The sequence below is a fragment of the Paraburkholderia sp. BL25I1N1 genome, from assembly GCF_003002025.1.
Lineage (GTDB): Bacteria > Pseudomonadota > Gammaproteobacteria > Burkholderiales > Burkholderiaceae > Paraburkholderia.
In genome coordinates, this window is sequence record NZ_PVZB01000003.1 from 283,295 (window position 1) to 398,107 (window position 114,813).

At 61.9% G+C, this 114,813-nt stretch carries 108 protein-coding genes and 5 pseudogenes (1 of these 113 running past the window's edge); 62 read left to right on the plus strand and 51 right to left on the minus strand.

The window, feature by feature from the left end:
• Nucleotides 1–244 precede the first annotated feature (244 nt).
• A complete protein-coding gene (locus B0G73_RS06110) occupies nt 245–682 on the minus strand; it encodes a DUF1801 domain-containing protein (protein ID WP_106278918.1) in 438 nt (145 codons plus the stop codon).
• Nucleotides 683–1,026: 344 nt separating this feature from the next.
• Here B0G73_RS06110 and B0G73_RS06120 point away from each other — a divergent pair, with 344 nt between their 5' ends.
• Nucleotides 1,027–1,278: a hypothetical protein gene (locus B0G73_RS06120; RefSeq protein WP_106278920.1), complete on the plus strand. Its 252-nt coding sequence runs from the start codon at nt 1,027–1,029 to the stop codon at nt 1,276–1,278.
• Nucleotides 1,279–1,290: 12 nt separating this feature from the next.
• Here the strand turns inward: B0G73_RS06120 and B0G73_RS41850 are convergent, their stop codons facing one another.
• Nucleotides 1,291–1,617, minus strand: a complete 327-nt coding sequence (locus tag B0G73_RS41850; protein WP_106278923.1) for a substrate-binding domain-containing protein — start codon at nt 1,615–1,617, stop codon at nt 1,291–1,293.
• A 101-nt stretch (nt 1,618–1,718) separates the two neighbouring features.
• On the opposite strand from B0G73_RS41850, the gene B0G73_RS06130 reads away from it, so the two are divergent.
• Nucleotides 1,719–2,165 carry an SRPBCC family protein gene (locus B0G73_RS06130; protein WP_106278925.1) on the plus strand — a complete coding sequence of 149 codons (447 nt, stop codon included), beginning with the start codon at nt 1,719–1,721 and terminating at the stop codon, nt 2,163–2,165.
• 15 nt (nt 2,166–2,180) lie between these two features.
• Here the strand turns inward: B0G73_RS06130 and B0G73_RS06135 are convergent, their stop codons facing one another.
• The 3 genes from B0G73_RS06135 to nthA are packed head-to-tail and all read right to left on the minus strand — an operon-like array spanning nt 2,181 to nt 3,878.
• Nucleotides 2,181–2,549: a nitrile hydratase accessory protein gene (locus tag B0G73_RS06135; RefSeq protein WP_106278926.1), complete on the minus strand. Its 369-nt coding sequence runs from the start codon at nt 2,547–2,549 to the stop codon at nt 2,181–2,183.
• A complete protein-coding gene (gene nthB / locus B0G73_RS06140; protein ID WP_106278928.1) occupies nt 2,542–3,213 on the minus strand; it encodes a nitrile hydratase subunit beta in 672 nt (223 codons plus the stop codon). Before nthB ends, B0G73_RS06135 begins: the two co-directional genes overlap by 8 nt.
• Nucleotides 3,210–3,878, minus strand: a complete 669-nt coding sequence (gene nthA, locus B0G73_RS06145; RefSeq protein ID WP_106278930.1) for a nitrile hydratase subunit alpha — start codon at nt 3,876–3,878, stop codon at nt 3,210–3,212. Before nthA ends, nthB begins: the two co-directional genes overlap by 4 nt.
• 232 nt (nt 3,879–4,110) lie before the next feature.
• Between nthA and B0G73_RS06150 the strand changes: the two genes are divergently transcribed.
• The 3 genes from B0G73_RS06150 to arsC are packed head-to-tail and all read left to right on the plus strand — an operon-like array spanning nt 4,111 to nt 5,938.
• A complete protein-coding gene (locus tag B0G73_RS06150; RefSeq protein WP_106278932.1) occupies nt 4,111–4,437 on the plus strand; it encodes a helix-turn-helix transcriptional regulator in 327 nt (108 codons plus the stop codon).
• Entirely contained in the window at nt 4,434–5,519 is a 1,086-nt protein-coding gene (gene arsB, locus B0G73_RS06155) for an ACR3 family arsenite efflux transporter (RefSeq protein WP_106278934.1), read from the plus strand. Before B0G73_RS06150 ends, arsB begins: the two co-directional genes overlap by 4 nt.
• A complete protein-coding gene (arsC, locus tag B0G73_RS06160) occupies nt 5,516–5,938 on the plus strand; it encodes an arsenate reductase (glutaredoxin) (RefSeq protein WP_106278935.1) in 423 nt (140 codons plus the stop codon). Before arsB ends, arsC begins: the two co-directional genes overlap by 4 nt.
• 22 nt (nt 5,939–5,960) lie before the next feature.
• Here arsC and B0G73_RS06165 read toward each other — a convergent pair whose 3' ends face one another.
• From B0G73_RS06165 to B0G73_RS06175, 3 genes are all read right to left on the minus strand, one after another.
• Entirely contained in the window at nt 5,961–6,416 is a 456-nt protein-coding gene (locus B0G73_RS06165; RefSeq protein WP_106278937.1) for a hypothetical protein, read from the minus strand.
• Nucleotides 6,417–6,575: 159 nt separating this feature from the next.
• Nucleotides 6,576–7,343, minus strand: coding sequence for a hypothetical protein (locus B0G73_RS06170; RefSeq protein ID WP_106278939.1), 768 nt, complete (start codon nt 7,341–7,343; stop codon nt 6,576–6,578).
• A 435-nt stretch (nt 7,344–7,778) separates the two neighbouring features.
• The gene (locus tag B0G73_RS06175) at nt 7,779–8,690 is read right to left on the minus strand and encodes a LysR family transcriptional regulator (RefSeq protein ID WP_106278941.1); all 912 of its coding nucleotides are present in this window, start codon (nt 8,688–8,690) and stop codon (nt 7,779–7,781) included.
• 24 nt (nt 8,691–8,714) lie between these two features.
• Here B0G73_RS06175 and B0G73_RS06180 point away from each other — a divergent pair, with 24 nt between their 5' ends.
• From B0G73_RS06180 to dctA, 10 genes are all read left to right on the plus strand, one after another.
• On the plus strand, nt 8,715–9,653 hold the full coding sequence (locus tag B0G73_RS06180; protein ID WP_258193197.1) for an aldo/keto reductase: 939 nt from the start codon (nt 8,715–8,717) through the stop codon (nt 9,651–9,653).
• A gap of 41 nt (nt 9,654–9,694) precedes the next feature.
• Nucleotides 9,695–10,507, plus strand: coding sequence for an SRPBCC family protein (locus B0G73_RS06185; protein WP_106278943.1), 813 nt, complete (start codon nt 9,695–9,697; stop codon nt 10,505–10,507).
• A gap of 352 nt (nt 10,508–10,859) precedes the next feature.
• Nucleotides 10,860–11,486: a bifunctional 2-polyprenyl-6-hydroxyphenol methylase/3-demethylubiquinol 3-O-methyltransferase UbiG gene (locus B0G73_RS06190; RefSeq protein WP_106279173.1), complete on the plus strand. Its 627-nt coding sequence runs from the start codon at nt 10,860–10,862 to the stop codon at nt 11,484–11,486.
• Between the two features lie 144 nt (nt 11,487–11,630).
• A complete protein-coding gene (locus tag B0G73_RS06195) occupies nt 11,631–12,113 on the plus strand; it encodes a GNAT family N-acetyltransferase (protein ID WP_106278945.1) in 483 nt (160 codons plus the stop codon).
• Between the two features lie 105 nt (nt 12,114–12,218).
• Nucleotides 12,219–12,752 (plus strand): GNAT family N-acetyltransferase, encoded by a 534-nt coding sequence (locus tag B0G73_RS06200; protein WP_106278947.1) that lies wholly within the window; start codon nt 12,219–12,221, stop codon nt 12,750–12,752.
• Nucleotides 12,753–12,962: 210 nt separating this feature from the next.
• On the plus strand, nt 12,963–14,276 hold the full coding sequence (locus tag B0G73_RS06205; RefSeq protein WP_258193198.1) for an MFS transporter: 1,314 nt from the start codon (nt 12,963–12,965) through the stop codon (nt 14,274–14,276).
• A 321-nt stretch (nt 14,277–14,597) separates the two neighbouring features.
• Entirely contained in the window at nt 14,598–16,151 is a 1,554-nt protein-coding gene (locus tag B0G73_RS06210) for a methyl-accepting chemotaxis protein (protein WP_106278949.1), read from the plus strand.
• A gap of 137 nt (nt 16,152–16,288) precedes the next feature.
• Complete coding sequence (locus B0G73_RS06215; protein WP_106278951.1) at nt 16,289–17,386, plus strand: beta-propeller fold lactonase family protein; 1,098 nt, start codon at nt 16,289–16,291, stop codon at nt 17,384–17,386.
• Between the two features lie 406 nt (nt 17,387–17,792).
• On the plus strand, nt 17,793–18,722 hold the full coding sequence (locus B0G73_RS06220) for a LysR family transcriptional regulator (protein WP_106278953.1): 930 nt from the start codon (nt 17,793–17,795) through the stop codon (nt 18,720–18,722).
• Nucleotides 18,719–20,020: a C4-dicarboxylate transporter DctA gene (dctA, locus tag B0G73_RS06225; RefSeq protein ID WP_106278955.1), complete on the plus strand. Its 1,302-nt coding sequence runs from the start codon at nt 18,719–18,721 to the stop codon at nt 20,018–20,020. The genes B0G73_RS06220 and dctA overlap by 4 nt, the downstream gene beginning before the upstream one ends.
• A 15-nt stretch (nt 20,021–20,035) precedes the next feature.
• On the opposite strand, the gene B0G73_RS06230 is transcribed toward dctA, so the two are convergent.
• Both B0G73_RS06230 and B0G73_RS06235 read right to left on the minus strand, forming a co-directional pair.
• Complete coding sequence (locus B0G73_RS06230) at nt 20,036–20,815, minus strand: substrate-binding domain-containing protein (RefSeq protein WP_106278957.1); 780 nt, start codon at nt 20,813–20,815, stop codon at nt 20,036–20,038.
• A 45-nt stretch (nt 20,816–20,860) separates the two neighbouring features.
• Nucleotides 20,861–22,159, minus strand: coding sequence for an MFS transporter (locus B0G73_RS06235; RefSeq protein ID WP_106278959.1), 1,299 nt, complete (start codon nt 22,157–22,159; stop codon nt 20,861–20,863).
• 280 nt (nt 22,160–22,439) lie between these two features.
• On the opposite strand from B0G73_RS06235, the gene B0G73_RS06240 reads away from it, so the two are divergent.
• The 13 genes and pseudogenes from B0G73_RS06240 to map form a co-directional block, all read left to right on the plus strand.
• Nucleotides 22,440–24,812: a bifunctional salicylyl-CoA 5-hydroxylase/oxidoreductase gene (locus B0G73_RS06240; RefSeq protein ID WP_106278960.1), complete on the plus strand. Its 2,373-nt coding sequence runs from the start codon at nt 22,440–22,442 to the stop codon at nt 24,810–24,812.
• Nucleotides 24,809–25,582, plus strand: coding sequence for an SDR family NAD(P)-dependent oxidoreductase (locus B0G73_RS06245; RefSeq protein WP_106278962.1), 774 nt, complete (start codon nt 24,809–24,811; stop codon nt 25,580–25,582). Before B0G73_RS06240 ends, B0G73_RS06245 begins: the two co-directional genes overlap by 4 nt.
• Nucleotides 25,579–26,139 carry a MarR family winged helix-turn-helix transcriptional regulator gene (locus B0G73_RS06250; protein ID WP_106278964.1) on the plus strand — a complete coding sequence of 187 codons (561 nt, stop codon included), beginning with the start codon at nt 25,579–25,581 and terminating at the stop codon, nt 26,137–26,139. The genes B0G73_RS06245 and B0G73_RS06250 overlap by 4 nt, the downstream gene beginning before the upstream one ends.
• A gap of 27 nt (nt 26,140–26,166) precedes the next feature.
• Nucleotides 26,167–27,018 (plus strand): enoyl-CoA hydratase family protein, encoded by an 852-nt coding sequence (locus B0G73_RS06255; protein WP_106278966.1) that lies wholly within the window; start codon nt 26,167–26,169, stop codon nt 27,016–27,018.
• A gap of 1 nt (nt 27,019) precedes the next feature.
• Nucleotides 27,020–28,228, plus strand: a complete 1,209-nt coding sequence (locus B0G73_RS06260) for an acyl-CoA dehydrogenase family protein (RefSeq protein ID WP_106278968.1) — start codon at nt 27,020–27,022, stop codon at nt 28,226–28,228.
• A complete protein-coding gene (locus tag B0G73_RS06265; RefSeq protein WP_106278970.1) occupies nt 28,225–28,668 on the plus strand; it encodes a thioesterase family protein in 444 nt (147 codons plus the stop codon). The genes B0G73_RS06260 and B0G73_RS06265 overlap by 4 nt, the downstream gene beginning before the upstream one ends.
• The gene (locus B0G73_RS06270; protein ID WP_106278972.1) at nt 28,665–29,060 is read left to right on the plus strand and encodes a RidA family protein; all 396 of its coding nucleotides are present in this window, start codon (nt 28,665–28,667) and stop codon (nt 29,058–29,060) included. The genes B0G73_RS06265 and B0G73_RS06270 overlap by 4 nt, the downstream gene beginning before the upstream one ends.
• Before the next feature lie 79 nt (nt 29,061–29,139).
• On the plus strand, nt 29,140–30,780 hold the full coding sequence (locus B0G73_RS06275) for an AMP-binding protein (RefSeq protein ID WP_106279177.1): 1,641 nt from the start codon (nt 29,140–29,142) through the stop codon (nt 30,778–30,780).
• Between the two features lie 29 nt (nt 30,781–30,809).
• Entirely contained in the window at nt 30,810–32,033 is a 1,224-nt protein-coding gene (locus tag B0G73_RS06280; RefSeq protein ID WP_106278974.1) for a dienelactone hydrolase family protein, read from the plus strand.
• 73 nt (nt 32,034–32,106) lie between these two features.
• Nucleotides 32,107–32,784, plus strand: a complete 678-nt coding sequence (locus B0G73_RS06285; protein WP_106278976.1) for a glutathione S-transferase family protein — start codon at nt 32,107–32,109, stop codon at nt 32,782–32,784.
• Nucleotides 32,785–32,970: 186 nt separating this feature from the next.
• Nucleotides 32,971–34,479, plus strand: a complete 1,509-nt coding sequence (locus tag B0G73_RS06290) for a DHA2 family efflux MFS transporter permease subunit (RefSeq protein ID WP_106278978.1) — start codon at nt 32,971–32,973, stop codon at nt 34,477–34,479.
• 85 nt (nt 34,480–34,564) lie between these two features.
• The gene (locus B0G73_RS06295) at nt 34,565–35,398 is read left to right on the plus strand and encodes an AraC family transcriptional regulator (RefSeq protein WP_106278980.1); all 834 of its coding nucleotides are present in this window, start codon (nt 34,565–34,567) and stop codon (nt 35,396–35,398) included.
• A 110-nt stretch (nt 35,399–35,508) separates the two neighbouring features.
• Nucleotides 35,509–35,973 (plus strand): annotated as a pseudogene (gene map / locus B0G73_RS06300) (type I methionyl aminopeptidase); the annotation flags it as partial.
• A 38-nt stretch (nt 35,974–36,011) separates the two neighbouring features.
• On the opposite strand, the gene chrA reads toward map, so the two are convergent.
• Together chrA and B0G73_RS06310 are read right to left on the minus strand one after the other, a co-directional pair.
• Complete coding sequence (gene chrA / locus B0G73_RS06305; RefSeq protein WP_106279178.1) at nt 36,012–37,355, minus strand: chromate efflux transporter; 1,344 nt, start codon at nt 37,353–37,355, stop codon at nt 36,012–36,014.
• Between the two features lie 114 nt (nt 37,356–37,469).
• On the minus strand, nt 37,470–38,432 hold the full coding sequence (locus B0G73_RS06310; protein ID WP_106278982.1) for a chromate resistance protein ChrB domain-containing protein: 963 nt from the start codon (nt 38,430–38,432) through the stop codon (nt 37,470–37,472).
• 382 nt (nt 38,433–38,814) lie between these two features.
• Here B0G73_RS06310 and B0G73_RS06315 point away from each other — a divergent pair, with 382 nt between their 5' ends.
• Complete coding sequence (locus B0G73_RS06315) at nt 38,815–40,338, plus strand: diguanylate cyclase (RefSeq protein ID WP_374956998.1); 1,524 nt, start codon at nt 38,815–38,817, stop codon at nt 40,336–40,338.
• A 184-nt stretch (nt 40,339–40,522) separates the two neighbouring features.
• Here the strand turns inward: B0G73_RS06315 and B0G73_RS06320 are convergent, their stop codons facing one another.
• Nucleotides 40,523–42,781, minus strand: coding sequence for a xanthine dehydrogenase family protein molybdopterin-binding subunit (locus B0G73_RS06320; RefSeq protein WP_106278984.1), 2,259 nt, complete (start codon nt 42,779–42,781; stop codon nt 40,523–40,525).
• The gene (locus B0G73_RS06325) at nt 42,782–43,309 is read right to left on the minus strand and encodes a (2Fe-2S)-binding protein (protein WP_106278986.1); all 528 of its coding nucleotides are present in this window, start codon (nt 43,307–43,309) and stop codon (nt 42,782–42,784) included.
• A gap of 155 nt (nt 43,310–43,464) precedes the next feature.
• Between B0G73_RS06325 and B0G73_RS06330 the strand changes: the two genes are divergently transcribed.
• A complete protein-coding gene (locus B0G73_RS06330; RefSeq protein WP_106278988.1) occupies nt 43,465–44,361 on the plus strand; it encodes a LysR substrate-binding domain-containing protein in 897 nt (298 codons plus the stop codon).
• Here B0G73_RS06330 and B0G73_RS06335 read toward each other — a convergent pair.
• Nucleotides 44,358–45,245, minus strand: coding sequence for a LysR substrate-binding domain-containing protein (locus tag B0G73_RS06335; protein ID WP_106278990.1), 888 nt, complete (start codon nt 45,243–45,245; stop codon nt 44,358–44,360). The two genes, B0G73_RS06330 and B0G73_RS06335, sit on opposite strands and share 4 nt — an antisense overlap.
• 241 nt (nt 45,246–45,486) lie before the next feature.
• Here B0G73_RS06335 and B0G73_RS06340 point away from each other — a divergent pair, with 241 nt between their 5' ends.
• The 8 genes and pseudogenes from B0G73_RS06340 to B0G73_RS06375 all read left to right on the plus strand — a co-directional run.
• On the plus strand, nt 45,487–46,443 hold the full coding sequence (locus B0G73_RS06340) for an amidohydrolase family protein (RefSeq protein ID WP_106278992.1): 957 nt from the start codon (nt 45,487–45,489) through the stop codon (nt 46,441–46,443).
• Nucleotides 46,443–47,369 (plus strand): amidohydrolase family protein, encoded by a 927-nt coding sequence (locus tag B0G73_RS06345; RefSeq protein WP_012428924.1) that lies wholly within the window; start codon nt 46,443–46,445, stop codon nt 47,367–47,369. The genes B0G73_RS06340 and B0G73_RS06345 overlap by 1 nt, the downstream gene beginning before the upstream one ends.
• A gap of 79 nt (nt 47,370–47,448) precedes the next feature.
• Nucleotides 47,449–48,843, plus strand: coding sequence for a UbiD family decarboxylase (locus B0G73_RS06350; protein WP_106278994.1), 1,395 nt, complete (start codon nt 47,449–47,451; stop codon nt 48,841–48,843).
• Nucleotides 48,840–49,430, plus strand: coding sequence for a UbiX family flavin prenyltransferase (locus tag B0G73_RS06355; protein ID WP_106278996.1), 591 nt, complete (start codon nt 48,840–48,842; stop codon nt 49,428–49,430). Before B0G73_RS06350 ends, B0G73_RS06355 begins: the two co-directional genes overlap by 4 nt.
• Before the next feature lie 40 nt (nt 49,431–49,470).
• Nucleotides 49,471–50,553 (plus strand): GTP-binding protein, encoded by a 1,083-nt coding sequence (locus B0G73_RS06360; RefSeq protein ID WP_106278998.1) that lies wholly within the window; start codon nt 49,471–49,473, stop codon nt 50,551–50,553.
• Nucleotides 50,554–50,642: 89 nt separating this feature from the next.
• Nucleotides 50,643–51,983: a nucleobase:cation symporter-2 family protein gene (locus B0G73_RS06365; RefSeq protein ID WP_106278999.1), complete on the plus strand. Its 1,341-nt coding sequence runs from the start codon at nt 50,643–50,645 to the stop codon at nt 51,981–51,983.
• A gap of 80 nt (nt 51,984–52,063) precedes the next feature.
• Entirely contained in the window at nt 52,064–53,443 is a 1,380-nt protein-coding gene (locus B0G73_RS06370; RefSeq protein ID WP_374956999.1) for an amidohydrolase family protein, read from the plus strand.
• A 24-nt stretch (nt 53,444–53,467) separates the two neighbouring features.
• Nucleotides 53,468–53,689, plus strand: a pseudogene (locus B0G73_RS06375) (Asp/Glu/hydantoin racemase); the annotation flags it as partial.
• Nucleotides 53,690–53,825: 136 nt separating this feature from the next.
• On the opposite strand, the gene thrS reads toward B0G73_RS06375, so the two are convergent.
• The gene (gene thrS, locus B0G73_RS06380) at nt 53,826–55,040 is read right to left on the minus strand and encodes a threonine--tRNA ligase (protein ID WP_106279182.1); all 1,215 of its coding nucleotides are present in this window, start codon (nt 55,038–55,040) and stop codon (nt 53,826–53,828) included.
• Between the two features lie 367 nt (nt 55,041–55,407).
• Between thrS and B0G73_RS06385 the strand changes: the two genes are divergently transcribed.
• Nucleotides 55,408–55,893: a GNAT family N-acetyltransferase gene (locus B0G73_RS06385; RefSeq protein WP_106279003.1), complete on the plus strand. Its 486-nt coding sequence runs from the start codon at nt 55,408–55,410 to the stop codon at nt 55,891–55,893.
• 31 nt (nt 55,894–55,924) lie between these two features.
• Here the strand turns inward: B0G73_RS06385 and B0G73_RS06390 are convergent, their stop codons facing one another.
• Nucleotides 55,925–56,509, minus strand: a complete 585-nt coding sequence (locus B0G73_RS06390) for a flavin reductase family protein (RefSeq protein ID WP_106279183.1) — start codon at nt 56,507–56,509, stop codon at nt 55,925–55,927.
• A 186-nt stretch (nt 56,510–56,695) separates the two neighbouring features.
• Between B0G73_RS06390 and B0G73_RS06395 the strand changes: the two genes are divergently transcribed.
• Entirely contained in the window at nt 56,696–57,499 is an 804-nt protein-coding gene (locus tag B0G73_RS06395; protein WP_106279005.1) for an aminoglycoside phosphotransferase family protein, read from the plus strand.
• Between the two features lie 67 nt (nt 57,500–57,566).
• Here the strand turns inward: B0G73_RS06395 and B0G73_RS06400 are convergent, their stop codons facing one another.
• Nucleotides 57,567–57,899, minus strand: coding sequence for a hypothetical protein (locus tag B0G73_RS06400; protein WP_012428912.1), 333 nt, complete (start codon nt 57,897–57,899; stop codon nt 57,567–57,569).
• A 231-nt stretch (nt 57,900–58,130) separates the two neighbouring features.
• The gene (locus tag B0G73_RS06405) at nt 58,131–59,654 is read right to left on the minus strand and encodes a PLP-dependent aminotransferase family protein (RefSeq protein ID WP_106279007.1); all 1,524 of its coding nucleotides are present in this window, start codon (nt 59,652–59,654) and stop codon (nt 58,131–58,133) included.
• Between the two features lie 132 nt (nt 59,655–59,786).
• On the opposite strand from B0G73_RS06405, the gene B0G73_RS06410 reads away from it, so the two are divergent.
• Nucleotides 59,787–60,527 carry a GNAT family N-acetyltransferase gene (locus B0G73_RS06410; RefSeq protein ID WP_106279009.1) on the plus strand — a complete coding sequence of 247 codons (741 nt, stop codon included), beginning with the start codon at nt 59,787–59,789 and terminating at the stop codon, nt 60,525–60,527.
• Nucleotides 60,528–60,593: 66 nt separating this feature from the next.
• Here the strand turns inward: B0G73_RS06410 and B0G73_RS06415 are convergent, their stop codons facing one another.
• Nucleotides 60,594–61,127 carry a GNAT family N-acetyltransferase gene (locus B0G73_RS06415; protein ID WP_106279011.1) on the minus strand — a complete coding sequence of 178 codons (534 nt, stop codon included), beginning with the start codon at nt 61,125–61,127 and terminating at the stop codon, nt 60,594–60,596.
• 194 nt (nt 61,128–61,321) lie between these two features.
• On the opposite strand from B0G73_RS06415, the gene B0G73_RS06420 reads away from it, so the two are divergent.
• Complete coding sequence (locus B0G73_RS06420; RefSeq protein WP_106279185.1) at nt 61,322–61,996, plus strand: VC0807 family protein; 675 nt, start codon at nt 61,322–61,324, stop codon at nt 61,994–61,996.
• A 9-nt stretch (nt 61,997–62,005) separates the two neighbouring features.
• Here B0G73_RS06420 and B0G73_RS06425 read toward each other — a convergent pair.
• A pseudogene (locus tag B0G73_RS06425) lies at nt 62,006–62,353 on the minus strand (LysR family substrate-binding domain-containing protein); the annotation flags it as partial.
• Nucleotides 62,354–62,428: 75 nt separating this feature from the next.
• Here B0G73_RS06425 and B0G73_RS06430 point away from each other — a divergent pair.
• The 6 genes and pseudogenes from B0G73_RS06430 (at nt 62,429) to B0G73_RS06455 (ending at nt 66,587) form a co-directional block, all read left to right on the plus strand.
• Nucleotides 62,429–63,373: an AEC family transporter gene (locus B0G73_RS06430; RefSeq protein WP_106279013.1), complete on the plus strand. Its 945-nt coding sequence runs from the start codon at nt 62,429–62,431 to the stop codon at nt 63,371–63,373.
• Between the two features lie 301 nt (nt 63,374–63,674).
• Nucleotides 63,675–64,640 (plus strand): zinc-binding alcohol dehydrogenase family protein, encoded by a 966-nt coding sequence (locus tag B0G73_RS06435; RefSeq protein WP_106279015.1) that lies wholly within the window; start codon nt 63,675–63,677, stop codon nt 64,638–64,640.
• A 67-nt stretch (nt 64,641–64,707) separates the two neighbouring features.
• Nucleotides 64,708–64,830 carry a XapX domain-containing protein gene (locus tag B0G73_RS06440; RefSeq protein WP_258193201.1) on the plus strand — a complete coding sequence of 41 codons (123 nt, stop codon included), beginning with the start codon at nt 64,708–64,710 and terminating at the stop codon, nt 64,828–64,830.
• 226 nt (nt 64,831–65,056) lie between these two features.
• Nucleotides 65,057–65,635, plus strand: a complete 579-nt coding sequence (locus B0G73_RS06445) for a DUF4337 domain-containing protein (protein ID WP_106279019.1) — start codon at nt 65,057–65,059, stop codon at nt 65,633–65,635.
• 57 nt (nt 65,636–65,692) lie between these two features.
• A pseudogene (locus B0G73_RS41110) lies at nt 65,693–65,782 on the plus strand (LysE family translocator); the annotation flags it as partial.
• A 115-nt stretch (nt 65,783–65,897) separates the two neighbouring features.
• On the plus strand, nt 65,898–66,587 hold the full coding sequence (locus tag B0G73_RS06455) for a class I SAM-dependent methyltransferase (RefSeq protein ID WP_106279021.1): 690 nt from the start codon (nt 65,898–65,900) through the stop codon (nt 66,585–66,587).
• A gap of 36 nt (nt 66,588–66,623) precedes the next feature.
• Here B0G73_RS06455 and B0G73_RS06460 read toward each other — a convergent pair whose 3' ends face one another.
• The 7 genes from B0G73_RS06460 to B0G73_RS39990 all read right to left on the minus strand — a co-directional run bounded on the left by B0G73_RS06460 (nt 66,624) and on the right by B0G73_RS39990 (nt 71,931).
• On the minus strand, nt 66,624–67,898 hold the full coding sequence (locus B0G73_RS06460; RefSeq protein ID WP_106279023.1) for an RNA polymerase sigma factor: 1,275 nt from the start codon (nt 67,896–67,898) through the stop codon (nt 66,624–66,626).
• A 4-nt stretch (nt 67,899–67,902) separates the two neighbouring features.
• A complete protein-coding gene (locus tag B0G73_RS06465; RefSeq protein ID WP_106279025.1) occupies nt 67,903–68,310 on the minus strand; it encodes a VOC family protein in 408 nt (135 codons plus the stop codon).
• A gap of 151 nt (nt 68,311–68,461) precedes the next feature.
• Nucleotides 68,462–68,875 carry a YciI family protein gene (locus B0G73_RS06470; RefSeq protein ID WP_106279027.1) on the minus strand — a complete coding sequence of 138 codons (414 nt, stop codon included), beginning with the start codon at nt 68,873–68,875 and terminating at the stop codon, nt 68,462–68,464.
• 148 nt (nt 68,876–69,023) lie between these two features.
• Complete coding sequence (locus B0G73_RS06475; protein WP_106279029.1) at nt 69,024–69,377, minus strand: YciI family protein; 354 nt, start codon at nt 69,375–69,377, stop codon at nt 69,024–69,026.
• A gap of 351 nt (nt 69,378–69,728) precedes the next feature.
• Complete coding sequence (locus B0G73_RS06480; protein ID WP_106279031.1) at nt 69,729–70,202, minus strand: hypothetical protein; 474 nt, start codon at nt 70,200–70,202, stop codon at nt 69,729–69,731.
• Between the two features lie 1,037 nt (nt 70,203–71,239).
• Nucleotides 71,240–71,512: a DUF1488 domain-containing protein gene (locus tag B0G73_RS06485; RefSeq protein ID WP_106279033.1), complete on the minus strand. Its 273-nt coding sequence runs from the start codon at nt 71,510–71,512 to the stop codon at nt 71,240–71,242.
• Between the two features lie 113 nt (nt 71,513–71,625).
• On the minus strand, nt 71,626–71,931 hold the full coding sequence (locus tag B0G73_RS39990) for a hypothetical protein (RefSeq protein ID WP_146144154.1): 306 nt from the start codon (nt 71,929–71,931) through the stop codon (nt 71,626–71,628).
• 385 nt (nt 71,932–72,316) lie between these two features.
• Here B0G73_RS39990 and B0G73_RS06495 point away from each other — a divergent pair, with 385 nt between their 5' ends.
• Together B0G73_RS06495 and B0G73_RS06500 are read left to right on the plus strand one after the other, a co-directional pair.
• The gene (locus B0G73_RS06495) at nt 72,317–72,790 is read left to right on the plus strand and encodes an N-acetyltransferase (protein WP_106279037.1); all 474 of its coding nucleotides are present in this window, start codon (nt 72,317–72,319) and stop codon (nt 72,788–72,790) included.
• A 35-nt stretch (nt 72,791–72,825) separates the two neighbouring features.
• Nucleotides 72,826–73,176 (plus strand): DOPA 4,5-dioxygenase family protein, encoded by a 351-nt coding sequence (locus B0G73_RS06500; protein ID WP_106279039.1) that lies wholly within the window; start codon nt 72,826–72,828, stop codon nt 73,174–73,176.
• A 52-nt stretch (nt 73,177–73,228) separates the two neighbouring features.
• On the opposite strand, the gene B0G73_RS06505 is transcribed toward B0G73_RS06500, so the two are convergent.
• The 7 genes from B0G73_RS06505 to B0G73_RS06530 form a co-directional block, all read right to left on the minus strand.
• A complete protein-coding gene (locus B0G73_RS06505) occupies nt 73,229–73,540 on the minus strand; it encodes a high-potential iron-sulfur protein (RefSeq protein ID WP_106279040.1) in 312 nt (103 codons plus the stop codon).
• A gap of 49 nt (nt 73,541–73,589) precedes the next feature.
• Nucleotides 73,590–74,279, minus strand: a complete 690-nt coding sequence (locus tag B0G73_RS06510) for a nitroreductase (protein ID WP_106279042.1) — start codon at nt 74,277–74,279, stop codon at nt 73,590–73,592.
• Between the two features lie 107 nt (nt 74,280–74,386).
• Entirely contained in the window at nt 74,387–79,279 is a 4,893-nt protein-coding gene (locus tag B0G73_RS06515) for a response regulator (RefSeq protein WP_106279186.1), read from the minus strand.
• A gap of 215 nt (nt 79,280–79,494) precedes the next feature.
• Complete coding sequence (locus B0G73_RS40400) at nt 79,495–79,638, minus strand: hypothetical protein (RefSeq protein ID WP_166678919.1); 144 nt, start codon at nt 79,636–79,638, stop codon at nt 79,495–79,497.
• 18 nt (nt 79,639–79,656) lie between these two features.
• Complete coding sequence (locus B0G73_RS06520; protein ID WP_106279044.1) at nt 79,657–80,379, minus strand: PepSY-associated TM helix domain-containing protein; 723 nt, start codon at nt 80,377–80,379, stop codon at nt 79,657–79,659.
• On the minus strand, nt 80,376–81,059 hold the full coding sequence (locus B0G73_RS06525; protein WP_106279046.1) for a Fe2+-dependent dioxygenase: 684 nt from the start codon (nt 81,057–81,059) through the stop codon (nt 80,376–80,378). Before B0G73_RS06525 ends, B0G73_RS06520 begins: the two co-directional genes overlap by 4 nt.
• A gap of 69 nt (nt 81,060–81,128) precedes the next feature.
• Nucleotides 81,129–83,342: a TonB-dependent siderophore receptor gene (locus tag B0G73_RS06530; RefSeq protein WP_106279048.1), complete on the minus strand. Its 2,214-nt coding sequence runs from the start codon at nt 83,340–83,342 to the stop codon at nt 81,129–81,131.
• Between the two features lie 455 nt (nt 83,343–83,797).
• On the opposite strand from B0G73_RS06530, the gene B0G73_RS06535 reads away from it, so the two are divergent.
• A complete protein-coding gene (locus B0G73_RS06535) occupies nt 83,798–84,793 on the plus strand; it encodes an aldo/keto reductase (protein WP_106279050.1) in 996 nt (331 codons plus the stop codon).
• A gap of 31 nt (nt 84,794–84,824) precedes the next feature.
• Here the strand turns inward: B0G73_RS06535 and B0G73_RS06540 are convergent, their stop codons facing one another.
• The 6 genes from B0G73_RS06540 to B0G73_RS40405 form a co-directional block, all read right to left on the minus strand.
• Nucleotides 84,825–85,394, minus strand: a complete 570-nt coding sequence (locus B0G73_RS06540) for a YbhB/YbcL family Raf kinase inhibitor-like protein (RefSeq protein ID WP_106279188.1) — start codon at nt 85,392–85,394, stop codon at nt 84,825–84,827.
• Between the two features lie 39 nt (nt 85,395–85,433).
• Nucleotides 85,434–86,207 (minus strand): ROK family protein, encoded by a 774-nt coding sequence (locus B0G73_RS06545; protein WP_106279190.1) that lies wholly within the window; start codon nt 86,205–86,207, stop codon nt 85,434–85,436.
• Between the two features lie 185 nt (nt 86,208–86,392).
• On the minus strand, nt 86,393–88,000 hold the full coding sequence (zwf, locus tag B0G73_RS06550; RefSeq protein WP_106279052.1) for a glucose-6-phosphate dehydrogenase: 1,608 nt from the start codon (nt 87,998–88,000) through the stop codon (nt 86,393–86,395).
• A 152-nt stretch (nt 88,001–88,152) separates the two neighbouring features.
• Nucleotides 88,153–90,960 carry a glucosidase gene (locus tag B0G73_RS06555; protein ID WP_106279053.1) on the minus strand — a complete coding sequence of 936 codons (2,808 nt, stop codon included), beginning with the start codon at nt 90,958–90,960 and terminating at the stop codon, nt 88,153–88,155.
• 51 nt (nt 90,961–91,011) lie between these two features.
• The gene (locus tag B0G73_RS06560; RefSeq protein WP_106279055.1) at nt 91,012–92,997 is read right to left on the minus strand and encodes an amylo-alpha-1,6-glucosidase; all 1,986 of its coding nucleotides are present in this window, start codon (nt 92,995–92,997) and stop codon (nt 91,012–91,014) included.
• A 155-nt stretch (nt 92,998–93,152) separates the two neighbouring features.
• Complete coding sequence (locus tag B0G73_RS40405; RefSeq protein WP_181196502.1) at nt 93,153–93,440, minus strand: hypothetical protein; 288 nt, start codon at nt 93,438–93,440, stop codon at nt 93,153–93,155.
• A gap of 139 nt (nt 93,441–93,579) precedes the next feature.
• On the opposite strand from B0G73_RS40405, the gene B0G73_RS06570 reads away from it, so the two are divergent.
• Both B0G73_RS06570 and B0G73_RS06575 read left to right on the plus strand, forming a co-directional pair.
• Entirely contained in the window at nt 93,580–95,733 is a 2,154-nt protein-coding gene (locus B0G73_RS06570) for a phosphocholine-specific phospholipase C (RefSeq protein ID WP_106279058.1), read from the plus strand.
• 146 nt (nt 95,734–95,879) lie between these two features.
• Nucleotides 95,880–96,149 carry a cupin domain-containing protein gene (locus B0G73_RS06575; protein WP_106279060.1) on the plus strand — a complete coding sequence of 90 codons (270 nt, stop codon included), beginning with the start codon at nt 95,880–95,882 and terminating at the stop codon, nt 96,147–96,149.
• 58 nt (nt 96,150–96,207) lie between these two features.
• On the opposite strand, the gene B0G73_RS06580 is transcribed toward B0G73_RS06575, so the two are convergent.
• Nucleotides 96,208–97,323, minus strand: a complete 1,116-nt coding sequence (locus B0G73_RS06580; protein WP_106279062.1) for a succinylglutamate desuccinylase/aspartoacylase family protein — start codon at nt 97,321–97,323, stop codon at nt 96,208–96,210.
• 30 nt (nt 97,324–97,353) lie between these two features.
• Nucleotides 97,354–98,121, minus strand: a complete 768-nt coding sequence (locus tag B0G73_RS06585; protein WP_106279064.1) for a transporter substrate-binding domain-containing protein — start codon at nt 98,119–98,121, stop codon at nt 97,354–97,356.
• 124 nt (nt 98,122–98,245) lie between these two features.
• Between B0G73_RS06585 and B0G73_RS06590 the strand changes: the two genes are divergently transcribed.
• A complete protein-coding gene (locus B0G73_RS06590; protein ID WP_106279066.1) occupies nt 98,246–99,166 on the plus strand; it encodes a LysR substrate-binding domain-containing protein in 921 nt (306 codons plus the stop codon).
• 46 nt (nt 99,167–99,212) lie between these two features.
• Here the strand turns inward: B0G73_RS06590 and lysA are convergent, their stop codons facing one another.
• Nucleotides 99,213–100,457 carry a diaminopimelate decarboxylase gene (lysA, locus tag B0G73_RS06595; protein WP_106279068.1) on the minus strand — a complete coding sequence of 415 codons (1,245 nt, stop codon included), beginning with the start codon at nt 100,455–100,457 and terminating at the stop codon, nt 99,213–99,215.
• Nucleotides 100,458–100,572: 115 nt separating this feature from the next.
• Between lysA and B0G73_RS06600 the strand changes: the two genes are divergently transcribed.
• Nucleotides 100,573–101,502: a LysR family transcriptional regulator gene (locus tag B0G73_RS06600; RefSeq protein ID WP_106279070.1), complete on the plus strand. Its 930-nt coding sequence runs from the start codon at nt 100,573–100,575 to the stop codon at nt 101,500–101,502.
• A 176-nt stretch (nt 101,503–101,678) separates the two neighbouring features.
• On the plus strand, nt 101,679–102,533 hold the full coding sequence (locus tag B0G73_RS06605) for an oxidoreductase (protein ID WP_106279071.1): 855 nt from the start codon (nt 101,679–101,681) through the stop codon (nt 102,531–102,533).
• 48 nt (nt 102,534–102,581) lie between these two features.
• Here B0G73_RS06605 and B0G73_RS41755 read toward each other — a convergent pair whose 3' ends face one another.
• The 7 genes and pseudogenes from B0G73_RS41755 to B0G73_RS06645 form a co-directional block, all read right to left on the minus strand.
• A complete protein-coding gene (locus B0G73_RS41755) occupies nt 102,582–102,998 on the minus strand; it encodes a rubredoxin (RefSeq protein WP_106279073.1) in 417 nt (138 codons plus the stop codon).
• Nucleotides 102,999–103,384: 386 nt separating this feature from the next.
• The gene (locus tag B0G73_RS06620) at nt 103,385–104,605 is read right to left on the minus strand and encodes an aromatic ring-hydroxylating dioxygenase subunit alpha (RefSeq protein ID WP_106279075.1); all 1,221 of its coding nucleotides are present in this window, start codon (nt 104,603–104,605) and stop codon (nt 103,385–103,387) included.
• 187 nt (nt 104,606–104,792) lie between these two features.
• Nucleotides 104,793–106,244, minus strand: a complete 1,452-nt coding sequence (locus B0G73_RS06625) for a glycosyltransferase family 2 protein (protein ID WP_106279076.1) — start codon at nt 106,242–106,244, stop codon at nt 104,793–104,795.
• A gap of 48 nt (nt 106,245–106,292) precedes the next feature.
• Nucleotides 106,293–106,892, minus strand: a complete 600-nt coding sequence (locus tag B0G73_RS06630; RefSeq protein ID WP_106279078.1) for a cytochrome b — start codon at nt 106,890–106,892, stop codon at nt 106,293–106,295.
• A gap of 319 nt (nt 106,893–107,211) precedes the next feature.
• Nucleotides 107,212–108,313: pseudogene (locus B0G73_RS06635) on the minus strand (SAM-dependent methyltransferase).
• A 64-nt stretch (nt 108,314–108,377) separates the two neighbouring features.
• Complete coding sequence (locus B0G73_RS06640) at nt 108,378–109,154, minus strand: DUF1295 domain-containing protein (protein ID WP_106279079.1); 777 nt, start codon at nt 109,152–109,154, stop codon at nt 108,378–108,380.
• 70 nt (nt 109,155–109,224) lie between these two features.
• A complete protein-coding gene (locus B0G73_RS06645) occupies nt 109,225–109,842 on the minus strand; it encodes a lipocalin family protein (protein ID WP_106279081.1) in 618 nt (205 codons plus the stop codon).
• 324 nt (nt 109,843–110,166) lie between these two features.
• Between B0G73_RS06645 and B0G73_RS06650 the strand changes: the two genes are divergently transcribed.
• From B0G73_RS06650 to B0G73_RS06675, 6 genes are all read left to right on the plus strand, one after another.
• Nucleotides 110,167–111,228, plus strand: a complete 1,062-nt coding sequence (locus tag B0G73_RS06650; RefSeq protein ID WP_106279082.1) for a DMT family transporter — start codon at nt 110,167–110,169, stop codon at nt 111,226–111,228.
• 175 nt (nt 111,229–111,403) lie between these two features.
• Nucleotides 111,404–111,607, plus strand: a complete 204-nt coding sequence (locus tag B0G73_RS06655; RefSeq protein WP_106279084.1) for a DUF3562 domain-containing protein — start codon at nt 111,404–111,406, stop codon at nt 111,605–111,607.
• Nucleotides 111,608–111,746: 139 nt separating this feature from the next.
• Nucleotides 111,747–112,850: an FAD-binding oxidoreductase gene (locus B0G73_RS06660; RefSeq protein WP_106279086.1), complete on the plus strand. Its 1,104-nt coding sequence runs from the start codon at nt 111,747–111,749 to the stop codon at nt 112,848–112,850.
• A gap of 26 nt (nt 112,851–112,876) precedes the next feature.
• The gene (locus B0G73_RS06665; RefSeq protein WP_106279088.1) at nt 112,877–113,296 is read left to right on the plus strand and encodes a hypothetical protein; all 420 of its coding nucleotides are present in this window, start codon (nt 112,877–112,879) and stop codon (nt 113,294–113,296) included.
• A 177-nt stretch (nt 113,297–113,473) separates the two neighbouring features.
• Nucleotides 113,474–113,935 (plus strand): GNAT family N-acetyltransferase, encoded by a 462-nt coding sequence (locus B0G73_RS06670; protein ID WP_106279090.1) that lies wholly within the window; start codon nt 113,474–113,476, stop codon nt 113,933–113,935.
• A gap of 282 nt (nt 113,936–114,217) precedes the next feature.
• Nucleotides 114,218–114,813: the beginning of a molecular chaperone HscC gene (locus B0G73_RS06675; protein ID WP_106279092.1), read on the plus strand. Its footprint extends 1,114 nt past the window's final position; only the first 596 of its 1,710 coding nucleotides appear in the window; its start codon is at nt 114,218–114,220; its stop codon lies beyond the right edge, outside the window.

A 114,813-nucleotide genomic window follows, 5' to 3' on the forward strand; every position in this document is an offset into this window, starting at 1 on the left:
TGGTCAGCGTCAGCGCGACGCTCCAGACAAGCGCCGCCAGCAACGACAAACCGATCGCCAGGCGCTCGAAAAACACTTCGGCATTGTGCGCGATGGGTGCGAGACGTCAGCGTCGCTTCCCAAAACCGACAACACGGATGAGCGATCCGCGTTCGCGTGATAACGTCTAGCGGGAGCCACCGCAATCGAACCGGCGCAACACGGCACTGTGTTTTCCGCTCGAAGGTAGCCAACGGCGCCACCTTCACCCCGCTTTACTTTTGACCACTTTCGCTCGCGTGCTCGCGGACGTTTTGTTCTTCTTCAAATGAGTCTGGTTGTACGCAATCGCAGCGCGCACGAGATTCTTCAGCGCGCGCGCATTGACCTTATCGCCTTCCAGAAAATCGATGGCGCGTCGCGCGTTGCCTTCGAGACCCGCGTTGAATAGCTTGTCAGGATCATCGAGGCCGGCCCCATGCGCAAAGGTAACCTTCACCTTCCCTTTGTGCGCGTTGGCGACCGCGATCATGCCGTCCCGGGACCACACCGGGCTACCCATCCATTTCCATTCCTCGATGATCTCCGGGTCGGCCTCAAGGATGACCTTGCGGACACTAGCGAACGTTTTGCCACGCCAGTCCGTTAGACCCGCAATCAGTTCGTCGATCCGCTCCGATGCATTTACTAATTCCTCATTCATCGATTCTGGTCCCCTTTAATGCCGCCACAATCGGAATGAATGGCTGCATCATTAATCGTCTGGAATATAAGCACTGAGATCGCGTGCGAGTCAAGCGGGATACGGCGCGCCGTCCTTATATACGAACCGGCCGTCGACGGCGGCACTCATCATGCCGATGTCGGAACAGGTTAGGTCACGTGTCGTTTGAAGACTCGCGGGAGGAAAGTCGCAAGTGCGCCAATCCGCAGCGGGACATGCCGATCGATTCTCTACGATTTCCCGCGACCTGTCGAATCAGGAAATCAGCGCGTGTGCATCGCTGACAATTGGTATCCTGTCAGACCGAACCCACGGAACATGCGATGACAAAACCAAAAAAACTCGCGCTTCTCGCGCTGGCATTCACGCTGTTCGGCTTGTACAAGTTATTTGTCGTTTTCCAGGACATGCAAACCGGCTGCATCCAGTTTCAGACTCATCGAACCTGCAGCTACGAAAATGCGGAGAATTTCCAGGGCATGCTCGATCTCGAACTGATGTTCGCGTGCGCTTGGGCCGCGGGTGCAGTGGTCTGCTGGATGGTCGCCGCGCAGGCGCAAAAAAAGGAACGGTGAATCGTTCGGCATTTACCGGAACGCAGGCTTTATCCCCTGACTCAGCTTGACTTGATCGCACTGCGACAAAGCCAGAAAAGAGAAGAACGCCATCGCGGCATCTTTCCGCCGGGATGCCATACGTATGCCGGCTGAGAAGACGGTTACGATCTGAACGTCCGCAGGCATAGGACCCGTCACATGGATGCCTGGCAAGCGCATCAAGTCACTTAACTGCTGAAAACTCAACTCGACGTCCCTGCGTGCGACCAGCGCGCCGACCGGAACACCGGGCGGGGCCCGCACAATGGGCCACACCGAGGGAGTAAGCTTGCCGTCGACTGCGAGTATGAACCGCACAACGCCTGAGGGTTTTTCCTGATCTCAACCTGCGTCGATACCGGCGTCGTCGGATCGTCGTAGGAGTATGTCCAACTTCTGTAATGAAAGGAGCACACACCATGGCTACCGGAACGATCCACCTCCACCGAGTCTTGCGTGCCACGCCCGAACGCATCTATCGCGCCTTCCTCGAACCGGATGCGATAGTCCGGTGGCTTCCGCCGTACGGTTTCACCTGTCAGGTACACCACATGGATGCAAAGGTCGGCGGCGCCCATAAGATGTCTTTTCGTAACTTCGGCACCGGCCACAGCCACTCGTTCGGCGGCGAGTATCTCGAACTGGTGCCGTTCGAGAAAATCCGCTACTCGGACCGATTCGACGACCCGAATCTGCCGGGCGAGATGCAGGCCACCATTTCATTGCGGCAGGTGTCGTGCGGAACCGAACTCACCGTTTTGCAGGAGGGCGTGCCCGAGGTCATTCCTGTGGAGATGTGCTACCTCGGTTGGCAGGAGTCGCTTGTTCAACTAGCGAGGCTCGTCGAGCCTGTGATTGCTGATTGACGACGCACGCGCACCCTACCCGAGTTCGATCGGCTGCCCATGCGGCGTACGGCGCGCTGCTGCGTCCCACGCGTCGCGGCGACGCAAAAGCGAGTCGTCGGTTACGAGTCCCTTGATCGCGCTGATGCGCTCCAGTGCAGTCAGCCAATGCGAGTAGTAAGTGTCGCCGTGGTCCGCGTCGCCGGCGGCTTGCGCGTCGCGAATTGCCTCGTTCAGGCACGCAGCCCACTCGCCCCAGCTGAACATGCCGCGCTCGTGCAACGCCAGCGTCATCGCAAACGCCTGCGCTTCCCACGGTGCGTTGAAAACCGGCCCTGCGTCGTCGCAAGGCAGTGCTGGCAACGCGGCGCGCAGTGCGGGCAGTTTAGTTCGAGCGTCAGTCATCGCGGGTAGAAGGCACCTCGAGATAGGGTTCCCAGCAGTCGACGCACACCGACGCCGCCGTCGTATCACTCCCCCACAACTCCGCACCGTCGAAGCGCACCGTGTAGAGCCATTGCGGCTGCTCGCCGAGGCCGATCGCATTGGCGTCGGGAAAAACGTGCGCGCCGTGCACGGCGACAATGCGCCCGCGTTTGCCCCGACAATAACGCGGCAAACGAGTGTGCGAGGAAGGATTGATTTGCCGGGCCCGCACTCCATCGCCGATTGCAAACTTGGCTTCCACGGTTGCGGGCCGATCGACGGGACTGCCGCGGAACAGCGCCGCCGATACATCTTTAGCCATCAACACGCGCGGAACCGGCACCGCTGGAGTCGTCGACTCGCCTGATTCGATTTCGCCGGCCGTGGCCAGACCTGTACTCAGGATGAGTTTCTTCAAACCCTCGAACCAGATCTGGTAGTAGCTACTAGAAAGGTATTGCGCTGGCGGCAAACTCTCCCGCGCCGCGCGCGACATGTCGATGTTCCACTTGCCGGTCGCGCCCATGGCGATCGTGGTCGCGTGGACTCTTCGCTCCCAGTCGGCGTGAAACGGCGAAATGTCTTTATCGGGGTATATCGGACCGAAAGACTGCATGCCACCGAGGTCCTGCGCGCCGTTCATGGTGTCCCCCTTGTCGAATCAGGAGTCTTCGGCAATCCAGTGCCGATCATCGAATCGCGCGTGACCAGTTCGGCTAGCGCCTCTTCGGAGAAGCCGTCAGTTCCTGGCGGCTGCATAGGCAAAACGAGGTAGCGAACTTCAGCGGTGGAATCCCACACGCGGAACTCGACCTCCGCGGGTAATTCGAAGCCGAACTCCTTCAGTACACCACGCGGATCGATGACGGCACGCGAACGGTATGGCGCCGATTTGTACCACACCGGCGGCAGTCCGAGCACAGGCCACGGGTAGCACGAACACAATGTGCAGACCACCATGTTGTGGATCGTCGGGGTGTTCTCCAGCACGATCATGTGCTCGCCCTGCCGGCCCGCATACCCGAGTGACGCGATCGCCGCGGTGGCATCGTGGAGCAGCCATTGTTTGTACGCCGGATCACGCCACGCCTTTGCAACCACACGGGCACCGTTGCGCGGCCCGACTTTGTGCTCATAGGTTTCGACGAGTGCGTCCAGCGCCTGCGGATCGACATAGCCTTTTTCGACCAGCAGAGACTCCAGAGCACGAACACGCAGATCCATTTCCGACAAAGCACTGCCGTGATGGTCGTGCGTGTGGGTGTGCGGGTGCGGGTGGGGATCGCCATCAGGATCGTTACCGTTCATCGCCGTTCACCGCGAGCAATAAAGGAGAAAACAAGTATGGTTCGCGCGGAGACCAAATGCAATCTCGGTTAAGTCAAGCGCGCGCGCGGGGTCGTCCAGTGAAGTTCAGCCGACCATCGCCTGCGCAATGCCAATAAAACCTACCCTTCATGTGATCCGCTTCAGCCGCGATGCCCACAGCATCATTTCAACAATACTTGAAATGTAAAAGCGAGACGCGTATCGTTCGGTCATGAACTCGAACCTCGTGGTACGCGCCCTCGGCGCGCTCGCTCATGAATCTCGCCTGGCGATTTTCCGCCTGCTGGTTGTCGCTGGGAAAGACGGCATGGCGGCCGGTGAAATCGCGCAACAGCTGGGGCTCTCGCCGTCCAGCCTGTCCTTTCATCTCAAGGACCTGACGCATGCTGAAATGGTGACGCCGCGGCAAGACGGCCGTTTCGTCATCTATTCGGCGAATTTCGAATCCATGACGGATCTGATCGGCTTCCTGACGGAAAACTGCTGTGCCGGCGCGACGTGCAGCGCGACGGATCTTCCGGGCTGCTGCGAAAAATGACCGGTACTGTCACGACCATTCGCGGCGCGCAACCCGCGATCGGGTTCTTCGAGCGTTACCTGACCGTGTGGGTCGCGCTGTGCATCGTATGCGGCGTCGCACTTGGACAGTGGCTGCCTCTGCCGTTTCAGGCGATCGGCCGTATGGAAGTGGCGCAGGTCAATCTTCCGGTCGGCGTGCTGATCTGGGTGATGATCATTCCGATGCTGATCAAGATCGATTTCACCGCCATGACGCAGGTGAAAAGCCAATGGCGCGGCATCGGCGTCACCTTGTTCGTGAACTGGCTCGTCAAGCCGTTTTCAATGGCGCTGCTCGGCTGGATTTTTATCCGGCATGTCTTTGCGCCGTGGCTCCCCGCCGCTCAACTCGACAGCTATATCGCAGGCCTCATTCTGCTGGCAGCGGCACCCTGCACGGCTATGGTGTTCGTCTGGTCGCAGCTTTGCAAAGGCGACCCGTATTTCACGCTCTCACAAGTGGCGCTGAACGACTCCATCATGATCGTGGCCTTCGCGCCGCTGGTCGCGCTTTTGCTGGGTCTGTCAGCCATCACGGTGCCGTGGGACACGCTGATTACATCAGTCGGTCTGTACATCGTCGTTCCGGTCATCCTCGCCCAGTTACTGCGGCGGCGTCTTCTGACCAGGGGCAACGCCTATTTCCAGCACGTAATCGCACGTCTCGGCCCCTACTCGATCGGCGCGCTGCTCGCCACACTCGTGTTGCTGTTCGCCTTTCAGGGACAGGCCATTGTCGGCGAACCGCTGGTCATCGCCATGCTCGCGGTACCGATACTGATTCAGGTGTTTTTCAATTCTGGACTCGCCTATCTGCTGAATCGCCGGCTTGGCGTTGCGCATTGTGTGGCGGGTCCTTCGAGCCTGATCGGCGCGAGCAATTTCTTCGAGCTGGCGGTCGCCACGGCGATCAGTCTGTTCGGATTCCACTCCGGTGCCGCGCTCGCTACCGTTGTCGGCGTGCTCATCGAAGTGCCGGTGATGCTGCTGGTGGTCGGCGTCGTCAATCGTTCGCGGCACTGGTACGAGACGAGCCATAGCGTGAAAGGGGAACGTGTATGAACGTCACGATCTATCACAATGCGGATTGCGGCACTTCGCGCAACACGTTGGCGATGATTCGCAATGCCGGCATCGAGCCTGAGATCATCGAGTATCTGAAGAACCCGCCGGATCGGGACACGCTGAAGGACCTGATCGAACGCGCGGGCCTTACCGTGCGAACCGCGCTACGGGAAAAAGGCACGCCCTACGACGAACTCGGCCTCGCTGATACAACGCTGAGCGATGAGCAGTTACTCGACGCGATGCTGGCCCATCCAATCCTCATCAATCGTCCGATTGTCGTCACGCCGCTCGGCGTGCGCTTATGCAGACCTTCCGAAATCGTGCTCGACATCCTGCCCGCCGGGCAGCAAAGCGCGTTTGCAAAAGAGGACGGCGAACAGGTGACCGATAGTACCGGACGAAGGGTACGTTAACGCTGGAGTGACAATCCGGCCGTTACTGACCCGACGCATGTGACCTGAGAAACGCCACATAGCCGTTCTGCGTCTTGAGGATTTTCTCGGCGCACTCGTCGTAGTCCGAACCCTTCGCATTCTCCGGCCCGTACATACCGCGGCATTGCGCAAAGAGCGTCAAGGTCGCACCCGCACCTTTTGCGGCGCGGGTCGCGGAAAAGGCAACCTTGCCTGAACCACTGGGCACATCGGTGTCGATTGCGACCGTGTCCGCGCGCGTGACGGCCGTATCGGAATGCTGCTCAATATAGCGTTTCGTCAGCGCCCAGGCGGCGTCGCAGTTCGCCGGTTGGCAATCGACTGCCGCATTGCGTTGCGCGGCGGCAAGGTTGGTTTCGTTGTGGAGGAACTTCTGTTCCTGCTGCTCCTGCTTTTCGGCAGACGAGCAAGCGGTCAATACAAGCGCGGCGAGCGCACATGCGGCGGTCTTTTTCACGAGTAACTTCCTCTGGCCATGTTCGAGCGCGATTATAGCTGCGCGCAGGAAGCGTTCGCAGATCCGCCCGAGCGTTCCACGTCACGTCACCCGCCTTGCTGTTCCTCCTTCGATTCGCCACCGGCAACTCCAGCTAACTCGGCGGAAACTCCTTGGGCGCTAAGGCTTAGGTAACGACTGTGCGGTGCTGAGCAGATTTTGAGGTGCGACGCGGATAACACCGTTACGCGGGCTATCAATGTCCGCAATCAACAGGAATGAAAGAGACACCGTGAGCGGCATGACCAGAAGGAAGCGTTTTTTCACATCCGTATGTGTTACTCCATATCCCACGAGCAGATTGGCGAACAATCCAATCACGATCATGAGTATCCACGCGGCCGCCGGGATGCGATTCCACCAGGCCGCCTGCGTGTAGCCCTGGGCGTTGATTACGTCGTTCATGCCTGCGACAACAAGTGCGCTAAGCGGGTTGGGCTGTTTGACCGCGCCGCCCCTGGCAGCGGCCCACAACTTGTTTTGCAGATCGGCGGTGGCCGTATTGATCTGCTCGACCCGATTCAGATCGCGGGTCTGGTAGTACTCGACACGCATCATCAGATATTGAGCGAGGAGCGAGCGTATCTCGGCCGCTTCGCTTGAGGCCAGGAGGTCGGCACGAATGAACTCGGTTCCAATCGCGTTGGCTTCTTCCTCTTCGAGGTTTTTCCGCTGGTCGTAGCGGCCCACCGCCATCGACAGGCTGAAGCCGATGACAAGCGCGAGCAATGTCAAGGTCGCCGACTGGACGAGCTTGAAGTCGTCGCGCGTGTCTTCATCGATTGGCATGCGTGAGCGCAGAAACCGGCTACCAATCCACGCGGCCATGGACATGAGCACGAAGGAGACGACGAACAGGATGATTGGATGCCTGACCAGTTGCTGCATGGGTTGCTTCCTTGTCTTGTGTTTGGTCTGCCGGGCCAGGTCGAGCAATCTATGCGTTCCGACCTTGCCCGGAAAATGAACTGCAAGCCAGCCGCGGAAAGAACTTGAAAAACTGGAACGCGTGATCGCACTGGAGGCCCCAACGAATGCCGGGACTTCAATCGAGGCATTCTGGAAGCAGCGTCACCTGCTTGCCATCTTCACCTTACTATGAATCGCTTCATCCGGTCACCCACGCTGAACGAGCTAATCCAGTCTAGGTGATCCGCGTGTTTTCACGCAAGCCCGGTCGATTTAGGGCCTAAGCGTTACCGCTCATCGTTCGAGACGCGCAGTCACCTACGCAATCAAGCAACTGACCGGGACTGTCATGCCTTTACGCAGCGAACGTTTGCTTTCCAGCAGACCAGTGCCCGGTCATGTACTTCATCAATTTCATTGCCTGCGAGCGACTAAATTGGCAACGCAGAAGTCGATGAACGTGCGTACCTTGGCCGGCAAATGCTGACGAGAGGGATATAACGCATAAAGCGGAAAACGTTCGTCGGGCCAGTCTGGAAAGAGCTCGATCAATTGACCGCTCCTCAACAAATCTTCGGCCCCAAGCTCTAGCACTTGAGCGATTCCTGCGCCGGCCACGCAGGCCCCGAGCATGGTGCCGACATCTGAAACAAGCAGATGACCTGCGGGCCTCACTTCGAGAACTTCATCGGCACGGCAGAATTGCCATTCAAATGGTCGTGCGGCTCCGGCGTTATAAAACAGGATTCGTTGATGACGCTCTACGTCGTAGGGGTGTTCCGGTCTGCCGTGCGCCTCGATGTAACCAGGTGAGGCAACCGTCAATACGCGGGTTTCGTCAAGCCGCCGACCCACGAAGGAGCCCACTGGAGGCTGGCCGAATCGGATCGCGAGGTCAAAGCCGTCAGCCACCAGGTCACCAACGTCATCGCGCATGATCAACTCAAGCGAGAGGTCTGGGTATCGATTCAAAAATCCTGCAAGCGACGGCGCCAAAGCGATCCGCGAAAAAAACGGGTCGACGTTCACTCGTAGCCTGCCGCGAACGGAGTCCTTGGAACCCGAAGCCCTGGCCGCGGCGTCTTCGATGCCGACCAAATGGGTGCCGACCTCGTCATAAAGACGCTGCCCGTCATCAGTTAGCTTGAGCGAACGGGTGGTTCGTTCGATCAGACGAACGCCCATGCGTTGCTCAAGGCGTTTCATCGCTTTACTTACGCCCGAGGGCGAAAGACCAAGCGCGTCTGCGGCACGTGTGAAGCTCCGACTTTCAGCGACCGCGGCCAATACCGTGATGCCGGAAAACAGCTGTCCGTCGAAGGTCATCGCAATCTCCAGATTCACACGTTTATGAATAAAGTCACAAATATTGTGACCGCGACCTACTTTATTCTATCGCGTGACGAAGCGATCCTTGCATCAAAGGAGGCCGATATGGTCCGTTTCCACCAAAGAGGATCGATCATGAAGACTATTTCTACGCAAGGTGTCGAGATTCCGCATCTCGGTTTCGGAACCTTTCGGATGCCGGGAGGCGGCTGCCAGCCAGTTGTCGAAAGCGCACTGAGTATTGGCTACCGCCATCTCGACACCGCCGCCATGTACGAGAACGAGGAAGCGGTAGGCGCTGCAATCTCGACTTCGGGACTTGCCCGACAAGAATTATTCGTTACGACGAAGGTCTGGCATGACCAGTTGAACCCCACGGCCATGCGGCGAGCATTCGACGCGAGCCTGGCCAAGCTGAAGCTTGACTACGTCGATCTGTACATGGTGCATTGGCCCGCCAAAGACATGAATATGGCGGCGACGATGGAAGCGCTGGCCGCGTTGCGCGAGGAAGGCCGAACCCGCGCGATTGGTGTATGCAACTTTAACCTGCCGATGATCCGCGAAGCGGTGAGCATCATGGGTGCGCCAATCGCGGCGCTGCAATTGGAATACCACCCGTTTCTCGATCAGTCCGCCATGCTCGCGTACCTTCGGAGTCAAGGCATTCCGCTGGTCGCCTACGCACCTCTCGCTCAGGGGCGCGCCACAAAAGACGAAACGCTTGAGCGGATAGGCCAGAAGCACGGCGCTAGCGCGGCTCAGGTGGCGCTTGCCTGGTTGCTGGAACAGGATGGTGTCGTCGCGATTCCCAAAGCGCAGCGGCTCGAAAGCCAGCAGTCGAACTTCGACGCGACCCGTCTAAATCTCGACGACGAAGACCGTCAGCAAATTGCCGCCTTGCCCAAGGATCAACGCTATGTACGGCCGCCATTCGAGCCAGATTGGGACGCAGAGTGAACACATGCCCGCTCCAGGGCGGGCAAACCTTCCCGAATCGAATGGACTCGATTCAACCCGCTAAAAAGGCGCATCGACGCTTAAGCCGTAAAGCGAAGATGCTGCCATGCACAGGAACCATGAAAATGTCATCCAATCGAGTAACCCACGTGGAGTTCGACAGTGTGGGCGACGATCTTAAATCGCGAATTTCGCACTCCGGCCGCTCAATTTTGCGCAGATCAATCGCGACTGCCGCCTCCGCTGCAGTACTTGTGGTTTTCGGCGTACTGCCGGGAAGCGCATCGGCCACCGATCAGCAGACGGCGACGGCATCAGCGAATCACTTTCCCGCACGGACCATGAGTGACGACCTCGCAAACCGCTCGGCTGAAATTCACTGGCCCAAAGGTTTCGAGCCAACGAACGCCGATCTGTTTTCGCATAACGAGACTCACATCGACGCATCTTGCGAGCGCGTGTGGGTTCACATCGTCGACGCAAATGACTGGCCCAAGTGGTATCCGAATTCACACGATGTGCGGATCATCGGGCAAACGGATGATCCGAAAAAGTCGGCGCTCGGAGCGCAAAGCGTGTTCCGTTGGACGACATTCGGATTGCCACTGGAAAGTCGGATCAACGAATACACGCCTTACTCGAGAATTGGCTGGTACGGCTATGCGCCCGGCACCGCACCGAGCTTTTATCACACCTGGAATCTGAAGCCGCAGGGCAATGGCTGCCTTGTAGTGATGGACGAAGTTGGCAAAGGACCCGATGCCACCAGATTGCGAGAGACCGATGAAGCCTTGATGCACCGCGGGCATGATCTGTGGCTGGCGACGCTCAAGTGGGTATCGGAAAGCGATTGAGTTTGAGCTTGCATGTCCGCTGTCGAGAAGGTCAAACGGCCGTGGTGAGTCGGGTTTGGCTCGACGGGCGACGCACACCTGGGCGGTGCCGGCGGCTGGAGTTTCGTCGATGCAGGACGCACGTGGCGGATCGCGCTAGCGGTCAACGCGCAGGTGGCCGCTTCTCCTTGCTCCAGGCTCGGGCCGAGCGCTGGCATCTGCATCCGCGACACTGCACGCGGGCGAATGCAAACCGAAATCTTACGGCGCGGCCGGCGAGCGGTCGCTTGTCGGCCAAGGGCGAACGTTGGACGTCGCAGGCCAGATTGGCGACAATCGGCACTGTGCGAGAACGCGACATGTGGAGTCGGTGGTGTCCATCAACGTGAGCGGAACGGAGGGCTACGCTGAGAACGCGCAATCTCTCATCGAGCAATGGCAGGAAATCTCGTTTGAGAACAGCCATAGGCCCGTCATGCATCTTTTGCCGATACCTCCGGCCTACATTCTTGACGTCGGCGCCGGTATCGGAACCGATGCCGCTGCGTTAGGAGCCATGGGACATACCGTTGTGGCCGTAGAACCAGTGGACGCGTTGCGCGTCGCAGGAATCAGGCTGCATTCCTCTTCCCGGATTCAATGGGTTGACGACAGCCTGCCGGATCTGATGTTTGTACGTTCCCAATGTAGAAAATTCGATCTGGTGATGCTCTCCGCCGTTTGGATGCATCTGAACGAAGACGAGCGTCGTCGGGCGATGTCGACCGTCAGCTTCTTGCTGCGAGAAGGTGCGATGGTGGTGATGTCGTTGCGTCACGGCCCAATCCCCGAAGGACGTCGAATGTTTGAAGTTTCAGCAGCAGAGACCATTCGGTTAGCAAGTGCGCACGGCTTCAGTACTGTGCTAAACATCCGGACCCAATCCATCCAACGAGGAAATCAGCGGGCTGGTGTGACCTGGAGCCGGCTCGCCTTTGTCAAACGGAGCGGACTAGATTAGCGTAGGCCCCTTCCATCGGCGGTGGTCAACGATGAGCCGGCCTTCGACTTCAAACTGCAAACTGCAAACTGGTGACGATCGGCTCCGCTCGATGCTATTCGCACAAGAATTAGGCCTCACGAAAACTTTGACCGGAGCTTCCCAATGAACATCGCCTTTACGGATACAACCGCGTCCGATGCCGACACGTTGGTCGCCATTCGTATCGCCGCGATGCGCGAGAGTCTGGAGCGTATCGGCCGTTTCGATCCGCAGCGTGCTCGCGAGCGCTTCCTGGCGTCATTCGATCCTGCGCTTTGTCGATTCATAGAGATCGATGGCGTGCGGTCGGGCTTTATCCTTATTCGCCCGCAGGCAGACCACTGGCTGCTCGACCACCTGTACATCCTGCCGGAGCATCAAGGAAAAGGAGTCGGCGCAGCCGTCTTGCGGGACGTGTTCGCGCGCGCCGACGCGCAACGCCTGCCAATCCGGGTCGGCGCTTTGCGTGGCAGTGATTCAAACCGCTTCTACCAGCGGCATGGATTCGTACAGACGGACGAGGGAGAATGGGATGTCTACTATGTGCGTCAGCCAGTCGAACCGAAGGTATTGCCGAAGGCAATCACGCGTCACCAGCTCGAGTGAACACCACCGGGCTTACAACGCCGTGGCTTCAGCAGGGAGGCGGCAGAGGTCCGCTGGATGATTTTCAATTGGTGAATATAAACAAACCTCGACGGAGGACTTGAGATGCTGCTGCGGCCGACAGAAATTCAGATTGAATCAACCCGGCTCCTGATCAAACCGTTCTCGGCCAGCGACGCCGATGCGACGTTTTCATGCATCACCCCTTCGCTCACCCGTCACATGGCATGGGACCCGCCGGCATCCCGGGATGATTTTGACGATGTTTGGCGGTCCTGGATACCGACGATAGCCGATGGGTCAGACTATGTATTCGCAGTGCGTCAACACGCTGACGGGAGTTTCCTTGGGTTGGCCGGACTTCACCGCGTACATACCGCGAGCCCGGAACTCGGCATCTGGATTCGTGAAGATCGTCATCGAAATGGCTTTGGTCGTGAAGCTGTAACGCTAGTTGCACGGTGGGCAACGCGAACCATTGGCGCTGAAAGCTTTACCTATCCGGTTGCCGAAGAGAACCGCCCCAGTCGGCGCATCGCCGAGTCGTTGGGAGGCGTCATTGTGGAAAACCGCCTGACGCCGAAGTACATGTCCGTGGTCTACCGAATTCCTCGCCAGCCGGTGACGAACGACGTATAGGTGGTTCGGTTCGGCCTTCGCATCGACCTCCGTCGCCCATGAACAACCAGTCGACATAGCTCCGCGAATTGCCGGCAATCGCAACCCGAAGCGTCGTCAGCCGTGAGTCGGGTACGGCACCCACTAGTGAAACGTCGGCCTCTGGAGACAAGCATCTAAACGGAGAGAAAAATGTTGAGGTAGCATCACGAGCTCAACAAGGGGAAGACGGTGATTCGGGAAATCAAGGCTCGCGTAAGCTCGATCGGCGTCCCTCTTGCCAGTCTGCTTCTCAGCGATCTGATGAGGATCCTGGCAGAAATGGTTGGCTACATCACGCTCCCTTGGTGGATCGTTTACCGGGGCGGCGCGCATGACTTGGCGATCTACAGCGTAAGCATCGCCATTACCACAATTTTTGCAATGCCACTGCTTTCGCCACTCGGCGATCGCTACGCAAAGAGACAGCAGATTGCATGGGGTATGTGCGCCCTGATGGTCGTCGCCTTCATCCTCGCGACGCTCGCCTCGCTGTCCGACTACCGACTCATGCTCATCATCTGCATAGGCATGGTCAGCGTCATAGCGAAAGCTTTCGTTGACCCGGCCAGCTCCACCATTTCGGCTGAACTTGTTCCGGCGAGTCGTTTGGCCGAAGCGCTTCGTCTTCGTAAATCGATGCAGGCAGTTGGCCGTGCCTTAGGGCCAGCATTGGCCGGTGCGACACTGGCCTTGGGCGGTATAGCTGCGACATTTTGGATGAACGGCATACTGCTCGGCGTCGCTGCTTACGTGACTTTGCATCTTCCATCTCAAACTCAGCATCGCGAGCAACATGGCGGTCTCGCCCGTTGGTGGAAAGACCTGCGCGCCGGGCTGCATGCTAAGTGGATCGTCCCGTTGGAGCGCGGCTGGACACTCGTAAATTTCCTCGTCTGGATATTCCAAGGCCCCGCAGTCGGCATGCTGATCCCGCTCAAAGTCCAATCGCTTGGGCTGTCGGGTCTGTGGCTAGGCGTTTGCGAAGCGGCCTTATCCATAGGTTTACTACTCGGAAGCTTTCGTGGTTCTGATGCACTGGTCAGTCGTTTCGGCCGATTCAACGTCCGGGTGGGGGCCGCGATGTGCGAAGGGCTGGCACTCGCTGCTTCCGGCTGGGCGCATTCACCTGTCGTTCTCGTATTGACGCTTACGTGTGTGGGTTTCGCCAATGCATCGATGGGACTCGTCGGCGCGACTCACCGCTCGTTGGCTATCCCGCAGAATTTCCGCGTGCGCATTCTCGCTGCGAGCATGATGACCACGCAGATTGCGGGCATTCTTGGTCCGATGATCGCAGGTGCGGCGCTCACGCATTGGGCGGTAGGCAAGGTCTATACATGCTTCGGTCTCGCCACCTGTCTGCTCGCTTTTGGCTTTGTCTTGATACCGCGATCGCGCGAATTCTTTGCGCTCAACCACGAGCAGGTGAAAGACTGGTTTCGTCACGAATATCCCCATGCATTCGCATCATCCGTGGTGCCCGAATCGACACAGAACACGTAGATCACGGCACGGCAACGTTCAGAAAATGCCAAGCCGCTCGGGGTTGCGTGTTGCCGATCGCCGTGGGCGAGATCTCGCGATGTATGGCGTTCGCGTGAGACAGCAGCCGGCCACGAAGGGCGGCCTTTGCCCGCAATTGCTCAATCAACTCTGCGGCGCACAAGTCATCGTACAACTAACCCCTCACCGGCGATCGAGGCCAGCGGACGACCGACGGCGCCCGGCCAAATAGTGGAACGGCCGTCGAAATGTCTATTTTTCTAAGGAAATCGGTCGATCTGCCGTAAACAAGTCATCGTACAACGATGGACTAGAAGCAGTATGCGGAACGTATCGGTTCGAAAAAGCCTCCTTGCTATCTTCGTGATTTTCGCCACGATGATTTTGTTTGGCGGGGTGCTCGGCGTCACCACGCTCAGTCGCGCGAATGCCAATCTTGCTCGCATTCATCAGATTGCGACGCAGGAAATCCTTGTCAACGACGGATACAAGGACTCCACACGCACCCGAGCCGCGCTGACACGGGCCTATTCGGCCTTGAAGGAACGCAACGACGAGGCGACACGAGACTCGGCGCTGAAAAGCGCCGGGACGACGCTGAATCGGGCGGCCACGGAAACGCAGTCGTTTCGTGATGCGGCCTCTTTTAGTGGTCAGGATGACGGGTTGAAACAACAGTTGGTCGAATCGTCGAACAATCTCGCGGCAATCCTGACGAAAGCCGTCGATGCCGTGCGTGCCGGTGATACGAACGCCTATGTCGCGATCAACGATCGCGACATTACGGCGGCCGGCGCAGCGTATTCGGTGAACGTCGAGAAATTCCAGAGCATGGCGAACACGCTGTCGAACGATGCTATTGCGCAGGCCGAGCGCGAATATCAATGGGTCGTCAGTCTGGTCGTTATCGGGGTGGCCGGCGCGCTTGCGCTGATCGTCGCCACCCATTTCGCGCTGCGGCGTATCGTGACAACGCCGCTGAAAGAGGCCGCTGACCTGCTCGATCGGATCGCGGCGAACGATCTGACGGCGCTCATCCCCGAAGCGAGCGGTAACGAGATCGGCCAGCTTTTCGCAGCGATGCAGCGGATGCAGCGCGGTTTATCGCAGACCGTGGCAAACGTGCGCAACAGTTGCGAAGCGATTTATGGTGGCGCGCGGGAGATCGCGGCGGGCAACCTCGATCTGTCGAGCCGCACCGAGCAGCAGTCTGCGGCGCTGGAACAAACCGCCGCGAGCATGGAACAGCTAACGTCGACCGTCAAACAGAACGCGGACAATGCGCAGCAGGCAAGCACACAAGCTTCGAGCGCGGCAGATGTCGCGCAGGGCGGCGGCGAAGTCGTCGAGCGCGCCATCCAGACGATGAACGCCATCAGCGAAAGCTCGCGCAGGATCGCCGAGATTACCGGGATGATCGACAGTATTGCGTTTCAGACCAATATCCTCGCGTTGAATGCAGCGGTTGAATCGGCGCGGGCGGGCGAGCAGGGACGCGGTTTCGCCGTGGTCGCAAGCGAGGTTCGCAGTCTCGCGCTACGTAGCGCGGACGCTGCCCGTGAAATCAAGGCCTTGATCGGCGCCTCGGTCGAGGACGTGGCGAACGGGAATGACCTGGTCGCGCAGGCGGGGCAGTCGATGAAGGAAATTGTCGGCGCCGTACGCAGCGTGGCCACCATCATGAATGAGATCAAAGCGGCAACGATCGAGCAGAGCACTGGCATCGAACAGGTTGGCCAGGCGGTGACGCAAATGGACCAGGTGACCCAACAGAATGCAGCGCTCGTCGAGGAGGCCGCCGCCGCCGCGAGCGCTCTCGAGCAGCAGGCGCAGTTGCTGACGGATGCTGTCTCGGCGTTTCGTCTTGCCCGTTGACAGACGGCGCGAACGATCAACGCCCGTCGCCGATCAAGCAACCGTTTCCCAGGTAAAGCCGCATCGCTGTTCGTCGTCCGACGGTGGGCGCCGGCCGCCGCTTGGCGATTTCAACCATTTGTATCCGGAGTGTGAGCATGAGCGTTAAAGGTGTTCTCGGTGTAGCGGCAATCGGGTTGGCCGCCGTGGTGTCCAGCGCCTCGCAGGCCGCAACGTACGCATACGTATCGAATGCCGATAGCAAGGATATTTCCGTTTTCAGCCTCGACAAGTCGAATGGCTCGCTGACGGCCGTGGAGACCGTGGCGGTCGGCGCAACGGTGATGCCGATGGCGTTTTCGCCCGACCATCTCCGGCTTTATGCCGGGCTGCGCTCGCAGCCGTATCGCGTGGTGAGTTTTGCGGTTAATCCGCTCGATGGCCGGCTGATCGAACTCGGCAGAGCGCCGCTCGCGGAAAGCATGGCCTATGTCTCGACGGATGCGAACGGCCGCTACCTGTTTTCCGCGTCGTACGGCGGCAACCTTCTGGCGGTGAATCGGATCGGTGCGGATGGGGTGGTCGGCGAAGTGCAGCAGATCGTCAAGACGGGCCCAATGGCTCACGCGATTCGCAACGCGCCTGACAATCGCTACGTGTTCGCGTCGGTGCTGGGCTCGGATGCCTGGCTGCGTCTAAAGTTCGACGCGGCGAACGGCCAGTTGACTGAGGACGCCGCGCCCGCGTATTCGTTGCCACCAAAATCGGGACCGCGCCACTTCATCTTTTCGCCGGATCATCGGTTCGCGTATCTGATCGATGAGCTTGACGGCAAACTGCATGTGCTCGCCTTCGATGGCACCCGCGACACAGTCAAGCCGATTCAGACGATCTCCATCCTGCCGCCTGATTTCTTGGGTGACAAACCGTGGGGAGCCGATCTCCACCTGACTCCCGACGGGCGTTTTCTGTATGCGTCGGAGCGCACATCCAGCACGCTCGCCGCGTATAAGGTGAGCATGCGCTCGGGCAAGCTGACGCGTATCGGCACGTACCAGACTGAAAAGCAGCCGCGCGGGTTCAATATCGATCCGTCTGGCGCGTACCTGCTGGCGGTCGGTCAGTTGTCGGCGAATCTAGGCGCTTATCGTATTGACCGGAAGTCCGGTGCGCTGAGCGCGATTGGACAGTATCCGGTGGGTAAGGGAGCGAACTGGGTCGAAATCGTCGAGTTTAACGGTACGAGCACCGATTGACGGTAGGTGAGAGGTCGCCGCGCAGTCCCCCGGGGTTTGACGGCGGCGCGAACCGGGGGCGGCCTGGACCTAGACCCGGGTTCGACCAGACGCCTCGTATTGCGAATAGCGGACCGGTGCCGCGTTATTAATCGACCATTTGCGGCGTGCAGATATAAGCCTGGGAGGGCACGGCCGCCATTCATGTTCGGATGACTCCAACGACCTCAGCCATTCGTCGTCCCGCTCATTCCGGCCACGAAGCGATGCCCACCTCTCGGCCCTGAATCAACGCTGACACGACGAAACCGCCCCCCGATCCCCACTCCGCCAACCCCTCGCGGTCTAACCACCAAATGTAGTCCTCGATGGGCGCTTTCACCCGCATCATGCAAAATAGCCACATCGACAATGCGGAGGATGTCTTGTGGGTGTCAACTTCGACCTGAACGATCTGCAGGCGTTTCGAGCCGTCGTGGAGTTGGGTAGCTTTCGCAAAGCAGCGGAGGCGGTCAATATTTCTCAGCCGGCGCTGAGCCGGCGCATCGAAAAGCTCGAAGCGGCGCTCGGCGTGCGGCTCTTCGAGCGGACCACCCGCAGCGTGACGCTCACCACCATAGGTCGCGTGTTCGCCCCAAGCGCCGAACAACTTCTCGACGATCTCGATGTCGCATTGCTCGGTATTCGCGACGTCTCCAGCAGCCGCCTCGGTCATGTCACCATCGCATGCGTGCCGTCGGTTGCCTACTATTTCCTGCCGAGCGTCGTTGCCGCCTATCACAGCCGCTATCCGCGGATCCGGGTCAAGTTGCTGGACTCGAGCGCCAACGAAGTGCTCGGCTCGGTCATCAGCGGCGAAGCCGATTTCGGCGTCAGCTTCATGGGCAGCCAGGAAACCGAAGTCGAGTTCAAGGTCCTGCTGCAGGAACGATTCGTCGCCGCGTGCCGTCGCGATCACCCCCTTGCCCGGAAAAAGCGGGTGACCTGGAGCGAGCTTTATGAACACGAATATGTCTCCGTGGACAAGACTTCCGGCAACCGCCTGCTGCTCGATCAGGCGTTGACCAACGTGGCGCCGGCAATGCCGAGCGTCTGCGAGACGCGCCATGTCACCACCATGCTCGGCCTGATCGAAGCGGGACTCGGTGTGGCAGCGGTGCCTTCAATGGCAATGCCCATGCGCGGCCATCCGATTTTGACCAGCGTGCCGCTCGTCGATCCGGTCGTGACGAGGCGAGTCGGCATTGTCAGACGCCGGGGGCGTCCACTCGCGCCGGCCGCGCAGCAGTTCTATCAGATGATTCTCGACACGAAACGCAGCGGCGCGGCCCGCGCGGCGAAGAAGACCTCGACATGACACTGCCAAGGCCGTTCCGGCTGCTTTACGTCCAGGTCCTCGTTGGAATGGCGCTCGGCATGACCGTCGGCCACTTCTGGCCACAGGCCGGCGCGTCGCTGAAACCGCTTAGCGATGCTTTCGTCGCGCTGGTTCGCATGATGATCACGCCAATCGTCTTCTGCACGATCGTCATCGGCATCACGTCGCTTGCGAGCGGTTCGAAAATCGGCCGGATCATCCTGAAAGCGCTCGCGCTGTTCTACGCGCTTACCGTCGTTGCGCTCGGTCTGGGCCTCGCGACCGCGTTCGCGCTGCATCCGGGTGCGGGTTTGCACATCGACGCGCATCATCTGGACACGGCATTCCTTGCGCAGTATTCAACGCGCACGCAGCCGCACGGGCTTGTCGAGTTCGCACTGCATCTGATTCCGGAGACGCTCGTCGGCGCCTTCGAGAAAGGCGAGGTTCTGCCGGTCTTGCTGCTTGCCCTTCTGTTCGGCTTCGCATTGAACGCCGGCGGAAGCCTCGGCCGGCGAGTGCAGGAATTCATCGATAGCGTCGCACACATGCTGTTCCGCATCCTCGCGCTGATCATGCGGCTTGCCCCCATCGGAGCATTCGGCGCGATGGCGTTCACGGTAGGCCGTTTCGGCATCCATTCGATCGGCTCGCTCGGCATGCTGATGTTGTCGTTCTATGCGGCGTGCCTGCTGTTCGTGGTCTGCGTGCTCGGTCCCCTCGCACGCCTGCATCGCTTCTCCCTCTGGCGTTTGCTGCGCTACATTCGCGAGGAACTCGTCATCGTGCTCGCGACGTCATCGACCGAACCGGTGCTGCCCCGCCTCATCGTCAAGCTCGAAGCGCTTGGCTGCGACAAGGGCATTGTGGGTCTCGTGCTGCCTGCCGGCTATTCCTTCAATCTCGACGGCACGGCGATCTACCTGACGCTCGCCTCGATGTTCATCGCGCAAGCGTGCGATGTGCACCTGTCGGGCGGCCAGATCGCGACGATGCTCGTGGTCATGCTGATCACATCGAAAGGCGCGGCGGGCGTGTCGGGCAGCGGGCTGGTTGCACTCGTCGCGACGCTCGCTGTCATTCCCGATCTGCCGGTGGCAGGCGTCGCGCTACTGGTCGGCATCGATCGCTTCATGTCCGAGGCGCGTGCCCTGACGAGCGTGATCAGCAACGCGTGCGCGGTGATCTTCGTATCGATGTGGGAGCGCGCCTGCGACCGAACACGTCTGCAGAACGCATTGAGTCTGGCGCACGCGCCCGAGGAAGCTTTCGATCAGCCCGCCGACCTGCCGGGCTGAATCGTTGCCGTCGTCTCAGTGCGCGGCGACGGAATCGAGCCCGGTCGATGTCACCACCGGCTGCACGGCGGGCGATGCGAGATAGTCGAGCAGCGCTTTCGCTTCCTTCGGATGCTGCGCGCCGACCGGGATGCCGGCCGCATAGCGCGTGACGGACTGCATCGACTCCGGAATCTTGCCGACATACGCCGCGCCCTTCACCGGGAGCAACTCGCTCACCTGCTGAAATCCAACTTGGTAGTCGCCGGTTGCAACCACCGACGCCACCGGAATCTTCGGGATCATCTTCGCCTTGCTCTTCACCTGTTCCTCGATGCCGAGCCGTTTGAACAACTCGCGCTCGATATAGACACCGCTCGCGCTATCCGAGTAAGCGATCGACCGCGCATGCAGCAAGGTTTCCTTGAGCGCCGCCTCTGACCCGATGTCGGGCTTCGGCGCGCCGTCGCGCACGACCATCCCGATGCGAGAATCCGCGAGCTCGACGCGTGAATCGGGGATCACCTTGCCCTGCTTGATGAGGTCGTCGAGTGCATAGCCGACCATGATCACCACGTCGGCGGGCTCGCCGCGCTGAAGCCGGTTCGGAATGGCCTCCGGCGACTTACCCATCGACGGTCCGAGCGCGGTATCGAGCGTGTTGCCCGTGGACGCCGCGAACTTCGGGCCGAGCAGCTTGTAGGCGGCGGTGAAGCCGCCGGAGCTAATCACGTGCAGTTCGGCGGCCTGCACGTTCGCTGCGGCGGCGCCGCCGAGGAGCGCTGTGGCGCAGAGTTTCAGAAGGATGGATTTCATGGTTGAATGAACGTCAGGATGAAGTTCGAGGAGCGAAGCGATGCTTCAGGAAGCCGCATGCAGCGGAGCGCGACGGCGCCGATACAGTGCGAGCGTGGCACCGAGCCCGCATACCGCGGCAAAACTCATCCAGTAGCCCGGCGCGGCTTTATCGCCGGTCATGTGAATGAGCGCGGTCGAGATAACGGGCGTGAAACCGCCGAAGACCGCCGTCGCGAGGCTGTAGGCCAACGAGAATCCGGCAACACGCACTTCGACCGGCATCACTTCGGTGAGCGCGACGACCATCGCGCCGTTGTACATGCCGTACATGAACGAGAGCCAGAGCAGCACAAGCAGCATGTTGACGAAGCTCGGCGCATGAGCCAGCAGCGATAGCGCGGGGTAGGCGGTTGCAATCGCCAGACTCGTCATTCCGAGAAGGAGCGGACGGCGTCCAGTCCGGTCCGACAGCGCGCCGCCGATCGGCAGCCAGATGAAGTTCGAGATGCCCACGCACAGCGTGACCAGCAGACTATCGGCGGTGCTCAGATGCAGGACGGTCTTGCCAAAGGTCGGCGCGTACACCGTGATCAGATAAAAGCTCGTCGTGGTCATGGCGACCAGCAGCACGCCTGCGATCACGACATTCCAGTTCTGCACGAGCGTCGTAAAGACTGCTTTCATGGTCGGGCGATGCTGGCGCTGTTTGAATTCTTGCGTTTCCTCGAGATTGCGCCGCAAGATGAAGATAAAAGGCACGATCATGCAGCCGACGAAGAACGGCACGCGCCATCCCCACGCGGCGATCGCCGCCGTGTCCAGCCAATGATTGAGCGCGAAGCCGAGCGCGGCAGCGACGACGATCGCCACTTGCTGGCTCGCCGACTGCCAACTCGTGAAGAAACCCTTGTGGCCCGGCGTCGCCATCTCTGCAAGATAGACCGATACCCCGCCCAGTTCCGCACCCGCGGAGAAGCCCTGCAGCAGACGGCCAATGAGAACCAGGGCCGGAGCGAACAATCCGATCGTCGCATAGCCGGGCACGAACGCGATCAGGATGGTGCCGCTCGCCATGATCGACAGCGTGACAATCAGGCCCTTGCGGCGGCCGACATCGTCGATATACGCGCCGAGGATGATCGCGCCGAGCGGCCGCATCAGGAAGCCTGCGCCGAACACTGCGAACGTCATCATCAGTGAGGCGAACTCGCTCCCCGCCGGGAAAAAGACCGCGGCGATCTGCGTGGCATAGAAGCCGAACAGGAAGAAATCGAACTGCTCCAGGAAGTTGCCTGCCGTCACGCGCAGCACGGCGGAAGCCTTCGATTGTCCGGAGGCCAGCGGGGGTGAGGAGGGATGCATCGAGGTGTCTCCAGAGATTTTTAACTTGCGGTGTTCGGGCGCTTTGTTGTTTGGCGAATATTCGCCCGAACCAAGAGAAACGATAAGTGCTATTTTTGGAACGATTAATGTCCGTTGGTTATCAGTGTCGGCGAATCGCTCAAGCTACGAAGCGGCGCCGGGGTGCGGGGGTTCGGCTCACCGCAGCGCCCCGCCACCTCCCCAACCATATTTAGTTGACATCTAAACTATCTAAGCCTAAATTACCCCCATCAGCAGCGTTCACACATGGGGAACAAGCATGCGCATCGTTTGCATTGGTGGCGGCCCAGCCGGTCTGTACTTCGGCCTTTTGATGAAAAGCCGGAACCCGGCCTACGATGTCACGGTCGTCGAGCGCAACCGTCCGTACGACACCTTCGGCTGGGGCGTCGTCTTCTCCGACCAGACGCTCGGCAATCTGCGCGCCGCCGACGCCCCCAGTGCCGATGCGATCCTCGACGCCTTCAATCACTGGGACGACATCGAGATCAATTTCCGCGGCCGGCAAATCCGTTCGTCGGGTCACGGCTTTTGCGGGATCGGCCGCAAACGTCTGCTGAATATCTTGCAGGCGCGCTGCGAAGAACTCGGCGTCAAGCTGGTTTTCGAAACCCAAGTCACGGACGACAGCGTCTACGAAGCCGACCTGATCATCGCCTGCGACGGCGCGAACAGCACAGTCCGTCAAAAGTACGCGGCCACCTATCGGCCCGCCATCGACATGCGCGACTGCCGCTTCGTCTGGCTCGGCACCAAAAAACTCTTCGACGCCTTCACGTTCGCCTTCGAAGAAACCGAATTCGGCTGGTTCCAGGCGCACGCTTATCGCTTCGACGATCAGACCTCCACGTTCATCGTCGAAACGCCGGAGCGCGTGTGGCGCGCCGCCGGCCTCGACGAAATGAGCAAAGAGGACAGCATCGCCTTCTGCGAAAAGCTGTTCGCGAAGTATCTGGACGGCAATGCGCTGCTATCGAACGCGGCGCATTTGCGCGGCTCGTCGCAATGGATTCGCTTCCCGCGTGTCGTCAACGACGAATGGGTGCACTGGCGCAGCAACGCTGACGGCACGCAAACGCCAGTCGTCCTCATGGGCGACGCCGCGCATACCGCGCACTTCTCGATCGGCTCGGGCACCAAGCTCGCGCTTGAAGATTCGATCGAACTCGCCAACAGCATGGGCGCGCATCCGCGTGATCTGGCCGCCGCGCTGAAGCATTACACCGAGGTGCGCAGCATCGACGTATTGCGTATTCAGAACGCGGCGCGCAATTCGACGGAATGGTTCGAGCATGTGGACCGCTATACGTCGTTCGAGCCGGAACAGTTCGCGTATTCACTGCTCACGCGCTCACAGCGCATCTCGCACGAAAATCTGCGTGAACGCGATGCACAGTATCTATCAAGCTTCGAAGACTGGCTCGCCCGGCGCTCCGGCGTGAATCGCTCGCCCGAGAAGCACTCCGTCCCGCCCATGTTCACGCCCTTCACGTTGCGCGGCGTGACGCTAAAAAACCGCGTAGTCGTTTCGCCCATGGCGCAATACTCCGCCGTTGACGGCATTGCGGGCGACTATCACCTGATGCATCTCGGCGCTCGCGCGATGGGCGGCGCTGGGCTGGTCATGACGGAAATGACCTGCGTCTCGCCCGAGGCGCGCATCACGCCCGCGTGTCCCGGCATGTATGCACCGGAGCATCTCACCGCATGGAAGCGCATCGTTGACCTCGTGCATCGTCAATCGGATGCGAAGATCGGAATCCAGCTCGGCCATTCGGGTGCGAAAGGCTCGACACGTGTCTCGTGGGAAGGCATCGATCAACCCCTCACGGAAGGCAACTGGCCGCTTGTCTCGGCGTCGCCGCAACAATATTTGCGCGGCGTCAGCCAGCAGTCGCGCGAAGCCACGCAAGACGAGCTGCGTGAAATCGAAGCGCAGTTCGTCCGCGCCACGCAAATGTCGGCGGAGGCAGGGTTCGACTGGCTCGAATTGCATTGCGCGCACGGCTATTTCCTGTCGAGCTTTCTGTCGCCGCTCACCAATCATCGCACTGACGACTACGGGGGCTCGCTGGAAAATCGTCTGCGCTATCCGTTGCAGGTTTTCAAGGCGATCCGCGCGGTCTGGCCGCAAGACAAGCCGATTTCCGTGCGCATCTCCGCTAACGATTGGGTCGAAGGCGGCACGACACCCGACGACGCAGTCAAGATCGCTGAGGCTTTCAAGGCGGCCGGCGCTGACATGATCGACGTCTCGTCGGGCCAGGTCAGCAAGGAAGAAAAGCCGGTTTTCGGCCGCATGTTCCAGACGCCGTTCGCCGACCGCGTGCGCAACGAAGCGGGTATCGCGACGATCGCGGTCGGCGCGATCTCCGAAGCGGATCACGTGAATAGCATCATCGCGGCAGGCCGCGCGGATCTGTGCGCGATTGCGCGCCCGCATCTGGCGAATCCTTCGTGGACGTTGAACGAAGCAGCCAAGATCGGCTATTTCGACGTGATGTGGCCGAAGCCCTACACCGCGGCGAAGTCTCAACTCGAACGCAACCTCGAACGCGAGCGCGCTCAAGCCGCCGCGAACGCGGGGTTGTCGCCGCAAGAACGCGCGCAACGCGCCGAAGGAACCGTGTGAACACACTCAATTCCACACTCGCGGGACAGCACGCGGTCGTGACGGGCGGCGGCAGCGGCATCGGCGCCGCCGTCGCGGAAGCGCTGCTACGCGCCGGCGCGCGCGTCACGTTGATGGGCCGCAACGCGGAACGTCTCGACGTGCAGCGCGAGAAATGCCGGACGCTGGGCGACGTCGCTTGCATTAGCGTCGACGTCACTCAGGAAGACTCCGTCGCAAGCGCTTTTGGTGAAGCCGGCGAAGTCGACATCCTCATCAACAACGCGGGCCAGGCGCAAGCCGCGCCGTTCACGCACACCGACACGGCGCTCTGGCAGCGCATGCTCGACGTGAACCTCACCGGCGTCTTCCTCGGCACGCGCGCTGTGTTGCCAGGCATGCTCGAACGCGGTCATGGACGCATCATCAATGTCGCCAGCACGGCGGGACAAATCGGCTACGCGTACGTCGCCGCCTATTGCGCCGCGAAACATGGCGTGATCGGTCTCACGCGCTCACTCGCGTTGGAAGTCGCGACGAAAGGCGTCACCGTCAACGCCGTGTGCCCCGGCTACACGGAAACGGAACTGCTGCACGCATCCCTTGAACAGATCACCAGCAAGACCTCGCGAACCGAACAGCAGGCGCGCGAAACCTTGCTTCGCTCGAATCCACAACATCGCTTCGTGAGTCCAGAACAGGTTGCTAATGCCGTCCTCTGGCTTTGCCAACCCGGCTCGGACGCCATCACGGGGCAATCCATTTCCATCTCCGGTGGAGAAGTGATGTGACCAAGCCATTCAACATCAAGAAACCGGCGACGGCGGCTGAAACGAAACCGCCGCGCAAAGGCGTCCCCAAACCCGCGGAGAACGTCGTGGACCTCGAAATGAGCACGGGCGCGGATAGCCACATGGGCCTGCGTCTGTGGCTGCGCATGCTGACCACGACCAACCTCGTGCAAGCGGAATTGCGCAAGCGTCTGCGCAACGAATTCGACACCACGTTGCCGCGTTTCGATCTGATGGCCCAATTGGAACGACATCCCGAGGGCCTGAAGATGACCGAGTTGTCGCGTCGTTTGATGGTGACGGGCGGCAACATTACCGGCATTACGGATCAGCTCGAAAAAGAAGGCCTGGTGTCGCGCGACAACGATCCGAACGATCGACGCTCGATCAGCGTGTGCCTAACGCCCGCCGGACGTAAAGCGTTCGACAAGATGGCGATCGCACACGAGCAATGGGTAGTCGAACTGTTCGGCGGTTTGAGCCTCGATGAAAAATCGCGCACTCATCAGCGCCTGGGCAAACTCAAGCAACATCTGCTCGACAGTCTGAAAGACTGATCGGCATCGAACCGTGGAGAGAGACTCATGACACGATCCAACGCCGACGCCCTGCTGGCCGGCAATCGCCTCACGCTAGCCGGCTACGAAGCGCGGCACTTCGGCTGGCAGGTCGCCGACAAGGTCGCGACAATCACGCTGAATCGCCCCGAGCGCAAGAACCCGCTGACTTTCGAGTCGTACGCGGAGTTGCGCGATCTGTTCCGGCAATTGACGTATGCGACCGACGTTAAAGCTGTCGTGATTCACGGCGCGGGCGACAACTTCTGCTCCGGCGGCGACGTGCACGACATCATTGCGCCGCTGATCGATCTGCCGATGCCTGAACTGCTGCTCTTCACGCGCATGACCGGCGATCTGGTGAAAGCCATGCGCCATTGCCCGCAGCCGGTAATTGCCGCGGTCGACGGCGTCTGCGCCGGTGCCGGCGCGATTCTCGCCATGTCGTCCGACATGCGGCTCGGCACCGCGCGCAGCAAGCTCGCTTTCCTGTTCTCGCGCGTCGGTCTCGCCGGTTGCGATATGGGCGCCTGCGCGATTCTGCCGCGCATCATCGGCCAGGGACGCGCCGCCGAACTGCTCTTCACCGGACGCTCGGCAAGCGGCGAAGAAGGCCACGCGTGGGGCTTCTACAACCGACTATGCGAACCCGCCGCGCTACTTGAAGAAGCGCACAAGCTCGCCGCCGATCTCGTCGCCGGCCCGACTTTCGCGCACGGCATCACCAAGAAGATGCTGCATCAGGAATGGAGCATGAGTATCGACGAAGCGATCGAATCGGAAGCGCAAGCCCAGGCCATCTGCATGAGCACTCGTGATTTTGAGCGCGCTTACAGTGCGTTTGCCGCGAAATCGCGTCCGGTGTTCGAAGGAGATTGAGTTGAGCGCCAACACCGAACTGGATCTGCATAGCGCGCTGGCGTGGCCGTTCTTCGAGCCGCGTCATCGCGAGCTGGCCGCCGGTATCGAAGCTTGGTGCCGCGAGAAGCTGAAGCACGAAGACCACAAGGATGTCGATGCAACCTGTCGTCACCTGGTGCGTGAACTCGGCGCGGCGGGTTGGCTGAAATATGGCGTGGGCGGCGTCGCATACGGCGGCCACGGTGACACGATCGACACGCGCGCCGTTTGCCTGCTTCGCGAAACGCTGGCCAAACACTCGGGACTCGCGGACTTCGCTTTGGCCATGCAAGGACTCGGTTCGGGCGCGATCTCGCTCGGCGGCACGCATGAACAAAAGACCCGCTATCTGCCTCGCGTCGCCAATGGCACGGCGCTCGCAGCGTTCGCGCTGTCCGAACCCGAAGCCGGATCCGATGTCGCCGCCATGGCGCTCTCCGCCCGCGAAGACGGCGACGCCTACGTGCTCGACGGCGACAAGACGTGGATCTCCAACGGCGGCATCGCCGATTTCTACGTGGTATTCGCGAGAACCGGTGAAGCGCCGGGCGCGCGCGGCATCAGCGCATTCATTGTCGACGCGGATACGCCGGGACTCGAGATCGCGGAACGCATCGACGTGATCGCGCCACATCCGCTCGCACGTTTGCACTTTGCCGGCGCGCGCGTGCCGCGCAGCCAGATGCTCGGCGTGCCCGGAGAAGGTTTCAAGCTCGCCATGCGCACGCTGGATATTTTCCGCACGTCCGTGGCAGCCGCGTCGCTCGGATTCGCGCGTCATGCGATGGCCGAAGGTATCTCGCGCGCTGCGTCGCGCAAGATGTTCGGCCAGACGCTCGGCGATTTTCAACTGACGCAGGCGAAACTCGCGCAGATGGCGTTGACCATCGACAGCAGCGCGTTGCTGGTCTATCGCGCTGCGTGGCTGCGTGATCAAGGCGAAAGCGTCACGCGCGAAGCCGCGATGGCAAAGTGGCACGCAAGCGAAGGCGCGCAACAGGTGATCGACGCTGCCGTGCAACTCCACGGCGGCATGGGCGTGCAAAGCGGCACGGCCGTCGAGATGCTGTATCGCGAGATTCGCGCGCTGCGCATTTACGAAGGCGCGACCGAAGTGCAGCAACTGATTATCGGACGCGATCTGTTGAAAGCGCACGCTGCCGCGACTGCCGGAGACAACGCCAAATGAGCGCGTCTTTCGAACGGCCCGTGCGCATTCGCTTCTCGCACTGCGATCCGGCGGGCATCGTGTTCTTCCCGCAATATCTGGTGATGACCAACGCGCTGGTCGAAGACTGGTTCAACGAAGGCCTGCATATCGACTACGCGCACATGATCTCGCAACGCCGCCTCGGTTTGCCGATCGTCAAACTCGATTGCGAGTTTTCACGGCCGAGCCAGATGGGCGAAACCATCAGGCTGACCCTCAACGTTACAGCGATCGGGCGGCGTTCGATCAGCGTCGATATTGTCGGCCATTGCAACGGCGAAACGCGTTTCCGCGCGAAACAGGTGCTCGTCACGACGTCGCTTGAACGCGGCACCTCCATCGACATTCCCGCCGACATCGCGAGCGCCCTCGCGACGTTCGCCCCACAGCCCGACTCCACTGAGGCGCATCGCTCATGAAAAAAGCTCTTCTCCCCGCCGGCTGGGTCAAGCCGCGTGGTTATGCTAACGGCGTCGCGGCAATCGGCACGCAGGTGTTCATTGCCGGTCAGATCGGCTGGGACGAACAGGCGCGTTTCCAGACCACCGACTTCGCCGCGCAAGCCATCCAGGCGCTCAAGAATGTGCTCGCCGTTTTGCATGAAGCGGGCGGCAAGCCTGAGCATCTGGTGCGATTGACATGGTACGTCACCGACAAACGCGAATATCTCGCGTCGCTGAAAGACATCGGCCGTGCGTTTCGCGAGTTGATCGGCGACTACGACATTGCGATGAGCGCGGTTCAAGTGGTCGCGCTTATCGAAGATGAAGCGAAAGTCGAGATCGAAGGGACCGCCGTGGTCCCCCAGTAACCGAGCGGCAGAGCACACGAAAAGAAACCACCAAGCCAACCGAAGCGCATCTAGCCGGCTCAACGCCCGGGAGACCATGATGGAACTGTCAGCACACGTCGATACCTTCGCGCGCGACAATCTTCCGCCGCAGGATCAATGGCCCGTCTTTCTGCTCGACAACCCGGACGTTGCGTACCCGGCGCGCTTGAACTGCGCCACGGAGTTGCTCGAAAGAACCATCGATGCAGGTCACCGCGATGATCCGGCAATCTGGTCCGATGTCGACGGGACACCGCGCGCTACCACTTACGGCGAACTGCTGGCGCTCGTGAATCGCAGCGCGCACGTGCTGGTCGACGAAATGGGACTGCAGCCCGGCAATCGCGTCTTACTGCGCGGCCCGAACACGCTGCATATGGCCGTGACCGCACTCGCCGCGCTGAAGGTTGGGCTCGTCGTGGTGCCGACCATGCCGCTTCTGCGCGCCAAGGAGTTGAAGCAGATCATCGAGAAAGCGCACGTCGGCGCGGCGTTGTGCGACGCGCGCCTGACCGCCGAACTCGCACGTTGCAGCGATCCAGAAGACGAGTTCTACTGCGCGGGCCTGAAGCAAACGCGCCTCTTTCACGACGACGCCGCTGATTCCCTCGATACGCTCGCGATCAACAAGCCCGACCACTTCACCGCGTGCGACACCGCCGCCGACGACGTCTGCCTGATCGCCTTCACCAGCGGCACGACCGGCGCGCCGAAAGGCTGCATGCACTTTCATCGCGATGTCGTGGCAATGTGCGATCTGTTTCCGCGCCACGTGCTCAAGCCCACGTCGAACGATATCTTTTGCGGCACGCCGCCACTCGCGTTTACGTTCGGACTTGGCGGCTTGCTGTGTTTTCCGTTGCGAGTGGGCGCGTCCACAGTGCTGATCGAGAAGCTCACGCCCGAGACTTTGCTGCAGACCGTCGAGCGTTTTCATGCGACCGTCATGTTCACTGCGCCGACGTTCTATCGGCAGATGGCGCCGCTGGTTGCGCTCCACGATGTCTCCTCGTTGAAGAAAACCGTGTCGGCGGGTGAGGCGTTGCCGGATTCAACGCGGCGTTTATGGCGCGACGCGACCGGCATCGACATGATCGACGGTATTGGCGGCACCGAGTTGATCCACATTTTCATTTCGGCTCAGGGCGACGAGATTCGCCCGAACGCCATCGGTCGTGCGGTGCCGGGTTACGCCGTGCAAGCGGTGGATGACGACATGCAGCCGGTCGCGCCGGGCACAATCGGCAAACTGGCGGTGCGCGGCCCGACCGGCTGCCGCTATCTCGCCGACGAGCGGCAAAAGAAGTTCGTGCGCGACGGCTGGAACTTGCCGGGCGATTCCGTCTATCTCGACGAAGACGGTTACGTGTTCTACCAGGCGCGCGCCGACGATATGATCGTCTCCGCCGGCTACAACATCTCCGGGCCCGAAGTGGAGAGTGTCCTGTTGCAACACGACGCGGTGTCCGAATGCGGCGTGATCGGCGTGCCGGACGAAACCCGCGGGCAGATCGTCAAGGCATTCGTCGTGGTGAATCCCGGTTACGAGCGCGACGACAAACTGGTCGCGCAACTGCAGGATTTCGTGAAAAATAGTGTGGCGCCGTATAAATATCCACGCGTCATCGTTTTCGTCGATTCATTGCCGCGCACCGAAACCGGCAAGCTCAAACGTTTCGAGTTGCGTACCATGGCATAGCTCAAATTACCTGCATGGAGACACACCGCATGGCCGCCTCTTTCATGGAAGTCGTCGCCCAGGATGGCGGCCGTTTCAATGCCTACGTCGCGCGTCCCGCGCAAGGGTCGGGCCCGGGACTCGTGCTCCTGCAGGAAATTTTCGGCATCAACGACACCATGAAGGCGATGGCCGACCGCTTCGCTGAAGAAGGTTATGTGGTGCTGGTGCCCGATCTGTTCTGGCGGATCAAACCGGGCATCGTGCTCGGTTATGGCGACGCCGACATGAACCAGGCGCTCGACTATCTCGGCCAATTCGACACGGATCTGGCCATCGACGATATCGCCGCCACCGTCGCCGCCTTGCGCGCCATGCCTGAACAGGCCGGCAAAGTCGGCACGGTGGGCTACTGCCTCGGCGGCAAGCTCGCATTCCTGAGTGCGGCGCGCACCGATGTCGATTGCGCGGTCAGCTACTACGGCGTCGGCCTCGAAGCGCATCTGGATGAAGTGCCGGCCATTCGCTGCCCGATGGTGTTTCACTTCCCTGAACACGACTCGCACTGTCCGGCGGAAACCCGCGAGCGGATCAGCGCCGCATTGCGCACGCGGCCGCAAATCGAGCAATACGTGTATCCGGGCTGCGATCACGCGTTCGCCGCGCCGTCGCGCCCGCAATACGACAAGCCCGCCGCGATGATGGCGTATTCGCGCACGCTAGCTCTTCTGCGCAAGGTGCTCGGCCCGGTCTACGATCTCAACGCGCTGTGGGAAGCGCATTGCTATTACGAGTTCGCCACGCGCGACGTGGATGCCGTCATGCCGACCATGGTCGCGCAACCCTACGTCAATCACGTTCCGACCATGACCGGCGGCGTGGGTCACGACAATCTGAAGCGTTTCTATACGCATCACTTCGTCAATTCGAATCCCGTCGATACGAAGCTGATTCCGATTTCACGCACCATCGGCGCGGATCGCATCGTCGATGAATTCATTTTTAGCTGCACGCATAGCTGCGAAATCGACTGGTTGCTGCCCGGCGTTGCGCCGACCGGTAAGTATTTCGAGGTACCCATGCTCGCCGTCGTTTGTTTCCGAGGCGACAAGCTCTATAACGAGCACATCTATTGGGATCAGGCTTCCGTGCTGGTGCAGGTGGGCCTGCTGAACCCCGAGGGACTGCCCGTGGCCGGCATCGAGAGCGCGCGCAAGCTGCTCGACGAAACGCTGCCGTCGAATCAGTTGATGGGCGGCAAATCACGCGTGTGACGTGCGACTAGAGGCCCGCCTCTGCGCAACATCCTTATGATGTGACACTCAACTCGCCACCGTCACTCGACCCATGCTGATCGTCCATCATCTGAACAACTCCCGCTCACAGCGTGTGCTGTGGCTGCTCGAAGAACTCGGCGTGCCGTACGAAATCAAGCGCTACCAGCGCGATCCGAAAACGATGCTCGCGCCGCCCGAGTTGCGCGCGGTGCATCCGCTCGGCAAATCGCCGGTGATTACCGACGACGGCCAGACGATCGCCGAATCGGGCGCCATCATCGAATATCTGATCGACAAATACGGGCAGGGACGATTCGCGCCGGCGCCGGGCACACCGGAGCGGCTACGCTACACGTACTGGCTGCATTACGCTGAAGGTTCGGCAATGCCGCCGCTGTTGCTCAAGCTCGTGGCGCTGCGGATTGCCAGCGCGCCGATGCCGTTTTTCGCGAAGCCGATCGCGCGCAAGATCGCCCGCACGCTGCAATCGAGTTTCATCGATCCGCAGTTGAAGCTGCACCTCGGTTATATCGATCAGAAGTTGAGCAAGACCGGCTGGTTCGTCGGCAACGACTTCACGGCGGCGGACGTGCAGATGAGTTTCCCGCTCGAAGCCGGCACGGCGCGCGGCGGCATGGAAGGCCAGATTCCGGCAGTGGTCGATTTCCTCAAGCGCATTCATGCGCGGCCGGCGTATCAGCGTGCACTGGAGCGCGGCGGCAAGTACGAATTGCTCGGCGGCGATTGAGGTTCGCGCCGACCTGGAACTCGTAGTTGTGGGCCGAAAATGACGGGTGCTAGACTGGCAAATCGCATTGTCGTCAACGACTTGCCAAAAAGGCTGGTCTGGACTGCGCCGGGTCTTCTGGCGTGGCACCTGTGTCAGCCCCGGCATGTTCGGCATCCAATCGACCATGCCTAAGGAGTCGCCCGCATGACCCATTCCATCCACGGTAACAAGCGCTGGCTCGCACTGGTCGTGCTGTGCCTCGGCGTGCTCATGATCGTGCTCGATACGACGATCGTGAACGTCGCGCTTCCGTCCATCGCTGCGGATCTTGGGTTTACCGAGACGTCGCTCGTGTGGGTGGTGAATGCGTACATGCTGACGTTCGGTGGTTGCCTGCTGCTAGGCGGCCGGCTCGGCGACCTGTATGGGCATCGCAAGCTGTTTCTCATCGGCATTACGTTGTTTACGCTGGCATCGCTTGCTTGCGGGATTTCCAATTCGCAAGGACTGCTGGTGTGCGCGCGTGCGGTTCAAGGTGTAGCGGGCGCCATCGTTTCTGCGGTCTCGCTGTCGCTCATCATGAATCTGTTCACCGAACCCGGCGAACGCGCGAAAGCCATGGGGGTGTATGGGTTCGTGTGTGCGGGCGGCGGCAGTATCGGCGTGTTGCTCGGTGGGTTGCTTACCAATTTGCTGAGCTGGCACTGGATCTTTCTCGTCAATCTGCCCATTGGTGTCGCCGTGTACGCACTCTGTGTCGCGCTGTTGCCGTCCGCGCGCGGTCATGCGCACGGCGAGCGGCTCGATGTGGCCGGCGCGGTGTCCGTCACCGTTTCGCTGATGCTCGCTGTCTACGCTGTTGTGAACGGCAATGAAGCTGGCTGGACTTCGGCACAGACGCTCGGCTTGCTGTTTGCCGCGGTGGCACTGCTTATTGTGTTTCTCGTGATCGAATCGCGTGTGCAGCATCCGTTGATGCCGCTCGCTTTGTTTCGCTTGCGCAATGTGGCGACGGCGAATGTAGTCGGCGTGTTGTGGGCTGCTGCGATGTTTGCCTGGTTCTTTATCTCCGCGCTGTATTTGCAGCGTGTGCTCGGGTATCGGCCGTTGCAGGTCGGGCTTGCGTTCCTGCCGGCTAATCTGATCATGGGGTTCTTTTCGCTCGGGCTGTCGGCGCGGGTGGTGATGCGCTTCGGGCTGCGTGTTCCGCTGGCCGTGGGGCTGCTGGTCGCGGCTTGCGGTCTTGCGTTGTTCGCCCGCGCGCCAGTTGGCGGCAGTTTTGTGCTCGATGTCATGCCGGGGATGATTCTGCTCGGCTTCGGCGCGGGGATTGCGTTTAATCCGATGCTGCTCGCGGCTATGAGCGATGTTGATCCTGGCGATTCGGGGCTCGCGTCGGGTATCGTCAATACGTCGTTCATGATGGGTGGCGCGCTCGGGCTTGCGGTGCTGGCGAGTCTGGCCGCGGCGCGGAGTGAGGCGATGCAGGCGTCATCTGGCAATGCCGTGGCGGCGCTGAATAGCGGGTATCACGTCGCGTTTTTGTCTGGGGCGATTTTTGCGGCGGTGGCGGGGATTCTAGGTGGCTTGTTGTTGCGGACGGGGCACGCGGGCGGTGCGGGTGCTCACGAAGACGCTCACGGTCACCACGCGACGGCAGCGGACGAACATTCCACCGCCACGGGCAACAAAGCCGCGACCGAAAACTACTAAAACGCGTTTCCGCAAAACCGCAATCCCGATCAAACACCCCGCATCGGCGCTCGCTATGCTGGTTCCATGCTGACATGAGAGCCATATGAACCCGGTTGGAAAAGCGCTGTGGTTTATCGAAAGCCACTTTGCCCACGAGTTGACGCTCGACGACATCGCTAACTGCGGATGCGTGTCGCGTTTTCACCTGGCGCGCGCCTTCGAAGCGGCCACGGGGTTTTCGGTGATGCGCTACGTGCGCGGGCGTCGCTTGAGCGAAGCGGCGCGTCGGCTGGCGAGCGGCGCACCGGATATTCTCGCGGTCGCCATCGACGCCGGCTACGGTTCTCACGAGGCATTCACGCGTGCGTTTCGCGATCAATTCGGGCTCACGCCCGACGCGCTGCGCGCGCGTGGCCATCTCGACAATCTCGCCCTCGTGGAGCCGATCAAAATGGACGAAACCCTGCTTACCCATCTCGAACCGCCGCGCTTTGAAGACGGCAAAGCGTTTCTCGTCGCGGGCCTGAGCGAGCGTTACACCAGCGAAACCTGTGCCGCGATTCCGTCGCAGTGGCAGCGTTTTGGCGACTACTTCGGCAAAGTGCCTGGGCAAGTCGGCAATGTGGCGTATGGCGTTTGCTATAACGCCGACGACAGCGGCAACATCGATTATCTGTGCGGCGTCGAAGTCAGCGACTTTTCCGCATTACCTGCCGATCTGAGTCGCTTGCGCATTTCGCCGCAGCGGTATGCGGTGTTCAGCCATCGCGAGCATGTTTCGACTATCCGGCGCACCTGGAATACGATCTGGAACCAGTGGCTGCCGGCATCGGGACATATTCCTGCCGATGCGCCGAATTTTGAGCGCTACGACGAGAAGTTCGATCCCGTCAGCGGGATGGGCGGGCTTGAGATCTGGCTGCCGTTAAAGAACTGAGGAACCCGCCCGCTCGTCCCGGCGGTGCAGATGCATGTGGCGGGTGGGTCGTCGGTAAGCGCGCTATCGGCTGAAGGATGAGCGCGATGCGACCGATGTGTCCGCTCATATACATCGCGGATTCCAGTAAGACATATCTTGTGGGAGAGGTGTCTCCACTGGCAAAACGGCTCGTGCAAGTGACCTACGAAGCGATGTGGAAAGGGATCAAGGCCGTTCGCCCCGGCGCCAGACTTGGCGATGTGGGTCATGCTATCGAGCGGCACGCTCGCAGAAATGGCTATTCGGTCGTTCGGGAATATTGCGGACATGGCATCGGGCGTGAAATGCACGAGGAACCGCAAGTGCTGCATTGGGGAAAGCCGCAGACGGGTTTGTTGTTGCAGGAAGGCATGGTGTTCACCATCGAACCCATGATCAACCAGGGGCGACGTTCTGTTCGAACCGAAGAAGACGGCTGGACCGTGGTCACGCGCGATGGGCAACTGTCGGCGCAGTTTGAACATACCGTGGCCGTGACCCAAAATGGCGTCCAGGTCTTAACGCTAGGATCTGAAGAAAGGGTGCCCAACTGATAGCTTGACGGTCGTGCGCCGCATTGGGCTCGCGTTCCTTAAAACAGAAACAAGCGCAACGCGAGACCCACAAGGCCGCACGTCAAAATGACTGATATCACACCGACCTTGAATCGAAACAAGGCGACGCCCGCGCTCAAGCCGATCACCAGCGACGGCCAGTCGAAGCCGCCATGCAGCCCATGCGGCCATAGCACGTGAAGGGCAAAGAACACGGCGAGGTTCACGATCACACCAACTACAGCTGCGGTTATGCCGGTTAGCGGCGCTGTGAATTTTAGATTGCCGTGAGTCGTCTCGATGAATGGGCCGCCGAGCAGAATGAACAAGAAGGATGGAAGGAAAGTAAAGAACGTCACGACGACAGAGGCGACGATTGCTGACGCGAGTGCGGCGTCTGGTCCGAACACGACCTTGGTCCAACCGCCGACGAATCCCACAAAGGAGACGACCATGATGAGCGGTCCCGGCGTCGTCTCGCCCAGGGCGAGGCCATCTATCATCTGAAGACTGGTCAGCCAGTGATAGTTGTCGACCGCGCCCTGGTAGACGTAAGGAAGAACGGCATATGCGCCGCCGAACGTCAGCAACGCAGCTTTAGTGAAAAACCACGCCATTTGCGTGAACGTTCCGGTCCAGCCATACAAGGCGGTTAGCGTGCCGATGACGACGAGCCAGATAAGAACGAAGACGGCAAACACGACAACAAACCGCTTCCACGTGAAGAGCGCGTGTCTGGGCGTGGGTGTGTCGTCGTCGAGGATTGCGCGGCCAAAGGCGGTGTCACCGGCTTTGTGGCCTCCGCCAACAGCGAACCTGGTCGGGGCATATTTACCGCCAAAGTAACCGATGATGCCCGCGACCAGGACGATCACGGGAAAGGGCAAATTCAATACGAAAATGGCGAGGAACGCGGCCGCTGCAATTGCCCATAACCAGGCGTTCTTCAAGGCGCGAGAGCCAATGCGGTAAGCCGCGAACACGACAATGGCGGTAACAGCCGGCTTGATGCCGTATAACACACCAGCCACGGCAGGCACGCTGCCGAATGCCGTGTAGATCCATGAAAGCGCTATCAGGATAAAGAGGGACGGCAATACGAAGAGACCCCCGGCAATGACGCCGCCCCATGTCCGGTGCATCAACCAACCGATGTACGTGGCGAGTTGCTGTGCCTCCGGGCCAGGTAAAATCATGCAGTAGTTCAAAGCATGCAAAAACCGCTTTTCGGAAATCCAGCGTTTCCGCTCGACTAGGTCCTGATGCATGATGGCAATCTGCCCAGCAGGTCCGCCAAAACTGATGAAACCAAGGCGAAGCCAATACCAGAACGCCTGCCGGAAGCTGACTGACTCGGGCGGCGCCTCTCGAGTAGTAGCCATGTCATCCTCATGCTCTAACTGACTGTGTTTCATTTTTGGCTTCGCCTCGACTTGTTGACTGCGGCGTGCGACTGGATTGAATAGAGCAATGGCGTTGTCGGGACGACCGCTACGTTATCTGGCCGTACTCTTTTCAGATGCGGCGAAATGTGCGAGCAAAGAGTCCAGCACATGACCCATTTCGCTAACGAGGTCGTCATCACCCAGGCCGCGTTCTCGTGCACCTGTCATGACTGCCTCGAAGCCGGCGGCCTCCGGTACGACGAGGCCACCGATATCGAGCGCATGAACCATGTTCGCGAGTCCCGTCATCCCAGGCTCGCTGTCGACGCCAAAACTGGCAGCGAGCACTTCAAAGGTCACGCGGCCATCGATGTGCGAGAAGCTCGCGCCATCGAAGTCGAACCCCACAGCGTCCTCAGGACACTCGCCCGGGGAAGCAAGCCACAGGAACCGCGCGTTGCTATCAACAAAACGTTTGATGAGCCACGCGCTGGCCACCCGATCAACCCAAAGATGTTGACGGGTAGCCCAAACGCGCCCCTGAAACTTGTCATGATCCAAGGGGCGAATGGCCCCTTCGCCCTGGTGTGGCTCACCTGGAGACAACACGGCTTCCGCAGCTTCGAGAAAGTCGTGGCAGGCGGACTGCGCTCGAACCAATGAGTCGTTCGGGAAGAAGTCAACTGCGGCAATCGCTTCAAATTCCTTACGTATCTTGCGCACGAGCCTGGAAGCCTCGGCGAGGCTGATGCTGGCAAGCGTTTTCCGGGCATCCTCCACGGACCGCTGAAAATTCGCGTAGTCGTCTGCGCGGTCGAATAGGGTCCGAAATTGCTGTTCCTGGGACGCATCGCGGCTTGTAAACCACATCAAATAGGCGGCCCCGCCCGCCTGTCGGATGCCGTCACACATTTCAGCCATCCCCGCCTCGCCCGACACAGGGAGCAGATACGCGCCATCGCGCAGCACCGCACAGCCTTTTGCCTTCAGCGCGCGCCAGTACCGCATGCGCGCCGTCGCACTGTCCGTCGGCAGCGACAGCACGAGCAGCAGCCAGTCGGTGAATTCATTCATGTAACGTAATCTACATGTTTGTTGATTTCGATACAAATATATTTTTATTCTGTTTTAATAGGATCTGGCGCTCGGTCGTGGCGCCTTCGGAATCGGCCGACAGCTTGTCTTTCGAGCCGAGTCCGAGTGACGGCCAAACGTGCGCGGGAGCATTTCTCCAGTTACGCTACTGGCCATTTTTGCCGTCAGGGGGTGCGGTAAAATTGTCCTGCAGGTGTGCCGTAGCCTCTACTTTTTACTGCCTTTGCCGTAAACCCGGTCATCGGCTACCCACGACACTCGGGCAATCCTTTGCCGCTGGACCCGCTGCACCAAGTCGATATTCTCGCCACGACTGCGCGACGACGACGTATGGACCGAGTGTTCTCACGACAACATTAACGTGTCTGTTTCTATCACCACCGGAAAACTGGCTGTTCTCGCGGGCCGACATCCCTTGATCGTCGGTGCTCTAGCCAGCCTGATGGCCGTGGCCGTAATGGCAATCAGCGTGCTCACGCTTCTGGCCGCACGTGACACGACTGTCGAACATGCTCATGAAATGTCCAGAAACGTCACCGCCGTTCTGGTCAGCAACATCGCCCGGACCATTGAAACGTCTGACACGTCCCTTCGCACTCTGGTAGCGTCGCTGAACAATCCCGCCATCCAGGCTATGGATCCGGACCTGCGTCACGAATTGCTGTTTGATCGAACCGCTGCTGAGTACGTCACCGGCATGGGGATTACAGATGATCGGGGTCATCTGACCGACGGCTGCTGCTCGCGCGCCCACAATTGGGATTTCAGCGACCGTGACTATTTCATTGCACATCGCAATTCGGCGAATATTGGCCTTTATGTGTCATCCGTCTACCGGCCGCGGTCGCGGCCAGGGGCGCAGTCAATTGCGATGACGCGAAGAATGAACCGGCCAGACGGGTCGTTCGCTGGAGTGGCGATTGTTGCCATTGACGTCGAATACTTTAATCAACTGCTCGCAAAACTGGACGTTGGGCCAAACGGTGTCACTGCGATCGTCCGCACGGACGGTACGCTGGTGGCCAGAAATCCCGCAATGAGCAATGCCAGGCTGGTCAACGTGGGTAAGTCACCGACGTTTCCGCGTATGGTGAACCATGATTCCGGGTTCTATGCTGCCCCCTCGATCTCGGACGGGGTCGTGCGCCTATATACATTTCAGCGGGTTCCCGGAACGCCGCTTATCGCCGTTGTCGCGCCGGCGGAAACTGACGTACTGGCATCCTGGAAACGACTGACATGGATAGTCGGAATCTCCGCGTCGTCTGTTAGCCTTGCGTTCTGCGCGGTGGTCTGGCTCCTTGCTTTTGCATTGCGGGACCACGCAAAGGCTCAGGTACTGCTCAAGGAGCTAACGCGAACCGACTCGCTTACGGGGCTCAAGAACCGCCGTGCTCTCGACCATGCCCTCGAAAACGAGTGGGCAACACTGCAGCGCAGCGATGGTTCTTTGTCGCTGCTGTTCGTCGATGCGGATAACTTCAAACAATACAACGACAGGCACGGTCACGCTCAAGGTGATATTGCATTGAAACACCTCGCGGAATGTATCAATCGACACGTGCGTCGTCGTGGCGATCTCGCTGCGCGATATGGCGGGGAAGAGTTTGTTGTCGTGCTGCCTCATACGGACAAAGCGGGAGCACTTAAGATCGCTGAAGCTATCCGTCAGGAAGTTGACTGTGGCCCTCCGGCAATACCGTTCGAAGCAATTCCACATTTCACGGTGAGTATTGGATGCGCGACTGGTCGACGCTCACTTCCATCGTCACTAGATGAATTGACGAATTCAGCTGATCTGGCGCTGTACGCGGCCAAAAGGAGTGGAAGGAATGCCGTCGTCGCCGCGGGCGATATTGTTCCACAGGACCAACCGCAGAGTTGATGGCACTCCTCGACTGCGGCTGTCCGCGTCGCGTCGCGAATGACAGCGAAGCGCCGATCCGCAGCCGCACGGCGGATGAACGGCGAGCGTCGGTTTAGCCCGACACGCGGACAGCAAGGTATCGATCCCATGACGCAAGCTAGCATCCCTTGGGATATCGCAATGTGACCGACCGGCCTCGTTTTCAAGCCTTCGCTTTCCCGGCCATCTTCACCAGATCAAAAGGCGTCTCCCTAGCCCTCCTCCCGGTCAGCCTGAAAACCGCATTCCCCACCGCCGGCGCCACCGAAGGACTCGACAACTCCCCCACGCCACCGGGTTTAGACGTATCTCCTTGCACGATGAAAACATCGACCTCCGGCATATCACTCATCCGCATCACCCGGTACGTATCGAAGTTCCTCTGCTGCACCTGCCCGTGCCGAATATCGACCCGATCCGCGGTCGCATGCCCTAGTCCCCACATCAAGCCGCCATAGAGCTGCTCCTCGACCCCACCAGGCGAAACCGCCAACCCGCAATCCGCCACGCAAGTCAGCTTCTCAACCACGACGCCATCACCCTTCCGCGCCACCCGCGCTACCACCGCCACATAACTGCCATACGCCTGATTGGTCGCCACGCCCAAAGCAGTCCCAGCAGAGAGCGCCTGCCCCCACCCGGCCCGCTTGGCCGCCTCCCGCAAAACAGCCTGATGCCTCGGATCCTTCATATGCGCGAGCCGAAACTCAACGGGATCCCGATGCCCCGCATGCGCGGCCTCATCCATAAACGACTCAACCGCAAACACATTCGGGATATAACTCACCGCCCGATACCAGCCGGTCGGCACACCCGTTTCATGGCGCACCCAACCAATATCCACATGCGGCGCCCCATAAGTAAACTCATACTTGCTGATCGCTTCAGTGGTGCTGTAATCCATTCGATCCGGCCGATCGAAATACCCGGGCTCCCATTGTTCCGGCGAAGCAGGCATCACCGCGCGCAATTGCAACGTCGCCAGATTCCCGCGCGAATCGAGCACAGCCTTCGCCCGATGAAAACTCGCCGAGTGGTAGTAAAGCGCCCGCATTTCATCTTCACGGCTATTCATCAACTTGACCGGCTTCCCGACTTTCAACGCGAGCCACGTCACTTCAAAAAGCCAGTACTTCGACTCACGCGACCCAAAGCTGCCGCCTGAAACAAGCTCATGCAGCACGACACGATTCGCAGGAATATGGCCGATCATCTCAGCCGCTTCCTGCACCGTCGACGGCACTTGCAGTCCACCCCAATACTCAATTGAACCGTCGTTCTTAGCCCACGCAGTCACGTTAATCGGCTCAAGCGGACACTGCGCCTTATAAGGCATCGAATAAGCAGCCTCGATCACCCGCGCCCCGAGCGGAAACGCGGTCTTCGAATCTCCACTCTGAATAGTCGGCACCACCCGCGCCGCGGGATCATCGAGCCACGCCGCCTGACGCGCAGCAAGCGTGCTGCTATCGAAAGTCTCCAGCGGACTGTCTTCCCACTCCACATGCAACGCCGCCTGCCCCTTATGCGCGGACCAGTAGTCATCGGCTAACACAGCAACACCCGCCTGATTGCCGCCGAGAATGTCGGGCCGGCCAGGAATCTGCAACACCTGCCGCACGCCCGGCACGGCCAACGCAGCCTTAGCGTCCACGCTACGCACACGCGCATCGATCGCCGGCGCACGCGTGACGACCGCGACCAGCATGCCCGGCAACGACACGTCGATGCTGTATGGAAACGCGCCCCTCGCCTTCTCCGCAGCGCCGCGCTTAGTCCGCAATTTGCCGATGTATTTGAACTGCGACGGATCTTTCAAAACAACGTCTTTCGGCGCGGGCATCTGCGCCGCGACCTGCGCAAGCGACCCATAGTTGGCACGCTTGCCGTTGGCCTTATCGACCACGAAGCCGTTTTCCGTCGAACACGTCGACGGCGCCACATTCCATTGTTTCGCTGCAGCAGCAATCAGCATGGCGCGGGCCGTCGCACCCGCACGTCGCAAGCGTTCGTATTCCAACGACACGCTCGTACTCCCGCCCGTCGAAAACACTTTCCACAACGGATGAATGTAGTCGCCGTAAAACGGATTCTCCGGCGTGATCACACCGACGCGAAACAGATCGACGTCCAGTTCTTCCGCGACCATCGCAGCGAGCGCGGTACGCGTCCCCGTGCCGGAATCGTGTTTATGGACGACGAGTTTGATCGTATCGTCCGGTAGCACGCGCACCCACGCATTCGGTTCGAATTCACCGGCCTGCGGTTTGGGATCGCCGCTTCTGTCGTCGCCCTTGGCAAACGCTTCGGGCAACTGGAAGCCGATTGCGAGCCCGGAAGCCACCAACGCCGAACTCTGTTTAATAAACCGCCGACGCGCAGCGCCATGACCACCGGTCAACACCTCTTTGTCGTTGCGCATTCAGGCCTCCTCGTTCGTGACATAGGACGAGCAGGTCGCTGCGCACTCAGGCATATCCACCGTCGCCAACACGGGATCTCCGGACGCCGCGCGCTTGATCGCCATGCGAATACGTGCGTAGGTTCCGCATCGACAGATGTTGCCCGACATCGCCGCCGTGATGGTTTCGTCGTTGACGATCGGCTTGTCCTTGAGAAACGCGGCCGCCTGCATCAATTGGCCGGACTGGCAGTAGCCGCATTGCGGCACATCCTCCGCGATCCACGCGAGTTGCAGCGGGTGCCGGCCGTCCTTCGACAACCCTTCTATCGTCGTAATGCGTTTGCCCGCCACGGCAACAGCGGGCAGCAAACAGGAGCGCACTGCCTCGCCTTCCAGATGCACCGTACACGCGCCGCAAAAGCCGCCGCCGCAGCCGAATTTCGTGCCGGTCAATTTGAGCCGGTCGCGCAACACCCACAACAGGGGCATGTCTTCCGGTACATTGTCGAGCGAGTGCCGCGTGTCGTTGACCACGATCTCGATCATGCGCTGTCTCCTGAATGTGATTGTGCAGCGCGGCGCATGCATGAGTGGATGCGTCGATGCGGGACAAGGGCCGCGTGCTTGCGGCCATTATTGAAAGCCGTTAAGCGCAACGCCAGCGACCATTTCTTCCACCGTCTGTCAGTCCGGCTAACACCATGTTGAAGCGCTATCCGTCTATCCAGTCGATGCAAGCCTTTCTGCAGGCCGCGCGCGTCGGCAGCTTTTCGAGCGCGGCGCGGCAGTTGTCGCTCACGCATAGCGCGATCAGCCAGCAGATCCGCACGCTCGAAGAGTTCGTCGGCCAGCCGCTTTTCGTACGCGAAAGCGGCCGCGTGGTGCTGACGGATGCGGGCGTGTTGTTCGCGAATCAGTTGACGGATGGCTTCGAGCAAATCGACCGCGCGTTGTCGTCGGTAAAAGAGCGGACGGTCAAGCAGTCCATCACGCTCGACGTCGATCCCGAACTCGCGCAGAGCTGGCTGGTGGCGCGTTTGCCCACCTTGCTCGGCGCGCTGACCGGCACATCGCTCACGGTGTTGTCCACGCCGCGCCACGATCGCAGCGCGTTCGAGCGCGTGGATATTGCGTTGCGGTACGGGTATGGAGAATGGGACGGCTTCGAAAACGCACTGATTTGCGGTGACCGTCTGACGGCGGTGGGTTCGCCTTCGCTATTGCAGGCACGCGGGCTTAGTGTGCCGCTCACGCCTGAGCAGCTATTGGATTTGCCGTTGCTAGGCTATACGAAGCGCTCGTGGATTCCCTGGCTCGCCGCTGCGGGCTTGCCCGAGGTCGAGCCCGACGCAGTGGCGGTTTTCGACAACGCGGCCGGGTTGATCGCAGCCGCGAGCGCAGGCGTAGGCGCAGGTTTGGCGCGCGGCCTGCTCGCCGCCGACGCGCAACGCAACGGCGACCTAGTCGAACTCACACGAGTGGAAATTCCAACGCACTACAACCTTTACGCCGTGTGGCCGCGCGAGAAAGCCGAGCGTGTGGCACCGTTAATCGACGTGATACGCAACCTGGTCGCTCAAACTAACAGCACGCGTTAGCTCGTACTGGCCGCCACTTCCCGCACGGTATCGAGAAACAGCGACAGCACCGGTGAAGGCGTTTCGGCACGATAGCGCGCGTGCAGCGATACTTCGGGACGCGGCGCGGCCACCGGCACGAACGCAACGCCGCCCGTCGACAACTGCCGCGCGGAAGAAGGCAGCAGTGCCACGCCCAAGCCTTCGCGCACGAGGCACAACAGCGTATGCACCTCGACCACTTCCTGTTCGATGCGAGGTGTGAACCCTGCTTCGACGCAGCAGTCCTGAAGAAAGCGCGCCAGTTGCGACTGCCGCAAACCAAACGACACGAAACGCTCGGCCTCCAACTCCCGCAACGCAATCTCCCCACGCGATGCAAGCGCATGCCCCAACGGCAACGCCACCACCGCCGACTCGCGCATCACCACTTCGCTGCGAATCTCCGGGTCTTCGTGCGAGACGCGAAAGAAACACACATCGAGCCGCCGCTCTTTCAACGCGAGAATCTGCGCGGCCGGCGTCATCTCGTGCAGCGTCCATCGTACTTGCGGATGTTTCTCCGCGAATACGCGTAGCGCGTGTGGAATCGGCTCGACCATCGCCGAACTGATGATGCCGATCTCAAGACTCCCCACTTCGCCACGTCCCGCACAACGCGTCAGATCGATCGCGCGTTCGAACTGCGCGAAGATCAACGGCACCTGCTCTTTAAGTGTTTTCCCTGCCTCCGTGAGTTCGACACGATGCTGCGAGCGCGAGAACAACGCAGTGCCCATCTCTTCTTCGAGGATACGAATCTGCTGACTCAGCGGCGGCTGGGAAATGTGCAGCCGCGCGGCTGCCCGGCCGAAATGCAGTTCGTCGGCAAGCACCGCGAAGTAACGCAACAGCCGGATGTCCATATCGCAAACGTATCAAGATCGTGGTTAAAAAATATTGTACAGAGCGTTTTTATCTTGTGAGACTGCATCGCAAGCAGCAGTGCACATCAGTGTGACACTCGATGCCGGCGAGGGGAAGGCGCTCAAAAACAGCGTCTTGCAAAGGGCCGCATGGGCAAGCCCAACGGGCTGGGTTCCATCGATGCGCCTGCCCGCGATCCGGCAACTGGATACACCAGTTCCTCTCAAGGAGATCGAGTACATGATCATCGACACTAGCTGTTATCCGACCAATCTGGTCGACCTCGCGTGGCGCCATGACGGCGAGCCATTTTCCGGCGAGCGTCTGATCGAAGTGATGGACGGCCCTTACATCATCAACGGCAAGCCTCGCCGTATCGACAAGGCCTTCATCCAGCCGCCGCAAGGCAACACCATCTATACGTGGACCGACGGCGAACGCTCGGGCCGCGAGTCGATCGACGACTACATGGCGTACACGGTCGAATGCGTTCAAAAGTATCCGGACCGTTTGCTCGGCTGTTTCGTCTACAACCCGCGTTGCGGTCCGGAGAACGGTGCTGAAGCCATCGAGTTCTATGCGAAGGAACACGGCTTCAAGATGGTGCAGTTGCAGGCCAACATGCATGCGTACCGTCCCGACCGCGCGCTCGACTGGTTGCGCCCCGCGTTGCGCAAATGCGCGGATCTTGGCCTGCTCGTGAAGCTCCACACCGGCGACGGCCCGTACAGCATTCCGAGCGAGTGGTATCCGCTGATTCGCGAATTCCCGTCGGTGAATTTCATCATGGCGCACTTCGGTGTGCAGACGGGCGGTGTGTATTGCTTCGAGCCGTACCAGATGGCGCTCGATACGCCGAACGTGTACTGCGAATCGAGCTGGTGCCTGCAATCGCGAATCGTCGAATTCGCGAAGGTGCTGCCCACGCACAAGATTCTCTACGGCTCCGACACACCGCCGAACGAGCCGGGCATGTGGCTGCGTTTGCTCGAAGTGCTGTGCCACGAACCGCCGCAAGGCTTGAATCTCGACGAAGACACGCTCGAGGACTATCTCGGCAACAACCTCGCCCGCATGATCGGCATCGAGCCGAGCGCGCCGCCGAAGAGCGTGGAAGAAGCGCAAGCCTATCTGAAACACCACGCCGGCGCCGCGAAGAAACACGCGGGCCAGGCCGACTACGCAGGAGCCCGCTGATGATCATCGATACCCATCTGCATCCCACGAATCTCGTCGACGAAGCGTGGCGTCATACCGGCGAGCCATTCACCGGCGAACGCCTGCTGAAGATGATGGACGGTCCGTACATCATCAACGGCAAGCCGCGCCGGATCGACATGGGCTTCATTCAGCCGCCGCCGGGCAACACCGGCTATCGCGACGGCAATCGCCGCGGTCGTGAAGGCATTCGCGACTACATGTCGTATATCGCCGAATTGACGCAGAAGTACCCGGATCGCTTTATCGGCAACTTCACGTACAACCCGCGTTGGGGTCCGGAAAATGGCGCGGCTGAGCTCGAATTCCACGTGAAGGAGTACGGCTTCAAGATGCTCAAGCTGCACGCGAACATGCACGGCTACCGGCCGGACCGCGCGCTCGACTGGTTGCGCCCGGCCATGAAGAAATGCGCTGAGCTCGGCGTGGTCGTGCTGATTCACACCGGCGACGGACCGTACACGATCCCGACGCAGTTCTATCCGATCATCCGCGAATTCCCGATGGTGAATTTCATCATCGGTCACTTCGGGATTCAGACGGGTGGCAACTATTCGTTCGAAGCGTTCTGGATGGCGATGGATACGCCGAACGTGTATTGCGAATCGGGCTGGTGCTATCAGTCGCGCATCGTCGAATTCGCTCGTGAACTGCCGCGCAACAAGATCGTGTTCGGCACGGATTCGCCGCCGAACGAACCGGGAATGTGGCTGCGCGAACTGGAAATGCTGTGCGGTCCCGCGCCGCAAGGTATGAATCTGGACGAGGACGGTCTCGAAGACTATATGGGCAACAACATCGCCCGTCTGGTCGGAATCGAGCCGACCAAGCCGCCGAAGGATCTTGCCGAAGCGGAAAAACGTTTGAAGGCGACTTACGTGAATGACGTCACGCAGCCGGCCTAACGCTGACTGACTGATCGTTCGAAAGAAAGCAGGCGCGGTTCGCGCCGCGCCTGCCTCTGTTGCTCACACGGAGTTCACTATGGCGGATAACCTCTTCCGCGCCACGCAGGATTTTCATCGCTTTGCGCATGCGTATCGCGAGCACTATCCCGATGATGTTTTGACGCTCTCGCAGCCACTGTCCGCTGATCAGGATGTTACGGCGGTCGTCGCCGAACTCGCGGCGCGCGGACAGCATCCCATGCTGTTTTGCGAAAAGGTCGACGGGATCGCAACGCCGCTCGTCACGAATTTCTTTGCTTCGCGTACACGCATTGGGCGTCTGTTCGATGTCGACGCGGCCGGTCTGTTCGACGCATATCAACAACGCGCCAATGCGCCTGTCGCACCCGTGTTCGTTGCGAACGGCCCCGTACTGGACCAGGTGATTGAAGGCGACGCAGTAGATCTCGCGCAATTGCCGATGATCCGCCACTTCGATACCGACCGTGGCCCGTACGTCACGAATGCAGTGATCGTCGCGGAAGATCCAGTCACCGGCGTGGCAAACCTCAGCTATCACCGTTCGATGCGCCACGCGAAAAACGCCCTGGCCACCAGTCTGCATTCGCGCGGCCACCTCTGGCGCATGCTGCAAACCGCCCAGGCACGCGGCGACACGTTGAAAGTCGCGATGGTGATCGGCGCGCATCCGCTGTTCATGCTGGCCGCCGCCGCACGCGTGCCGTTCGGCACCGACGAACGCGCAATCGCAGGCGGTCTGTTCGGTGCGCCGCTGGAACTGGTGCGCACGCCGCGCTACGGCATCGGCGTGCCCGCTTCCGCCGAGTTCGTGCTGGAAGGCACGATCGATCCGTCCGCGCACGCCGAAGAAGGCCCGTTCGGCGAATTCACCGGCTATTCGTCGGACCGCTCGACGAACAACGTGCTGCGCGTCGACACGATGATGCGTCGTCGCGATGCGTGGCTCGTCGATGTAGTTGGCGGTCCTTACGCAGAACATTTGACTTTAGCCCGCTTACCGCGCGAAGCGGAGATGAGCGAGAAGCTGAAGGCGCGCTTCCTGTCCGTCACAGCATTGCACTACCCCAACTCCGGCACGCATTTCCACTGCTACGTCGCGCTGAATCAGACGCGCGACGGCGAAGCACGCCAGGTCATGCTCGCGCTGCTCGGTTGGGATCCCTACCTGAAGAACGTCGTCGCCGTGGATAGCGACATCGACATCACTAACGACTCGCAGGTGCTGTGGGCGATCGCCACGCATTTTCAGCCGCACGAGGACGTGTTTATCGTCAATGGATTGCCGGGCAGTCCGCTCGACCCTTCGTCGTCCGCGGCGGGCACCACGTCGCGTATGGGCATCGACGCGACGCGCGGCGCGCATTTCGACGGCATCCGCGCGCAGATCAGCGAGCGCGCTTCGCAACAGGCCGTCAACATTCTGGCCCACGCCACCGGAGTCCAGCGATGAGCGCGCGGCGACTCGTAGTCGGCATCAGCGGCGCATCCGGCTTTACGTATGGCGTGCGTCTGCTGCAATTGCTGCGTCAGCTTGATATCGAAACGCATTTGACCGTTTCGCGCAGCGCGTTACTCACGATGACGCACGAAACCGACTACAAGTTCGCCGACGTCAGCGCGCTAGCCAGCGCCACCTATCGCTGCGACGACATGGCCGCGGCCATCTCCAGCGGCTCGTTCCGCTCGCTGGGCATGATCGTCGCGCCCTGTTCGATGAAGACGCTTGCCGAAATTGCCAGCGGCATGTCGTCAAGCCTGATCTCGCGCGCCGCCGATGTCACGTTGAAAGAGCGCCGCCCGCTGGTGCTGCTCGCGCGTGAAACGCCGTACACGCTGGCGCATCTGCGCAACATGATTGCCGTAACCGAAATGGGCGCGATCGTCGCGCCACCCGTGCCGGCGTTTTATGCGCGCCCCGCTTCACTCGACCAGATGATCGAGCACACGCTTGGCCGCGTGCTCGATCTGTTCGGTCTCGAAGCGGGCACCGTCAAACGCTGGCGAGAAGTCGAGGCACAAGCACCGCATATCGCCTGATAGCCGAACTGCTTTACGAACGAAGAAACGGAGACGAGCCATGAATCACATTCACACCACCCACAACGAAATCGAGAAGATCGCCGTCACGGTGCTGACCGGCTTTCTCGGCGCCGGCAAAACGACGCTGCTCAACTACATCCTGCGCGAGAAGCACGGCCGCAAGATCGCGGTGATCGAAAACGAATTCGGCGAAATCGGCATCGACGGTGGCCTCGTGCTCGAATCGACCGAAGAGATCTATGAAATGACGAACGGCTGCGTGTGCTGCGTCGGCGCGGTGCGCGAGGATCTGGTGAGGATCGTGCGCATGCTCGTGGAGCGGCCGGACCGGCTCGATCACATCATCGTCGAAACCAGCGGGCTTGCCGATCCGTATCCGGTTGCACAGACGTTCTTTCTCGACGATCCCATCGCTAAACAAGTCACCCTCGACGCCGTCGTCACGATGGTGGATGCGAAGCATATCGCCGCGCATCTGGACGATCTGGTGCTCGACGGCAGCGACAACCAGGCCGTCGATCAGATCGTGTGCGCGGACCGTATCGTCATCAACAAGGTCGATCTGGTGGGACCAGACGATATCGCTTCGCTGACGCAACGCATTCGTGGACTCAATGCCACGGCGGAAATCGTCGAGTCGAGCTATGCACAGATCGACCTCGGCAAGATTCTTGGCGTGGGCGCAAACGAGTTCTCGCAAATTCTCGTCGAGACCGATGGCCTGCATGAAGACGAACACACGCACGGTCACGAAGAACACGAACACGAGCATGCCCATCACGACGACGATCACGCCGCTCACCAGCACGACGAAAGCGTTTCCTCGGTCGGGATCGAAGTCGACGCGGATATCGACCTCGACGCGCTGCAAGCATGGCTCGCCGAACTGCGCGACTCGGATGCCACGAACCTGTTCCGTATGAAAGGCATTCTCGCCGTGCAAGGCCAGTTGCATCGCTATGTGCTGCAAGGCGTGCACAACGTCATCGAACTGCGCGCGGCGCAAGTGTGGGGTAGCGAGCCGCGCTCGTGCCGCATCGTTTTCATCGGACGCGATCTCGATCGCGCCGCACTGACCGACCGCTTCCACGCCTGTCTGGCCGTGCCGGTTGCGGCCTGACGGGAGATCCGGTCGGCGCGCGTCGTAGTGCCGCGCGGCTAGGTCCGTGCGGCGCGCTCCGATCGATAAACACAATTTGGAGACACGTCATGAACACCGCCATACACCCCGTCGATCGCATTCTGCCGAAGCGCCAGATGATCACGCTCGGCTTGCAGCACATGCTAGTGGCTTACATCGGCGCCATCGCGGTGCCGCTGATCGTCGCGTCGGCGCTGAAGATGTCGCCGGCCGACACCACCGTGCTCATCAGCACGGCGCTGTTTTGCTCGGGCATCTCGACGATTCTGCAAACCGTCGGCATCTGGAAGTTCGGTGTGCGTCTGCCGATTCTGCAGGGCGTCGCATTCAGCAGCGTCGGACCGGTCATTGCGATCGGCACGAGTCCGGGCGTCGGTTTCGCCGGCGTGTGCGGCGCGGTGATTGGCGCGGGTCTGTTCACGATGTTCGCCGCGCCGCTGGTCGGGCGCTTACGAAGGTTCTTCCCACCTGTAGTGACCGGCTGCATCGTGACCGTGATCGGCTTGCAGTTGTTTCCCGTCGCGTATCAATGGGCCGGTGGCGGCGAGGCCGCGCAACAACAGTTCGGCGCGTTGCCCTTCCTGAGCGTCACGCTGTTCGTCGCGCTGGTAATTCTCGCGATCAACCGTTTTGCCAATGCGTTCCTGCGCAATCTGTCAGTGCTGATCGGTTTGATTGCCGGTGGCGTTCTGGCGTGCTCGCTCGGCATGGGCAACTTCGCGAGCGTGGCGCAAGCGCCGTGGTTCACCATGCCGTTGCCGTTTCACTTCGGCACGCCCGTGTTTTCGCTGGTGCCGGTGTTGACGATGATCGTCGTGATGGTGGTGCAGATGGTCGAATCCATGGGCCTGTTCGTCGCGATCGGCGACATCGTCGATAAGGACGTGAGCGAGGAGGACGTGGTGCGTGGCATGCGTGCCAACGGGCTGGCGAGCGCGATCGCCGGCATGTTCGCGGCGTTTCCGTTCATCGCGTTCATGGAGAACGTCGGCCTTGTCATTCTGACCGGCGTGCGCAGCCGCTGGGTGGTGGCGATCAGCGGCGTGCTGATGTGCGTGGTGGCGCTGGTGCCGAAGATCGGCGCGGTGGTTGCGTCGACGCCTTCCGCCGCGCTCGGTGGCGCAGGTATCGCCATGTTCGGCGTAGTGGTCGCGGCCGGTGTGCAGACGTTGGCGAAAGTGGACTTCGAGCGCAATCGCTACAACGTGTTGATCGTCGGCTTTACGATCGCCACCGCGTTGATTCCGGTGATGGCGCCACAAGTCTTCAAGCACATGCCCGACTGGACGCAACCGTTCCTGCACAGCGGCGTGGTGCTGGCGTGCCTCGTTTCCGTCGTGCTGAACGCGGTGCTCAACGGCGCGCATGAAGAGGACGTCGTGCCGGCGCACAATATGGTCCGCGAATAAGCGGATGTTGCATGACGAGCGCGGCGGTCTTTGCAAAGGCCGCCGCTTCGCAGTAACTGAAAGGATATCGAATCGTGAGCATGCAAACTGAAGCGTTGCTGATCAAAAACCCTGTCGCGGTGATGAGCGGAATGAGCGGCGAGCGCGCAAGGCTCGGCCAGGTCGATCTGCGGATTCGCAATGGCCGTATCGAAACCATCGCGCCGAATCTCGAACCGCGTGCCGATGAACGCGTGATCGACGCACGTTCCTGCGTGGTGTATCCGGGCTGGGTGAACACGCATCATCATCTGTTCCAGAATCTGCTGAAGGCCGTGCCGTCCGGTATCAATGCGGATTTGCAGGAATGGCTGGCTGCCGTGCCGTATCCGCGTCTCGCGCGCTTTACGCCGGAGCTGGCGCGCGTTGCCGCTCGCCTGGGTCTTGCCGAGCTGCTGCTCTCCGGCGTGACGACCTGCGCCGATCATCACTATCTCTACCACGCGGACGGCACCACCGAAACCGGCGATCTGCTATTCGACGAAGCGGCTTCGTTCGGCATGCGCTTCGTGTTGTGCCGCGGCGGCGCATTGCAGGCGGCGGGGGATCATCCGGGGTTTTCCAAAGTCGCGCTCAAGCCCGAAACGCTCGATCAGATGCTCGCCGATATCGAACGTTTGAAGTCGCGGCATCACGACGGTGGCGATGCCTCGATGCGTCGCGTCGTAGTCGCGCCGACCACGCCAACGTTTTCCCTGCCGCCCGAACTGTTGCCTGAAGTCGCGCGCGCGGCTCGGCGGATGGGTTTGAGGTTGCATACGCATCTGTCCGAGACGACCCGCTACGTCGATTTCTGCAAGGAGCGCTTCAACAAACTGCCGGTCGAGTTCGTCGCCGATCACGAGTGGCTCGGTCCGGATGTGTGGTTCGCGCATCTCGTGCATCTGCAAGCGAGCGAGATCGCGATGCTCGCTGAAACCGGCAGTGGATGCGCGCATTGCCCGGTCAGCAATGCCCGGCTGGGCAGCGGCATCGCACCCGCACCGCAGATGGCGGCCGCTGGCGTGCCGATGTCGCTCGCCGTGGACGGCGTGGCGTCGAACGAATCCGGCAGCATGACCAATGAAGCGCATTTCGCATGGCTCGTGCATCGCGCGGCGCAGGGCGCGTCGGCGACCACGGTGGAAGAGACGATTCATTGGGGCAGCGCAGGTGGCGCGGGCGTGCTCGGGCTCGATGCGGTCGGCACACTTGAAGTCGGCATGGCGGCGGACTTCGTGCTGTATGACGTCAGCGATCTGCGCTTCAACGGTTTCCATGATGTTGCCGTTGCGCCGGTGACGGCAGGCGAGCCGGCGCGCGTTCGCTATAACGTGGTGAACGGTCGCGCGGTGGTGGATAACGGCGTGATTCCCGGTCTCGATCTCGACGCGCTGCGTTATGAAGCCGCCGAGGGCGTGAAGTCATTGCTCGCCGATTAAGGCAAGAGCAAAGGACGCGTTACGATGCAAAGCAAACGAATTCGGCTCGGCATTCTGACGCCGTCGTCGAACACCGCGCTCGAGCCGATGACGGCGGCGATGCTGAGCGAACTGGCGCACGTCAGCGCGCATTTTGCCCGCTTCACGGTGACAGAGATCGCGTTGTCCGAGCAGGCGCTCGGCCAGTTCGACGTGAGCCGGGTTCTGGCGGCCGCGCGCCAGTTGGCCGATGCGCGAGTGGACGTGGAGCCGTTGGTGCGGTGGGGGCGGTGGTTTATGGAAGTGCGGTAAGTTCTTGCCTTTAAGGCACGACGCCGCGCCGCCCGCCGCCGAATCGACCGGCGGGAGGGCGCGACTCGAAACGCCCCCGACACCCGTCGCGTTAAACCTTTGGAGCCATCCCTGGTGGCTGCCCCGCCACCCTCAAATATTCGACGCCCTCGGCAAACGACAAATTCATTTGCCGCCCATCCCGCAGGCGAATACTAATCGTCCGATCCCGCTCATCGCGCGAGCCCACCACGACCAGAAGCGGCACCTGCTTCTCGCGCGCATCGAAGATCTTCTTCTCCAGCCGTTCGGGCCGGCTATCAAGCACCGCCCTGAAACCCGCATCATCGAGCGCCTGCATGACCTCTTGCGCGTAAGCGCTATTCGCATCGCTAATCGTCGCGACCACGACCTGTTCAGGAGCCAGCCACACCGGCAACCATCCTTCGTGATGTTCGAGCAGCATCGCGATGAACCGCTCCATACTGCCGAGCACCGCGTGATGAATCATCACAGGCCGCTCACGCTCATTGCGCTCGTTGACGAACTCCGCGTCGAGCCGCTCGGGCAGCACGAAATCGAGCTGGATCGTGCCGCACTGCCAACTCCGCGCACGGCTGTCTTTCAGATGAAATTCGAGTTTCGGCCCATAAAAAGCGCCCTCTCCTTCGAGCACGTCGAACTCAAGCCCAGCCGCACGCGCCGCGTTCGCCAACGCATCTTCCGCGCGATCCCACGTTTGATCGTCGCCCGCGCGCATAGCCGGCCGCGTCGCGAGCGCGACCTTGAACTCGGGAAAACCGAGATCCGCATAGACCGCACGCAACAATGCACAGAAGCGGCCGACTTCCGCCTCGATATGAGCCTCCGTGCAGAACACGTGCGCATCGTCCTGCACGAAAGCACGCGTGCGCTTCAGTCCTTCAAGCGAGCCCGACGGCTCATCGCGATGACACGCGCCGAACTCGCTATACCGCACCGGCAACTCGCGATAAGACCGCACGCGCTGATTGAACACCTGCACATGACAGGGGCAACTCATCGGCTTCAGACACAGCGCGCGGCCTTCTTCCGCATCGGCCAACGAGTACATCGCCGCGCCGAACTTCTCCCAATGCCCGCTCTTTTCCCACAGCGAGCGCGCCAGCAATTGCGGCGTGCGTATCTCGCGAAACCCCGCGCGACGCATGCGCGCACGCACATAATCTTCGAGCACGCGATACAGCTCCCAGCCGCGCGGATGCCAGAAAACCATGCCCGCGCCTTCTTCCTGTTGATGGAAGAGGTCGAGTTTGTTGCCGAGTACACGATGATCGATATCGTTCACTGTCTTGCTCCATTGATCGGTTACCGCGAATGGATGCCGCAAACGGAGGTCCAGAAACGCCAAAGGCCCCGTCCGTTTCCGGCGAGGCCTTTGGTGGTTTGCCACTGCGTCCTGCTTCTAGTGCGCGCAACCTCCAGACGACCCGCCTGTGAAGGTGGTCGTCGTGGTGGTGACGGCTGCGAAGGGAATCGAGTGGAAGTCCATGGATCGACGGTAATCGATTTTGTGGCGCGACGTCAATCGCATTCTTGTCGCGCTCTGGTCAGAACGGCATGTTAAACGCTACGATGCATGTCTGATCCGAAGCCCGTGCGTCTGCGCGAAACTTCGGTCTGCACCACTCAACCGATCAATCGAGCCTCTGACCTTGACCATCCATATCCGTCCCGCTCGCGCCGCCGACGCAGCGTTGATTCTTCGCTTCATCACCGAACTCGCTGTGTACGAAAAAGCGGAGCACGAAGTCGTCGCAACCGTCGACGACATCGAAGCGAGCCTGTTTTCCGCCGCTTCCAGCGCGAAGGCGCTGATCTGCGAGATGAACGGCGAGCCCATCGGCTTTTGCGTCTACTTCTTTTCGTATTCCACCTGGCTCGGCAAGCAGGGGCTTTATCTGGAAGACCTGTACGTGTCGCCGGCATCGCGTGGCAGCGGCGCGGGCAAACAGATGTTGCGTCACCTTGCGCGCATTGCCTGCGACACCGGTTGCGGCCGCTTCGAATGGAGCGTGCTCGACTGGAACGAGCCGGCCATCGGCTTTTACGAATCGATCGGCGCGAGCGCGCAAAGCGAATGGGTACGGTATCGGTTAGCGGGAGACGCGCTGAAGAAGTTTGCGGAGGGCGACGCGTGAGTGATGCGCGTGTTCGCGCGCCCGCCGGCACTCAGTCCGCCGCGCCGTTCGCTACGGCATCTACCTCGAACGCATCGCCCGTCGCAAAGAACGTTCCGCCGGCCACGTAGTGACAGGTGCGCAGACCGGGATCATCGCCGAAATGCCAACGGTTGTTCGAGTACACGCGGCTATCCGCATACGCCGCGACCACTTCGCCGATGATCAGATCGTGGCGCTGGCTATCGTCCGGAATAACCTTGCACTCCATCCAGGTGATGCAACCCGCGAGCATGGGCACGTCGATCTGTTGCGCGGGGAACGTCTCCAGGTCGAAGGCGGAGAACTTGTCGAGTTCCGTGCCCGCGTTCGTACCCACCGCCAGCGTTTGCGCAGCGAATCCTCGGCTTGGCAGTTGCAGTCCGAATACGTCGCTTGCCTCGATCAGTTGTCGCGTGAGCGTGCGGCTATCCACTACCACCACGACCTTCGGCGGGTTGAAGTCGAGCGGCATCGCCCACGACGCCGCCATCACGTTCGAGCGGCCGCCGTGCGCGCTGGTGATGATCGTGACCGGTCCATGATTCAGCAGTTGCGTGGCCCGCGGCAAGGCCACGGGTTCTCGGGTGATTTTCATACGTAGATCCCGCATCAAATGAACGTGAGCGATTGTAGCGTCGGGGCTCGATACGCGCTGCACACGCCATGCCGAGCCGATCCAGGCGAGAATGCAAGACCGTCTCATCCGTTGGAGGAGCCGTGCACAACGTCTGCCTGCATGCCGCTGACAGCAACGTCGCCGCGCTCGCGAACTGAAGCTCGAATGTTCACTGAATACATCGTCAAATGGGATTTGCAGCAGGACGGCGAGCCGAGTCGCACACACAGCAGCCGGCTGCTGCCGGTGCGCCATCACGGCATTCCCGCGATGCTGAAAGTCGCGCAGGAACCCGAAGAGAAATTCGGCGCGCAGTTGATGGTGTGGTGGGACGGCGAAGGGGCGGCCCGCGTGCTCGCGCACGATGCCGACGCCGTGCTGCTCGAACGCGCGCAGAGCAGTCACGCGCTGGCGGACCTGGCACGCTCCGGCAATAGCGACGCGGACGACCAAGCCACCGACATTCTCTGCGCCACCGCCGCACGCCTCCACGCGCCGCGAAACAAACCACTGCCCGAATTGATCGATTTGCCGCGCTGGTTCGCAAGCCTGTGGCCGGCCGCGCAAAAATACGGCGGCTGGTTGCAGGACAGCGTAACCGTCGCGCAAGCCCTGCTCGCCGCGCCGCAAGACCCTGTGGTGTTGCACGGCGACATCCATCACGGCAACGTGCTCGATTTCGGCCCGCGCGGCTGGCTGGCGATCGACCCGAAAGGTCTCTACGGCGAACGCGGATTCGACTACGCAAACATTTTCTGCAATCCGGACGAGGCGTCGGCGTTGCGACCGGGATGGTTCGAGCGTCGCGTCGAACGGGTCGCGCGGATGGCTGGACTCGATCGGCGCCGTCTGCTGCAGTGGATACTGGCGTGGTCTGGTTTGTCCGCGGCGTGGATTCTTGAGACGGGCGAGGCGCCCGACATCGATATGGAGATCGGCAGGCTGGCTGCCGAGGCGCTCAAACGATAAGGCGCTGAAGCGCGAGTAACGTCAGGCAAATCAGGGCGGCAACTCGTGAGCCGCCGCCCGACGTGCATCAGTGCGGCGCTTTACCGTTGGGCACGGCGTCCAGTGGCTTGTGCTGTTCCTCGCCAAGCCCTGGGAAGAACGCGTTCCAGGCGGCGCGCACGCCTTGGGCCGCGGTGGCCTCGGCGGCGATCGATTCGGCTTCGCCTTCGCCGGCTGTCGATGGATCGGCGGACAAGCCGCGCCAGTGGGTGAACACGAGCAACGGTTTCTCGGTCCATACGCCATCGCCAAACTTCGCAAAGGCCGTGTCCCCGCTCGTCAACTGCACCTCATACCAGCCTTCACGAACGGGCGTGTGGGCCTCAAGCTCAAACCACGGGGTCGGTTCGATTTCCTTCATGTCGTCTCCGGTCGGATAGATCATCATAGATAACCACAACAAAGGCCTTTTTCATGCCGGCGCCAGGCGACGGCCCGGCAAGCGCGCTTACAGCACCGCGTGTCACGCGATGTTGCGGTGCGGCGCGGGCGGCATGAGCTGCGGGCGATTCGTCGATGTCGCACATTCCGAAGTCGCCGCGCATAACCGACACGATAGCGCGACATGGGCCACGCGGACAAACGCAAAAAGTTACGCGCGCGTCTTCGCGGCGGACGCGGCTGCCGGACGGCGCTTCGGCTTGCCGTCCAACTCGGCCGCGAGCCCGGCCAGCACACGGATTGCGGGTGCCAGTCGTTCGGCCGGCGTACTGCCGTAACCGATCACGAGCCCATTCGTTTCGGCGCGCGGCTGTAACGCGAAACCGGACAGCGCGCGCGGATTGAGCCCTTGGGCGAGCGCACGTTCGGCGAGCGTCCGATCGTCGATGCGCGGCGGCAAACGCAGCGTCAGATGCATGCCGCAATTGCCGCCGAGAATCTGCGACGGCGCGAAATGCGTGGTCAGCGCGTCGCGCAACGCCTGCTGACGCTCGCGGTACAGACGCCGCATGCGCCCGAGATGCCGCCCGAACTCGCCGCTTTCGATGAAGTGCGCGAGCGCCAGTTGTTCGAGCCGATGCCCGCCGCGCAGCATCTCCTGCACGGCGATGGCGGTGTGCGCGGCGATCGGGCGCGGCAGCACCACGAAGCCGATGCGCAGCGCGGGGAACATCGTTTTGCTGAACGAGCCGACGTACAACACCGGCGCGTCCTCGACCAGCCCTTGCATGCTGGCGATCGGCTCGCCGGTGTGGCGGAACTCGCCGTCGTAATCGTCTTCGACCAGCCACGCGCCGCTGCGGCGCGCCTGGGCGATCAGCTCCAGACGACGCGCCACGGACAGCACCGAACCGGTCGGATATTGATGCGCAGGCGACGTGTAGATCAGCTTCGGCGGCTGCGTGCGCCATGCGTCGGATGGCACCGCCATGCCTTCCGCGTCGACGGGTATTGGCAGCGTGGTCAGGTCGCCCAGATTGAACGCGGCCTTCGCGCCGCGATAGCCGGGGTCCTCGACCCACGCGACATCGCCCGGATTGGTGAAAAGACGCACGCACAGGTTCAGCGCCTCCTGCGCGCCCTCCGTGATCACCACCTGCGAGCCTTCGCAGCGCACGCCGCGCGCCATGCGCAAATGTGCGGCGATGGCGTCGCGCAATGCCGGCTCGCCAGCAGGCGTGCCGTAGCCGAGCGCGAGGGGCAACGCGCGCTCCATGGAGCGTTCGAGCGCGCGCCGCCACGCGGCCAACGGGAAACGGTCCAGGGCGGGCGTGCCGGGTGTCAGAGGCAAGGTGTTGTCGGCGTGGGTGCGCGTGGCCGCGAACTGCCCGACGCGGGCCGCGTAGGCCACGTCCCGCGCGGCCGGCTGCGAGGGCGGTTCACCGCGTGCGGACGGGCTGGAGAGCGGGCTCACGCGCGTGCCCTTCTTGTCGGCAACCACATAACCCACTGCGGCCAGATGCTCGTACGCGATCACCACGGTGTTGCGCGACACGCCCATTTCCGCCGCGAGCAGGCGCGATGACGGCAGCAGCGATCCCGCCGGCAAACGGCCCGCGAGAATCGCCTGCTGCAGGCGCTCGAGCAATTGTTTTTGCAGCGGCTCGGGCTTTGCGCCGCCGCCGGCGAGCGCCGACGCAGCCGGACTGGTGAGCGGGCCAATGATCTCGATCATCGCAGCTGGACCTATCAAATGACGTTGTGTTGGATCTTTTTAACATACCACGTTTGCCGTATCGTTCTCTCATCATCGACGATCATTCGTAACCGACAGCAACCTTCAACCTTCCTGCATGGGATCAACGATATGGAATCCAGACGCAACGCATTCGACCAGCCGATCGGCGCCCCCGTGCCGGGTTGGAACGGCGCCCAGGCTCCTGGCCGCGAACCGCTGGCAGGCCGCTATTGCCGGATCGAACCGGTGGACGTGGAACGTCACGCGGCGGACCTCTACGACGCGTACAGCTCAGCCACAGACGGCCGCGACTGGACCTATCTGAGCGTCGGTCCGTTCGAGAGCCTCGCCGCCTATCGCGAGCATCTGACGCGCGCCGCCGCGTCCGCCGATCCGCTGCACCACGCGGTGATCGACCTGGCGACCGGCAAGGCGGTCGGCACGCTGGCGCTGATGCGGATTGACCGCGCGAACGGCGTGATCGAAGTCGGCCACGTCACGTATTCGCCGCGCCTGAAGCGCACGCGCGTCGCCACCGAAGCGATGTTTCTGCTGATGACGCAGGTGTTCGACAAACTCGGCTATCGGCGCTTCGAATGGAAGTGCGATTCGTTGAACGAGCCGTCACGCACGGCGGCGTTGCGCTACGGCTTCACGTTCGAGGGGATCTTCCGCCAGGCGATCGTGTATCGCGAACGCAATCGCGATACGGCGTGGTTTTCGGTCATCGACAGTGAATGGCCCGCGCTGCGTCCGAGTTATACGCGATGGCTCGATACCGGTAATTTCGATGCGCAAGGGCAGCAGGTCGAACGGCTGGTGGATCTGATCGCACGGCAGCGGGCGGCGGCGAGCCCCGACGCGCAGTGAGCCGAGAGTCGAGCCGGCCGGCATGCAACGCTCGCTTGAGATAGTCGGCAACCGCGGCGCGCCGGCTCAAACCGTGTGGGCCGGCCGACGCAGCACGATGGTCGGCTTGCCTTTGTACGTGGTGCGAAGTTGCTCACGATACCCGCACTTATGAGCAACACGCAGCGACGGCAGATTCTCCGGCGCGACGATGCAGGCTGTTTCGCTAGCCGGCCACTGCCGGTCGGCCCACTCCAGCGCGGCGCGCACGGCTTCGGTCGCGTAGCCGCGGCCATGCACGGCCGGGTCCAGCGCCCAGCCGACTTCGGGCACCATCAATGACGGCTCGATCTCGCGATGGTAGTCGGCAAAGCCGACTTCGCCGAGAAACCGGCCGCTCTCCTTCTCCCGCACGACCCAATAGCCATAGTTCAGCATCGCCCAATGTCCGGCGTAGCGCAGCAGACGCGCCCAGACTTCTTCGCGCGTAAAGGGCTTGCCGCCGATATAGCGGATCACTTCGGGATCGGACCACATCGCGTAACTTTCGAGGAAATCGTCGCGCGTGTGGGGTCGCAGGATGAGGCGGGGGGTGGTGAGGAGCGTGGGAGCAAGCGACATTGCGTAGGAGCGGATAGTGGATGGAGTGGCTCGGCAATCAGCGGCTCGATGATCGCAGATTTTTTGCGCGCCAGGGACGTGTAAAAAATCCCGCCACGCGCGCAGGCCGCAAAGCTATGGCATGCGAACAGACTTCGCCCTACACTCGCCGGGTATGCTGGTACACCCTTGCCACGCTCACCACCGTACCGTCGATGAAACTCCGCCTGCGCTACCTCACCGCGCTGATCGTGAACGTCGCCTTGCCCGTGCTCGCCTACCGGCTCGCGTTCCCGCACTGGGGCCAGCTTGGCGCGCTGGCCGCGTCGGCGCTGCCGCTGATTGCGTGGATGAGCTGGGACCTTTTGCGCTATCGCCATTTCGACGCGCTCAGCGCGCAAGTGCTGGTCGGCATCGTGCTCTCGCTGCCGGCACTCAGCATCGGCTTTGGCGGCAATAAGCGAATGCGCGAGATCGCAGATCCGATGGTCTCCGGCATGATCGGCGTGTCGTTCCTGCTGTCGCTCGCGCTGCCCAAGCCGCTGGTGTTTTACCTCGCCCGCTCGACCATGTCGCGTGAGGACCATCGCAGCGTCGAGAGCTTCGAAAGGCATTGGCGCGAACGTCCCTCGCTCGTCGCGTACATCCGCTTGATGACGCTCGTGTGGGGCATCGGCATGACGGGCGAGAATATCTTGCGCAGTCTGATCGTCTGGCAATGGCCCGACGATCCGCGCTCGGTCATCGCCTCCAACGTGCTGAGGTACGGCGTCTATGCCGGTCTGACGGCCTGGACCTTCTGGTGCCGCCGGCTCATCAAGCGAGATGCGCTGCGTTATCCGGACGACACCGTGGAGCCGGCAAAGACAAACCACCTCGCCAGTTCATAAGCCCGGCTCTCACGCCAGTTCGAGAAAGCGCGCCAGCCACGGATTGCGATTCGCCGGCGACCACGTCAACACCTGTTCGATCAGCGTCGCATCGACCAGCGGCCGGAATACCACGCCCGCGAGTTGCGCGCGGCGCATGGAAGCCGGCACCAGCGCCACGCCTGCCCCTTCGTCGACCAGACTCAGCACCGTCTGTTGCAACTGCACGTCGAAACGTATGTCGGGTTCGAAGCCGCCCGAGCGGCAATGCCCGAAGATCATCGCGCGCAATGTCGGCGCGACTTCTTCGGACGCGAGCACGAACGGCTCACCGGCCAGTTGCGCGATCGTCAGACGCCGCGCGCGAGCCCGTGGATGAAAACAGGATTTGATTGTATCGCCGCTAACCACTACGCTGGCGAATCGCCATCCCTCCCCCACCTTTGCGCGTCGATGTTAGCCACCCTCGAAATCCTGCTTCCCGTCTTCGGCCTGATTTTCGCGGGTTTCGCCTGCCGCCGGCGCAACGTGCTCGGACCCAACTCGGCGTCGGAGTTGAACCGCTTCGTGGTCTGGCTGGCGTTGCCGGCGCTGCTGTTCGACATCATGGCGCACGCCACGTGGCAGCAGCTCTATCAACCGGCGTTCGTCGCCACATTTTCGATTGCGTGCGTCAGCGTGTTCGTGTTGATTCTGACGATGCGGCTGATGACCGGCCGGCATCTCGCCGATGCGAGCGTCGATGCGATCGCGGCTTCCTATCCGAACACCGGCTACATCGGCTTCCCGCTCGGCATGATCGCGTTCGGCTCGGCGAGCCTGACGCCGACCACGATCGCCACGATCCTCGTCGCCTGCGTGCTGTTCGCGGTGGCAATCGTGCTGATCGAAGTGGGTCTGCAGACCGAGCGCACGCCGCATAAGCTGGGTTTGAAAGTGCTGCGCTCTCTCGCGCGCAATCCGCTGATCGTGTCGCCGATTGCGGGGGTGCTGTTTGCCAGCCTCCATGTCGCGTTGCCGGCCAGCGCGGAGACCTTCCTGAAACTGCTGGGCGGCGCGGCGAGTCCGTGCGCGCTGGTGAGCCTCGGCCTGTTTCTCGCCGAAAAGCGCCCATCCGACGCTGGCGCACGAGGCATCTCCTGGCTGCTAACGGGCGTCAAGCTGCTCGTGCAGCCGGCGCTGACCTGGTGGCTGGCGGCGCGCGTGTTCGGACTCTCGTCCACGCTGGTCGAAATGGCGGTCGTCCTCGCCGCGTTGCCCACTGGCACCGGCCCGTTCATGCTCGCCGAGTTCTACGAACGTGAAGCGCACATCACCTCGCGGACGATCTTGCTGTCGACCTTGGGCTCGATCGTGACCCTTTCGCTGCTGCTGTTGTTGATGGGCCATCGCACCTGAGCGCATCCAGGCGAATCCCGAACGGCCGACCGGCACGCAAGCTGCACAGACCCGCGCCTCGCGCTATGCTTCGCGAACGAATGGCCCCGGTCCGCGACCTTCGCCGGCAATGCGCGAAGCCTGAACCGAGCCGCCGTGCCCGAAGTCCGCGACGACGCCCACGCCGACGCCCGTTCGCTCGCGCGGCACTATTCACTCCGATTCTCGACAGTCTTTGTCTCAACGCCTGAGTGCCGGTCACCCAGACTAACGTTTAATCTACTGCGCAACGCAGCCCGGAATCCAATTGGAGCGACATACGATGAAAGCCATCCAGTTCAAATCTTTTGGCGGCCCTGAAGTACTCGACTACATCGATCTGCCGACCCCGCAAGCCGATGCCAACAACGTCGTCGTGCAGATCAAGGCGGCCTCGGTGAATCCGAGCGACGTCAAGAACGTCTCCGGGCATTTCGAACACACGGTGCTGCCGCGCACGCCGGGCCGCGACTTTAGCGGCGTGGTGGTGGACGGCCCGCAGGCCTGGCTCGGTGCTGAAGTGTGGGGCACCGGCGGCGACATCGGCTTCACGCGCGATGGCACTCACGCCGAATTCATCAAGGTGCCGCTCGCGGCACTCGCACGCAAACCCAAAACGCTGAGCCACGCGGAAGCCTCCGCGATCGGCGTGAACTTCGTGGTCGCCTGGCTTGGCACGGTCGAGTACGCGCATCTGCAAGCGGGTGAAACTATCGCCGTGATCGGCGCAGGTGGCGGCGTGGGCGGCGCGGTGGTGCAGATCGCCAAGGCGCGCGGCGCCCGCGTGATCGCCGTTGATCGTCATCCGCTCGACGCGGACACGCCGGCGGGTCGCCTGATCGACGACTACGTGCCGTTCGATGAAAACGTCGCGACCCGCTTGAGAGCGCTCACCGACGGCGCGGGCGCGAACGTGGTGTACGACACAGTCGGCGGTGTGGCATTCGAGACCGCGTTGAGCCTCGTCAAACGTCGTGGCCGCGTGCTCGAAATCAGCGGCACGGGCAAGCGCCGCGTCGAATTCGATCTGATCGACTTCTATCACAACGAGACGCAATTGCTGGGAGTGGACAGCGCGAAGCTCGGCGTCGCGGAATCGGCGCCGTTGATGACGGCGCTGGTCGAGGGCTTCGAAGCCGGCAAGCTGACCGGGCCGGCCATCGCGCAGACCTTCCCGCTCGAACGCGCTCGCGAAGCGTACGAGGCCGTGGCCGCCGGCACACGCGGCCGGGTCGTCATCACCATGTAATCGCCATTGCGGCCGGCGGGCGTGGCAGCCCGCCTCTCATCTGGATACAACAGTCACGAAAGCACATTTGATCTCGCTGGCTGCCGGCGTGCTGGTCGGCCGCTTCTACAGCGTGATGGAAGTGAAGTCGCCCGCGCCGCCGACCGTCGCACGGGTCGGGCTGCCCGGCATGTCCGGCGGCGAAACATAAGATCCCGTTGGTGCGGCCATAGCGGGCGTCGAGCATGCATTGACACGCATCTTGCCGGCGCGCTTCTCCCGGGCTGAATCGCGCGGAGTCGTCGAATAAAACGCCGACGCGGTCCCGCTTCTCAAAGGCACCTTTTCCGCCACCCTGCGTCACACGCTAAGATTGAGCCCGACGGGGCCGTACGTCGCCCGCCGATGACAGGAAAAGCTTTGCCTCGGAGAATCAGATGCCTGAAGAATATGAAGTGCACGGTCCGCACGACCATGCCGTGGAACATGCCGGCCATCACGACGCGGATCCGTTTGCGAGCCGCATGGCCGTGATCACCGCCATTCTCGCGACGATCGGCGCGCTGTGCGCGTACCAGAGCGGCAACAGCGAAAATCTCGCGCTGTACTACAAGAACGAAGCCGCGATCAAAAAGACCGAAGCGTCGAACCAGTGGAACTACTACCAGGCGAAGGGCGAGAAGGAAAATCTCGCCGACCTCGGCGCGGCGCTGTCCATCGGCAACACGGACGCGCATGCGAAATTCCTCGCCGACGTCGACAAATACAAGCAGCAGAAAGAGCCAATCCGCGCGAAGGCGGAAGCGCTCGAAAAGGAAGTCGTCGCTAACGACACGCACAGCGAAGCGTTGCTGCATGGCCATCATCGCTGGGCACAAGCCACCACGCTGATTCAGGTGGCGATCGCCCTGTGCGCGATCACGTTGCTGACGCGCAAGAAATGGCTGCGCAATCTCTCGTTCGTGGTGGCGGGCGCGGGTGTGATCACCGGCGCGTTGGCGCTTTTCTCGGCTTGATGGGTGAAGCGCAGTGCGGCGATAGTGCGCCGCGCTGCGCGAATGAAGGCGTACAGCGTGGTTGATGGATCCGCGGTTCCAGGCGTTTTCTCTGTATCGGTGGCCGGCGTGGTGATTCCCGGCCCGAACTTCGTTGCGGTCACGCATGGGTATTAAAGAGATACCCACGGCGTGGCTTCATGACATAAATTGAGGATGACGTACCATACGCGCGCCTGCGGCGAACATTGCAAGCGGCGCGACCTGTCATGGAGGTCTCGCGGTGAGAGAAACAACTGGTCCGTCAGGCGAGGTGACAGCCGATCTCGAGGAAAGCATTCTTCTGCCGCAGCTCAGCTGTCCTGCGGGCAAGATCGGCGTAGCCGTCGGCGCTATGTTGGAGCGATCGAATCACGCCGTCATCATGACGTCATTCGATCTGCTCGACCTGCACGCGAACGAGCGAGTGCTCGAAGTCGGCCTCGGCAACGGCGGCCACATCGCCTTCGTGCTCGATCAAGCCGAGAGACTGCGCTTCACCGGCATCGATATCTCGCCCACCATGATCGCCGCCGCTCGCAGCCGCAACGCGGCTTTTGTGCGCGACGGCCGGGTCCGGCTCGAAATCGCCGACGTCGTTGCCATGCCGTTCTCCGCCGCCTCGTTTGACAAAGCGGTGACGAGCAACAGCACGTATTTCTGGCCAGACCTGCCGGCCGGCCTCAAGGAAATTCGCCGCGTGTTACGTGTGGAGGGCACGCTGGTCATCGCGGCCATCACACCAGAGGCGGCAATCGAAATGCCATTTGCCGAGTACGGTTTCACCGTGCACGACGCAGCGGCACTCGAAGCCGCGTGCCTGGCCGCGGGATTCGATCGGATCGGCATTACGCGCTACCTCGAACCGCTCAGCGATCCGCCGCAAGAGCATGGCCCGCGCGAGTTTTATCTGCTGCGGGCGTGCGCCGTCTGACACGACCGCGTACGTCGGAGCGATACGTGACAAGGCTCAATGCGCGATACCGTGTGCGCGTTCGAGCAACAGCTCGCGCTCGCGCGCATTGCGCGTCATCCCGGCGGCGCGTTCGAATTCGGCGCGCGCTTCTTCCATACGTCCCAGCTTCGCCAGCAGATCGCCGCGCACGCTCGGCAGCCAGTGATAGTTCGCCAACGCGGCGTCGCTTGCCAGCGCATCGACGATCTCCAGGCCGGCCGCCGGACCGAACGCCATGCCGACCGCCACCGCGCGGTTCAACTCGACCACGGGCGACGGCGCCACCTGCGCTAGCGCGTCATACAACGCGACAATCTGCACCCAGTCGGTATCGCTCGCGCGACGCGCACGGGCGTGACATGCGGCGAGCGCCGCCTGCAGCGCATATGGGCCGCTCGCGCCGCCTAGCGCATGCGCGCTGTTGAGCGCCGCCAGCCCGCGACGGATCAGCAGCGGATCCCAGCGGCTGCGATCCTGATCGAGCAGCAGCACCGGGCGCCCTTGCGCATCCGTGCGCGCATGCGTGCGCGAGGCCTGAATCTCCATGAGCGCGACGAGGCCGTGCACTTCGCTTTCGTCGGGCACCAGACCGCTCAGCACTCGCCCGAGTCGCAGCGCTTCCTCGCAGAGCGCCGGACGCATCCAGTCGTCGCCGGCCGTGGCCGAATAGCCTTCGTTGAAAATCAGATAGATGACCTGTAGCACCGAGGCGAGCCGCGGCGCCCGCGCGTCGGCCTGCGGCACCTCGAACGGCACCTTGGCCGCCGAGAGCGTGCGCTTGGCCCGCACGATACGCTGCGCGACGGTCGGCTCCGGCACCAGAAACGCACGCGCGATTTCGTCCGTGGTGAGGCCGCCGAGCAGGCGCAGGGTGAGCGCGACACGCGCGTCGGTCGACAATACCGGGTGGCACGCGGTGAACACGAGCCGCAGCAGGTCGTCGCCGATATCGTCGGCGCGGGCGGCATCGAGGGCATCGACGAAATCGGGCACGAGGTGCGCCTCCAGCGCGTCGAGATCGTGGCCCAGCTCCTGACGCTTGCGGGCATGCAGCGCTTCCTGCCGCAAGCGGTCGAGCGCACGGTTCTTTGCGGTCGCCATCAGCCATGCTCCCGGGTTGTCGGGCACGCCCGCGTCGGGCCAATGTTCGAGCGCGGCCACCAGCGCGTCCTGCGCCAATTCCTCGGCGAGCCCGACGTCGCGCACGATCCGCGCGACGTGGGCGATGACCTTGGCGGACTCGATCCGCCAGACTGCCTCGATGGCACGGTGAGTGGCCGCCGTGGTCACGGCTTCAGCCCCTCGCCCTGGCATTCGGGTCCATGTAGATGAGCTCCCAGATGTGGCCGTCGATATCCTCGAAGCCGTGCCCATACATGAAGCCGTAGTCCTGCGGCGCGCGCGGTACGGTGCCGCCGGCGGCGAGCGCCTTGGCAACCAGTGCATCCACCTCCGCCCGGCTTTCGCACGACAATCCCACCAGTGCTTCCGTGCTCTCCTTCGGATCGCACAGCGACTTGCGAGTGAACGACTTGAACAGATCCTTGACCAGTAGCATCGCGTAGATGTTATCGCCGAGAATCAGACAGGCCGCCTGTTCGTTCGTGAATTGCGGTTCGAAGCTCAAACCAATCGCGCTGAAGAAGGCTTTCGATCGTTCGAGATTATCGACCGCGAGATTGACGTAGATCTGCTTATGCATGACAGAGTCCAATGATCGGTTGTGGACAGGGCGCGGCCGTATCGACGATCTCCATACGTGCCTTGGGTCGCTCGATGCGAATGCCGTCGCGCCGTGAGCATGATGAATCCCTTCGATAAAGCCGGCGCGGCGCGCGCTTTGCGTTTGAGCTTCAGCGCTTGCCGGCTTCCAGTTCGCGGAGCCGGTCCAACTCCGGGCCGGGTTCGAAGTCGTCGAATTCGAACAATTGACGCACTTCGATTTCGCCGTCCGCCTGCTCGCCGGAGGGCGCCGGAAAGCGCCGCGCCCATTCCATGGCTTCCTCACGCGAGCGCACCTGGATCAGCGTGTAGCCGGCAATCAGTTCCCTGGTTTCTGGAAACGGCCCGTCGACCACCGAGCGCTTGCCGCCGCTGTAGCGAACGCGCCAGCCTTTCGAACTCGGTTGCAGGCCGGTGGCGTCGAGCAGCACGCCGGCTTTGGCCAGTTCTTCGTGGTACGCGCCCATCGCGGCCATCAGGGACGCTTCCGGCATCTCGCCGGCTTCGCTGGCAACGGTGGCTTTGACGAGGATCATGAATCGCATCGCCGTGACTCCTTATCGTTGTGAGAGGAAGAGCCGCGCCCGTGGCTGGCTTCTTACTCACACGACGAGCAACACGCGGCCGGATCGACACCTTTGCCGATCCGCCAGGGAAAACCCCAAGACCACATGCTGTCGATGCGCGAATCGGCTAAAGGAAACAAGGTCCGAGCTTGCGGACTTCGACCGTGCACCACGTTGCAGCCGGGCAGGCTTGGGCAATCGCCAGGGCTTCTTCACGCGTTTCGCAATTGAGGAGGAAGAGCCCGCCGACCATTTCCTTGGCTTCGGCGAACGGGCCGTCGAGCAGTTTCGGCTGACCGTCGCGCACCTGCACGCGCACGGCGTCGTTCAAGGAGGTGAGCGATTCGACGGCGACCAGTTTGCCGCGTTCTTTCAGATCGGAGGCGAAGCGGACCATCTGATCGTAGACTTCGCGGCCCGCGGCTTCACCGCGTTCAATCCGTTGATTCGGGGGTTCGACAATGAGCAGCATATAAGACATGGCGTCTCCGATTTTGATCGCGCCGCGGATGTGAACGCCCCGGAGACGTATGAACGCAAAACGCGCGTGCGGTGGGCTGGCGAAAGGCAGTCTAACAAGCATGAAAGCCTGCGGCAAACCTGATCCGGCGCCGATGCCGCGCCCAATTGGGCGTCTTACGAAGACTCGTAATTTCCGCACGTCATTGGGAAATTTCTATTGGGCAGCGCGATAACGCCGCATTGAAGCATTTCGACGGCACAACGATTAGCGCCTTGCCTTGGTCTCTCGACGCGGCAGAATAAAAAAACGCCCCGTGGGGCGTTGGCGTTTCAATTGCGCGTATGAGAAAGGAGAAACGCGTGCGGCGGCTTACACCGTAGCTTCAGCAATCGCCTGCACCTGCGCGGACCTCATCAATCCTTCGATCATTCGCGCTTCGGCGCTCGCGATCTCGCTCAGCGATGCCACGGACAGTTGTCCGTCGAGAATCGCCAACGCCGTGCACAAGCGGGCGTATTCGCCGTCTTGCAGTGCCCACGCGCCTTCGTCGTGTTCGCGCATATCGAGCTGAACCATCGCGGCATGTGCGCTCTCGATGTCGGACAGAACGTCTTCGCCGAGGCCAAGGCGCGCAAGTTCTTGCGACACCAGCAAATGCCGGCTCAACGTCAAATGCAGATTCCGCGAGCCGTGGCCGTGCCGGAATGCGTCGAGGGCGGTATAGCACTGCAGCAGCATCGCCGACGTAACCGGCTCATGAGCGGTGCGGCTATAGGTCAGCGCGCGCAACAACGGGGACATGGCCGACTGGTTGTGCTTGCGGACTCGCGATTTATTGGACATATCGGTTCAACCTCCTTCTCTAACTCTCGGCTTCGCCACCGAATTCTTCTGCTCCGGTGGCAAACGCCGCCGATACGCCGGCGGCTTGACAGGCCCTGATGTGAGTCTGTGAAGCCATCATGGCAAGCAACTATTAAGACAGACTTAAACGACTTCAAGTCTATTCGTACGCAGCATCTCACACTACGCCACCGGCCGGTTGCTCGATTCCGCCAAAAGCGTGGCGCGCAGCGCAACGTTGAAATATCGGTTCGAACTTGCCAATTACAAGTCGCGTCGCGTGCCACGACGAAAAAAAACCCTGTTCCCGCGAGGGAACAGGGTCTGACAGGATGGAACAGTCGTACTCGCGCGTGGATGCTCGCCGACCTATACCCACCGCAAACTCGCAAAGCTGTTGTTACTTGAACTACACCTGCTGAAACTGTGTTGCATGAACTACCACGACTAATAAAACCGTGCTGCCGATACTGCTGCTGCAAAAAACATTCGTTTCGGAACTGCTCACTGCAATTACAGCCGGGTCCTTCGCCTTCAACATCGCCTGACTGCAACCCCCTGCTGATTCACACGCGAACTACATGGATCGCGCGCTTTTTGCATTGCTTCTACTACCTACTGCTTTACTGCCCTGCCGCATTCGACAAGCGCGGCAAACTGCCATCAACGGTACGGTTCAAAACAACGCGGGGGGAAGACCGCGTCGATGGGGCTCGGTGATTTGTCGCTCCATGGAAAACAGTGTATTCCCGCGGATGCGAATGCAATTGGGCGAAGCGAAGGGATTTGGCAGGCCAGTTTGGCGAATCGCTGTAACAGGCCGGTTTCGTCAGAGGTGAGCGCCGCGCAGCACACGCTGCGACAGCGGAATATGCGGTTATCGACTGAGCGGGCTCTTTGTCGACGAACTTGACCGCACAGCCGAAAAACGCGCCGATCGAAACCGCAATGACGCGAGCGACGGCACTGTCGCCGTCACCGTCGCTCGCTGATCTTCTTTGGGCATGTGAGCTTGCAAGACGCGCGGCGTGATCCCGTCAACCGCGCGCGGCGAAATCGCTGATCGTCAACAGCACTTTTTCGCCCGGACGCGCCAGCAGCTTTCTCTCCGCCACAGCGGTGATGCGTTTGCGGCCGTCAGCGAACGTCTTCAGCACGCGTTCCTCGCCGGCGTCGCGTTGCAACCAGAAATGCTGTTCCAGGGCCTCACGCGTAACGGCGCATTCGAGGTCCCGGCCTCGCGTCGAAAGCTGGAAAATCACCGCGCGTCCGTCCGCCGAGACGCTTGGTTCAAACTCGATAATCTCCATGGCCCACCTCGCAAAGTTCGTTAAACCGCTCGCCGTGTTGAACGAACGACACCGAAAAAATCTGAATACAGATGCGAAACACGCGTCGAGCTCTTTCGACCGATCAATGAACGCTATCGCTCCACGGCAGCGTTCACTGTGCGTTCGACCACCGTCGAATGGACTGAAGCGTGCGCGCCCGGCCAGCGCGGACGTTTCGCGCGGAACTCGTGCAGCAACGCATTCAACCCCTCGGTCATGGCTTGCGTGCCGCGCCACGCGCCTCGCGACGCGGACGACAGCGCGAACCAGGAATGCGGCGGCCGAAGCTCGTGACACATACCGCGCGCATCGGCAAAGCGCAGACAGCCGGTATCCGGATAAAAGACGAGCGTGATCGCGTCGGCGTCGACGCCGTGCGTGACCGTATGTGGTTTCATATTCAGCATTTTCGTTGTCATGCCAGTTGGCGACGTTCCTCGGCGGTTCGACGTTCGAACCCGCACGCGCCAGCAATTCGCGAGTGAGGCAAAAGCAAAGCGCATGCCAACGGGCGCCAAACGCGTCGCACGAACCACGGCGAGCGCGACGCGAACTGCCGGCGCCGTGCCGCCAGTAAGCCGCAAACGCCGGCCGCGCCTGAAACGACGCACGCGGCAGCGCACGAATTCGTCGCAGCGCGGACGCCGCGACGACGGCATCCGCGTGACCGGGGAATAGCAAACTCGAGAGGCGCAAACATAACCGCGTGGTAAAAAAGCGCTGCTGGCGCGACAATTCACGACCATTCTTACTGGCCGCCGGCTCGCCGGAAACGTTACCAACATGTCCGTTAAGGAACCTGTCTTCACCCTGCGCCCGGCACTGAACTCAGACGAGGCCTTTCTATTCGAGCTGCGCAAGGCGACCATGACGGAGCACCTCGCGCGCGTCGGCGAGCCGTCCGACGACACCCAGCATCGCGCGCATCTGCTGCATCGGTATGACACAGCGCGCGTGATTTGCATCGACGGCGCGCCCGCCGGTTTGCTTAAAGCGTATCGCACCGACACCGAGTGGGTCGTCGTGCAATTGCAGATCGCGCCGGCGCTGCAGCGGCGTGGTATCGGCGAACGCGCGCTGCACACGGTGTTGCGCGCCGCGCAGGCCGACGCGTTGCCGGTCACCCTCAAGGTGCTCAAAGGCAATCCCGCACAGCGCCTGTACGAGCGCCTCGGCTTCGAGATCGTCGGCGAAGATGAGAGACAGTTTCACATGAGGCGCGCGCCGCGCGCGTCGGCGGAAATTGAAGCAGAATGAATGTCGGATAAAGACTGACACGCACCGGACCTGTTATGACCTTTCGCGACACCTCCGCCATCACAAGCTGGCACGCCCACGTGTATTTCGACGCGGGCAGCCGCGACGCCGCATGGACTTTCCGCGAGCAGATCGACGCACACTGGGGCGACGCACTGCAACTGGGCCGCTTTCACGAACGCCCGGTTGGGCCGCATCCCATGTGGTCATATCAGCTCGCGTTCACGCAGGCTCAGTTCGCCGACGTGGTCGGCTGGCTCACGCTGAATCACGACGCGCTGGATATCTTCCTGCACCCCAATACGGGCGATGCGTTACGCGATCATCGCGACGCAGCCGTATGGATCGGCCATTCGCACGAACTGGTGCTGAGCGCGTTGAATTGACTGCTATGAATGCGGCGGCCGATGAACCGGATCGCGCACCGCCTCTTGCCGTTCACATATTCGAGTACGAACTGCACCAGCCGGGCGCCGCGACCTGCTTGTCGCCGAACAGCGTGCACCCGCCGTATGCATCGTTGGCTTTGCCCTGGAACAGCGAGCAGTTGGCACAGCTTTGTCCGGCGGCGTAGCCCGGAAACTTCGCTTTGTCGACCTTGGACGCGTCCTCTTTGTAGCCGACGGCTTGCGCCTTCGGATCGGATTCGCTGAGTCTGTTCGCGGTGTCGGCGAAGGCGGCGCGCGTGAGCATGAGCGCTGAGCCCGCGCTCACGCCGAGCAGCAGAAAATGGCGACGCGATGTTTTCATATGGGTCCGATGGAATGTGGGGACTTGCCTCGATTGCGATCCAGCGCCGTCAATCGAGAAATCGCGTGAACCGTTCAACGGGTTCGCGCTCGCTGCGTAACGTGTTGACCAAAGCGTTTTCGTCGGCGAAACCGAGCGACATGCCGCACACCAGTTGCTCTTCAGGCGACAAGCCGAGTTGCTCCGCAATCACCCGATGAAACGCCGTGAACGCGGCCTGCGGACACGTATCGAGACCCCGCCCGCGCGCGGCCGTCATGATTGCCTGCAGGAACATGCCGTAGTCCAGCCAGCTGCCGCGCCCCATCACCCGGTCGATCGTGAAGAACAAGCCCACCGGTGCGCCGAAGAAGCGATAGTTCCGCGCATGCTGCTCGTGCATGCGCGCCTTGTCGCCCTTTTCGATGCCGAGCAAGCCATATAGATCCCAGCCGATTTTGCGGCGCCGGTCGATGTACGGCGACACCCACCGATTCGGATAGTACGGATACTCTTCCTGGTATAGCGCGTCGCGTTGCGGGTGGTCGTAAGCGTCGAGCAAGGCCTGCGAGAGACGCGCCAGCGACTCGCCAGTCACCACGCAGACCTTCCACGGCTGCGTATTGGTGCCCGACGGCGCGCGGCTGGCGGCTTCGAGAATGGCTTCGATATCGGCGCGCGGCACCGGCGTGGGCAAAAAGGCGCGAATCGAGCGCCGCGTGACGAGTGCGGCGTCGACGTCGTTGACGGGAGTGGTCATCGGCGAATTCCGGTGGAACCAGCAGTTATGGCGGTCTCCAGGAATTCTAGCGCGAGCACGCACTTTCGCGCTGGCGCGCCGGCAACGCCGGCCGCGCGCAGCGCGGTTTAGCGCAATGGCGTTTTCAGCGCATCGATGAGATCGAGCAGATCGTAGGGCTTGCGCAGCAGGATCGCGTGCGGCAAGACCGCGCGCTGCGCCGGCGTCAGCACGAGGTCGTAGCCGGTCAGAAAGATCACGCGCAGGTCAGGCCGCTCGCGACACACGTCGAGCGCGAGGTCGATGCCCGACTTGCCCGCCAGCCCCACGTCGGTCAGCATCACGCTGATCGTGTGTTCGCTGAGAATCTGCTTGGCGTCGAGCTCGCCCTCGGCTTCCAGAATGTCGAAGTCGAACGTGCGCAGTAATTCGGCCGTGCTCACACGAATCAGCTCGTCGTCTTCCACCAGCAGAATCCGCGGCCGCGTCTGAGCGACGAAACTATCGGCGCTATCCGGCATCATCGGCGGATCGATCTCCAGAAGATGCTGCTCGGCCTCGGCGATTTCCGCCGCCCGCGGATTCTGCGCTTGCAGCACGTAGCGCACTTTGCGCGCCAACGCTTCGTGCGTATACGGCTTGCTAAGCAATTCGATGCCTTCATCGAGCCGCCCTGAATGCACGATCGCATTATCCGTGTAGCCCGACGTGAACAGCACCGCGATCGACGGCAACCGCTCGCGCGCCTTGCGGGCGAGCTCGGTGCTGCGCAACGGCCCAGGCATCACCACATCGGTAAACAGCATGTCGATCGGCACGCCGCTTTCGACGATCGCCAGCGCGCTTTGCGCGTCTTTCGCTTTCAGCACGCGGTAGCCGAGATCGGAGAGCATTTCGACCACTGTGGTGCGCACTTCCTCGTCGTCCTCGACCGCGAGAATCGTTTCCGTGCCGCCCTTGGCGGGACCGGCTTCGATATTCGTTTCGAGGTCTTCTTCCTGGCGCACCCGCGGCAGATAGATGCGGATCGTGGTGCCGTGACCCTCTTCGCTGTAGATCTTCACATGGCCGCCGGACTGCTTGACGAAGCCATACACCATGCTCAAGCCGAGGCCCGTGCCCTGGCCTTCGGGCTTGGTCGTGAAGAACGGTTCGAACACGCGCTCGCGCACTTCCGGCGACATGCCGAGGCCCGTGTCGGTAACGGCCAGCATCACGTACTGGCCCGGCGTGACCTCCGCGTTGCGTTTGGCGTAGGCGTCGTCGAGCGCGGCGTTGCCGGCTTCGATCGTGAGCTTGCCGTGGCCGTTCATGGCGTCGCGCGCGTTGATCGCCAGATTCAGCAGCGCGTTCTCGACCTGGAACGGATCGACCAGCGTATTCCACAAGCCGCCCGACACGATCGTTTCGATTTCGACGCCGTCGCCGAGCGCGCGCCTCAGCATGTCGTCGAGACCGCGCACGAAGCGGCCGAGATTGACGACCTTCGGCGCGAGCGGCTGACGCCGCCCGAACGCGAGCAGTTGCGAGGCGAGGTTCGCACCGCGCGCGACGCCCGCCAGTGCATTGCGCACACGCTGCTCGGGCTTCTCCGAACCGGCGACGTCTTTCGCCAGCAGTTGCAGATTGCCGCCGATCACTTGCAGCAGGTTGTTGAAGTCGTGCGCGACGCCGCCCGTGAGCTTGCCGATCGCTTCCATCTTTTGCGCCATGCGCAGCGCTTCTTCGGCGTGCCGCAGCGCTTCGGTGGTTTCCTTGTCGGCGGTCACATCTCGGCCCACGCCATGAATGCGCGCGGTGTTCGGATCGAGCGCGAGCGTCCACGCGACCCAACGCCATGTGCCGTCGATCCGCCTGAAGCGGTTTTCGTAACGCACCGGCGCGCCCGTTCTGCGCAGTTCAGCAAGATGCGTGCGGACAGTCTCGACATCGTCCGGGTGAACCAGATCGACATAGGAACGCGACATCAGCCAGTGCAGGTCGTGACCGAGCGCCGTGCTCCACGATGGACTCACGCGCTGCAAGCGGCCTTCGATATCGGCCACCACCAGCAGATCCTCGCTCAACTCCCATAAACGATCGCGGTCCGCCACCGTTTCGATCACGCGGCGCTCCAGCGTTTCGTTCAGATCGCGCAACGCGCTTTGCGCCTTGGTGCGCTCGGCGATTTCGGTTTGCGCCGCCTGATACAAGCGCGCGTTGTCGATGGCAATCGCCGCCTGCGCGGCGATGCCGGCCACGATCCGCTCAGCGCGCTCAGTGAACACGCCGGGATCCGGATGGCCGAAGAACAGGCCGCCGACCACTTCGCCGCTGCGCGACTGCACCGGCGCCGCCAGATAGCTGCGCACCTTCAGATGACCCTCCGGCATGCCGCGATGCGGCGCGTTGTGGCCATAGCGCGGATCCTGCGTGATGTCGTCGACACGGACGATGCCTTCGCCCTGAAACGTGGGCGCGAACACCGCCGTGTTGCGCGGCATGGGAAACTGCTCGAACGCCTCCTTCGGCACGCCGGACAGCGTGTAAAGCATGTAACTGCCGCCCTTCTGATCGAGCACGTTGTAGAAGAACGAGCCGAACGCGGCGCCGGTCAGTTCGGTGGCCGCGTCGGTGACGATCTGCACCGCGCGGCTCAGGTCGAGTTCGGCCGCGACCGTCGAGCCGACACGATTGAGAATCTCCAGCGTGCGCGATTCTTCGCGCAGCTTCATCTCGGTCTCGCGACGCAAGCGCGCGAGTTGCAGGTTGCCCGACACGCGGGCAAGCAGTTCGCGCGCGGAAAAGGGCTTGGTCAGATAGTCGTCGGCGCCGTGCTCGATGCCGTCGACGCGCGCCTCCTCACCCGCGCGGGCCGACAGCATCAGCACCGGCGTGTCGCGCAAATCCGGATCGGCGCGCAGTGCGCGCAGCAGGCCGAAGCCGTCGAGGCGCGGCATCATCACGTCGGAGAGCACCAGATCGGGCGGTTCCGCGCGCGCGGCTTCGAGCGCCGCCTGACCGTCGGTGGCGAGCCGCACGTCGTGGCCCGCCGCCCGCAAGATGCGGCTCATGTACTCACGCAGATCCGCATTGTCGTCGACGACCAGCAGCCGCGCGGCGGCGGCCGGCGCTGCCTCCGACGTTTCGCTGGCCGGCGCTGCGCCGGCCGACGGGGCATCGAGTATTTCGTTCTCCGGACTCCAGCGCAACGCGGCATCGACATACATGCGTGCGTGCCTGCTCATGGAGGCATGCACGGCTTCGTCCTCGGCTTGGGACAGCACAGCGCCGCGCGGCAGCGAAACGGTAAAGCACGCACCTTCGCCGAGCACACTGTCCACCCGCACCGTGCCGCCGTGCAGCTTCACCAGTTCCTGCACCATTGCGAGCCCGATGCCGCTGCCTTCCACAGAGCGGCCCGGTGCGCCCGCCACGCGATGAAAGCGCTCGAAAAGACGCGGCACTTCTTCTTCCGCGACGCCGATGCCGCTATCCGTGACGCTGACCTCGACGCCGCCGCCTTCGTCAGTGCGAACCGCGACGCGGATCGTGCCGAAGAACGTGAACTTGTACGCGTTCGACAGCAGGTTCACCACGACTTTTTCCCACATCTCGCGGTCGATCTGCACGATCACGGGCGTAGCCGGAACGTCAACTTCGAGACGCAGGCCGGCCGCCTCTATCGCGGACTGGAACAGCGACGCAAGCTCGGCCGTGAAGGAAGCGATGTCGGTGGGCTGCGTGTGAATCTCGATGCGCCCCGCCTCGATCCGCGAAAAATCCAGCAACGCGTTGACGAGCTTCAGCAGGCGCAAACCGTTGCGATGCGTGATCTCGATCAGCGCGCGGTCGTCGATATCGCTGCGTGTCTGCGCGTTATCACCGCTCGCGGCCGGCTGCGGCCTGGCGAGCAGTTCTTCGAGCGGGCCGAGCATCAGCGTCAACGGCGTGCGGAATTCGTGGCTGATATTGGAGAAGAACGTGGTCTTCGCGCGGTCGACTTCGGCCAGCGCTTCCGCGCGCCGCCGCTCTTCTTCATACGCCTGCGCGTAGCCGATCGCCGCGCCGATCTGGCCGGCGACCAGGTTCAGAAAGCTGCGGTAAGCGTCGTCGACGAGACGGCAAGGATTCAGGCCGGCAATCAGCAGGACTGTTTGCGTCGACTCGCCGCCGACCGACACCGGCAGGATGACTGCCTGCTCCGGCGCGAGATGCCACGGACCGCTCGGCAACGCGGTGCCGAAACGCTGCGTCAAGTCGCGCACGGTCTGCGGCGCCTGGATCTGGAGGACGTCGGCGATCGGCCAGAGTGATTCGCCGACGCGCATTGTCTGCGGCGCCGCCGGATGGCCCGGCTCGATGCCGCACGAGCCGACCAGCGTGACCGTGTCGCTGCCGGGTTCGGCTGCATAAAGCATGGCGAAGGGCAGGTCTTGCGGATTCGCCCGCAACGCGCGCGCGCTGAGTTCGCATGCTTCGCGCCAATCGCGGCCGTCCGGACTGGCCGCGGCCAGTTCCTTCAGCAGCGCCAGTTGCCGTTCGCCGACCACCTGCGCCGTGTCGTCGCTATTGGCGCAGATGATGCCGCCAGGTTCGCCATCCTCGGCGGGAATCGGGCTGTACGAGAAGGTGTAATACGTCTCCTCCGGAAAGCCGTTGCGCTCCATGATGAGCAGCTTCTGTTCGACGAAGGTACCCTCGGCACCCGCCAGCGCGGTATCGAGAAGCGGCTCGATGTCGGACCAGATTTCCCGCCACACGACACGGGTCGGTTGACCGAGCGCGACCGGATGCTTCCCGCCGATGATCGACTTGTACGGGTCGTTGTAAAAATAGAGCAGCTCGTCGCCCCACCCGATCCAGATCGGCTGACGCGAGGTGAGCATGATGCGGATCGCGATCTTCAGGCCTTGTGGCCAAGTGTCGGGTGCGCCGAGTGCGGTCTGCGTCCAGTCGTAGGCGCGGATCAGCGCCCCCAGCTCGCCGCCTCCGGCAAGAAAGGACGGCGCGGCGACGCCGCCGGGCGGTGCGTCCGACATGAAGCGGTCCGGCTGTTTCAACGCGATCTCCTCGACACGGCGGGTCGTATTCGTGCGGGCCGCTGTTGCAAAAGCGGTGCCCGATACGACGGATGGCTAACGATCACCACGCAATTGATGTAGCGCGATTCTCGCACGTAGCGGTGTGCCGGAGGAAGGTGAGACAACGCGCCGAAACCGCAAGCAGCGGGCTTTTCGCGGCGAGGAATTGAGCGTTATGCGGAGGATTGGGCGGCGACGAAGGTACGCCGCGAAATGAAACCGAAATGCAGGTAAAACGTACCTTGACGCAATGTGTGCGGAGAGGCAATTTTCCCGATCGCCATGCCTTCGCCGTGCGACCAGGTTTCTTCGATCACTGCGGGCTTGCAGTGTCTTTACAGCAGGCCCACACACACCGCTGCGACGATCGAGCCCAGCACCAACACCGCGCCGATGGTCTTGCGTTTGTTCAACTCCGTCCACAGCAGAACGCCGGTGAGCGACAGCAAGATGATGCTGCCTGCGAGCGTGTCGATCAGCAGCACCCAGCCGACGCTCAGACCCACGCCCTTGTGCAGGTTCGTCAGCATGGCGAGAAATGTGTTCTCGCTGCGCTTGACCGTCACATAGCCGTTACCCACCCAGTACTCGGCGGACGTGTTCTCATGCGGCGACGCGAAGTTGAGTTGCCAATGCTCCGGCTGGACGACGCTACGCTCGCCCCATGCCACCGGATGAGCCGGCTCTTTCTGCACGCGCCCAGGCGTGCCCGCCAGTTTCAGTTCGTGCTTGAGCCACTTGCCCAGCTCGCGCGGCGTTTCCGGCGCGGGCTGCGGCAACGGCACTTGCAGCATCGCCACTTGCGGCTCGCCGGTCGATACTTTGAGCGGCCCGCCGCGATGGTTCAGCAGGAACCCCGTGGTGCCGAACAGCAAACCCAGCGCCGCGCCCCACAAGCCGATCCAGCCATGCACCTTGCGCAGCCATTTGACGAAGGTGGCGCGACGCGAACGCTGCTGCCGCGTTTTCAATTCGTCGTTGTCCAGCCGCTGCGGCTCGCGCGTCGTCCGATCGATGCCCGCGGGCGATTGAATGTCGATTGCCTCGGGTACGCTCACGTTTCACTCCAGGTCCGCAACAGATTGTGATAGATGCCGACGAGGCTGCGACGCGCGGTATCGTCGGCGTTGCTGGCGTTCAGCCGTTGAATCGCCGTGTCCATGTCGAACAGCATTGCGCGCTGCGTATCGCTGCGCACGAGGCTTTGCACCCAGAAGAAACTCGCGATCCGCGCGCCGCGCGTGACCGGCGTGACCTGATGCAAACTCGTCGCCGGATAGACGATCATGTCGCCGGCCGGCAGTTTGACCTGCTGCACGCCGTACGTGTCTTCGATCACGAGTTCGCCGCCGTCGTAGTCGGCGGGGTCGGAAATGAACAGCGTCACCGAGACGTCGGTGCGCAGCTTCACGCCGTTGGGCAGCACGCGCACGGCTCCATCGACGTGACTGCCGAACTGCATGCCGCCTTCGTAACGATTGAACAGCGGCGGATACACCTGATTCGGCAACACCGCGCTGATGAACAGCGGGTTGCGTTCGATCGACGCGAGAATCACGTCGCCGAGTTCACGCGCAACCGGCGTGTGTTCGGCGATCTGCTGATTACGCTTGACCGGTGCGCCCTGATAGCCGGCGGTCGCGCGGCCGTCCACCCAGGCGTCGCCGGCCTGGTCGAGCCGCTCGCGCACGAGCCGCAACTGCTCGGCGTTCAGTACGTTCGGTATGTGCAGCAACATGGTGTTTCCTTTTTGCGTCGGCTTGCCGTCTTCGAGAACGGCAAGCCTAACGCATCCGTTCAACGTGTATCAAAAGCGGTAGTCGAACGTCGCCAGCAACGTGCGTCCGATACCCGGCACGGAACGGCCGCCGTCGGACTGAATCAGCGCGTCGTAGTAGTACTTGTTGGTCATGTTCAACAGGTTCAGGCGCACGTCGTATTTCTTCGCGTGGTACGCAGCGGTCGCATCCCAGCGCGTGTAGCCCGGCACCTGCACGTAGTTGGTATTCGACGCATAGCGCGGCGACATATAAGTCGGACCGCCGCCGATTTCCCAGTGCGGCGTGATCGCGTAGGTGGTCCAGAAGGTCAACGTGTTGCGCGGCGTGTTGGCCGGCACGTGCCCTTGCGTACCGTCGCGCGCCTTCAGGATGATGGCGTCCATGTAGGTGTACCCGCCGAACACCTGCCACTTGTCGGTAATGTGGCCCGTCACGCCGGCCTGGAATCCGTCGACACGAATGTCGCCGTCGAGTTCGTATTCGGTCGGCGAGACTTGCGTGCGCGCGTTGGTCTTTTCTTCGCGGAAGAATGACGACGTCACCGAGAGATTGCCGCCGAGCAGATCCCATTTGCCGCCGACTTCGTACGACTTGGTCGACTCGGGCGCGAGGTTCTGCGTGAGGTTGGTCACCGTCAGCGCTTCGAGCGACGGATTGAACGACGTGCCGTACGACACGTAGTACGACTGCCAGTCGGTCGGCTGACAAATTACCCCGGCGCGTACGCTGGTGAAGAAGTTGGTCTGCGTCGCATAGCCCGGCAGGCTGATCGTGTTGTGGATCTGCGCCTGGAAGCGATCCCAACGCAAACCGCCAATCACCTTCCACTGCTGGCCGATCGACACGGTGTCGTTCACGTACGCGCCAATTTCGTTCGAGCCCGAATCGGCGTGGTTGCCGACCGTGGTGGTCACGCCGGCGGGATTGGATAGATACGCCGGGTTCACCATCGTCACGACCGGCAAGTTGTTGCGGGTGTACGCCTGGTTCGAATAGCTGTCATGGCCGAGGTCGACACCGGCGATCAGGTCGTGCTTGATCGGGCCTGTGACGAACTTGTATTGCAGCATCGTGTCGTTGTAGAGCGAGTGGTTCTCGATCACACGGTCATGGCTCTGCAACTTGATGAACAATTGCGACGGCGAGAGCGTCGTGAAGTTGCCGTTGGTCAACGCGGTGCTGCTGGCGAGCGGTCCCGTCAACACCGCTTGCGGCGCGGTTTCGCGCGCATCGGTCATCGAGTGCGAGAACTGGGTCTGGTTCGTCAGGATCAGGTTGTCCGAGAACTTGTGTTTGACCGCGGCGGTGACCGTTTGCACGTCCTGAATCGTGCGGTCAGTGGTCAAACCGTAGAAAGTGTTCTTCGGCACCGGCGACGGGCGGCCGTTCAACGCCTGCACGCCGTAGTCCGGCATGTCGTAGTTGTGCTGGATCAGCGCGGAGATCGTCACTTCGGTCGGCGTGCCGATGCCGAAGCGCACTTCCGGCGCGATACCGTAGTCCTTGTTCTTCATCGCATCGCGCGTCGAACCGAGGCTTTGGCCGAAGGCGTTCAGGCGAATCGCCGAGGTATCCGTCAGCTTATGGTTCACGTCGACAGTGCTGCGATATTTCGCGTCAGTGCCGATCATGCCCGTGACTTCCGCCGAGTCATGCAGGTTCGCTTTCTTGCTGACCTGGTTGATCACGCCGCCCGTCGATCCGCGACCGAACAGCATCGACGACGGACCATACAGCACTTCGAGTTCTTCGAGGTCGAAGGTGTCGCGATAGTACTGGTTGCGATCGCGGAAGCCGTCCAGGTAGATGTCGTTCTGCGCGGTGAAGCCGCGCAGGTTGATGTTGTTGCCGATCTGGCCACCTTCAGCCGCGCCGATCGTTACGCCCGGCGCGTTGCGCAGCGCGTCCTGGAACGAAGTGGCGCCCTGCGATTGCAGCACGGCCTTGTTGATGACGGTGACGGTCTGCGGAATGTCGCGCAGCGCCGTGGGCGTCTTTGCACCCACCGTCGCGCGCTCCGCCTGGAAGTCCTGCTGTTCAGCTTGTGCCGCGACGCCGATGGTCGGCAAGCTGCCGGTGTCGGCTGCGACGGTCGTCGTTGTCGTCGTTGTCGTCGCATTAGCATTCGCGGCCGCCGGCTGCGAGGTGGTTTGCGGAGCAGTCTGCGCGACCGCCGGAGTCGCAAAAGGAACGGCAAAAGCTAACGCTAACGCTGTCGCGAGCGGCGTGTGGTTGAACATGGGAATTCCCGTCGGAGATGCGTTTGCCGGATTCGCATGGCTGAGATGGAATCGACGGCAAAGTCGCAATTGGCTGGCTGCCGTTCTCGTGTGCAGGGCACCGACGTCGGGATGGCTGGCTATTGGTTAAATGAGAATCGCTATCATTCCACACGCATAAAACCGCATCAATCGCGCCGCCACTTACCCCTAGTAACAGAATTGTTTCTGTTTTTTACGGATGAAGGCAATTTGTAATTTTCAGCCGTGTCCGCATGTCGGTTCATTACGTGTTTGTAATATCAAGGCCATTGAAAGGAAAGACTTTCGGCGTCGCAAGTAAAAAAAGACACCGGCAGAAAGCTTTCAACTAAATAACAATCAGCCGTGGCTGAGGCCGACGCCCAATCCCGACTCCGTTTATCCTTTTTGCAACACTGCCTATCGAACTGTTTCGTTCATCCCCGGAGTTGATCATGCAATACCGCAAGTTCGGCCGCACCGGCCTGACCGTATCGCGCCTGTGCCTCGGCACGATGACCTTTGGCCTGCAGACCGAAGAAGACGTCTCGCATCGCATTCTCGACACGGCGGCGGATGCCGGCGTGAACTTTATCGACACGGCCGACGTGTATCCGCTCGGCGGCACGGAAGATGTTGCCGGCCGCACGGAGGAGATCGTGGGGCGCTGGCTGAAGGGCAAACGCGAGCGCTTCATTCTGGCGACGAAAGCAGTGGGCAAGATGGGGCCGTCGGCATGGGATCAAGGCGCGTCGCGCAAACATCTGCTGAATGCGATCGACGCCTCGTTGCAACGCCTCGGCACGGATTACGTGGACCTCTACCAACTCCATTCCGACGACGCGAACACGCCGCTCGACGAAACGCTCGAGGCGCTCGATGTGATCGTTCGCTCAGGCAAGGCGCGCTATATCGGTGTATCGAACTTCCTCGCGTATCGGCTGGCGCGCGCGCTGGGCCGCGCCGATGTGCTGCGCACGGCGCGCTTCGTCTCCGTGCAGCCTCGCTATAACCTGCTGTTCCGCCAGATCGAGCGCGAATTGCTGCCGCTCGCCGCCGAAGAGCAATTGGCCGTGATGCCGTACAACCCGCTCGCGGGCGGCCTGCTGACGGGCAAGCATCAACTGGATGCGGCGCCCGCGTCCGGCCGCTTCACCGAAACTGTCGGCAAGGCCGGCGCGATGTATCAGCAACGGTACTGGCACAAACGCGAGTTCGAGACGATCGAGCAATTGAAAGCGATCGTTGCGCCGACCGGCGAATCGTTGACGCGGGTTTCGCTTGCCTGGGTGCTGGCGAATCCGCTCGTCACGTCGGCGATTATCGGCGCGAGCCGCGTCGAGCAATTGAGCGACACGCTCGCGGCGTCCGAACTCGTGCTCGATGAGCAGATCAAGACGCAGCTCGACGAAGCGAGCCTGGAATATCGCTGGGGTGACGCGGCGCGGTAAGCTTATGCGCGGCGGGCGAAGGCCGCCGCGTTTATCGCCCGTAACGCAGCACCGTGCTGGTCGCCGCAATCACGTGATCCTTGATTGCGGCAAGCAACGCATCCCTCGTCAAACCGGGCGACAGCGCGTCCGGCGGCAGATCGAGCGCATAGACTTGCGCGACGTAGTGATGTGGATTGTCCCCGACCGGGGGACATGGGCCGCGATACCCGATGCCTCCGGTCTGATTCGCACCGGAGACGCTGCCGGCCGGCTGGCTGCCGCCGGCCCCGAGCGAAGTCGTCGAGGGTGCTACGCCATATAGCACCCAGTGCACGACGCCCAAACCCTTCGCGCCGTCCGGGTCGAACAGTGTCACGGCATAACTTTTCGTGCCGGCAGGCGCATTCCGCCATTGCAGAGCCGGCGATACATTACCGCCGCCGCAGTTGTTCGCGCTCGCCGCGTGGCTCGAATCCAGCGTGCCGCCATCGGCCGTTCCCGGCGACGACACCACGAAGACTTCCGCCGCGCGGGCATGCACTGCGGCAAGCGCCAACGCGGCAGACACGCCAACCGGTAACAGGCGTCGTACGACGCGTAAGCGATTGCTGCCAATCATCATTTCCGACTCCAGCCAGGGTTCAGCGACGGTCCAACGTCACTTGAAGCGGCCCGTCCGCTCATTCGCTTCCGGCAGTTGCCGCGTCTCGCGCACGGATCTCGGATGCCATAGACGCGCGCCGCCTTCGATGCCCGCATCGTTCGAAACGGTGGCCACGTTCGGCGGCAGATCGAACGAAAGGCGTGCCGCATTGCCGCCGCCGATCCACAGCTTGTCGTAGTTCACGAGCGCACTCAGAATCCCGATCACCTTCTCAACGCGCCGGTTCCAGCGTTTATTCCCGGCTTTTTCACGCGCCGCGTCGCCGATGTATTCGTCGTACGCCACGCCCTTCTTGCTAACCGGATGATGGGCGAGTTCCAGATGCGGCATCAACTCGCCGTCGCGGAACATTGCCGTGCCCGCGCCAGTGCCGAGCGTCAGCACGAATTCGAGGCCATGGCCTTCGATCGCGGCGAAGCCCTGCATCTCGGCGTCGTTGATCATGCGCACCGGCAGGCCGCCCAAACGTTGCGCCAGCGAGTCGGCGAGCGGGATGTCGTGCCAGCCTTCCACGCCGAAGTGCGGCGCCGTCAGAATGCGGTTGTTGCGCACCACGCCGGGAAAGCCAATCGACATCAGCGTCGGCGGTTCCTGTTCGACGAGCGGCGCAACCAGCTTCGCCAGCGCGTCCACGAGTTGATCCGGCGTGCACGGATGCGGCGTCGCAACCCGTAAGCGCTCGGTTTTCATTTTGCCGTCCGCGTCGATAATCGCGGCCTTCAAACCCGTGCCGCCGACGTCGATCGCCAGTATCCGCTCGGTGCTGATTGTCGCTTTCGGCTTACTGGATGGCTTACTCGACGGTTTACTTGACGCCTTACTGGACGGTTTAAACGCCGCCTTCGTCGGCGCTTTGCTTGCCGTCTTGCCCGGCGTCTTCGTCGCCGTCTTGCGTGTCGTCTTGCGTGTCACCACGGTGTCCCCCGATTGTGTTGGTGCGACTCGTCGTTGAATTACTTCTTCTGCACAGCATCCCGTTTCAACGGCCGCCATGCGTGGCCGTCGCGCGCCAATAGCGCGTCGGCTTCCGCAGGGCCTTCGCTGCCGGCCGCATAGCCATGCACCGGCACCGCGCCGCCGGTTTTTGGATGCAGCACGTCGTCGACCGCGCACCAGCTCGTTTCGATGCTGTCGGCCCGCTGGAACAGCGTTTCGTCGCCGAGCATGCAGTCGTAGAGCAAGGTTTCATAGCCGACGTTCGCGCGTTCCGCGAAGAAGTCGCCATAGTCGAACGACGACTGCACCGCACCGATCTGCATGACCGGTCCCGGCGTTTTTACATTGAAGTCGAAGCTCGTGCCGTGCGCCGGATCGATGCGCAAGGTCAGCACGTTCGGCGTGAGCGCGTCGACGGGCGTGTCGCGGAACAGGCGGAACGGCACCGGCTTCAACTGCACCGAGATTTCAGTGCGGCGCGCCGCCAGCCGCTTGCCGGTGCGCAAATAGAACGGCACGCCGGCCCAGCGCCAGTTCTCGACGAACACGCGCGCCGCGGCGTAGGTTTCCGTCGTGCTGCCCGGCGCGACATCCGGCTCCTCGCGATAGCCGACCCCCGCCGGCCCTTTTTCGTATTGACCGAACACGACGTCGTCCGGCGTCAGCGGCTTGATCGCGTCGAAGATTTCGGCCTTCTTGTCGCGCACGGCTTCGGCATCGAACGAATTGGGCGGTTCCATGGCGACCATGCCGAGCAACTGGAACAGATGGTTCGGCAGCATGTCGCGGAACGCGCCGGTCTGTTCATAGAACTTGCCGCGCCCTTCCACGCCGATGGTTTCCGCCGCCGTGATCTGCACGCTGTCGATATATTCGCGCCGCCACATCGGTTCGAACAGCGCGTTGGCGAAGCGCACCGCGAGAATGCTCTGCACGGTGTCCTTGCCGAGAAAGTGATCGATGCGATACACCTGATCTTCTTTTGCATACGACAGGATGTGCGCGTTCAGATCTTTTGCGGACGCGAGATCGGTGCCGAAAGGTTTCTCGATCACGATGCGGCGGAAGCCGCCGCCCTCGCCTTCTTTCAGCAGACCCGCCTTGCCGAGATGTTCGACGATCGGTTTGAAGAAGCGCGAGCTGACCGCGAGATAGAAGATTACGTTGCCGCCCGGCGTCTGTTCGAGCTGTTGCTTAAGCTTCGTGAAAGTGTCGTCGGTTTCGAATTCGCCGGCCATGTATTCGAGGCGTTGCGCGACCCAGTCCCACGCCTTGTCGTCGAGCTTGCCGGCGTGGAAGGTGCTGGCCTTGTCGGCGGCGAACTGTTCGAGCGACTTGTGCAGATCTTCGCGCCACACGCTCGTCTCGCGCTCGCCGTGATTCACGCCGATGATTTTCATTCCATCGTCGAGCAGGCCATCCACCGCGAGGTTGTACAGCGCCGGCATCAGCAGCCGCTTGGTCAGGTCGCCGCCGGCACCGAAGATCACCAGCGTGCACGGCGGTGCCGGCCGCTTGCCGGGCGGCGAGGCCGGCGCTTCCTGCGGGCTCGCGCTGACTTTGCAGCTCGGTGGTTGACTGGCGGCGGGACGCTCGGCTGCTGGAGTATTCGATGTAGTCGACATGGGATTCACTTTTGGAAACCAATGGAACGGACGTGGTGGTACATGAAAGACCACGCTTGAACCCACACAGTTCAAAAACGGCCATGCAACCTGCTCACCTTGCGACGTTGTATGGCTTGTGTAACCTCACTCGCTCGCGCCGCCACTGCGCACTATTTCACCGATGCGTGCGCCGGTTCGGCAGCCGGCGCCGGTTCGGCCGGGCGTGCCGGCGCGGTGGCTTGCGCCGAAGGTGACGTCGGGATCGGCGCCTGATCTGTTTCGCCCGCCAGCGGCACGTTGCCCGACGCGCTCATCGCGCGCGGCTGCAACAGCAGCGCAACCAGCCCGGTCCAGCCGGTCTGATGCGAAGCGCCCACGCCGCGCCCGTTATCGCCATGGAAATACTCGTGAAACAGGATCAGGTCACGCGAGCGCGGGTCGGCCTGCAATTGCGGATAAGCGCCCATGACCGGACGCTCGCCGTCCTTGTTCTTGAGGAACAGCGTGGTGCAGCGGCGCGCCAGTTCGTCGGCAATCTGGCTCAGCGAGAACTTCTCGCCCGAACCGGTCGGATACTCGACTTTGAACTCCTCGCCGTAATAGCGGTGAAATTCGTATAGCGACTCGATCAGCAGATAGTTCACCGGCATCCATACCGGACCGCGCCAGTTCGAATTGCCGCCGAACACACGCGTATCCGATTCGGCCGGCAGATACTTCACAGTGAAACTGTCGCCGTTGTGGTTGAACACGAACGGATGATCGCGATGGTATTGCGACAGCGCCCGCACGCCATGATCGGAAAGGAATTCGCTTTCGTCCAGCGCGCGGCGCAACAACGCTTTCATGCGATGCCCGCGCAACAGCGAGAGCAGCAGCGCATTGCCCTTGCCCGGCTCGTTCCAGCGCGAGACCAGCCTCGCGAGATCGGGGCGGTGTTCGAGGAACCAGACCAGCCGTTCGCGCAAACCGGGCAAGCCGCCGTGCAGACGCTCTTCGAGCACGTGCACCGCAAATAGCGGAATCAGACCCACGATCGAGCGCAGCCGCATGGGAATGCTGCTGCCGTCCGGCAGGCGCAGCTTGTCGTAGAAGAACTCGTCTTCGCTGTCCCACAGGCCCGTTTCGCAGCCGTCGTCGCAACTCACGGCCTCGGCGATATACAGAAAATGCTCGAAGAACTTCACGCCGATGTCGACGAAAACATGATTGGCGTAGGCGAGTTCCAGCGCGATACGCATCAGGTCGAGCGCGTACGCGGCCATCCACGCCGTACCGTCGGACTGGTCGATGTGCCCGCCGGTCGGCAACGGCGATGAGCGATCGAAGATCCCGACGTTATCCAGCCCGAGAAAGCCGCCCTGAAAAATATTGTGGCCGTCGGCGTCCTTGCGGTTCACCCACCACGAGAAATTCAGCAGTAGCTTATGGAAGACAAGTTCCAGAAAATCGCGATCCGCCTTGCCGGTGAGCGCGCGGTCGATTTCATACACGCGCCACGCGGCCCACGCATGCACGGGCGGATTGGCGTCGCCGAGCGCCCATTCATAAGCGGGAATCTGACCGTTCGGATGCTGATAGCGGTCCTTCACCAGCAACAGCAGTTGCCGTTTCGCGAACGCCGGGTCGATCAGCGCGAATGCGGCCGCATGAAATGCCAGATCCCACGACGCATACCACGGGTATTCCCACTTATCCGGCATCGACACGATGTCCGCGTTGCACAGGTGCCGCCAATCCCTGTTGCGGCCCTGCTTGCGGCCGGCGGGCGGCGTCGGCTGAAGCGGATCGCCTTCGAGCCAGCGCTGCACGTCGTACTGGTAGTACTGCTTCGACCACAACATGCCGGCGAGCGCCTGACGCTGCACGAGACGCGCGTCGGGATCGGCGATCTCGTGTTGCAGCGCGCCATAGAATTCGTCGGCCTCGGCGATACGGCGCGCGAAGACCGCGTCGGCATCGAGTTGCGCGTCGTCGGGACTCGACTGCGGACGCCAGCGCATGTACACCACGGCGCGGCCATACGGTTCGAGCTCGATCGCGGCATGCGCGCCGGCCTTGGTGCCGGCGTCGCGGCGGATCGCCTGCTCATTGCCATGCACGAGGTAATCGTTGAAGCCGTCCTTGTACGGCCCCGCACCGTCCATGTTGAAGAGACGCTTGACGTTCGTGTCGTTCTCGCAGAAAAGCCACGTCATCTGCGGCACGTCTTTCGACCAGGCCGTCACGACAATCGGCTCATGCCCATGCTGATGCCCAACCACCTGCGCCTCGCCATTGTGGTCCGTGCCGGCGACGAGTGAGGGCTTGTCCTTGTTCTCTTTCCACGACCACGAATTGCGCGCCCAGATTTGCGGCAGCACGTCGAGCGAGGCCGCCTGATCCGCGCGATTCTCGATGGTCACGCGCATGAGGATGTCGTCAGGCGCGTGTTTGGCGTATTCCACCTGCACGTCGAAGTAGCGCGAATCGTCGAACACGCCCGTGTCGAGAATTTCGTACTCCGGCATGTCGCCGCCACGGCGCGCGTTTTCCTGAACGAGATCGTCGTACGGATAGGCGGCGTGCGGATACTTGTAGAGCATGCGCATGTACGAATGTGTCGGCGTGCCGTCGACGTAGAAGTACAGCTCCTTCACGTCCTCGCCATGATTGCCTTGCGCATTCGTGACGCCGAACAGGCGCTCTTTCAGGATCGCGTCGTTGCGATTCCATAGCGCTAGCGAAACGCACCAGCTTAGCGTGTCGTCGCCGAAGCCCGCAATGCCGTCCTCACCCCAGCGATACGCGCGGCTGCGCGCATGGTCGTGCGGAAAATAGTCCCAGGCGGTGCCGTCCGGGCTGTAATCCTCGCGCACCGTGCCCCATTGCCGCTCGCTGAGATAGGGGCCCCAGCGCTGCCAATGCGCACAGTCGGCCGAATGCAGCCGTGAACCTTCAATGGTGGCGAGCAGATTGGCAGCGCGCAGCGGTGGCATGACTACGTCCTTGCATTCGGCTTGGCGGTGGGACACACATCGTAGCGCGGTTTAGGCGCTGGCGGTCGCCAACCCGGCAAGCAGGTGTTCAATGCGCAGTAACTCACCGAGCGACCACGCCTGAAACGGCGTGCCGGCGGGTGCGTGCGGCGCATCGCCGTCGGCGATTTCGGAGAGATGGTCGAGACCGGCGTGATCGAGATGCGCGTGGAGCGGGTCGAGAAAGCGCGTTTTCGCCTGCGTGCGGGCGTCCGCCGCGCCGCCGTGGACTCGCAGCCATGCTTCGACGAACGGGCCGAGCAGCCACGGCCACACAGTTCCTTGATGATAGGCGCCGTCGCGCTCGAGCGGAGACCCGCCGTAATGTCCGCGATAGGCCCGATCGGACGGCGCGAGCGTCCTTAGGCCCAGCGGTGTGAGCAATTGCGTTTCGACCTGTTCGAGCACCGCGCGCGCCGCCGCGCCGTTGAGCAATGGGAACGGCAGGCCGCCTACGGCAAAGATCTGATTGGGCCGGATCGCGCGATCTATCGCGCCTTTCACATGGTCGACGTCCACGTTGTCGAACAGCGCTTGCGTTGACGGATCGACGAAGCGCTCATGAAACGCCTGGAGCGCCCGGTCGGCGGCCGGCTGCCATTGCGGATTCCATGTTGCTGCAATGCGCAATGCGTTGATCCAGAGCGCCTGCACTTCAACCGGTTTGCCGATGCGCGGCGTGACCACCCAGTCGCCGACTTTCGCATCCATCCACGTGAGTTGCACGCCAGGTACACCGGCGTTCAGCAGGCCATCGTCGGCAGATGCCTGGATGTTGAAGCGCGTGCCTTCCGTGTAACCCGTGAGGATGGCTTCGCATGCCTGTTGCAGACGCTGCTGCGTTGCAGCGCTCGCGTGTGGCGTCGCCAGATAGTCGTGCACGGCGACGATGAACCACAACGAGGCGTCGACGGAGTTGTATTCCGGTGTGTCGCCATAATCGGGAAAGCGGTTCGGCAACATGCCTTCCGACAACGTGCCCGACCATTCGAGCAGGATCGCTTCGGCGTCGTCGAGACGGTCCGAGGCGATCAGCAGGCCGCGCATTGCAATGAAGGTGTCGCGGCCCCAGTCGGTGAACCACGGAAAACCCGCGAGGATCGTGCGGCCTTCGTTGCGGGTCACGACGTACGCGTCGGCGGAGCGTTGCAACCGCGAGCCGAGCGCGTCGCGGCGTTGTTGTTCGATACGCGCGAGCTCCGTGGCATGGATGGCCGCCGCTTTGGCGCTCGCCGGTTGCGTATCGCTCGTGGCGCCTGACGCGCTGAGGATCATCACCGCTTCACCATCGGCGAGATTGAAGCTGAACACGCCGGGCGTCGCGAGGTCCTCGCTGAAGTCGAGGCCGCGCTCCCGCTCACGGGCGTAGCAGAAGTTGCGATACCAGTCGGGCGCGTGCGTGTAGACGCCGTTGGTCGCGGCGTGGATCACCGGCAGGTCGCCGTAGGGTTGCCAACTCACGCTCGCCTGGTCGCCGCTCGTCTGCGCGTTGAAGTTGAAGGCGGCGTTCTCATGATGCAGCGCGTGGTAGTCGCGGCCCGATAGCAGCGGCCTGACTTTCAGCGTGAGTGCGTTCGTTTCAAGACCGGCTCCGGCAGCCGCTTCCAGACGCCAACGCAACACCGTTTCGCGAGTCGCTTTGCTCACGAACACGTCAGCGGTCAATACGGCACTAGCACCGATCTGAATGCGCCATGTTGGCCACGGCTTCGTATCGAACGAGACAAGACTCGTGGTCAGGTCCGGATAGACAACGTCCGGCACGTATCGCTGCATGCTCAACGGAAAACGCGCGCCGTTCGCTTCGAGCCACGCCTCCGCGCCGTTGACCAACACCACGCGCCCGCCCGGCGCGCGAGTCGCGGTAAGCAGCAGCGCGTGATAGCGGCGCGTGCGCAGCGTGCCCACGGTGCCCGACGCGAAACCGCCGAAGCCATCCGCTTCCAGCCATTCGTCTTCGAGACGCGTGATGTCGAAGGGTCGTTCGATGTGTGTCATGAACTTACAGGTTAGGCAAAGCCGTTCGTCTTTCAGTGCGCCTGAGTGTCAGGCATGAGGCGCTGCGGTGACCATTCTCCTACTTATCACTTTCCGCTTCCTTTCTAAAAACCGACTTATCGACGCAAGTTTTACCACTCGCAAACGTTTCACAATTATTTCTTGAAAGGGTTGGAGACTGCACCCGCTTTCACGAATCTGGTTGCAGACATGAGAAGAAACAAACGCCTCGCGAGTGCCGCTTTGGTTGCACTTGCAACTTTAGCGTTGAGCGGGTGCGGCGCGGATGATTCCACGCCGCCGGCAGCCTCTTCAACGCCGGCCGTTGCGAACAACGACATCGCATCAAATACGGCCGGCTCTCCGGCGACGCCACTGCTCAACGCATCTTCGCCGCTCGCAGCAGACCCCGCAGCGGCCTCCGATCCGATCACGCAGAACATGCAAGTCAGTCTCGCCGCGGACAACCAGCAAGTCGCACCGGTCATGCACTACGCACCCGGCGATAGCGCCAACAGCAACTGACCCGATCCCAACGGCGCGCGTGGCGCGCTATTCTTCCTCCCCGCAGAAGGTGATTCGATGACATCAAATAGCCGTCGCCGTTTCCTGCAGACCGTGGCTTCATCCGCCGGCGCTGCCGCCGCGCTGACCGCGCTGCCCGAGTCGATTCGCAATGCGCTCGCCGTTCCCGCGTTCTCGCGCACCGGCACGATCCGCGATGTCGAGCACATCGTCGTGTTCATGCAGGAGAACCGCTCGTTCGACCACTACTTCGGCCACATGCGCGGCGTGCGTGGCTACAACGACCGCTTCCCGATTCCGCTGCCGAACGGCAAGCCGGTGTGGTATCAACCGTCGAAGGAAGATCCGACCCAGCCGGTGCTGCCGTTCCATCTGAACACGGCGACCACCAGTGCGCAATGCGTCGGCGATCTGGATCACTCCTGGTACAAGACTCATGCCGCGATCGACGGCGGCCGCTACGACCAGTGGCCCGCCAACAAGACCGACATGACGATGGGCTATCACCTGCGCAGCGACATTCCGTTCCACTACGCGCTGGCCGATGCGTTCACCATTTGCGACGCGTACTTCTGCTCGCTGCCGGGACCGACGCACCCCAACCGCTCGTATCTGATGACCGGCATGGTCGATCCGAGCGGCACGCTGGGTGGTCCGCTGCTCGACAACAACGATTTCGTCGACGGCGACGGCCCGCCGAATTATCAGTTGCTCTCGTGGACCACTTACCCGGAGCGTCTGCAATCCGCGGGCATTTCGTGGCAGGTGTACCAGCAGGGGCTGACTGGCGCCGATCCGTTGAACGGCAACTACGGCACCAACATCCTGCAGAACTTCACGAACTTCATCAATGCGCAACCGGGCTCGCCGTTGTATGAGCGCGCGCAAACCGTGCGCACTATCGACGACCTGAAGGCCGACGTGCTGGCCAACAAGCTGCCGCAGGTGTCGTGGCTGTGCCCGCCGGCCGCCTACTCGGAACACCCGAGCTATACGCCCGCCTACGGCGCGGAGTACACCTCGCAGATTCTGGATGCGTTGACGTCGAATCCGGAAGTGTGGAGCAAGACCGTGCTGTTCATCATGTACGACGAGAACGACGGCTTCTTCGATCACCTCGTGCCGCCGCAACCGGCGACGACCGGCGCGCAAGGCAAATCGACGGTCAGCACCGAAGGCGAAATTCACAACGTGGTGAATCCGCTGCGCGGCGGCAGCTATACCGCCGACGGCCTGCCGTACGGCCTCGGACCGCGTGTGCCGATGACGATCGTGTCGCCGTGGAGCAAGGGCGGTTTTGTCTGCTCACAGGTGTTCGACCATACGTCGGTGATTCGCTTCATCGAAGCGCGCTTCGGCGTGTATGAGCCGAACATCACGGCGTGGCGCCGCGCGGTGTGCGGCGACCTGACCACGGCCTTCGACTTCCGCACGCCGGATTCGAAAGTGCCGCCGCTGCCGGACACGAGCAACTACAAGAGCATCGCCGACAACCAGTGCGCAACACAGCCGAAGCCGACTGTCCCCGCAACGCCGGGCACCATCGATCCGCAGGAAAGCGGCATTCGTTTCGCGCGCGCGTTGCCGTACGAGTTGCATGTGAATGGCCAGGCCAACGACAAGAAAAATACGTTCGAGATCGCGATCGGCAACACCGGCGATCAGGGCGCGCATTTCTACATGTACGCGACGAATCGCACGGATGGTCCGTGGCGCTACACCGTCGAAGCAGGCAAGTCGATCAACGAGACTTTCGATCTCACGATGACCAACGGCGTGTATAGCTTCGAAGTGTTCGGGCCGAACGGTTTCGTGCGCAAGTTCGCCGGCAACACGCAGCAGGCGACGGCACAGAACGCGCAGATCGCCGCCGGTCACGGTAAGAACAAACCGTCCGAGCCGGAAGTGAAGGTGCAGTACGACGCCGCGAACGGCAACGTGTTCCTGAAGTTCAGCAACAAGGGCAGCGGGATTGCGCGTCTGCTCGTGACGGACAACGCGTACGGCGCGCGCCCGCGTCCGGTGCTGGTGCCGGCCGGCGCGCATATCGAAGAAGCGTGGGTGCTGGCGTCGAGCCATCACTGGTACGACTTGACGGTGACGAGTAACGACGATGCAAGCTTCTCGCGCCGTGTTGCGGGTCACGTCGAGAATGGGCGGCCGAGCATTAGCGATCCGGCGGCGGTGGCGCCGGTGTTGGTGGTGAATTAAGGGCGCTCGACGGTGAGCGGGCTTCGGTCAACACAGGCATGCTTGATCGAAGCCCAGTACCGCTATGTGGTCACGCGAGACGTCCTGCACGAAATGGCGGATAGGGTTACAGTCAGTGCTCCCCACTTCCTGCCGATGGACACATCATGGACCGTAACGCATTCACCGAAAGCCTGACGAAAGAAGGTTTCCCTGACGCCGTGGTTGTCACGCGCGAGGCGAACGTCGAGATGGACGTTCACGAGCATCTATTCGAAGCCAGGGCCCTGATCCTGGAAGGCGAACTGAGCATCCGCGTGGACGACGAAGAGCGGGCGTATCGCGTCGGCGACGTCTTCCATTTGCCAGCGAACAAACCGCATTCGGAGCGATATGGTCCGAACGGCGTGACGTATCTGGTGGGAAGAAAGCAGTAAGAAGCAGTAAAGCGCGGCCTGAATGAAAAACCGCACGCGCCGGCCTGCATAAAAAACGTCAAGCCCCCAGCAAAACCCCGGTCCTGAAAGGGCGCGTACCCGTCACACGGCCGAGCGGCGCGCCGGCCGTCACGAAGCGAATCGCGCGCCGCATGTAAAACACGCCTTCCGTTTTACTGGCAATCGTCGTCGTCTCGTCGGTGAGCGGATCGACGATATCGAACAGCGCCTGGCCGACGCGAATCGTGTCGCCGATCTTCGCGCGATGAATCAGAATCCCGCTGACAGGCGCATAAAACTGCTCGCTACCGGCGAGCGGCGTGGCCGGCGAACGCAGCTCCGGCAAAGGCCTGACATCCAGCTTGATCGCCTTGCGCCACGCAAGATAATCGACAAGCGCGTCAGCATCTTCCTGAGCGATTTCGTAGGACACGTCACGCTGTCCGCGGCATTCGACGGTCACTGCAATCGCACCGTGGGGCACCGGCTTATCGGCCGGCAGCTCCTGCTGCAATGTCCACCACAACAGGCTGTGCGTTTCATCGAACGATTCGCCGCCTGAATTGGTGGCAAGCAACGACGCCTGCGCGCCGAGATAGCGCGACAACGCTTCGAACTCCGGCCACGCCGCCTCGCTGGTGTAGAGATGCATGGCCGCTTCGAGCGAACAATGCAGATCGATAATCACATCCGCATCGAACGAGAGCTTCAGCAACGCCAATTGCAGCGATTCGAACTCGGTCAATGGTTTCTGATCGGCCAGTTCGTCGGCAATCAATTGCCGCACCAGCCGCACGTTTTCGGTTGCATCTGAACCCAACGCTTCCTTGGCACGCGCGACCAATTTCGAAAACTGCGGGAAGTGGCGATTAAAATTCTTCCCGCTACCCAGATCGAAACGGCCGAGAAACTGGCCGAGCACGTATTGCCCGAGCCCGACCGGATTCGCCACCGGCACCAGCACGATTTCCGCGTTCAGCGCGCCCTGCTTTTCCAGTTCGAGCAAGCGACGTTTGAGCAGAACGGTCGTCAACATCGCAGGGGTTTCATCGGCATGCAGCGACGACTGGATGTAAATCTTCTGCCCGCTATTCGCCGGGCCGAAATGAAACGACACCAGTTCGCGGTGCGTGCCGATAGCCGGCGAGAGAAGCGGAATCGATTGCCTGTTCATGAGCGGAAGTCTGTAAAGAGAAGTCGGAAATCAATTGCCGTACGGATCGAAGTCGAAGTACTTCTTCGCGATCTGAGCGTACGTGCCGTCCTTGAGCATCGAAGCGATGGCCGCGTTAATGGAGGCCTGCACCGCGGTCTCATCCTTGCGCAAGCCGATGCCCACGCCGCGATCGCCCATGGAAAGCGGTTCGCCGACAAACGCAAAACCCTTCCCCGCCGGCGTGCGCAGGAAACCGATATCCGCTTCCACCGAGCCGAGCAATGCGCCGTCCAGGCGCCCGTTCTGCAAGTCGGCGAACACCTCGTCCTGACTCTTGTACGCCACCACATGCGCGCCGAGCGGCGCCCAGTTCTTCAGTGCATAGCCCTCGAACTGCGTGCCCGATTGCACGCCGATCTGCTTGCCGGCCAGTGCATTCGTGCCGCCCGCGAGCGCAGAACCTTGCCGCGCGATCAGCCGCGATTTGAACTGGAAGAGTTTCGACGAAAACAGAATCTGCTGCTCGCGTTTCTCCGTGATTGCCATCGACGAAAGGATCGCGTCGATCTTGCGCGCCTGCAGCGCCGGAATCATCCCCGAGAATTCGAGTTCAACCCACTGGCAGCGCGCGTGGATGCGCTTGCAGATTTCGTTGCCGAGATCGACGTCGAAACCTTTGAAGCTGCCGTCGGGCGCCTTGGCGTCCATCGGCGGGTAGCTCGGGTCGATACCGAGGCGCAGCGTAGCGGGCTCAACGGCGAACGCGCCACTGCTGAACGCTAGCGCGGCGCTCAAGATCATCAGCGAAATTTTCATGGGAGCACGGAGTGTGGGTGGGCGGATGACGACGGAGCTATCCTATGCCGCGTCTGCGCCTCAAAGAAGTTCCGTTCGGACTATCATGATCACTTTTACCGATCACTGAACTGGCGATTCCCTCATGGCGTTGACGATCTCCCAACTGCGCGCGTTCACCGCCGTGGCCGAGCACGGCAGCATCCGCGCGGCTTCGCGAGCGCTTGGCATCGCGCAGAGCGGTATCACGCAGCAGTTGCAGAATCTCGAATCGATGCTCGGCGCGACCCTGTTCACCCGCACGAATCGCGGTATTGCGCTGACGGCCCTCGGCCAACGGTTGTTGCAGCGCGCGGGCGCGATCATCGGCGAATGCGAGCGCGCGGAGCAAGATGTGCAGCAACTGCGCGGCGACTACGTCGGCGAGGTCACGTTCGGCATGACGACCGAACCGCTGATCGATGCCTTTGCACCGGTGCTGATGGAATTTCGCACGCGCTTCGAGCGGGTCGCGGTGCATCTGCGTACCGGCACCTCGCGCATGATGATTTCGTGGATTCGTGAAGGCACGCTGGATTTCGCGGTTGCCTTGGTGTCGAAGCATACGGATACGGCGGACCTCTCTGTCATGCCGCTGTATCCGTCCGATCCGGTGATCGTCTGCCGTCAAGGGCATCCGAAGGCCGGGGCGACCTCGCTGGCCGACCTGGTCGATTGCACGTGGGTCGCCACGCGCTCGCCGAATCTCACGGACGATCCGCAAATCAATCGCCTAAACCATCTGTTCGAAAGCCACGGCTTGCCGCCGCCGAAAATCGTCGCGACAGTGGAAGGCCTGTACGAAACGCTGCACCTGGTGAGCGCGACAGATTGCCTGTCGCTCGAAGCGTCGATCGTGGTGAAGCGCGGGCCGTTTGCGAGCACGCTCACCGCTATTCCGGTGCGCGAGCGCGCGGTCGAACAGAACGTTTGCCTGCTGCAGCGCGCGGCCATTCCGCTCACGCCCGCCGCGCAGGAACTCGCGACAATGATCGTTTCGTACACGCGCACGGTGCGGGCGCGTTGAAGCGGCGTTGAAGCGGCGTTGAAACGGCGTTGAAGCGGCGCTGAAATCAGGCTGCCGTTTCTTCGAGCGCGAGCAACTCGTCGATAGTCTGGCGCCGGCGGATCAGTCGCGGCTTGCCTTGCTCCAGCAACACCTCCGGCGCAAGCGGCCGGCTGTTGTAGTTCGAGGACATCGACGCGCCATATGCGCCTGCATCGTGAAACACGATGAAGTCGCCCACTTCGGGCGTGTGTATCGAGCGGTTCGTAATGACGCCGCCTTCGGCTTGCGTGAAGACATCGCCGGCTTCGCAGAGCGGCCCGGCCACCGCGAACGAATCGACCGGCGCTTCGCTCGGCGCGCCGTCGCGCTTCAACACCGCCATTTCATGATGACTGCCGTAAAAAGACGGCCGCACGAGGTCGTTGAATCCGGCATCGACCAAAGCAAACTGCTGCGCGGGGCGTCGATTCAACGCGTGAACTTCCGCGACGAGCACACCCGATTGCGCAACCAGAAAGCGCCCCGGCTCGATTTCCAGCCTCACGCGATGCCCGACATGCGCTTCCACCTGCTGGCGCGCCGCGTCCCAGAGCCGGAAGTAATGCGCGACATCGATACCGGGCTCGCCTTCGCGATACGGCACCGACAAGCCACCGCCCGCGGAGATTGCTTCGATATCGTGGCCCAGGCCCTTCACGGCTTCGACCATCGCCTCGCAAACACGCGACAAATGTCCATAGTCGACGCCCGAACCGATATGCATGTGCAACCCGACCAGCTTCAGCCGATAACGCCGGACCAGCTCGACCGCTTGCGGCACATCGTCGAGCCAGATGCCGTGCTTGCTATGCTCGCCGCCCGTGTTGGTCTTGTTGCTATGTCCATGACCGAAACCCGGATTGATCCGCAGCCACACGCGATGATCTTCGGGCGCAGCCCGTCCTATCCGTTCGAGCATATCGAGCGAGCCCGCGTTGACCGTGATGCGGTGCTCGATCACGGTGGCAAGCGTCGCGTGATCGATCAGATCCGCGGTAAACACGACGCCTTCGGGGTCGCCATCCGGCGTGAAGCCCGCCGCGAGACTGCGTTTGATTTCGCCCAGCGAAACCGCGTCGACCGTGGCCCCTTCCTCACGCACCAGTTTGAGGATATGCAGATTCGAACAGGCTTTCTGCGCATAGCGGATCACGTCGAAGCTGCGCAATTCAGCAATGCGCCTGCGAATTGCGTTAGCGTCGTAGACCCACAGCGGCGTGCCATGCTCGCGGGCAAGTTCGACGAGTAGTTGCGGATTGAATGGCGTCACGGTTTGCGTCTCTCTTCATGTCGAAGCATTGGTATGAGTGAGATGATGCTGAAAACACGCCATTCAGTAAAATACCAATTCTTCACATACCCATTCACTTCTGATATACCCCATCATGGCGCTCACACATCGGCATATCGAAGTCTTCCGCGCGCTGATGACCGCGGGCAGCGTCACCAAAGCGGCCGAAATGCTGTTCACCTCGCAGCCCACGGTGAGCCGCGAACTGGCGCGCATGGAGCAGAGCATCGGCTTTGCGCTGTTCGAACGCACAAACGGCCGGCTGCGTCCCACGCTGTCCGCGCTCGCCTTGTTCGACGAGATCAAGCGTGCGTATGTCGGGCTTGAACGCGTGGCGTCCACCGCCGCGAGCTTGCGAGAATTCCAGGGCGGCCAGCTTTCGGTCATCGCGTTGCCCGCGTTTTCACATTCGATCTTGCCGGGCGCGGCGAAGCGCTTTCACGACGCGCAACCTGGCGCGAGTCTGTCGATCGCGACGCAGGAGTCGCCGTTTCTCGAGGAATGGCTGACCGCCCAGCGCTACGACCTCGGCCTGACCGAACACGGCGCGCCGCCGGCCGGCACGCGTCTGACGCCCTTGCTCGAAGTCGATGAAGTGTGCGTGCTGCCCGACGGGCATCCGTTGCTCGGCAAGCGGGTGATCGCATTGAAGGATTTCGCCAATCAGCCGTTCATCAGCCTGTCGTCGAACGATCCATACCGGATTCAAATCGACGAGACCTTCGCGCAGGCGGGAATCGCGCGCCGCCAGATCGTCGAGACGCCTACCGCGGTGTCCGTGTGCAGCTTCGTTCGGCAAGGGCTCGGCCTCGCGATCGTCAATCCGCTGACAGCCCTCGATTTCGCGGGACGGCATCTGCATATCCGACCGCTCGCCGTGTCGTTGCCGTTTCGCGTGAGTGTGATTCAGCCGGAGCATCGACCGGGTCACCCGCTGGCTGCCGAGTTCGTTGGAGCGCTGCAAAGCGAAGCCTCCGCGCTGCGACTACAATTGAAAGTCCACACCGGACGCAAGCAGCAATAACGGCTTCGGTTCGCAAATCAACGCGCGCGAACAACAGCCGCATCCACCACCGAAAAAGTCCGGGCACGCTTCAAGCTAAGCACAGCAGCACACCGATTGCGAACACGAGCGGCGCACAGCGCCTTCGTGTCGCATGAGATTTCACATGTCGTAGACCATCAACAGGAGTTTCCCAAATGATGAATCGAGACAATCCCGTCTGGCTGATTACAGGATGTTCCACCGGCTTTGGCCGCGAATTGGCAAAGCTGGTGCTCGAGCGCGGCTGGCGCGCGGTAGTCACCGCACGTGATCCGTCGAAAGTGAAAGATATTGCCGAAGCCCACGGCGACCGCGCACTGGTTCTGCCACTCGATGTGACGAACCGCAAGCAGATCGACGACGTGGTGAGGCAAGCGAAGCAGCGTTTCGGCCGCATCGACGCACTCGTCAACAACGCGGGTTATGGCTATCTGGCGGCGATCGAGGAAGGCGAAGACGACGAAGTCCGCGCCATGTTCGAAACCAACGTGTTCGGCCTCGTCGACATCACGAAGGCGGTCTTGCCGATCATGCGCGAGCAGCGTAGCGGTTTGATCGTCAACGTGTCGTCGATCGGCGGCATTGCGAGTTTTGCGGCGACCGGCTATTACCACGCCACCAAATACGCGGTGGAGGGTCTATCCGAATCGCTGGCGACGGAAGTGAAACCGCTCGGCATCGACGTGCTGATCGTCGAACCGGGGCCGTTCCGCACGAACTGGGCGGGCCCGTCAATCAAACAATCGGCCACGGTAATCGACGACTACGCGGCCACGGCCGGCGAGCGCCGCAAGCAGACCGAAGCGCGCAGCGGCAAGCAGGCGGGCGACCCGGTGCGCGCCGCGCAGGCCATTATCGATGCCGCACTGTCGGACACACCGCCGCTGCGCTTGCTGCTCGGCAAGATGGCGCTTGAACTGGCGCGCAAGAAGCTGGACTTCATGCGCGGCGATTTCGATGCCTGGGAAGCCACCACGGTGGGCGCGGACTTTCCGGAAGGAGCCGGTTAGGCCGCGGGAGTTTCAAGCAATCCGCTGACCGTTGTCCGTTGGTCGGGCTTAAAACTCGACCAGCGCGAAATCTTCCTTGCCCACGTCGCAAAGCGGGCAGCGCCAGTCTGCCGGCACGTCCGCCCAGCGTGTGCCCGCGGCGATGCCTTCTTCCGGCAAACCTGCGGCTTCGTCGTAGACCCAGCCGCAGATCACGCAGACCCATTGCTTGAAGTCATCCGCCGACGCGCCGGGATCCACGGCCGCGCTCGGCGCATCAGCCGCGTGCAACGCAGGCGTCTCATCGAGGCTTACCACTAACGGCGCGACTGTGCCAACGCCGGTCTCCGCGAGACGCGCCTGCAGGCTCTCCAGCAGCCGCTGCGCTTCGGCCTGCGTCAGGTCAATCCAGTAGGGATCGCCCGCGCCGTCGTTGAGCCGTTCAGAGGAAAACTGGATTTCTACGGCAACGCCCTTCTTGTACATGGCAAATCGGAATATCGATGAAGCCGGTATCGCGCCCCGCAAGGAAACTCCCTGAGGGCGTGCCGGCATGGGGCGCAAGCGTTGCGCCAGAGACTTCGCGCGGAGATCAGACGAGCTGGTTCAGCACGATCGCGGCGATCAGGCCGGCGGCGCCGATGAGGCCCAGCAATTGCAGCAGCGTGAGGGATTTACGGGGTGCGGTAGGGATTTGTTGCGTAGTCACGGGCTATTCTTGAAGATTGGAAAAAGCGAAATGGTACACGGGTCTGCGGCCCGCGCATGTCGAATAGCGCAAACCGCCGTGCATTAGCTGCCATTATCGCTGCTCGATTGCCTTGAATTCCCTACCGTCCGGAGATGGATTAATTCCCCCCGGAGAGGAAAGTTCAGCTCTTCGCCAATGGGCTGCCGCGGCGCGAATCCCAGAAGCGGATCACGGCCGTGTCGCCCGTGCCGGCGCCCACCACTTGATCCGGCGCGCCGTTCTCGCGCAGCAACGCGCGCAAATCGTTGATGACCGGAAACACCTCGTGATTCCAATCCGCGCCTTGCGAATCGTGGGCGCGCTGTTCGGCTTCGACGATCTCGCGGTCTTCCTTGAAAATGCGCTCGGTGAACCACACCAGCAGCGGCCATGCGAGATTCAACACGCCGGGAATGCCCGGTTTGCGAATCGACAGCAGCCCGAACGTGCGGTTGGTGCGTTGCTCGCGATCGAGCGGCACGTAGATGATCCACAGATTCATCACCAGCGTCTGCTCGGACGTGCGGATCTGCAGCGTCTGATACGGATACTCGGTGCGGATCGTCATCACGTCCTTGTCGTTGTCGCCGCCGGTTTTACGGCTCTGGCCGAACACGATCGCTTCGCCGATCGGCTGCTGGCCGGCCATGCGCGCGAACGTGTAATCGACTTCGACCCAGCCCTCGCCGCGCCGCCGGCCGAGCGAGCGCGCCCGCATCTGCCCCATCTGCTTGCGATGCAGAAATTGATGGTTCATGTCCATCAGGTTCTCGTGCATGAACGAGTAATGGCAATTCACCGGACGGCCGAAGCGGCGCGTCTTGTACTTCTTGTCCGAGACCGACGCGAGGTCGGGCAGTGGCCGTTGTTCGGCCAGCGCGGCATCGCCGGGGAAAACGAAAATCAGGCCTTCGATCTCGCGGCACGGATAAGAGCGCACGCCGTTCGGCAGACGCTCGCGGCCCAGGTACGGCACGTCGACGCACTTGCCCGAGCAGTCGTAAGTCCAGCCGTGATAGCCGCAGCGGATCGATTCGCCATCCACCACGCCCTGATGCAACGGCACCTGACGATGCGCGCAGCGGTCCTCCAGCGCGAACACCTTGCCCGATTCCGTGCGCGCCAGCACGATCGGGTCGCCCGCGAACGTCACACCATGCGTCTTGCCCCGCTTCACCTCGTGCGACCACGCCAATGGATACCAGTAGTCCGGGTGAATACCGACGCGGCGCAGATCGCGCACCGGTGCGTCGTTGGCGGCCTGGCCCGGCGCGTGAGCCGGTTTCTGCGATGCGGCCTGGGCAGGCGACGCATCGACGGTTACATCGACGGTGTCTTGTTCTAGCGGGGGAACAGCATGCATAAGTGGCTCTCCGTGCACGGGCGGATAGAAGGTAGCCGCCCGGCAAAGTGCGGGCAGCATCGTCGCCAGTCTACTAGAACCCGACGCCGTATGGGTTCGGGGACCGCGCAGCGGCCCGCGGCGACGCCTGCCCGCGCAAGCGCGCCGTCCGGCTCCCCATGCCTTCCCGAAGAGACGACGCGCCGCGTCAGCTCTCGTCGTGCGCCACCAGCCCCGAGCGGCGCTGCACGCCCCACGACCGGCCGCCGCGCAGGAAATGCAGCCAGCCGAGCGCCGCGCCCACGTGCCGCACCAGCTGAAACGTGAACGGCTCGGCGACCGCCGCGAGCATCGCCATCCATAAACTGGAGCCGGTGCGCTCGCCGGTCCAGCGCTGGTAGAGATGGATGCTCCACAGATAGAACGCGAGGTCGATCGCCGTTTTCAGACCGATTACGCTGAAGATCGACACGACGATCGCGCCATGTCCGCCGAACACAAAGGCGAGCAGCAGCGCGAACGCCGTGAGGCCGTAGATCGGCTGCATGGTGTCGATCGCCTTGACCGGCAGCATCAGCATGCCGAGCGTGCCGTAGCGCGGATTGCCGGTCATGTCGCGGTTCCAGTACTGCGTCTGCAGGAAGCCCGCGAACCAGCGGCGGCGTTGACGCAGAAAGCTGGCGAGGTTGTCCGGCGCGTCGGTGCGGGCACGCGCGTCGCCGACCACGCGCACGTCCCAGCCGAGGTCATGGTCGACCGAATAGCGGCGCAGCCGGTGAATCAGCTCATAGTCTTCGACCAGACATTGCGGATCGAAGCCGCCCACGTCGACCAGCGCGTCACGCTTGAACGACGCGAAGGCGCCCGAAATCAGCAGCAGACTGTCCGCACGCATCCACGCGAAACGGGCGATGAAATTGCGCATGTACTCGTAAGTCTGGAACCACTCGAATACGCGGCCCGACACCGATTTGCCGCACACCGGCACGAGAATGCCCGCTGCGGCGACCAGCTTCGGCTCGCTCGCGAAAGCGGCGCGCATGGCGTAGGTGGCGTCGTCGTCGAGCAGGGTGTCGGCGTCGACCGTCATGACGGTTTCCGTGGTGATCACGGTGATCGCGGCATTCAGCGCACGAGCCTTGCCGCCGTGCGGCACCCGCAGCCAGAACAGATTCGGATACAGCGCGCTCGGCGCGCTCAGCACGCCGTCGGCGGCGGCGGTGAGGCCGAAGCGTTCGGTGAGCAGTTCGCGTGTCGTATCGGTGGAACCGTCGTCGGCAATGACGATTTGCGCCGGCCCAAGCGTTTGCCGCAGCAGCGCGGCGAGCGTTACCGGCAGCACCGTCGCTTCGTTATGCGACGCGACGATCACGCCCATGCTCGGCAAGCTGCGCCGTTCGAAGTCCGGTTCGAGCGGCGGCGCACGCCGCATCAACGGCAGTGTTTTCCACGTGACGAACGCCAGCAGCAAGGTGTCGTACACCACGTAGGCGATACCCGTCGACCATGCCAGCGCGCCCTGCAGAAAGAAGGCGCGCGCGAACAGCAGCACCCAAACTACGACGACACTCAGATGAATCAGCGTGCTCAGCGGCGTCGTGCGACGCGGCACGATGCGCGGCGAAGCGAGAGCGAGGGCCTGTTCCAGGGTTTTCTTCAAAATGACTGCCGGGTTTGTCGATGTTGCGGTTGATAAGTGAAGCCGCGCTCACGGCACCATGCGCTTGAGAACCGACTTGCGATCGATCCACTGATGCTTCAACGCGCCGCCGATATGCATGGCCAGCAGCGCATAGAGCGCGTAGCCAAGCCAGGTATGCAAGGCGCCGAAACGGTCGTGCAAGGTCTCCTTGAGCGCCGGATCGAGGTTCATCACGTAGCCGATACGCGGCCATGGAAACAGATTGAACAGGTGCATGGGATGCGTCGCCGCGTCTTTCCATGCGGAATCGTGCAGCCAGCCGGACAGCGGCAGTGCAATCATCAGCAGGTAGAGCAGAAAATGCGCGACATGCGCGGCGATCTTTTCCCACGACGGAAACTCGCGCGGCAACGGCGGCGGCTTGTGCGACACGCGCCACAAAATGCGCATGAGCGCGAGACCGAGCACCGTGATGCCGATCGACTTGTGGGTGTCGACCACCGGGCGCACCCAGTCGTCCGGCAACGAATCCGCGCTCAGGCCGAGCACAACGTTACCGATCATCAGCAGCGCGATGAGCCAGTGCAGCACCATGGCCGTGCGGGTGTAGTGCGATGGCACGTGCGTGCCGGTCGAATCGGTCAGAGAGTCGGCGTGCGTGTTCATGTTTATTCCGTCCGCAGCGGCATGGCTGCGAAAGCTGTTTGAAAATCCGGCAATGCAGTAGCACATCCAGACGCGCCGCAGTATAGACAAACGCCCCAGTGTGACGCTTTATTCCGCCGGGTGCTTAAAAGTATGTTTCAGATTATTTCCTGCGCGTGTTGAGCGGGAACGTTGCACCCTAAATGTGCGGCGACTCATGCCGCGCCGCGACATCGGCGCTGCCGGCGCGGTGCATTCGCTGAGCGAGCCATTGGTTGCATTCGCATCCAGTCAGAGGCGATGCCAGGCGGGGCGGTTGCGGCAAGGGTGAACGAACAGTCTAGCGCTTGACGAACCGATAGTGCCCGACACCCCATTCGCTGCCATGCGCGTAGCCGAACAGCTCGGCCACGGCCATATAGAACATGCGCCACCGTTGCAGCCAACACTGCCGCGTCGCGCGCGCCGTAGGTATCGGTGAGCATCGGCATCACCCGGTCACGCGCCGCATCGAGCGTGGCAAGCCAATGATTCGCCGTGCGCTCGTAATGCGTGCCGCTCACCCACCATTGCCGCTCCACGCGCAAATCGTCCTGGAAATTGAGCAGCAGCGCTTCCGACGGCATCGTGCCGCCGGTGAAGAAATGCTTCGACATCCAGTCGCTGCCGTCCTCCACCTGGAAGTGATATGCAAGCGTGCGATGCGCGAAGATATGCACGAACAGCTTCGCGTCGTCGCGCATCCAGCGCGCGATTTTCGCGAGCAGCAGGCCATAGTTCTTCATATGCTCGAACATCTCGATCGACACCACACGGTCGAAACCGTGGCCAAGCTGTGCATCGTCGAATTCGAAATCGACAATGTTGCCCGTCATCACGGAGAGGTTGTGCAAACCTGCCTGCGCGGCGCGCGCTTCGATGAACGCACGCTGCCCCTGCGAGTTCGATAGCGCGACGACCCGCGCATTCGGATAACGCTTCGCCAGCCATAAACACAGCGAACCCCAGCCGCAACCGAGGTCGAGAATCCGCTGACCGTCGGCGAGTTCCGCGCGCCCAGCATAGCGTTCGAGCATGGCCGCTTCGGCTTGCGCGAGCGTCTCGTCACCGGTCTGATATAAGCAGCACGAGTACTTCAGATGCGGCCCGAGATGCGCGTGAAAGAACGACGCCGGCACCTCGTAATGCTGCGAGTTGGCGGCTTGCGTTTCGATGGCGATCGGGCTCGCACGCAGATCGTCGAGCAGACGGTTGAGCCGTTGCGCGCGCAACTCGCCGTTGTCGGCCGCTTCGTCGCGCAAACGCTGACGCATCAACTGACGCATGCCGAAGCGGATCACGCTGTCCGGCAGCCAGCCGCGTTCGCAGCTTTGTATGAGCCAGCCATCACTGGGCTCGGCAGGCGATGGCGGTAGGGTTTGGTCGGTGGTGGATAGGCTCATGAGGGCTGACTCCCTGTCGTTATTCTGGACTTTTTGAATGCGCGCGTGCGCCGTGGTCGCGTGTTCAACTCCGCGGCGGCCACGGAATCAGCGCGCTGGTGGTACGCATGTAATCCGCGTAACCGGGGCGCCGTTTTGCCATGCTTTCTTCGAGCAGCGGAATGCCGGAGAGCTTCAGCAACAGAAACGCCATCAGCACCGGCGGCAGCAGCGTGAACCAGGCCCACGGCGTGCCGATCGACAACGCGATATAAGCCAGCCAATGCACGCATTCGAAGAAGTAGTTCGGATGCCGCGAGTAACGCCACAAGCCGACGCGGCACACCGCGTCGCGATTGGCCGCATCGGCCTTGAAGCTTTGCAACTGGCGGTCGGCCACGGCTTCGCCAGCCACGGAGACGATCCACACCACGACGGCCAGCACGAGCCAACCAATAGCGGGCGCCGTGCCGCGGTAGGACGGCACGAGAAACGCGATCGACAGCAGCATCGAAATAACGACTTGCAACTGGAAAAACCAGAACATCCTGCTCGCCGCCTTGTCGCCCCATTTTTCTCGAAAGCGGCGATAGCGCGCGTCTTCGGGCTTGCCGGCGTTGCGTTTCCACAGATGCGTGCCCAGCCGCACGCCCCAGATCAAACCGCCGAGCGCGGTCAACGCGCGCGCGTCGGGGTCGCCGGTGCCGAGCACCGCGTAGAGCACCGCCACGAGGCCGAGCGAATACGCCCAGACGGGATCGACCATGCCGGCGTTTTCGCTCTTCAACTGCCACGCCCAGACCGCGCTGAAAATCGCGACGAGTCCGACTAAGGCAATCACGGCAGTGGCAAGTGGCGGCATGGTTTCTTCGTTCAATGGCGATGCGGGTTATACGCTGCGGCGGTGGTATCGGATGCGCGCGGCGCGCCCGCTAGTCCTTGTCGCCCGGCGAGGCGAAGCCCGGCTTGCCCAACTGATCCGGCCGCTGCGGCACACGCCTGAAACGCGACGTGTCGTAGCCCATCGCATCGAGCCGGGCAAGCAAGGCCCGATACGTGTCGTCGCTCATGTCCGGTTCACGCGAAAAAATCCAGCCGAGGTTTTTGCCCGGGTAGCCGAGGATCGTGTAGCGATAGTCGGGGTCGACATAAAGCGTCAGCTGCGTCACGTGGATGGGCCAGAACAATTGCACGCTCCACTCGCCGCCGTCTTTGCCGGGCGCGGGCGTGTCGAGAAACTGGTAGTGTTTTTCCTCGGCGTCGAAGCGCTTCTTGCGGGCGTAGTACGAGTCGTCGATCTTGCCGTCCGTGCGCAGTGTCCATTCGGCGCGGCTCGCCACCATGTCGCGCTCGGCGAAATATGGAATGTTCGCGATGATGTACCAGCGGCCCATATAGCGCGGCAAGTCGACGGGCACGGTGGAAAGCGGTTCGCTCGCACGCGGGTTGGGATTGGGCGGATCGTTGGAACAGGCCGCGAGCGATAACAGCAGCACCGACGCCATAGCAGTGGCGGCGGCGGTGGCAATGGCATAGACAACTCGGCGCATGGCGGCGGCCTCGAACGTGTGGCGGCAATAAACGTATTACGTTCGACAGGGCTGTCTGGATGCGTGCGGCGCCCGTGAGTCGGCACGGCTGATTCGCGTCCGGACACACGGCCACCCTGCAAACGGTGCTCGCCGACAAGTTCGGGCACGCACGACCGTTGCGGTGCTCTTGCCGTCCTGGCGGTTACATCCGCCTGAACCGCACGCTTTCGTAGCGCTACTGACCGACCTGCTGGTCGGCAACGCTTTACGCTAGGCTTACAAGCGGCGCGAGCCGGTTAGCGTTATCGTGTCCGCAACGTCTGCTCCCACGTCAATTCCGTCATGTCGATCCGCATCAACGCCCCATTCACCGCCTTGCTTGCCGCCGCCCTCTTCGGCGCGACGACGCCGGTCGCCAAAGCGTTGCTCGGCTCGCTCTCGCCGTTCCTGCTTGCCGGACTGTTCTACCTCGGCAGCGGCTGCGGCCTTGCCGCGCTGATGCTCGCGCGCCGGCTGAGAGGCGGCGGCGGACAGCCGGCCGGCCACAGCCCTTTCCCGGTCCGCGAAATCCCTTGGCTGGCCGGCGCGATCGCGGCCGGCGGCGTCGCAGGACCTGCTTTATTGATGCTGGGTTTGCAAACGACACCGGCCGCCACCGGTTCGCTGCTGCTGAATCTGGAAGGCGTATTCACCGCGCTGATCGCGTGGATCGTGTTTCGCGAGAACGTCGACGTGCAGGTGTTCCTCGGCATGGCCGCGATTGTCGCGGGCGGCGTGGCGCTGTCCTGGCATCCAGGCGCGGCGGGATTGCCGCCGGGCACGCTGCTGCTGGCCGGCGCCTGCGCGTGCTGGGCCGTGGACAACAATCTCACGCGCAAGGTGTCGGCGCACGACGCGATGTTCATTGCCTGCATAAAAGGACTGGTGGCCGGTGCAGTCAATGTGGCGCTCGCGCTCACCCTCGGCGCCGCATGGCCGAAGCTCTCGACGGTCGCGCTCGCCATGCTCACCGGCTTTGCCGGCTACGGCGTGAGTCTGGTGCTGTTCGTGGTCGCGCTGCGCAATCTCGGCACCGCGCGAACCGGCGCTTATTTTTCGGTTGCGCCGCTATTCGGCGTGACCCTGTCATGGCTGCTATGGCCGGAACTGCCGCAGCCGCTCTTCTGGGTCGCCGCCGCGTTGATGACGCTCGGCGTGTGGCTGCACATTCGCGAACGTCATGAACATCCGCACACGCACGATCCGCTCGAGCACTCGCATCGTCACCGGCACGACGCGCATCACCAGCACGAGCATGATTTCGCGTGGGACGGCGACGAGCCGCATACCCATCCGCACCGCCATGCACCCATGACGCACGCGCATGCGCATTTCCCGGACATCCATCACCGGCACACGCATTGATTTTTGGCTCGGCCGCGCTGCGCGGGCATTCGCTGCATCGCAAGACAAAAATCTTTCTGAAAAAAAATCAGCCGATAGGCCGATTCAATTGGCATCGCCGCGCATCGCATCCTGTAATGGAACTCCTGTCGTACACGTGTCACCGTTTAACCCGCCTGCACCTTTGGAGAGATCTATGTCGCAGCCCGAGCCCAATGTAGACGAATTAGTGAAAAGCATCGCCGAGGAAACGGACACGCCGACGGAAACCGTTTCGAAGATGTACGCGGATACCTTGGCCAGCTATCGGCACGACGCGCGTGTATTCGACTACGTGCCGCTCTTTGCCGCGAAAAAAGTACGCAACCAGCTTCGCGACAATTCGAATCGCAAACACTGATACGGCGGCGCGCGGAGACCACCGCCTGCTGAATCGCTTATTCGCCTCGACCGACCCGCGCGAAAATTCACATAACGCGCACTGAATTTTTTCCCGCTGATAGACTCTGGCCCAGAACCATCGACTCGGGGGAGTTGGCATGCGGGTAACAATCGTAGGTGCGGGCATCGCCGGTTTGAGTACCGCGTGGTCGCTCTCGAAACAGGGACATGACATCACACTAATCGAGCAGGGCTCGATTCCAAATCCACTCGCCGCATCGGGCGACCGGCATCGGATGATTCGTCGCGCATACGGCGATGCGGACGGTTATGCGCGAAACATCGAAGAAGCGTTCGATAGCTGGGATCTGCTATGGAACGATCTTGGCGTGTCCCATTACGCAAATTGCGGAGTGCTCGGCATTTCGCAATTCGCAGGCGATGGCGCCGAACAGTTCCGCACCGGCCTCGACCGGATGGGATTCGAGTACGAACGGCTCGAACCGCTCGAGGCAGCGGCACGCTATCCGTTTCTCGACCCGGCCACGTTTCATTACGCTTACCTCGATCACGACGGCGGCGCACTATTCAGCGAACGCATTGCGCGCGACATGAAGGCGTGGCTCAAGATGCGCGGCGCCGACATTCGCCTGCACACTAAGGTGCACGCGGTCGATCCGAAGACCGCTTCCGTGCGACTCGAAAATGACGAGATCGTGCGCGCCGACCGCCTCGTAGTCACCGCGGGCGCGTGGACGCCGCAACTGTTTCCCGCGCTTGCTGAGAACCTCATGACGTATCGCAACATCGTCGCTTATCTGGAGCCGCCTGCGGATCTGGAAGACGCGTGGTCGAAGGCGCCCGCGATCGTCGACATCGGCGGCGCGAGCGACGGCTATGTGCTGCCGCCGCTCGACGGCATTGGTCTGAAGTTTGGCGCCGGCATCAATAAATCGCTCACGCCGGATCCCGAGGCGAATCGCGTCGCGGCGCCCGGTGAGGGCGACCGTTTGCGGCGGCTGTTTTCGCCGCCGTTCAGCCGGATCGACGAATATACGGTATCCGAAGTAAAAACGTGCGCGTACACGTTCACGGCGGATAAGCGGTTTTTTTCGAAGCGCATCGGCAACACGTTGGTCGTATCGGCTTGCTCCGGACACGGCTACAAATTCGGCGCAGCGGTGGGCCGGCGAATCGCGGAGACGCTGGAGACCGACGACGACGCCACGCTCACGCGCTGGCTCAGAGCCGAGACGGTCTGAACGGTTGCTTTTACTCGTACGTAACGATGGTTGACGCCAACGCATTGTTTATCCCGCAGCAGGACGGCATCGACGAAACCGCGATGACGCTTGCCGCGCTCGCCTGCATCGACGGCTTTACCGCCTGCTTCAACGCACGCGACCTCGACGGCATGGACGCGCATTTGCACTTTCCGCACGTCATTCTTTCGGGCGAACAACTGGTGATCTGGGAACGGCCGGGCCAATTGCCCGCCGGCTTCTTCGACGATCTGACGCGCGATACCGGCTGGCATCACACCGCGTATCAGGAAAAGCACGCGGTGCTGGTGAGCCCGCGCAAAGTGCACCTGCGTGTGGTGTATTCGCGCAACCGCGCAGACGGTTCGATCATCACGCTGCATCGCAATGTGTGGATCGTGACGTGGCAGGATGGGCGCTGGGGTATCAAGCAGCGTTCGTACTGAGTGCGGTTTGCTATCCGTTTGCATAGGGGCTGCTGCGGCACCGCGCCCCAGATTCGACATCAACAGCCCATCGTCCACTCGTGGCTCCATATTCCGGCCGTACTGTGGAGCTAACAATGGTGCGTCGAATTTCTTATGCTGACGGATTGGCAGTCTTCACTCAATTAGGAACCGCACATGTCCGATCCGATTCAGATCCGCCCCGTCGTCCCCGGTGACTTCGACGCATGGCTGCCGCTGTGGGACGCTTACAACGCGTTCTACGGCCGCTCGGGCGAAACCGCGTTGCCGCGCGAGATCACGCAAATTACGTGGGAACGTTTCTTCGATGGCTACGAGCCGATGCATGCGATGGTCGCCGAACGCAACGGCCAGTTGCTCGGCCTCGTGCATTTCCTGTATCACCGTCACACGACGATGAAAGGACCGATCTGCTACCTGCAAGACCTGTACACGCTCGACAGCGAGCGCGGCAAGGGCGTCGGCCGCGCGTTGATCGAAGCGGTATATGAGCGCGCCAAAGCCGATGGCTCGCAACGCGTTTACTGGCAGACCCACGAAACGAACCAGACGGCGATGAAGCTCTACGACAAGGTTGCGGACCGCTCAGGCTTCGTGGTGTATCGCAAAGCGTTGTGATGCCGCGCAGCGAGCTTGCGTAGCACGCTTGCCGCTCGTTTTGCCGTGCCGCGCGCCCCACGCGGCGCGTCGCCCACTTATCTCCGGCCTTTCGCGTGGCCACCATGCGCCGCGCATTGTCCAGTTCGATTCTCGCCGCCTTCCAGACCCGCGCCGCTCAAGTTTTGCGCGCGGTCTGCCGTTATCGCCATTGGACGGAGCTACACCCGGCTCCATGCGGTTCATCGGCGAAAACTTGGGCGATCTCCTCATGGAGGGGCGCAAACGAATCGGACACTGTACATGCCTTCGATCATCGGCATCGATCTTGGAACCACCCACAGTCTCGTGGCAATCTGGCGCGACGACCGCGCCGTGCTCATCCCGAACGCGTTAGGCGAGACGCTCACGCCCTCGTGCGTCTCCATCGACGACGATGGCTCGATTCTCGTCGGCCGACCTGCCCATGACCGCTTGCATACGCATCCCGAGCGCACCGCCGCCAACTTCAAGCGCTATATGGGCACAAGCCGCGCCGTGCCGCTCGGCACGCAAACGCTGCGTCCCGAAGAGTTGTCCTCGCTGGTGCTCAAGTCGTTGAAGGCCGATGCCGAAGCCTTTCTCGGCGCAACGGTCAGCGACGCCGTGATCGCCGTACCCGCTTATTTCAGCGACGCGCAACGCAAAGCCACGCGCATCGCCGGTGAACTCGCCGGGCTGAATGTACTGCGCCTCGTCAACGAACCGACCGCCGCGTCGCTTGCGTACGGCGTGCATCAACGCGATAGCGAGCGCAAGTTTCTGATCTTCGATCTGGGCGGCGGCACCTTCGACGTCTCCGTGCTCGACTTCTTCGAAGGCGTGATGGAAGTGCGCGCCAGCACCGGCGACAATTTTCT

Bases quoted from the DNA above. Each gene is read 5' to 3' on its own strand.
- B0G73_RS06110 (WP_106278918.1), bottom strand. From the start codon at position 682: ATGAATGAGGAATTAGTAAATGCATCGGAGCGGATCGACGAACTGATT.
- B0G73_RS06120 (WP_106278920.1), top strand. From the start codon at position 1,027: ATGACAAAACCAAAAAAACTCGCGCTTCTCGCGCTGGCATTCACGCTG.
- B0G73_RS06130 (WP_106278925.1), top strand. From the start codon at position 1,719: ATGGCTACCGGAACGATCCACCTCCACCGAGTCTTGCGTGCCACGCCC.
- B0G73_RS06135 (WP_106278926.1), bottom strand. From the start codon at position 2,549: ATGACTGACGCTCGAACTAAACTGCCCGCACTGCGCGCCGCGTTGCCA.
- nthB (WP_106278928.1), bottom strand. From the start codon at position 3,213: ATGAACGGCGCGCAGGACCTCGGTGGCATGCAGTCTTTCGGTCCGATA.
- nthA (WP_106278930.1), bottom strand. From the start codon at position 3,878: ATGAACGGTAACGATCCTGATGGCGATCCCCACCCGCACCCGCACACC.
- B0G73_RS06150 (WP_106278932.1), top strand. From the start codon at position 4,111: ATGAACTCGAACCTCGTGGTACGCGCCCTCGGCGCGCTCGCTCATGAA.
- arsB (WP_106278934.1), top strand. From the start codon at position 4,434: ATGACCGGTACTGTCACGACCATTCGCGGCGCGCAACCCGCGATCGGG.
- arsC (WP_106278935.1), top strand. From the start codon at position 5,516: ATGAACGTCACGATCTATCACAATGCGGATTGCGGCACTTCGCGCAAC.
- B0G73_RS06170 (WP_106278939.1), bottom strand. From the start codon at position 7,343: ATGCAGCAACTGGTCAGGCATCCAATCATCCTGTTCGTCGTCTCCTTC.
- B0G73_RS06175 (WP_106278941.1), bottom strand. From the start codon at position 8,690: ATGACCTTCGACGGACAGCTGTTTTCCGGCATCACGGTATTGGCCGCG.
- B0G73_RS06180 (WP_258193197.1), top strand. From the start codon at position 8,715: ATGAATAAAGTCACAAATATTGTGACCGCGACCTACTTTATTCTATCG.
- B0G73_RS06185 (WP_106278943.1), top strand. From the start codon at position 9,695: ATGGACTCGATTCAACCCGCTAAAAAGGCGCATCGACGCTTAAGCCGT.
- B0G73_RS06195 (WP_106278945.1), top strand. From the start codon at position 11,631: ATGAACATCGCCTTTACGGATACAACCGCGTCCGATGCCGACACGTTG.
- B0G73_RS06200 (WP_106278947.1), top strand. From the start codon at position 12,219: ATGCTGCTGCGGCCGACAGAAATTCAGATTGAATCAACCCGGCTCCTG.
- B0G73_RS06210 (WP_106278949.1), top strand. From the start codon at position 14,598: ATGCGGAACGTATCGGTTCGAAAAAGCCTCCTTGCTATCTTCGTGATT.
- B0G73_RS06215 (WP_106278951.1), top strand. From the start codon at position 16,289: ATGAGCGTTAAAGGTGTTCTCGGTGTAGCGGCAATCGGGTTGGCCGCC.
- dctA (WP_106278955.1), top strand. From the start codon at position 18,719: ATGACACTGCCAAGGCCGTTCCGGCTGCTTTACGTCCAGGTCCTCGTT.
- B0G73_RS06230 (WP_106278957.1), bottom strand. From the start codon at position 20,815: ATGAAATCCATCCTTCTGAAACTCTGCGCCACAGCGCTCCTCGGCGGC.
- B0G73_RS06235 (WP_106278959.1), bottom strand. From the start codon at position 22,159: ATGCATCCCTCCTCACCCCCGCTGGCCTCCGGACAATCGAAGGCTTCC.
- B0G73_RS06240 (WP_106278960.1), top strand. From the start codon at position 22,440: ATGCGCATCGTTTGCATTGGTGGCGGCCCAGCCGGTCTGTACTTCGGC.
- B0G73_RS06255 (WP_106278966.1), top strand. From the start codon at position 26,167: ATGACACGATCCAACGCCGACGCCCTGCTGGCCGGCAATCGCCTCACG.
- B0G73_RS06265 (WP_106278970.1), top strand. From the start codon at position 28,225: ATGAGCGCGTCTTTCGAACGGCCCGTGCGCATTCGCTTCTCGCACTGC.
- B0G73_RS06270 (WP_106278972.1), top strand. From the start codon at position 28,665: ATGAAAAAAGCTCTTCTCCCCGCCGGCTGGGTCAAGCCGCGTGGTTAT.
- B0G73_RS06275 (WP_106279177.1), top strand. From the start codon at position 29,140: ATGGAACTGTCAGCACACGTCGATACCTTCGCGCGCGACAATCTTCCG.
- B0G73_RS06280 (WP_106278974.1), top strand. From the start codon at position 30,810: ATGGCCGCCTCTTTCATGGAAGTCGTCGCCCAGGATGGCGGCCGTTTC.
- B0G73_RS06285 (WP_106278976.1), top strand. From the start codon at position 32,107: ATGCTGATCGTCCATCATCTGAACAACTCCCGCTCACAGCGTGTGCTG.
- B0G73_RS06290 (WP_106278978.1), top strand. From the start codon at position 32,971: ATGACCCATTCCATCCACGGTAACAAGCGCTGGCTCGCACTGGTCGTG.
- B0G73_RS06295 (WP_106278980.1), top strand. From the start codon at position 34,565: ATGAACCCGGTTGGAAAAGCGCTGTGGTTTATCGAAAGCCACTTTGCC.
- chrA (WP_106279178.1), bottom strand. From the start codon at position 37,355: ATGGCTACTACTCGAGAGGCGCCGCCCGAGTCAGTCAGCTTCCGGCAG.
- B0G73_RS06310 (WP_106278982.1), bottom strand. From the start codon at position 38,432: ATGAATGAATTCACCGACTGGCTGCTGCTCGTGCTGTCGCTGCCGACG.
- B0G73_RS06320 (WP_106278984.1), bottom strand. From the start codon at position 42,781: ATGCGCAACGACAAAGAGGTGTTGACCGGTGGTCATGGCGCTGCGCGT.
- B0G73_RS06325 (WP_106278986.1), bottom strand. From the start codon at position 43,309: ATGATCGAGATCGTGGTCAACGACACGCGGCACTCGCTCGACAATGTA.
- B0G73_RS06330 (WP_106278988.1), top strand. From the start codon at position 43,465: ATGTTGAAGCGCTATCCGTCTATCCAGTCGATGCAAGCCTTTCTGCAG.
- B0G73_RS06335 (WP_106278990.1), bottom strand. From the start codon at position 45,245: ATGGACATCCGGCTGTTGCGTTACTTCGCGGTGCTTGCCGACGAACTG.
- B0G73_RS06340 (WP_106278992.1), top strand. From the start codon at position 45,487: ATGATCATCGACACTAGCTGTTATCCGACCAATCTGGTCGACCTCGCG.
- B0G73_RS06345 (WP_012428924.1), top strand. From the start codon at position 46,443: ATGATCATCGATACCCATCTGCATCCCACGAATCTCGTCGACGAAGCG.
- B0G73_RS06350 (WP_106278994.1), top strand. From the start codon at position 47,449: ATGGCGGATAACCTCTTCCGCGCCACGCAGGATTTTCATCGCTTTGCG.
- B0G73_RS06355 (WP_106278996.1), top strand. From the start codon at position 48,840: ATGAGCGCGCGGCGACTCGTAGTCGGCATCAGCGGCGCATCCGGCTTT.
- B0G73_RS06360 (WP_106278998.1), top strand. From the start codon at position 49,471: ATGAATCACATTCACACCACCCACAACGAAATCGAGAAGATCGCCGTC.
- B0G73_RS06365 (WP_106278999.1), top strand. From the start codon at position 50,643: ATGAACACCGCCATACACCCCGTCGATCGCATTCTGCCGAAGCGCCAG.
- B0G73_RS06370 (WP_374956999.1), top strand. From the start codon at position 52,064: ATGCAAACTGAAGCGTTGCTGATCAAAAACCCTGTCGCGGTGATGAGC.
- B0G73_RS06390 (WP_106279183.1), bottom strand. From the start codon at position 56,509: ATGAAAATCACCCGAGAACCCGTGGCCTTGCCGCGGGCCACGCAACTG.
- B0G73_RS06395 (WP_106279005.1), top strand. From the start codon at position 56,696: ATGTTCACTGAATACATCGTCAAATGGGATTTGCAGCAGGACGGCGAG.
- B0G73_RS06400 (WP_012428912.1), bottom strand. From the start codon at position 57,899: ATGAAGGAAATCGAACCGACCCCGTGGTTTGAGCTTGAGGCCCACACG.
- B0G73_RS06405 (WP_106279007.1), bottom strand. From the start codon at position 59,654: ATGATCGAGATCATTGGCCCGCTCACCAGTCCGGCTGCGTCGGCGCTC.
- B0G73_RS06410 (WP_106279009.1), top strand. From the start codon at position 59,787: ATGGAATCCAGACGCAACGCATTCGACCAGCCGATCGGCGCCCCCGTG.
- B0G73_RS06415 (WP_106279011.1), bottom strand. From the start codon at position 61,127: ATGTCGCTTGCTCCCACGCTCCTCACCACCCCCCGCCTCATCCTGCGA.
- B0G73_RS06420 (WP_106279185.1), top strand. From the start codon at position 61,322: ATGAAACTCCGCCTGCGCTACCTCACCGCGCTGATCGTGAACGTCGCC.
- B0G73_RS06430 (WP_106279013.1), top strand. From the start codon at position 62,429: ATGTTAGCCACCCTCGAAATCCTGCTTCCCGTCTTCGGCCTGATTTTC.
- B0G73_RS06435 (WP_106279015.1), top strand. From the start codon at position 63,675: ATGAAAGCCATCCAGTTCAAATCTTTTGGCGGCCCTGAAGTACTCGAC.
- B0G73_RS06445 (WP_106279019.1), top strand. From the start codon at position 65,057: ATGCCTGAAGAATATGAAGTGCACGGTCCGCACGACCATGCCGTGGAA.
- B0G73_RS06465 (WP_106279025.1), bottom strand. From the start codon at position 68,310: ATGCATAAGCAGATCTACGTCAATCTCGCGGTCGATAATCTCGAACGA.
- B0G73_RS06470 (WP_106279027.1), bottom strand. From the start codon at position 68,875: ATGCGATTCATGATCCTCGTCAAAGCCACCGTTGCCAGCGAAGCCGGC.
- B0G73_RS06475 (WP_106279029.1), bottom strand. From the start codon at position 69,377: ATGTCTTATATGCTGCTCATTGTCGAACCCCCGAATCAACGGATTGAA.
- B0G73_RS06480 (WP_106279031.1), bottom strand. From the start codon at position 70,202: ATGTCCAATAAATCGCGAGTCCGCAAGCACAACCAGTCGGCCATGTCC.
- B0G73_RS06485 (WP_106279033.1), bottom strand. From the start codon at position 71,512: ATGGAGATTATCGAGTTTGAACCAAGCGTCTCGGCGGACGGACGCGCG.
- B0G73_RS39990 (WP_146144154.1), bottom strand. From the start codon at position 71,931: ATGAAACCACATACGGTCACGCACGGCGTCGACGCCGACGCGATCACG.
- B0G73_RS06495 (WP_106279037.1), top strand. From the start codon at position 72,317: ATGTCCGTTAAGGAACCTGTCTTCACCCTGCGCCCGGCACTGAACTCA.
- B0G73_RS06500 (WP_106279039.1), top strand. From the start codon at position 72,826: ATGACCTTTCGCGACACCTCCGCCATCACAAGCTGGCACGCCCACGTG.
- B0G73_RS06505 (WP_106279040.1), bottom strand. From the start codon at position 73,540: ATGAAAACATCGCGTCGCCATTTTCTGCTGCTCGGCGTGAGCGCGGGC.
- B0G73_RS06510 (WP_106279042.1), bottom strand. From the start codon at position 74,279: ATGACCACTCCCGTCAACGACGTCGACGCCGCACTCGTCACGCGGCGC.
- B0G73_RS06515 (WP_106279186.1), bottom strand. From the start codon at position 79,279: ATGTCGGACGCACCGCCCGGCGGCGTCGCCGCGCCGTCCTTTCTTGCC.
- B0G73_RS06525 (WP_106279046.1), bottom strand. From the start codon at position 81,059: ATGTTGCTGCACATACCGAACGTACTGAACGCCGAGCAGTTGCGGCTC.
- B0G73_RS06530 (WP_106279048.1), bottom strand. From the start codon at position 83,342: ATGTTCAACCACACGCCGCTCGCGACAGCGTTAGCGTTAGCTTTTGCC.
- B0G73_RS06535 (WP_106279050.1), top strand. From the start codon at position 83,798: ATGCAATACCGCAAGTTCGGCCGCACCGGCCTGACCGTATCGCGCCTG.
- B0G73_RS06540 (WP_106279188.1), bottom strand. From the start codon at position 85,394: ATGATTGGCAGCAATCGCTTACGCGTCGTACGACGCCTGTTACCGGTT.
- zwf (WP_106279052.1), bottom strand. From the start codon at position 88,000: ATGTCGACTACATCGAATACTCCAGCAGCCGAGCGTCCCGCCGCCAGT.
- B0G73_RS06555 (WP_106279053.1), bottom strand. From the start codon at position 90,960: ATGCCACCGCTGCGCGCTGCCAATCTGCTCGCCACCATTGAAGGTTCA.
- B0G73_RS06560 (WP_106279055.1), bottom strand. From the start codon at position 92,997: ATGACACACATCGAACGACCCTTCGACATCACGCGTCTCGAAGACGAA.
- B0G73_RS40405 (WP_181196502.1), bottom strand. From the start codon at position 93,440: ATGTTCTGCGTGATCGGATCGGAGGCCGCTGCGGGGTCTGCTGCGAGC.
- B0G73_RS06570 (WP_106279058.1), top strand. From the start codon at position 93,580: ATGACATCAAATAGCCGTCGCCGTTTCCTGCAGACCGTGGCTTCATCC.
- B0G73_RS06575 (WP_106279060.1), top strand. From the start codon at position 95,880: ATGGACCGTAACGCATTCACCGAAAGCCTGACGAAAGAAGGTTTCCCT.
- B0G73_RS06580 (WP_106279062.1), bottom strand. From the start codon at position 97,323: ATGAACAGGCAATCGATTCCGCTTCTCTCGCCGGCTATCGGCACGCAC.
- B0G73_RS06585 (WP_106279064.1), bottom strand. From the start codon at position 98,121: ATGAAAATTTCGCTGATGATCTTGAGCGCCGCGCTAGCGTTCAGCAGT.
- B0G73_RS06590 (WP_106279066.1), top strand. From the start codon at position 98,246: ATGGCGTTGACGATCTCCCAACTGCGCGCGTTCACCGCCGTGGCCGAG.
- B0G73_RS06600 (WP_106279070.1), top strand. From the start codon at position 100,573: ATGGCGCTCACACATCGGCATATCGAAGTCTTCCGCGCGCTGATGACC.
- B0G73_RS06605 (WP_106279071.1), top strand. From the start codon at position 101,679: ATGATGAATCGAGACAATCCCGTCTGGCTGATTACAGGATGTTCCACC.
- B0G73_RS41755 (WP_106279073.1), bottom strand. From the start codon at position 102,998: ATGTACAAGAAGGGCGTTGCCGTAGAAATCCAGTTTTCCTCTGAACGG.
- B0G73_RS06620 (WP_106279075.1), bottom strand. From the start codon at position 104,605: ATGCATGCTGTTCCCCCGCTAGAACAAGACACCGTCGATGTAACCGTC.
- B0G73_RS06630 (WP_106279078.1), bottom strand. From the start codon at position 106,892: ATGAACACGCACGCCGACTCTCTGACCGATTCGACCGGCACGCACGTG.
- B0G73_RS06640 (WP_106279079.1), bottom strand. From the start codon at position 109,154: ATGCCGCCACTTGCCACTGCCGTGATTGCCTTAGTCGGACTCGTCGCG.
- B0G73_RS06645 (WP_106279081.1), bottom strand. From the start codon at position 109,842: ATGCGCCGAGTTGTCTATGCCATTGCCACCGCCGCCGCCACTGCTATG.
- B0G73_RS06650 (WP_106279082.1), top strand. From the start codon at position 110,167: ATGTCGATCCGCATCAACGCCCCATTCACCGCCTTGCTTGCCGCCGCC.
- B0G73_RS06655 (WP_106279084.1), top strand. From the start codon at position 111,404: ATGTCGCAGCCCGAGCCCAATGTAGACGAATTAGTGAAAAGCATCGCC.
- B0G73_RS06660 (WP_106279086.1), top strand. From the start codon at position 111,747: ATGCGGGTAACAATCGTAGGTGCGGGCATCGCCGGTTTGAGTACCGCG.
- B0G73_RS06665 (WP_106279088.1), top strand. From the start codon at position 112,877: ATGGTTGACGCCAACGCATTGTTTATCCCGCAGCAGGACGGCATCGAC.
- B0G73_RS06670 (WP_106279090.1), top strand. From the start codon at position 113,474: ATGTCCGATCCGATTCAGATCCGCCCCGTCGTCCCCGGTGACTTCGAC.